Here is a 111,484-nt window from a genome sequence, read left to right as displayed (position 1 = left end):
AGGAGGGCGGTAAGCCCGGACATAGGCCAGGCGGACTCGAATGCGCTCGCGCCGAGAAAGACGGTCCGGTAGTCGGAAAGATGCGGAGTTTCGGAAACCAGTGCCGACTTCCCGACCCCATGGACACCGATCACGGCAAGGGCGGCATCCTTCGGCCCTCTAATCACGGAGAGGAGCCTGTCCAACTCCCTCTTTCGTCCTGCCAATGACATGGGGTCCCCAATTCTCGAAGAAGGAGACCTGCATTCTTTCGATTTTTAGTAGTAATAAATCCCTAAGCGTCGCCTCGTGGTTAAGCTAATAACCACGGGAGCGGCAGGCCGTCGGCTTATCGCCTTCGGCGCGGTACCCAGCCGTAAATGAGAATATAGCCGTGAATCCGGAGCCAGCGCCATACAAAGTTCTTCTGGATTTCATCAAGATCGCCCCTTCTTTTCATCAAGACGGGCGCCATGCTCCCTAGCTACCTAATGGACTGCGGCGCTACCCTCCCCTACCTAACGGCCACCGCCGCGCAGCTACCCCCATACTTACGTACTCCAATGGGCTTCCGTCCATAAAAGCGAGTACTCACTACTCGTGATGCCTGCTCAGGGGCGGCGTATGCTCACCAGACGGCCACAAGCCATGGCTGCGTTGCCGGCAGCAGTGACCAAACTGGGAGCACGCACTCCCTTGCCGGCCCACACGGCCCGGTCCGGAAACGACGTGTCTTAAGGGGTAAGTGAATTGTCGATATTTCCCGGGCTTCCGGATTCGGTTGCACACCCTAATCGGTTCGCCAAGTTTATACCCGATTCCGGTGCCCAGTTCGAACTAAATATCAATCCTGTTTTGATGTCCGTTTTTCGGACCTTGGAAGATACCGGACAGTCCTGGACTCTATTGCGGGGTGAGGACGATCTTATGCACCCCGCCGGTGATGTTGACTTGCTGGTTTCCCGAAAGTTACTGCCCCGTTTGGACCGCGTCCTTGAGGCTGCAGGATTCCGCCGGGTAATGGCACAAGGACACGGAAGCCACCATTTCTATTTTTGCTATCTTCCAAATGAGGATTCCTGGATAAAACTGGACATTGTTTCGGACATTGCTTTCGGAAAGTTCCAGGAGCTGCGGACGGGCCTTGCCGCCGACTGTCTGCGGCGCCGGGTCGCCCATGGACCACTCTGGCTTCCGGAACTCCGGGACAAGGCATGGCTTCAGATCCTGCACTTGGTGCTGGACAAGGGACACATTGCACCCGAGAGAGTACCGGTTGCCCTTGGGGCCACTGCCGTGGCTTCGGCTTCTGACCCAGTGGCTGATTTCCTTGACCGCAAATTCGGAAAGGGGAAAGCCCAGGACCTCCTGGATTTACTGGGTTCCGGCAATTTTCAGGATGTCCCCGCCGCCGCGGCGTCTCTGTCAGGAAACTGGACGCGAAACACATCCGCGCCCAAGATGATTTCGGTAACCCACAGAGTGCTTCGACGCGTGGGACCGTATCTCAAGGGCAGGGGACCTGTGATCGGAGTGCTCGCGCCGGATGGAGCGGGCAAAACCACTCTGCTCGTCGAATTGCAGTCGCACTCTCCACTGCCCTCGACTTATGTCTATATGGGCCTTTGGTCGGGCAGCCGGCACGATCCCTGGGTCCGTCGGGTTCCAGGCGCTGTGGTTGCCAGGAAGGTATTCCGCATACTTCGCGGTAGCCTCACCGCAAGGTACGTCTCGTTCCGCGGCCGGCTGGTGCTCATGGACAGGCTCGCTGAAGACACCTTATTGGCCAGTCCCGAAACTAAAAGCCGCCTTGGTGCGCTGACCGATGCACTTGCCCTGCGCCTTCAACCGACACCCGATCTTGTGCTGGTCCTCGACGCGCCCGGTGAGCTGATGTTCAAACGAAAGGGAGAACACAGTCCCCAGATATTGGAGGAGTGGAGGGCGGCCTACCTGGAGCTGGCTGGGAACCTTCCAACGGCCCGCATTGTTGATGCCAGCCGATCAGCCTCCGAGGTGAGGAAAGAGGCATCAAGCCTTATGTGGCGCACGTTGGTGGGGGAGGAGGCCGCGGACCCTGCTGAGCCGGCGCGGCTGCCACTGCACTTGTGGACCTTGCTCGATTGGCGGTTCCTGCTTCCGGTCGCACAGTGCGGAAGGGTGGGCTACGGGGGCCACATTGGTCCGGACACCGCCGCATCCCTGAGCCTGTTGGATCCGGGTGCCACCCGGATTGCCATGGATGGAAGTACTGGAGCAGTTGAATTCGACCTTGTCTTGCTCTCGCAGCCAGACCTCCTGCTGTTTGAAAAGGGTATCCGGTCCCTTAGCGCCGACGGCTGGATCTGTCTGCAGGTAAAACGGAAATTCACCCCGGGTCGAGGCCCGCATACCCTCGGCGGCTGGAAACGTGCCCTGGAACGGGCAGGCTTCGACGAGGTGGAAATCCATTGGCTCGTCCCGACGCTCGAACATCCGGAGCGTCTTGTACCCACTGCCTCTGAAACCGCCGTCAGGAATACCATCGCCCACTACTCAAGTGCACGCTTTGGGAAGGCCAAGGCACCTGTCGCGAGGCTGGCCCTAAGGCTGGGCCTGTTCAACATTGCCGCGCCCGCAGGCATAGTGATCGGCCGACGGGTGGAAGAAGCCGGCCACCAGGAGTCAGCGTGAAATACATTGATCAGATCCTCCGCGACCACTACCGCGAACTCTCACTTGGATCCTTTGGTCTTCGTGGCGGGTGGACCTCCCTGCTGCTTACACCGCAGTTCGTCACGTCCCGCCACGTAGTGGCACTGATCTTCGCCAAGGGCGCGCGGGACCCCAGCCTGGTGGTGAAGATTCCCCGCCAGCCGGGGGACAACGCCAGCGTGTGCAAGGAAGCAGACGTTTTGCTCCAACTCAGGGCGCTGGGGGTGGAGTCCGGACAGGGGGCACCGGAGGTCGTTGGCGTCCTTGATGTCGACGGACAAACAGTGCTTATCGAGACGGCTGTGACGGGCGCCTTGTTGGAGCCCCACATCGTCGCGGAAGACTTTGGCCGTGCGCTTCAAGCGGGCGAGGACTTCGTGGCTGCCCTGCCCTGCACCAAACAGGTCGCGGAAAACCCGGACTGGTACGAAAGGACGGTCCGCTCTCCTTTGGACGATCTCGCTTCGCTGGTTCCTGGCGATAATGAAGTCCTCGAGCTCATAGACCGCACCCATGAAGTGCTCGTGCCACTGCGGGAGGAAAAGCTTCCGGCCGTTGTTGAACACGGTGACCTTAGCTACCAGAACCTTTTCCTGCAGCAGGATGGACGGTTGCAGGTGGTCGACTGGGAGCGTTCGCGGCTTGACGGACTGCCCGCGCACGACTTGGTTTTCTACCTTCAATACCTTGGTCAATCCCAGGAAAATGCGCTGTCATCCCGCCAGCTTCAGCTCCGTGCCTTCGACAACGCCTTCAGTGCGGGCGGCTGGGCAGGCGCTTCGGTGACGCAGCACCTCAGGCGGCGGGGCGTTAACCCGGACCTGCTCCCATATGTGGTCATCGCAACCTGGGCGAGGTCCACCGCAACCATGGCCTACCGGCTGGCGGACCAGGGATCCGTTTCCGGGGAGGCAGGGCGTCTTCGGTCGGCCGTCACCTATGACCGAGATTTTTGGCTATGGCGCCACTCGGTCACCGACTGGGCCGACCAGGCTCTGTAGGCAGTCACGGGAAGGTTCCTTACATGACTAATGATGGTGGTGGACTGGCCCGGGTCGGTTTCAGGGGAGCAATCTGGCAAGGTATCGCACTCGTGTCAGGCAAGGGCATCGTGCTCCTCACGACAATCGTGCTTGCGCGTCTCCTGTCGCCGGAACAATACGGGCTCGTGGCTGCAGCCCTTGTCCTCATGGCTTACATGGAAACTGTCGCGGATGCCGGAGTGGCACAAGCCCTGGTGTATCTGCCTGCTTCTGCAGTAACTGCGCGCTCGGCGCTCCTGGTCTCGGTGGTGCTTGGTGCCGTGCTCGCCGTCTTGGCCATACTGGCGGCGCCTTGGATCGGAGAACTGTTCCAGTTGCCCGAGGTTGCACCTTTGGTCAGGGTGCTCGCTATTTCACTGCTGGCCACAGCCCTCGGGGCGGTCCCCGAGGCGCTTTTGAGGCGGGACCTGGAGTTCAAGAAGCTGGCAGTCGCACCGGTCCTCCGCGCATTCACCACCGGAACGGTTAGCCTCATTCTTGCCTTCGCCGGGTATGGAGCATTCTCCCTCGCTGCAGGAACAGCCTCAGGATCAGTTGCGTATGCGATTGCCTGTTGGTTCCTTGTTCGCCACTCCGCTCCCTGGCAAATCTGGCGGGTGGCCGGGGATGCGATCCGGGCAACAATCAAGTTCGGACTTCCCGTGGCCGGCAGTAACTTGCTCGCGAGGCTCATCTTCGACGTGGACTATCTGATCATTGCGGCCGTGCTCGGGGCCCAGGCCCTGGGCTTCTACACGCTGGCATTCCGGCTTCCCGAGGCGCTCATCATCAATGTGTTCTTCGTACTTTCCACCGTCCTGTTTCCCTTGTACACCCAGGTTCAAGACCAGCCCGGGCGCTTGCGGGATGGCTATCTTAGAGGCGTCCGGATACAGGCCCTCTATGGCATGACAGCCGGTGTGGGGCTGGCCGTGCTGGCGCCCGTGGTCGTACCGTTGGTTTTCGGACCCAAGTGGATCGATTCCGTTATCCCACTTGTATTCCTCTCGCTGTATGCCGCGGCGCGCTCGCTTGGAGCGGGAGCAAACGACGTATACAAGGCAATCGGCCGGCCCGGAATTTCGATCGCTTTTTCCAGCGTTCGATTGGCGGTGCTGGTGCCCGTCCTGCTGTTCGCCGCCCAGTGGGGGATTATCGGAGTAGCGCTGGCCCAAATGGCGGCAGCTGTCTTTTTCGCGTTCGGCATGCAGGCCGTGGCAGCCAGAGTGCTGGGCGTAGCGCCGAAAGCCCTGCTGCAAGCGGTCTTCCCTGCGCTGGCATGCAGCGTGATCGTGGCAATTACCGGGCTCGGCATCTTCCTCCTTCCCTACCTCGGCGGATTGCCCACCGCCGTACTGGTGGTGGCAGCCGCGATTGGCGCGGTGTACGCCACCCTGAGGTTTTGTTTTACCGCACTGCATGACGAGCTTCTGGTCCTCCTCCGCAGGAAGAGGCCTCAACCTGCATGACCCAGGACTAAAGGCAACGGAACCTTCAAAGCGATCCAACCTGAAGCATGGAGTGACATGAGCAATTCAAAAGAAGCGGCCACGAGTGATCCTAAATTGATTCCCGCCTCCCTGATACTTGTAGCGCCGCGCGTGAATTCGGGAGGAGTCGGAGACTACGCACAAGAGCTCATTGCTGCGGCAATTCCTTCCTTCTGCTGCTTCCGTGAGATCAGGACCGGCGGGCCCGGAGATGCGGGAATCCTCGACCTGGTGCGTTACCGGGCTCAATTGGCAGAGGTCATCGACAAAGCGGCATCGGACGGACCAGTTGTTGTCCATTTCGAATTATCCGCAGCATCGCTGGCGCCCTTCTGGCTGTTGGCAGGTTGTCCCCGGCACGTGGTCATTACAGCCACGGTTCACGACCCGCCATGGGCGGTTTGGTGGCCCTTCCGGTTCAAGTCCGTGGCGGCGAGGAAGTGGCTCCACCACGGCATCCACCTTCCGCTTCGGCCGGTAAGTAAGCAGTTTGAGCGCTTAGCTTTGAGAGGGACTGCTTTGTTCGCGCTTACCGACGTCGGGGCACGGGCTTTGCGGGAGGCTTTCCCTGCCTGCACGGCAGTGGCGGCGCGGCACTTCATACCCTCCAGGGCCGCCCTTAAACCAGCTTTTGACCGGCCACTGGCCGTAGGACTGTATGGCCATGCCGCCAAAGGCAAGGGTTTCGAGCGGCTCGTGGAATTGCGTGCGGCGCTTCCGCCCGAGGTTGATGTGATCGTGGCGGGGCGTGGAACGGAAAAGCTTCCGCACGTCCCTGGAGTAACCATTCTTGGCGCCGTTGAGGGCGCTGAGGAAGACGCCTTCTTCGAGTCCGTGAGGGCGATCCTTTTGCCGTACGACAAAACAAGTCGGTTCTACGGAAAAATGCTGCCGGCGTCCGGCGTGGTTTCGCGTGCTTTCGCCTATGGCACGCCTGTGCTCGGCTTCGACTCCGGAACCCTCGGTGAAGCGTCGAAAGTGGGCGGACTTATTGCAGTCCCGAATTCCGTGCAGGCGCTGGCCGATGCGGCTTCCATGGTCATCACGGACCAGGCGGAACTTGAACGACTTGAAAGCGAGATTGGAGAACTGCAAAAGGAGCATTCTGTCCGGCAGGCAGTCCTTCCTTTTGTCTCGTTTTGGCGCGATGCCGTGGATGCACTGCCGCCCGGGCGTGAGCCCTTGCCGTGAGCTGAGCATCTGTGGAACCGCTGTCAGCCCTTGTTCCGGCTGCGGTTATCCACATACTCCCGCCAGGAACCTAGGGGCCCGGCGGCACCCGGAATAACGTGGAAAACAAACACGAAGCAACGTGCATAAGCAGCGGAGAGGATCTGCGCGTGGAGTCCCTATATCTTGGATTTGGCAGTGCCGCAGTCATACTTTCCGTGGTGGCAGTCCTAACGCATCCGGACCGCCGCTCTGCACTTTCGTTTCTGCTGGGAGTATCCGCCGGGCTGGTCGGCGTGCAGGTTTTCCGCATCCACATCTTCACGATCCTTGCGGTAATTTGGCTATGCCTGCCGGGAGGTGCCGTCAACAGGAGCTCTGCAAAGTTCCTGGCACCGCTTGGCTTTGCCGCCGCGTTGTTTGCCTCCACTGCGCTCCTCGGAGATCTGGTGAACAGCCCAACCCTGGCACTGCAACTGCTTGGACTCGTTGGCTCAGCCGCAATCGTGGTGCTGAGGGCCAGCCGGGAAGATGCGAAGGCCATGCTGTGGGGCTTGCTTGTCATTTCCACTATTGGCAGTGCAGTGGGTCTGTTGCAGGTCTTCAAGCTCGTGCCGAGCGACCTGTGGCATTTGCAGATCAGTGCCATTGGCCGTCCTACAGGCATTTATCCCGAACCCGACTGGCTGGGCATGTACGCCGGCGTCGGGGTCATTCTCAGTTGGCGGTTGGCCCTGCCGAGGGTGGCGAAGGTGGTTTTCAGCCTGACAAACTTCATGGTTCTTGTGTTGGCAATGGCCCGGGCGTCATGGGTCGCCCTGGTGGGGACGCTGCTCCTGGTCGCGTGTGCCGCGGTGATCTACCGGGGCACACATGCAGTCGGCCCGAGGCTCAAAGGGCCTCGAAAAGGCCGCTTGGCGGCCATTGCTGCCGCCGTTCTGGCATCGGCAGTTGCCCTGACCGCGGTCCCGCAACTCCAGGAGGACCTGGTACGGCGGATCTCGACAATGATAGGCACCGTCCAGGAAGATGACATCTCGGGCCAGGCCCGGATCAGGCAAAACGACTCGTTGATGGCTCTGGCGGACACGGTGCCGGTGTACGGGCACGGCATCAGCGCAGCCGGCAGGGTAGGCGCCTGGGGACAATTCGAGGCCGTGGGCGAGGCACAGAACAACGTCGCCAGTAACTGGATTTTGGGCATGTGGGTTGACGGCGCATGGTTCGCTGTCCCGCTGATCGCCTTCCTGATCACACTGGCGTTGGTAAGGATCCGGACGATTCCGGGGCAACTGCTGACTTTCTGCCTGATCAGCAGTCTTTTCTCGAACGCGGTCTTCTTCCCGATAACCTGGATCCTGGTCGCTCTGGCAATCACTGCGGGCCAGCGCCGGCACAGCACACCCGTCACTGAACAGGAAACTGCGGGCGCCCCGGCAGGGGCGGTGCCGGGACCCTACCCACCCCGCGCAGCTGTGGCCCAGCCTTAGAAAAGGCCACCCCAGTCCGGTAAGGACTCCCAGTACTGCTGGCGACGTGGGCGTGATGGCAGGAGCCGGTGATGGTTTCGCTGGGGGTGCCGCGGCGAAGGCCAGGCAAACTGGTAAAGCTGCATGCAGGCTCTTGGAACCGTGAAGGTTCGGGCCAGCCGGAGAATGACTGTTCGAGGCGATCGCAAATGCGAGCCCTCTTCCTCCCCTTCAGTAAAGGCCTGAACGGTTTGCTCAGCGCCCCCGGGTCCGAGCTCCAATCAGCCCAGTCCCTCGGCCCAGGGCAGGCTCCGCGGGGCTGTGCTATGCGTCCGACGGGCACCTCCGGACGTTGTCGCTGCCGCCTAAACCCCACTCAAACATAGGCCGCCCCAGCATTGCTGCTGGTCGGGCTCCCTTCCAACCATGGAAATGCTCCCCGAAAGTCAACACTGATTCCTCAGTCCGGCCTTCGGGGAGCAAGTCCATGCGTCCCCGGTCTTATCGCTCTGGCAAGATCCAATTTCGGTACAGGGCAGCCCAGTCTCTGGAGGCATCCGCATGGAAGAGCTTGCCTGCGAGTGCTGCTTCAGTCCTGCCCTGGCCCACGGCATGTTCGATCGCACCGATCCAGCCAGCGATTGATGTATCCCGCTGTTCGCCTGATTCCGTCACCAGCAGCCTGGACTGCGGTCCATAGAGTCCCCGGAGGCTGGTGCCAGCACGTCCAACGATAGGAACGGCCTGTTCCAGCGCACGGATAGCGATGCCGCTCTGATAGAAGCGCTTGTAAGGGATGATAATTGCGTCACTGCTGGCAATCAGCTCATCAAGCTCGCCTTCACTAACAAAGCGCGCGTCCACAGTCCAGCCGTTGACGGCGGGCCAACCACGGCCAACTATTTCAAGGTTGTACTTTGGCGTGAGCCTGGTGGCCAATTCCTCAAGCAGGGCCACGTCCCTGTCGGGCTTGTACTGCCCAAGTACGCGGACAGTTGGCCTTCCGGTGCCACCGGTACGCCCTTGTACCGCATCACCCACTGGAAGCATGGGATGCGGCAACAGGATCATCCCGGGGGCCAGGCCCAGGTCGCCCATGGCCTCCGCCGCCTCCTGGCTGTGCACAAGGGCTCCCGGCCGCTTCTTCAGCTGCCCCACAAGTCGGGCAACCAGGGGACTGCTGCCAACAGACCGGACCAGCGGGCGCGGATCGTGGTAGACGATGATCCCGGAGTTGCCGCAGGTGATTTTGACAGTAAGGAAGTCCAGGAAACCGAGTACAGGCCATGTTAGAAGAACGCGGGTCGGTACAGGGCTTCGGCGTGCCAGGCGACCCGCCGAACGGAGGGCCCCCGAATAGGCAATAAGCCAACGAAGCCGCCCCTTTCCGGATTGCGACGGTTCCGGGACGGAAATCAGCTCTGTCTCCGCCCCGGCGTCCTGCAGATGGCCGCACAGGGCTGAGGTGTAATGTTCCAGCGCAACGCCAAGCGGGTTGACGACGACGATTCGCGCAGTGCCGTTAGCGAAGGGTAGCCCGGAGATTGCCGGCGCTGTCGACGTCATTGCTTTGCTCCCCCTGCCTTTCCGCCGTTTTCTCTGCACCCATGGCCGCTTGCATGGCGCGTTCGTAGCGCTGGCACACGTCGGTCCAGTCGTACTGGGCAGCTGCCCGTTCCCTGTTGGCCTCCCTGGCCTTCGCCCGCTCGTCGTCATCCTTCAGCATGCGTTCTACCGCCCGCTTGATGGCCAGTGGTTCCGGAGGCACCAGATACTCGTCCGACCCCAGGACTTCCGCGTTATAGGGGGTGTTGCGGGCGACAACGGGTGCCCCGCATGCCATCGCTTGAACGAGGGCAGGATTTGTTCCGCCGACACTGTGGCCGTGGAAGTAAGCGCCGGCATGCTCCCACAGGGAAAGGAGTTTTTTGTCGTCGCTGAGGTGGCCGAGCCAGTCGACATTTGGATGCTCACTCAAGCGGCGGGCAGCTTCGTCCAAGTCACCGCCGTATCCGGTGGATCCAACAATCACCACCTTGTGCTGCTCGGCAAGGAGCTCGGCCGCTTCGAAGAACTCAGATACGGTGTTTTCGGGAACGAACCGGGCGACCATGAGCACATATCCATCGTGCTCATATCCCGGGACCACATCGCTCCGGGCGGGGATTCGTCCGCCATAGGGGATGAAAACACTGTCGCGGCCGAACTCTTCCCTCCACCGGCGCTGGATTTCCAGCGAGTCACTCACAAGGATGGTGCCGTACCGGGCTGTCATCCGCGCCCCAAGCTTGAAGACGGATTTGGCAATCCGGTTCCACTTGGCACGTTCCCATTCAATGCCGTCAACGTTCACAACACTCGGTATTCCGCGAAGCCTAAGCAGGGGAAGGAAGAAACCATTCGCCACGTTCATCACCAGGGCAACCCGGGGCTTGTGCAGCAACGAATGGAGGACCGAGGACAACCCGAACGAAAGGGTGCTGAGTGATTTACTCTCAAGCCCCCACGTTCTCGTGGTCCGCACGCGTGGGTCGCGGGCCTCGTCGTCGTCCTTTGTTTGGCCTGCCCGGCAGTAGACGTTTACATCCCAGCCGCTTTCTGCGAGGAATGGCGCCAGGTGGCGGACGGCAGTCTCGAAACCGCCGTAATAACTCGGGTAGCCACGGGTCCCGATAACAACTACAGACTTGGACATTCGTTCTCCTCTGGGAGCGTGAAACCAGTACCCACAGATCCGCGGGCGGGTGACGGCAGGGCCATGAAGGTAAAGCGGAGAGCCAGCCGCCTAGGATGAGGGGACGCTTCTCCGTGCTTTCTCATTACCACCGGCCAAGGGAACAGCAGCGGGGCGCGGCGTTGTCCTGGTTTCATGCGCGTTGGACCGGTCACGGGGAATCGGAAGGCGTTCGGCCTCCGGTTCAGGCGTGTAGTACGTATACCCGTCAAACTCCTTGGCAGGCAGGCCGTTGATGAGCGTTCCCAGGACGCTTGCATTGACCTTCCGAAGGTTTCCGAGGGCCTTCCGCAACTGGTCGGTGGTTGTCCGGCCCGCCCTGACAACGACGATTGCTCCATGCGCGATGCGGCTCAGGAGTACGGCGTCCGTTACCGGGAGCAGCGGGGGAGCGTCGATGATGACAATTGCCCGTTCCGCCAAGGAATCAATGAGGTGCTTCATGGCGTGGGAGCTGAGCAGTTCGCTGGGGTTGGGTGGAATCCGGCCGGCCCCCAAAATCGACAGGTTTGGCAAGTCACCGCGCTGTTGAAGGACCTCATCGACTTCAGCTTTGCCAGTGAGGATGTCGGTGACACCTACGCCGGGAACCACGCCGAAAATCTTGGCGACGCTAGGGTGCCTCAAGTCTCCATCGACGACTACCACCTTTTCCCCAGCTGCCGCCATTGTCGCGGCCAAATTGGCAGCAACGGTGGATTTACCCTCACCACTGACGGAGCTTGATACGACGATAATTCGCGGCGGGTTATCAACGTCGAGGAAGGCCAGGTTGGTGCGCAGTTCACGGAGTGATTCAGCGAATGCGGGGCTATGACCGGCTCCACCCTGCTTTACTGTTGCTCCTACGGCACCGGTGTGATCTCCCTTCAGCTTGGCCTCCACGGGAAGGGCCGCGATCACGGGCAGGGACGAAAGGCGCTCGACGTCGTCGGCAGTACGCAGCCGGCGGTCAAGGTGATTCCGGAGGAGTGCGGAGGAATAAGCCAGGAGAAGACCTCCGGCGAGACCGAAGATGGTAGCCAACGCCAGCCCTGGAGAAGCAGGGGCGGTGGGGACAGTGGCTGCGTCGAGCGGAATCAGGGAGAGCCGCGGGATGGCGGGTGCAGCCGGCTGCCCGGAGGCAGCGGCGGCCTCCCTGTCACGGACCTGCTTGGCCAGTTCGGTGATCCACGCGTCCGCAACTTTTTGGGCTGTTGCCGGATCATCGGACTCGGCTTTGACATAGATTTCAGCCGACTCAAGCGGGACGGTGACCGTGACGTCCTTCAGCAGGTCATCGCTGGCCTGGGACAACCCCAAAGAGGCACGCACGTTGTCGGCCACCAAACGGGATTCTGCCAGCGACTTATAGTTCTTGGCCCTTGCCTTGGCCAACGTGTCACCCTGCAGCAGGGTGCTCACATTGTCGGTTCCCACTGCAAGTACCACCGCAGAAGCCTCCGCGGCGTAGACGCGCGGTTGGAGCGCACTCCACGCCATGACTGCAAGCGTGATGCCAAGGGTTACGGCTGTGATCGACTTCCAGTAAGTGCGGGCTACCCGTACGTAGTCCCTCAATCCCATTCCGGCAGCCTTTTCATCGCTGCCGCCAATCTCCTGATAACTCAAGACTTCGATCCCTTCTGTGGGTTGAAGCGCCGGATAGGCAGCTTCGGCAAAGGGGCCCGGGAAGTCCGGGTCTCTGCGTGTGACCACTTCTGCTGCCATGGATGCCCCTTTTCCGGCTGTTGCCTGTGTCGTTGCTTGACGAAATGGCGTGAAGCAACGCTATGGCGCCTGGGGCCGCCGTGGTCCTTGTGGCCAGGGCGGCTGCGGACACCCGGGGCCAGAAATGTGGATACTGCGGGTACCTGCGGGGTTGCCTGGAGCGCCAGGCAACCCTGAAGGTGCTGGTGGGGAGCTAGCTTGCCGGCTTCAGGGCAGCTTGCCAGGCCCCAGCGGCCTTACTGGCTGAGAACGTCCAGGTGCTGGTGCCGCTGGCTCCCGCAGATGGCTGGACCCTGTCGGCTTCCTCGGTAATCTGGCCGCCGGCCGCTTCCCAGCGTTCGGACCAGCCTGTGGGAGCCGTAATCGCCGGCGTGCCACTGTCGTATCCCGCTCCACCAATGAGCATGGCACCGCTGCTGGCAGTCGTAATGCTTGGGACCGTGATGCTGGTTCCGGACGATACCTGGGTTGCCGCGTTGGCATCCAGAGGAGTGGTGGTGTTAACTCCCCGGTAAGCGGTGATTCCCCCGCCCCACTTCACAGCCGGATTCGTGGTCCATGAGTATGAGGTACCGTCGGCAGTTCCCACGACGTGGTAGTAAGCGAACACTTCTGCACCCGACCAGACGCGCAGTCCATTCACAATGGGTGTCCACCCGGCGGGCACCGAGCTGATCGAAGGGTTCAGGTCTGCTGTAAAGGACGCCACCAGGACATCTCCCGCCGCTGCGCCGGACGGTTTGGGCAGCGTAACGGTGGCTGCCGTGCCGGAGTAGCTGCTTGCCGTACCCACCACTGTGATGCTCCCCGTCGGCGTTGGCGTCGGCGTGGGGGTCGGCGTAGGAGTTGGTGTAGGCGTTGGGCTGGGTGAAGGGGTTGTTCCCAGGGGCCGGTCCGAGTACCAGTACCGCTTTGTGGCGTTATTGCTGGCCATGACCACCACACCCGTAGTTGCGTTGACGCTTTGCTTGGTGGTGGTGACGTCATTCATGTTGGCAGAAGCGCCGTCCTGGATAACCGGGGTTCCCCGGCCGGTGCCAAAGACCGGGTTGTCCATGGAGGCGGTCTTTTCGTAGATACTTCCCGGAATGCCGGAGTAGGCACAGCCTGATACTGAGGTGGACGGGCCGGTGTAAAAGGCCCTGACCAGGTTGTTGGTGGTGTCCAGCAGGATCTGGGGGCGCGTGACGCAGTCGGCAATGGTGGCAATAGTGGACCGGGTGAAGGAACCCGTCCCGGGCCGGAATACCAGGAGCTGCAACTCCGGCAGTGTGGGGTCTGACGACGTGTCGTTCAAGCTCGTTTTTACGGCTGCATACACGCGTCCTGCTGAATCTGCCATGAGTGCTTTCAGGTTCAGGTGGTCATCCGCCTGGCCTTTGCCCTGGACAGCCGGCTGGAAGTTCCAGGAGGATGCAGCGGTGGTCGATGTCCCGTCCGTGCGGGTGGCCCAATAAACGGCATTCGAAAGGTGGTCACTCCACATCACGCCGATCTTGTTGCTCCCGAAAGCGACCACGGCCGAGATGTCATCCGGCGCGGGATTCGGATCGGCTACAGGAAGGACGAACGGCGTGCCCCAACTCGTTCCTCCTGGAGTGGACGAATTGACGTAGACGCTGCTTGTGTAGCCGCTCGTGGAGCTCCCGGAGACTTGGGTCCACGTAGCCCAGATGGCACCGGTGGTGTCTTTGTCGATTGTCATCGACTCACTGCTGTTGTTCGTGATGGTGGTGGGGAACCCGCTGTCGAGGGTGTATTTGCCGGCCGAGTAGCTGTACCTGTACAACTTGGCCGGCTGTCCGGATACGGAAGGTTGCGTGCTTGAGTCTCCTGACACCGTCACCACATGGGAAGCGATGTACAACTTGTTTCCGTCCCACAGCGTGTCCGCCAGCGTATTGCCGCGGCTATCGTTGAGGACGCCGGTGTCCACCCATGTTTTTGAGGTCCGGTCCAGCCGGAAGATATGCCACCCGCTACCTGTGGTCCACATGTCTGCCCACCAGGTACCGTCGTTCCACCACAGCTTGCTTTGCGGCTTGTCAGCGGTGGGAGGGTTGCTCACTCCTGAATAGCTGATGCTTTGGTAGCCATAATTCTCGGCGGCCCGGGCACTGTCGATTCCGGCGATAAGCGTTAATAACAGGGCGACTGCCAGGGCCAGGGAGGAAGCAACGGAGGCAGGCGTTTTAGCTCTGGACATCTTGGGGTTTTCCTTAGGCGCAGGTTCATGGACATTTCCCTTGGCACCCCAGCCGTGCCGGACATTCGCGGGCGAACGTCGAGATTAGGGACAACGTAGTCCGCGCCTTCCAGATGGGGCAATGGGGTCTTTGCCGGCCGCATTTGATAGGGAGATGCGGGGATTCAGCCACTCTTCGCGGAGCTCCAGCAAGACGGAAGTCCCGGCCTTCCTGCCTCCTGTTTTCCACATAGCCCGTCCGGCTGCTGCCGGGCTGCAGCAGCATCCGGCTAGCCTTGAGTCAAGCGCGAATCGCCTATCGGGTCCATATGCACTAAGATATTGAAGTCTGTGCTGCGTCCTGCCCCCGTTCCGGTGGCAAGGCATTGCACGGAATCGCAAATGAACCTCCTGTTACGGAAATGCCGTAACCGCTTAGCCCAAAGGAGGTGGGTTCACATATGCGTCCTTACGAATTGATGGTAATCATCGACCCCGAGGTCGAAGAGCGTACCGTTGAGCCGTCGCTTCAGAAGTTCCTGAACGTCATCACCAACGATGGTGGAACCATCGAAAAGGTTGACATCTGGGGCCGTCGTCGTCTGGCTTACGAGATCAAGAAGAAGTCCGAAGGTATCTACGCCGTGGTGAACTTCACCGCCAAGCCGGAGACCGCCAAGGAACTTGACCGCCAGCTGTCTCTTAACGAGACCATCATGCGCACCAAGATCACCCGCCCCGAAGAGCAGAAGGTTGTTGCTGAGTAATTCAGCCGGCTTCATTCTTCACCCCGCAGGAAACGCACTCTTCACCCAGGATCGAACAAGGAGGCAGTAGATGGCAGGCGAGACCACCATTACGGTCATCGGTAACCTCACCAATGACCCGGAATTGCGGTTCACACCGTCCGGTTCGGCAGTAGCGAACTTCACCATCGCTTCCACCCCCCGCACCTTTGATCGCCAGTCCAACGAGTGGAAGGACGGGGAGACCCTGTTCCTCCGCGCCGCTGTGTGGCGTGAAGCAGCCGAGAACGTTGCCGAGTCCCTGACAAAGGGAATGCGCGTCATCGTGACCGGCCGCCTGAAGAGCCGCTCCTACGAAACAAAAGAAGGCGAAAAGCGCACCGTTATCGAGCTTGAGGTCGATGAAATCGGCCCCAGCCTGCGCTACGCCAACGCCAAGGTCAACCGCACCCAGCGCTCCGGCGGACAGGGTGGCGGCGGCTTCGGCGGTGGCAACAGCGGCGGTGGCTTCGGCGGCGGCAACTCTGGTGGAAACCAGGGCGGCAACTCCGGCGGAGGCTGGGGCGGCGGCAACCAGCAGGCTGCGCAGGACGATCCCTGGGCCACGCCCGGTGTGTCCAACGCAGGCGGCTGGGGCAACGGCCCCGATTCCGAACCTCCCTTCTAAAACCCAAACAACGGCCCGGCGCCGGGACTGCCTGGGTGCACAACGCACCCAAAGCAGCTGCCGCCGTCGGACCACCACCATCCCGTGGATCAATATCCACGGGCTCCCTAGAATAGGAGCTCCACGATGGCTAAGGCTGAACTCCGTAAGCCCAAACCAAAGTCCAACCCCTTGAAGGCCGCTGACATCACTGTCATCGACTACAAGGACGTAGCATTGCTGCGCAAGTTCATCTCCGACCGCGGCAAGATCCGCGCCCGTCGCGTCACTGGCGTCACGGTGCAGGAACAGCGCAAGATCGCCCAGGCAATCAAGAACGCCCGCGAAGTTGCTCTGCTGCCTTACTCCGGCGCTGGCCGCGGCTAAGGAAGGGATTAACTAACATGGCAAAGCTCATTCTGACCCACGAAGTAACCGGTCTCGGTGCTGCTGGCGATGTTGTCGAGGTCAAGGACGGTTACGCACGTAACTACCTGCTGCCCCGCAACTTCGCCCTGACCTGGTCCAAGGGTGGCGAGAAGCAGGTTGAGTCCATCAAGGCTGCCCGCGCCGCCCGCGAGCACGCTTCCTTGGAAGATGCTCAGAAGCAGGCCGCTGCTCTGTCCGCCAAGCCGGTCAAGCTGGTCGTCAAGGCCGGCGAGTCCGGCCGCCTGTTTGGCACCGTCAAGCAGGGCGATGTCGCCGACGCTGTTGAGGCCGCTGGCCTTGGCAAGATCGACAAGCGCAAGGTTGAACTGCCCGCACACATCAAGTCGGTTGGTTCCTACCAGGCCAACGTCCGCCTCCACGCTGACGTTGCCGCTGTGATCGAACTCGACGTGGTGGCAGGAAAGTAATTTCCCACCCCACGTCAGGACCCCCGTCGCCGGATTCCGGCGGCGGGGGTCTTTCGCTTTGGCGGTGGTAGCCTGCTCCGGTGAACCCGACACCGCGCAGCCGTCCTTTCCACCAGGTAGATGTATTCGCCAGCCAGCCCTACCGCGGCAACCCGCTCGCCGTCGTCCTTGATGCCCAGGGCCTGGATGCCGCGGCCATGCAGCACTTCGCCAACTGGACCAACCTTTCGGAAACCACCTTCCTGCTGCCGCCCGAGGATCCCCGGGCTGATTACAAGGTCCGGATCTTCACGGGCTCTGAGGAGTTCCCGTTCGCGGGCCACCCCACGCTGGGCTCGGCCCATACCTGGCTGGAAGCCGGGGGCGTACCAAAGGCGGACGGCTACGTGGTGCAGGAGTGCGCTGCCGGGCTGGTCCGGGTAAGGCTCGACGGCGGGAGGCTGGCCTTCGCGGCACCACCCCTGACGCGCTTCGGCCCCGTGGAAGCGCCGGTCCGCCGGCAGTTGGCGGCAGCACTGCGATTGCGCGTGGATGATGTCCTCGACGCGGCCTGGCTGGTGAACGGTCCGGAATGGATCGGCGTCCTGCTGGGGTCGGCAGAACAGGTGCTGGCCCTGGAACCGGACCAAGCTGCCATGGGCGACCTCAAGGTTGGCGTAATCGGGCCCCACGCACCGGGCGCCGGTACCGACTTTGAGGTCCGCACGTTCCTGCCGGGTGACGCCATGGTGGAGGACCCGGTCACGGGCAGTTTCAATGCTGGAGCCGCTCAGTGGCTGATTGGAAGCGGGCGCGCGCCGGAGCAATACCTGGCTTCGCAGGGGACCGTCCTGGGCCGGGCGGGGCGGATCCATGTCGGCGCCGGGGACGGGGAGATCTGGGTGGGCGGCGATTCCACCACCTGCATCAAAGGGAGCGTTCTGCTCTAAGCCGGGGCTCCGGCCGGGTCTGGTTGCGTACTAAATGCCTTGATCCGGGCGCCCGATACTCCGGGAATACTTCCGTGCTGCCCGCAGTTCATTGGTATAGATGCAAACGCATGTAGAATCAGAATGAACGAGCACCAGGAGAACGCCATGGAAACCCGCCGCATCACCGTCCTTTCTGCCGGGCTCGGCGTACCCTCATCCAGCCGGCTGCTGGCAGACCAGCTCGCCGCAGCCGCCGAGCGGCAGCTAAAGGCAGGCGGCTATGACGTGGCAGTGGATGTTGTGGAACTCCGCGACCTGGCCGTGGACATCGCCAACAACTTCGTTACCGGTTACGCCGCACCACGCTTGGCGGAAGTTATTGCCGGAGTGGAGGCATCGGACGGAATCATCGCGGTCTCCCCGGTCTTCAGCGCCTCCTACAGCGGGCTTTTCAAGTCCTTCATCGATGTCCTGGACCCGAAGTCACTGGACGGCAAGGCAGTCCTGCTGGGCGCTACCGGCGGCACGGACCGGCACCAGATGGTGCTGGACTATGCCCTGAGGCCGCTCTTCAGCTACCTCCGCACGCGCATGGCTGCAACCGGCGTCTTTGCGGGGCCCCAGGACTGGGGAACCGCAGAAGAGGGTGGTGGATCACTCGCGGACCGCATCGAGCGCGCGGCGGGTGAGTTCACCCGGCTGCTTGAGGGGCCGCAGCCGGGCCGGAAGCCCGCTCCGCTGGAGTCCCTGCCGTTCGAGCAGCTGCTGGCGGGTATCGCAGGGCCCCGCTAGTCCTCCACCTGCTAGTCGTCCAGCAGCGCGATGAACTCCCGTGCCTGGGTGAGGGAGATGTCGGAGTGGCGGGTCAATGCGTTGGCCGCCGCCTCCGTGTCGCCGCTCCGGGCCAGGGTACGGATCCTGCCGTAGATCTCATCGTTGAGCATGTTGCTGCTCACCTCGCGCGTGACGTCGCCCTTGCTGGCGATGGCCCGGTAGCGGTAGGGGAACCGCTGCGGCTCGTCGTCGTCGTCCTCCTCCTGGACGGACTGTGGCGGCTCGTGGCGCCGATAAGGCTGGGGGTGGGCCGCCAGGGCGCCTACGGCGTCGCGTGAGGCCCTCAGCCCCTCTCCGGTGATCTCGTAATACAGTTTGATGGCGGCCATGGCCTGGCCCTGCGCGATCAATGCGTAAAGCCGCCGGTGTTCCTCTTCCGACAACCGGTCCGCCGCTGCCCTGGCCAGCTCCTGTGATGTGGCGGCAGGTTGCGCCGGTGTGGAAGGGTGTGCGGCCTTGCGCTTTCGGCCGGCGCGGTACGCCACCGTCACCCCCGCAACCACCGCGAGCAGGATAAGGACCGGGACCACAAGGGATTCCATTTTCACGAGCCGTTCTGTGTACTTCCTGGCCCTCGCCAGGTGCGGTTGCTTTGCTGGCCATCAGCCCAGCCATTGCCTGCTGCCGGGTGTGCGGCTGCATGTGCTGGCTACCAAGAATCTTAATCCAGATACTGGTTATCCACAGCAATATTCACCGGTGCGCATACAGTCCGGGGTCCTGCCCGTCAAACTCCCCAAGCGGAATATGAGCAAGCCCACGGCATTGTCCTGCCTGCCCGTGGAGCCACCCTCCTGCCCGCTCCCCGGCGCCGCGCCCCCACGGGGCCTGTGGATGAAATTCCCCGGAAGAAATATTTACTCCACATGCTATTGGATGCGTTTCCGCAGGTCAGAGCGGTGTGGGAGGATAAAAAACTTCTATATCCACAGGCTTCCCCACAGGCTGTGCACAAGCTATGCCGCTTACTGCACAGGTTATCCACAACCTTGCGGGCATGCTGGCTTTGCTGCCGGGACCCCGGCGGTTAGCGTAGCGGGGTACCTGTTCTTCGCGGCCGAAACAGGGCCTCTCCTGCTTCGGCGGGACCCAGTCGGCCGCTTCCCACGTGTAGCTGTGGAAAAGCTGTGGATACTGGGGATAACTCCAGGCGGGGGCTGTTGGGGAACGCTTGCGGCGCTCAATTGTCAGAGCCCGAGGGTAGAACTGGACACGTAGCGGGAGCCGGATTGCCGGAGGCCGCGAGCAGGACGGAACACCGGACGCACGCCCGGTACAAATGGAGGACGGCAGCTTTGTCAATCGCGCATCTGGACCCTGTCGAGGCAACCCGTGGATCGGACGCCAGCAGGAAGCCCCCGCAGGACATCGCTGCCGAACAGTCCGTACTGGGCGGCATGATGCTTTCCAAGGACGCGATCGCCGATGTTGTGGAGATCCTCCGCGGCCAGGACTTTTACCGGCCCGCCCATGAGACCATCTACGAAGCCATCATCGACCTGTACGGCCGCGGCGAACCCGCGGATGCTGTCACCGTCTCGGACGAGTTGACCAAGCGCGCTGAAATCAACAGGATCGGTGGCCCCGCCTACCTGCACGAGCTGATCCAGACCGTCCCCACTGCTGCCAATGCCGGCTACTATGCCGAGATCGTGGCCGAACGTGCGGTGCTCCGCCGGTTGGTGAACGCCGGCACCAAGATCGTGCAGTTGGGCTACGGTTCGGATGGCGAGGTAGAGGACCTGGTCAACCAGGCGCAGGCAGAGGTTTATGCCGTGGCCGAGCGCCGCACCGCAGAGGACTATGTGGTGCTGAAGGACGTCATGGAGTCCACGGTGGACGAAATCGAGGCCTCGGGCCACCGCGGTGAAGGGATGGTTGGCGTCCCCACCGGTTTCTACGAACTCGACGAACTGACCCATGGACTCCACCCGGGCCAGATGATCGTCATCGCTGCCCGCCCCGCCGTCGGTAAGTCGACCTTCGCCCTGGACTTCGCCCGTTCCGCAGCCATCAAGCACAACCTGGCCACTGTCATGTTCTCCCTGGAAATGGGCCGGAACGAGATCGCCATGCGCCTGCTGTCGGCCGAGGCCACCATCAGCCTCCAGGATCTCCGCAAGGGAACCATCAAGGACGAGCAGTGGTCCAAGATCGCTACCACCATGGGACGCATGAACGAGGCGCCGCTGTTCATTGACGACAGCCCCAACATGTCCCTGATGGAGATCCGCGCCAAGTGCCGCCGCCTTAAGCAGCAGCACGACCTCAAGCTCGTGGTCCTGGACTACCTCCAGCTCATGAGCTCGGGCAAGAAGGTGGAGTCCCGCCAGCAGGAAGTCTCGGAGTTCTCACGTGCACTGAAGCTTTTGGCCAAAGAACTCCAGGTCCCCGTGATCGCGCTGTCCCAGCTGAACCGTGGATCGGAACAGCGCCAGGACAAGCGGCCCATGGTCTCGGACCTCCGTGAGTCCGGCTCCATCGAGCAGGACGCCGACATGGTCATCCTGCTCCACCGCGAGGACGTCTACGACAAGGAGTCCCCACGCGCGGGCGAGGCCGACATCCTGGTGGCCAAGCACCGTAATGGTCCCACCAAGGACATCGTGGTGGCGTTCCAGGGCCATTACTCACGGTTCGCCAACATGGCCGGCGACGCCGGTGGCGGCGGTGGCTTCTAGGAGCCCTGCGCCAGCAGATGGTTGGGCAGCCGGTTCCCGGGCGCCGTACCCCGGATCTCCAGGAGTTCGCGGGCGTGGGCGTGGAGCCGTTTGTCTTCGTCGCTGACCGGCACCCAGGCGGGGACGGGCACTGACGTGCCTTCGTCGTCGCGCGCCACCATAACGGTGAGGCAGTAGGTGGTGAGGTTCAGCTCCCTGCCCTTGGGATCGCCGGAGCGGACGTGGACGGCGATGTGCATGCCCTTGGTCCCGGTGTACACCAGCCGGGCTTCCACCTCCACCACATGGCCGATGAGCAGCGGGCGGTAGAAGCGCACGCCCCCGGAGAACACCGCCACGGTGTCCCGGCCGCAGTAGCGTGAGGCACAGACGTAGGCGGCCTCGTCGATCCACTTCATGACGATGCCGCCGTGGACCTTGCCGCCCCAGTTCACGTCGGTGGGGGCCGCCATGAACCGCAGCGTCACCCGTTCGGCCGTGCCGGAGTCGGTATATTCCTGCCGTTTCATGGCTTCCACGATCTGCTCGCGGACCTTGATCCTGGCCAGCGCATGGTCGCGCTGCTCGATCTCCTCCGGAGTGACGGGCTCGAACTGCTGTACCGGAACGGGCTTGCCGTCCGCTCCCACGGCCACGAAGATCACCATGCACGTGCTGCGCATCGTGGCCGGACCGCCCTTCGGGTCGCCCGAGGAGACAACGGTACGGATGTGCATGGATGACCGCCCGGTGTAGACGATGGTGGCCTCCACCTCCACCATGTCCCCGCTGTTGACCGGATCGGCGAAGTGGATGTTGCCCACGTAGGCGGTCACGCAGTAGGACTTGGCCCATCCCACCGCTGCGGCATACGCCGCCTTGTCCACCCATTCAAGGACCGTGCCGGCATCCACCGATCCGCTATGGCCCACGTCGGTGGGGGCGGCGAGGAAGCGGAGGGTCACGGAGTTGGGGCGGCCGGTCTCAGTCATGGTGCGATCTTACTGACGGCCCCGGTTACCGGCCGGTTGGGACCGCAACAAACTGCCCCCCGCATTAACCACAGCGGCGGCTACGCACCTGAGTGCGCAGCCGCCGTCCGGCAGTGGTGCTTCCGTTCAGGCCGGACTAGGCCAGGGCCGCAAGTTTGGAGTTGCTGCGGGCGAACAGCGCGCGGTCTATGGAGAAGCGGCCGGCACCGGTGAGGGCCAGCGCGAACGATGCCGCGGCCAGGAGCAGGACAAGCTCATACCCTCCGTTTGCGGCAAAGATGCCTGCAGGGGCATGAACCAGGAAGAGGGCGCCGAGCATGTCCAGGACAAGGAGTGCGGCCACCACGCGGGTGAGGATGCCCAGGATCAAGGCAACCCCGCCGGCCAGTTCCAGGACGGCGATGGAGGGAGCCATGAGTTCTGCGGCGGGAACGCCCATTTTGGCGAAGGAAGCCTGGGTGCCGGCAATGGTCCATTCGTTGAACTTCTGCCATCCATGGGCTGCGAAGAGGAAGCCGAGGATCAGGCGGAGGGCGGTGAGGGCTGCGGTGGTCAATCGTGGCTGGGTCATGGCTCCACCCTTCCGGACAATTGGTTGAACTGTCAACTAAAAGTCGAGAGGTGTGGTGTTTCTCATGCCCGTCCGCGTCCTGTCGGTGCACCCGGTTAGGCTGGCACCGTGCCCCAAAAATCCGCCCCGGCAACCACGGCCGCCACCCGCGGCCCGGCCCGGGAGATACTCCGCCTCGCCGTCCCTGCCTTCGGGGCGCTGGTGGCCGAACCCCTCTTCCTGCTGGCGGACTCCGCCATCGTGGGGCATCTGGGTGTTGCCCAGCTGGCGGGGGTGGGGCTGGCATCGGCCGTGCTGCAGACCGCCGTCGGGCTCATGGTCTTCCTGGCGTACTCCACCACTCCGGCTGTTGCCCGCGCCATTGGTGACGGGCAGTTGGGCAAGGCCCTGGCGGCAGGGCGCGACGGCGTATGGCTGGCGTTGATCCTGGGCGTGCTCCTCGCCGTGGCCGGCTTTGCCGCCGCAGAGCCGCTGATTGACCTCCTGGGCGCCGAGGGCAGCGCCCGGACCTTCGCCGTCGACTACTTCCGTTGGTCCATGCCCGGGCTTGTGGCCATGCTGTTGATCTTCGCCGGCACCGGCGTGCTGCGCGGACTGCAGGACACCCGTACCCCGCTGGTGGTGGCCACCGCTGGATTTGGCGTCAACATCGTCCTGAACCTCTGGCTTGTCTACGGACTTGGCTTGTCCGTGGTGGGCTCCGCGGTGGGGACCAGCCTTGCCCAATGGGCCATGGCACTGGTCTACCTGGTGATGGTCCGCCGGAACGCGGTCCGGCACGGCGTAACGCTGCTGCCAAGCTGGCGGGGAATCCGCAGCATGACCCGGGTGGGGTCCTGGCTCATGCTGCGCACACTCAGCCTGCGCGCCGCGATCCTGGCCACCGTGCTGGTTGCCACCGCCCAAGGCGAGGTGAATCTCGCAGCCCACCAGCTGGCCATGACCATCTTTTCCTTCCTGGCGTTCGCGCTGGATGCCCTGGCCATCGCTGCCCAGGCGCTTATTGGAAAGGAGCTGGGCGCATCCAACGCGGCCAGGGCCCGGCTGCTGACCGGAACCATGATCCGCTGGGGCGCTGGCTTCGGCGTGGTAACCGGCCTGCTGCTGGCCGCGGCGGCACCATGGGCCGGGGCGCTGTTTACCCCTGACCACCAGGTGCAGCAGGTGCTTACCGTGGCACTGTGGGTCCTGGCCGCGGGGCAGCCCATCGCCGGTTACGTCTTTGTCCTGGATGGTGTGCTGATCGGTGCGGGGGACGCGCGCTACCTCGCCCTCGCGGGACTGGTAAACCTACTGGTCTACGTGCCTCTGCTGGCATGGGTTGCGCTGTCCGGCGCCCATGGTGCCTCCGGGCTCGGCTGGCTCTGGGTGGCCTTCGCGCTGGGGTACATGGCGGCGCGCGCAGTCACCCTGGGCCTGCGTTCGCGCTCCGACCGCTGGATGGTGCTCGGCTCCGCCTGAGGCGGTCCCGGTTAGACCTCCCAGCCGCCGCCACTAAACTGGACCGGTGACGCAACCATCCACCCCCGCGGGCGCTGCTCCCGGAACCGCCCCCCGTAACGACCTCTGGAAGCCGGTCCTGCTCCGTTCGGCTGCTGCGCTGGTGTTTGGCGCCGTGACGGTCTTCTGGACTTCTCCTTCCGTCGAGGTCATGGGCTGGGCCGGGGGGCTCTACCTCCTGGCCGCAGGGGTGGTATCCCTGCGGACCGTCCCCGCAGCGGGCTTCGCCCAGAACTCTGCCCCCGGCAAGCTGCTCTCCGCCGGCGGCGCAGTCCTGGCCGGGGCCGGCTTTGCCGTACTGCTCCTGCACAGCGACCTGTTGTTCGGCGTGGTCGCCGCCCTGGGGCTGGGCGTGGCCGGCATCCTCGAGCTCGCCTGCGGCCTGCAGCACAAGGGCCGCCACGTACTCGCAAGGGACTGGATTGCCTCGGGGGTCCTCAGCATCGGAACGGCGGTGCTGCTGCCGTTCTTCATCAACCTTGGCGCCCACGCGCTGCTGGGTGTAGCCGGTGGCGGAGCCATTATCTCCGGCGTCCTGTGGGTACTTTCCGGGCTGACCCTGCGGCACGATGCCCGCGCCGGGGCAGGAAAGCCGTAAACTAGGGGGAGCGCCTTCTACTTTCTGTAGAAAATGGGTGCGACACCGCAAACGTAAACCAGGCCGGCCGCGCGCCGCCTGCAGGGAGGAATCACTGTGGCTGACCAGCATCAAGGAAAACCGCGCAAGCTGCGGACCTCGGTGAAGGGTCCCCTGATGTTCTCCGCATTCTGGGCCGTCGTCGCCTTCGTTGCGGTGCTGATCTTCGCCTCCGGGGGGAGCGCACGCGCACCCCGCTTCGACCTCGCTTTCACCGCAGCCGGCATCGCCTTCATCGCCACCCTGGTGGTCGCCGCGATGCTGTCCATGAGCTACAAGGAGAACGCGGAACACCTGGGCAAGGGCTCGGGCGTGAACTTGAGCTCCGCGCCCAAAGCCCCCCACGGAGGCTCCAGCCACGGCTTTGGTGCTCCCGGCAGCCAGAACCCGCCGGTCCCCGGCGACGATACGGACGGCACGCCCCGCTAACCTGCCGCGGCCTGCCTGGCGCGGTAGGCGGCAACATGGGCCCGGTTGGCGCAGTTGCCCGTATCGCAGTACCGCTTGGACCGGTTGCGGCTCAGGTCCAGCACGCCGGCGTCGCAGTCCTCCGACTCGCAGATGCGCAGCCGGTCCATTTCCTTGCTGCGGATGACGTCAGCCAGGGCCATGGCTGCCTCAGTGCTCATCCGGTCCGCCAGCGGCGCCTCCGGTGCAGTGGCATGCAGGTGCCAGTCCCACCCGTCGTGCTTCATCAGCTGGGGCAGGGCATTCGCGTCACGCAGCAGCCGGTTGACCGTGGCCACGGCGGCGTCCTCATCCGCCGTCCATACGGCGGCCAGTTCGCGGCGCAGCTTCAGCACGCTCTGCAGTTCCGCGGCATCCCGGGTCCGGGCTCCGGAAAATCCTTCCGCGTCCAGGAAGCTGTCCAGGTCGGCAACGGAGGCCAGTCCTTCGCGGCCGTTTGCGGAGGTGTTGATGAGGTTCACCACCGTGCGCAGCGCCACCTCCGTGTCAGGGGCGAAAACCATGTTGACTCCTTACAGCGCCGAAGCGTAGTGTCATGAGCATTACCCCACTTTACTCCTGACAGGAGGCGACGTTGCCTGCCGCCAACAAGCACCACCCCACTTCGGAACTGCCCGCCACGCGGACCGGCTTCCTTGCGTCCGGGCTCGGCATCGCGTTGTTCTCCTCGGCCGTCTTCGGCCTGTCCGGATCATTGGCCAAGTCGCTGCTGGAGACCGGATGGTCCCCGGGCGCGGCCGTCACCGCCCGCCTCACAGGCGCTGCCCTGATCCTCGCCCTGCCCGCAGTGTCCGCATTGAGGGGCCGCTGGCACCAGTTGCTGGACAACTGGCTCACTATCGTGCTGTTCGGCCTCATCGGCGTGGCGGCCTGCCAGTTGTTCTACTTCAATGCAGTGGCACGCCTGTCCGTCGGAGTCGCGCTCCTGCTGGAGTATCTGGCCCCGGTCATCATCGTCCTTTGGCTCTGGGCCGCCAGCCGCCGTCGCCCACGGGTGTTGACCGCCGGCGGGACGCTGCTGTCGCTGGCCGGACTGGTGCTGGTCCTGGACCTCACCGGCGCCGTGAAGGTGGATCTGGTCGGCGTCCTCTGGGGCATGGCTGCCGCGGTTTGCCTGGCCATCTACTTCTTCATCACGGCCAAGGAAAACGACACCCTGCCGCCTATCGTGCTGGCTTCCGGCGGACTCATGGTGGGTGCTGCAGTCATGTGGCTTGCGGCCGCCACGGGACTGCTGCCGATGGCCTTCACCACCGCGGACACCAAACTGGGACCGTGGACCACGCCCTGGTGGGTGTCGCTTGCGGGGCTGGTGGTGCTGGCAACCGTGCTGGCCTACACCTCGGGCATCATGGCGGCAAGGGCGCTCGGCTCCAAGGTGGCATCCTTCGTGTCCCTCACCGAGGTCCTTTTTGCCGTGCTGTGGGCATGGCTGCTGCTCGGTGAACTTCCGGGCCCTGTCCAGCTCCTGGGCGGCGTCCTCATTGTCGGCGGCGTTATCCTGGTCAGGCTCGACGAGCTGCGCGCATCCGGGGCCGGCAACGGCAGGCTGCCGGCCTCACCGCTGGAACACGCGAACGACGTCGAACCAGTCCCTTAACCGCGCCCGCCGCCGTCGTACGCAGAAAAAGTGGTATGCCAACAAAAAGGGCAGGGACACCGCGTGGTGTCCCTGCCCCGCCAGTATGTGGCGGTAAGCCTAGTGAGAGGCCTGGCTCTGCTCTTCGGCGTTGCGCTTGGCCTGCGCGCCGGCTTCCTTCAGTGCCTCGGCAACCTTGGTGAGCATGGCGGTGTGCGTACCGGACCACTCGTTGCGGAACTTGGTGGCGTCCGGGCCTTCCCAGTTGGTGCTGCTCAGAACCTTGGTGAGAGTGGACTTCTGCGTCTCGATCTCGGACGCCCCTGCCTGAAGCTTGCTGCCGAGCTGGCGAAGCTGCTCAACGTCTGCACCCCAAATAGCCATCAGTTTCTCCTTGTTAGGTCGTGGATCCGAACCAGATCGGCATCCCCAGCGGCCCCCCGGCTCATCCGGAAGATCCATTGCCTAAAACCTATCCCGGCCCCCAAACAGTGTCGATGGGCAGCCCTGCCCATGCCGGGCTCCCCATGGACGCCGGGTGGAGACCATGAAAAAGGGGTCGATCCCAGGCGTTGGAAGAGCCTAGCATGGCGTTATGTGCCGGAATATCCGAACCCTCCACAACTTCGAGCCGCACGCCACGTCCGAGGAAGTGCACGCGGCGGCGCTGCAGTATGTCCGCAAGATCAGCGGGAGCACTAAGCCTTCCAAGGCCAACCAGGACGCCTTCGACGAGGCCGTGCACCAGATCGCGCACATCACGCAGCACCTGCTGGACTCCCTGGTGACGCAGGCGCCGCCCAAGGACCGGGAGGAAGAGACTGCCAAGGCCAAAGCCCGCGCCGCAGTACGGTACGGCGCGGCCTGACCCAGCCTCCGCTGCCTGCCGCTACTTGCCGAAGCTGCGCAGGCGCAGTGAGTTGGCCACCACCAGGACGGAACTGGCGGCCATCGCGGCGCCGGCGATCATCGGGTTGAGCAGCCCCAGTGCAGCCACCGGGATCCCCACCGCGTTGTAGAAGAACGCCCAGAAAAGGTTGGTCTTGATGGTGCCCAGGGTCTTCCGTGACAGTTCGATGGCTTGGGCCACCTGGTGGAGGTCATTGCCCATCACCGTCAGGTCCGCCGCTTCGATGGCCACGTCCGTTCCCGACCCCATGGCAATGCCCAGGTCGGCCTGCGCCAAGGCCGCGGCGTCGTTCACGCCATCGCCGGCCATGGCCACCGTGGCACCCCGGGACTGCAGCTGTTTCACCGCTTCCACTTTTCCTTCGGGCAGGACGCCGGCGTAGACATCGCCTGGCGCAATGCCGACGGCGGCAGCCACCCGGGCGGCGACCGCGGCGTTGTCCCCGGTCAGCAGGATGGGCCGCAGGCCCAGCGCCTTCAGCCGGGTGACGGCGGCGGGGGAGCCTACCTTGACGCTGTCCCGCAGGCTGATGATTCCGGCCGGCGTGCCGTCCACCGCCACGCAGATGGCCGTGGCACCCCCTTCTTCAGCGCCGGCCAGCTGGGCCCGCTGGCCTGCATCCAGGACAACACCACGCTGCTCCAGCCAGCCGCTGCGCCCGGCCATGACCTGCCTGCCTTCAACGGTTCCCGACACTCCGCCGCCCGGGGCGGAACTGAAGCCCTGCACCGGCGGCAAGGTGCCGGCGTCGTTCGCTGCAGGTGCGGAACGTGCTCCGGACGCTGCAGCCGCGATGGCGCGGGCCACGGGGTGCTCGGAGGCGGCCTCCACTGACCCGGCGAGTCGGAGGACGTCCTGATCCGTGAAGCCGGGGAACGCGGAGGTGGCGTCTACGGCCAGGATGCCGGTGGTCACTGTCCCTGTCTTGTCCAGCAGGATGGTGTCTACGGTGCGGGTGTCCTCCAGAACCTGCGGGCCCTTGATCAGGATGCCCAGCTGGGCACCCCGGCCGGTGCCCGTGAGCAGACCCACCGGGGTGGCCAGTCCCAGGGCGCACGGGCAGGCAATCACCATGACGGCGACGGCGGCGGTGAACGCCTGGCGCAGGTGCCCGCCGTCAGCGTCGGGGCCGGCCGCCAGGAGCCAGAGCACGAAGGTCAGGACGGCAATGCCAAGGACCACCGGCACGAAGACGGAGCTGATGCGGTCCGCGAGCCGCGCGATCGGGGCTTTACCGGTCTGGGCCTGCGACACGAGCCGGGCCATCTGGGCAAGGGTGGTCTCCGAGCCAACCCGGGTTGCCCGCACCAGCAGGCGGCCGGACGTGTTGATGGTGGCACCTGTGACGCGGCTGCCCGGGCCCACCTCGACCGGGACGGACTCGCCGGTCACCAGCGAAGCGTCGACGGCGGACGCACCGTCCACCACCACGCCGTCGGTGGCGATCTTCTCGCCCGGGCGGACCACCAGGACATCGCCCACCTGCAGCCGGTCCGCCGGGATCTTCTGTTCGCTGCCGTTGCGCAGGACAGTGGCATCCTTGGCGCCCAGGTTCAACAGGGCCTGCAGGGCATCGCCGGCCTTCTGCTTGGCGTTCGCCTCCAAGTACCGGCCCAAGAGCAGGAAGGTGGTGACTACCGATGCAACTTCGAAGTACAGGCCGCCGGGCATGCCCTCCATCCCGGGGTGCTCCGTCATTCGCGGGTCTGCCAGCAGCTGCCAGGCCGAGAAGAGGTAGGCCGCCGCCACCCCGAGCGACACCAGCGTGTCCATGGTGGAAGCAAAGTGCCGGGCATTGATGGCGGCCGCCCGGTGGAAGGGCCAGGCCGCCCACGTGACCACCGGCAGCGCCAGGACCGCGGCCACCCAGCCCCAGTTAGCGAACTGGAAGGCGGGGATCATGCTGATCATGAACACCGGGACGGTCAGGACAGCCGCCAGGATGAGGCGGGGCCGGAGCCGGGAAGCCGGGATCGCAGCGACCTGGTCCGCTGGTCCCGCCTCAGGAGCCACTGTGTGCTGCGGCCGAAGTGTGGCCTTGTAGCCTGCGGCGTTGACCGTATCCACCAGCTGTTCGTCGGTGATTCCCGCCGGGACCGTGACGTGGGCTGACTCCAGGGGCAGGTTGACCGTTGCTGCGACGCCCTCAAGCTTGCCGAGCTTCTTTTCCACGCGGTTGACGCAGGAAGCGCAGGTCATTCCCTGGATGTCCAGTTCGACGATCCGGGTTCCCGGCGGGTGCAGCAGTTCTTGGTGGCTCATATCAGCTTTCCGGTGTGGGAATGGTTCTTAGGCTTCGTTGGCGACCACCAGATAGCCGGCCTCGGCCACGGCTTCCCCGATGTCAGTGGGTGAGAGTTCCTTGTTTGCGCTGATGGTCACGGTGGAGATACCGCCGGCGTTCAAGTCGACCTTTACTTCTTCGACGCCTTCGATGGCTTCGAGTTCTTCGCTGACAGCCGATACGCAGTGCCCGCAGGTCATGCCGGAGACGCTGATGGTTGTGGTGGTGGGGGAGGTGGTGCTCATGGCTTGCTCCTTCTGTAGGTTCCGGCGGTGGCCGGGGGATTGTGGGATGGTGTCAGCGAAGCAGCCGGCCGATGGCGTCGGCGGCTTCCTTGACCTTGGCGTCGATGGCTTCAGCGCGGGCGTCCGGGTCCGGCTCGGAGGCTGCACCCACCACGCAGTGGCCGATGTGCTCTTCGACCAGACCAAGGCTTACTGCGTGCAGGGCCTTGGTGACGGCGGCAACCTGGGTGAGGATGTCGATGCAGTACTTGTCTTCATCCACCATTCGGGCAATGCCCCGGACCTGGCCCTCGATGCGCTTGAGGCGGCGGAGGTACGCGTCTTTGTTGCCCGTGTACCCGTGCTGCGGGGCAACATGCGCCTCTTCGGGAACCTGATCAACTGCCGCGGCGGCGACGGCTTCTTCGATAGCGTTCATGAGATCAACGTATACCCCCATAGGGTATAACCGCAAGTACCCCCAGGGGGTATCTCTCACCTCCTCGGCGCCTCCCCGGCGCCTACGGGGGGCTGCGGGCTGCGCTGCGGGGGCACAAAAAAGCTCCGGAGTGCGTTATTGGGGGATACGCACTCCGGAGCAGCTTTTGGGCAATTCCGGCTTCCACCGAGGTGGAGCGACCTTGCTTGAATCAGCTTACTGGCTGGTAGTGGCGCTGCGCCAGCATCCCGAATAACTACTTTCGCTTTACTTTAAGCTCCCCTGCATCGGCGCAGATTTCCGTGCCGATGAGCACCTAGGGACGGTCTTCGTGGGCCGGCTTCCGGTAGGGGACCACCAGCACCGGCCGGCTTTGGTGGTGGCTGAGCCACGCGCCGACGGACCCGTTGAGGGCCTCTGAGAGCCGGTGCGAAAATCCGCGTTCGGAGGTGCCCACGATGATGATGGGGGCGTCGAGTTCGGCTGCCACCTGGCCCAAGGCGCGGGCCGGATCCCCGGTGAGGGTGCGGAAGGACCAGTCCAGGGAGGCACCCTCTGATGCCAGTTTGTCCACGACGGCCTGGACATGTTCTTTCAGTTCTGTTGTCAGGGCCAGCATGTCGTCATTGGCGTGCGGGTCGCGCGAAAGCCGGTGTGCGGAGCGGGCAGGATCCCATTCCACCAGGTAGCTTGCTTCATCCACGTAGGCGCAGACCAAGGGTGTGCCCAGTCGGGCAGCCAGGGTCGCCGCGGTTTGCAGGACTTCCGGGTGCTGTTTGGGCATGATTCCCACCAGTAGCGGGGTGCCGTTGAAGTATTCCCCTGTCATGGGGCCCATTGTCCGTCCGGCGAAGGGGTGTGAACAGGTACGTTCGGCCCGGAAGGGCCTGGAGGTCGCGGAAACCTCCGGTGCCGGGCGCGGAGCGGCTAGGAAGCGGCAGGGTACGCCGTGACCACAACATTCTTGCCCCAAGGGTCCTCGGTGTAGCAGCTGATGAGGACCAGCCGGTTGGGCACCATGTCCCACACGGGGCTGTCCTTGAGGCCGGACTTCAGGTAAGTCTTGATGCTTTCCACCTGGTAGCTGATGGTCCCGGCTGTGGTTTCGACATCGAAGCGTTCCCCGACGGCTGCGGCTGAGCTGAGGTGGTTGAAGGGGGCGTCTGCGCCTTCCCAGCTGTGGCCGATCACGTAGGTGGTGTTGCTGGAACCACTGCCCGGGATGCCGAACGGCGTCAGCCAGTATCCGTCCTTGGTGGCGGGGGGTTCGATGGTCCGGCTGGACTGCGCTTCACCGTCCAGGTCCAGGGGGTGGACGGCTACGTCGAACTCTGCGGATGGATACCTGATGCGGAGGGGCTGGGCAGCTGCGGGAAGGACAGGTGCTGCCGCAACTTCCGTGGGCATCGTGCGGGCGGTCTGGGAGGCTGAGGCTGGATCCTGTGCGGCAATTGCAGCAGGAACGCCCGTCCCGGCGATGGGAGCCGGGCCACCCGGTGCCCCGCCACCAGCGATGACCACGGCAGCCGCAGGACCATTCCCAACGGACAGCGGCGGCGCCGGGTGGAAAAGCGGAGCACCAAGGGTGAATGACAGGAACGCGAGGATGCCGCAGAACAGGATGGCCAGGTCCCCACGGTTCGATGTTCCCCAGGCACGCTGCCAAGTGTGCCGCCTGGGCGCTGCGTGCCGGCTCCGGTCCTGTGGCATGGCACTCCTCGTTGGTTAGTGGCATTGGCTGGATTGGAAGGAAGGCGCCCTGCCGGGCACTGGCAGGACGCCTTCCTTGTCAGGGGGCCACGGGTTCGTGGCGGATTGCGGTTAGCCGGCGTTGTTCAGCGGACGCGACCGGCGGCGGGCTGCCACGGCTGCGCCTGCCGCAGCAAGTGCTCCCACCCCTGCCAGCCAGCCCTGGCCGCCGTCGGAAGCTCCCACTGCGGTCTGGGCGTTGTAGCCCTGGTTGGTTCCCACGCTGACTGGTGCGGGCGCGGCCTTAGGTGCTGCCTTCGCTGCCGCGGCAGCCTGCTTGGCAGGCGCGGGCTGTGCCGGGACCTGGGCCGCCACGACCGGCGACTTCACCTCAGGCGATTGCACCGCAGGGGTTTCCGCAGCGGGCTGTTCCACTGCGGGCGGGACGACGACAGCGGGTGGCTGCACCACAGGTTGGTCAACGGTGATCGGCACCTCGGTGGGCGGCGGCGTCACCGTGGGTTCCTCCGTGGGCGGCGGCGTCACGGTGGGCTCCTCCGTGGGCGGCGGCGTCACGGGAGTAACGACGACGACGGGCGGCTGCTCGGCAGGCGGCGTCACCACAGGAGCGGGCACCTCGCCGGGCGGCAGCGGCGCGCACTGGGCGGCGTAAAGTTCCTTTCCGGCGGCGGTCCAGTTCTTGCCCTCCGATTTCGACGTCGGCGGGATGATGTCCAGCGGATGCTGGTCGTGGCCGCCCAGCGCATTGATGCTGAACTCCAACGGCGCCCAGGTGCTGCCGTCGCTGTGGCAGACGATGACTTTGTCTCCGGCGGCCAAGGCAGGTGCTGTGAGGCTGATGAGGCCGAGCCCCACCACCCCCAGTGTGGCTAAGGTGCGTTTCATCTTTTTCCCCATCTGTTTGTGAAACGGACCATGGCGGGGACAGGCCAGCGGTTGCGCCGTATGCCCCAGCGGCACGGTCAGCTTGCTTTGAGATTTCAGGCTAGGGAGGCCGCAGGAGCCAGTCGCGAGTAGGGGGTACTCGTCTTTTCCGGCCCCTGGCAGGTCAAGTTACTTGCCGGTACCCAAAACGCTGCCACGTTCCACCTGCTTAAGTGCCGGCATCTTGTCGGTCCCTCTGGCCGTGCCTAACGTTTTAACTGTTAGGGAGGGGGAATCGTGGAAATCTTCATGTGGTGGCTGGACCTGGACCTCGCCAGCAAGGAGTGGCTGCGGCAAAACCTCCGTGCGGAGGAGCTGCCGCTTCCCGTGCTTCAGGGAATCGCCGAGGCGGGAGGTCCCCATCCGGGCAATCCAGCCGCCGTGCTGACCGCCGCCGACTGGGACTTCATCGAGACCCAGTCTGAGTTCGTGGACTGACCCCTCCCGCCCGGGAGGGGGAGGCGAGGGGCTGAAAACCGTTGCGCGCCAACCGATCCGGTGGTTGCATGGTCCGCATGGCAACGGCGGCAGAATCATTTGTCCTGGCAATCGGTACCAAAAAAGGGCTGTGGCTTGCCACCAGCCGGGACAGGCAGGAGTGGTCCCTCACAGGCCCGCATTTCCTGATGTCGGAGATTCCCAGCATCGGAATCGATACCAGGGAAGGCCGCACCCGGATTCTGGTCGGCGTCCGCAGCCCGCACTGGGGCCCCACGGTTGCCCACTCCGATGACCTCGGTACAACCTGGACCGAGCCGGAGCAGGGCGCCATCAAATTTCCCGAAGATACCGGCGCGGCGGTGGAGCGCGTATGGCAGATCTACCCGGACGCCGGGTCCCGGCCGGGAGTGGTCTGGGCGGGGGCCGAACCCATCTCCCTCTGGAAGTCCACGGACGGCGGGGAGCACTTCGAGTTGAACCGGGGCCTGTGGGACCACCCGCACCGCAGTGAATGGGGAGCCGGCTACGGCGGGGCGGCGGCGCATTCCATCGTGGTTGACTCCTCGGGTGAGACCGTCCATGTCGCCATGAGCACCGGCGGCGTCTACCGCTCGGACGACGGCGGAACCTCCTGGGAAGCGCGCAACAAGGGGATCTCGGCCTACTTCATGCCGGATCCCAATCCGGAGTTCGGCCAATGCGTGCACAAGATCGCCGCGGATGCCGCCGTCGAAGGCCGCCTCTACGCGCAGAACCACCACGGCGTCTACCGGACGGACGACAACGCGGACAGCTGGAACTCCATCGCCGGGGGACTGCCAGCAGACTTCGGCTTCGTCATGCTGACCCATCCCCGCCGCGATGGCACCGCCTGGGTGGTCCCGCTGAAGGCCGACGGCGAACGCATCCCTCCGGACGGCAGGCTCGCCGTCCACCGCACCGACGACGCCGGGAACACCTGGAAGCGCCTCAGCGCCGGCCTCCCGGAGCACGAATACAACAGCGTGCTCCGGGACGCGGCGTCGGTGGACGCCGCCGAACCAGCCGGGGTGTACTTCGGCACACGGGGCGGCACCGTCTACGCGAGCGCGGATGAAGGGGAGACGTTCAGGGAGGTGGCATCCCACCTGCCTGATGTCCTGTGCGTCCGGGCGGCAGTGGTGGCCGGTGCCTGAGATTGCGCTGCTGCTTCCCAGCGTCCTGCAGCCCTTGGCCGGCGGGCAGTCCGTGCTGGTTGCGCCCGCTGACGGGCCGGTGACGGTGGCAAGCCTGCTTGATGCGGTTGCCTCTGACTATGCCGTGCTGGGCCGGCGGCTGCGTGACGAGACGGGCGCACTGCGAAGGTTCGTGAACATATATGTCGACGGCGATGAGGTGCGGCGGCTGCAGGGCCTGGACACCGAGGTGCTGCCTGGCCAGGAAGTCCTGGTGATCCAGTCCGTCGCCGGCGGCTGAAGTACCACCCATACACGGGAAATTCGCGCTTCATCGGACGCAGCGAGTTCAAGCCAAAATCGTTGACAATTTCGTCCGCCATCCGTAGCGTCGGTTTCGTGCAGTACTGATCGGCTGCATCCATTCCTAGCGATGATGCGACAGGAAGGTACAGGGTGGCTGCGAGCCTGAGCCTCAAGGACGTCAACCTGCACTTCGGCGGGGTCAAAGTGCTGCAGGACGTCAGCTTCGACGTCGAGCCCGGCGTCATTTTAGGCCTGGTGGGCCCCAATGGTGCAGGCAAGACGTCCCTGTTCAACTGCATCAGCGGCCACTACAAGCCCAGCTCCGGGGCGATTTCCATCGGCGGGACAGAGGTCTCGGGCAGCACTCCATCCCGGCTGGCCCACCTGGGCCTGGCCCGCACCTTCCAGCATCCAGCCCTGCAGTTGAACGCAACAGTCCTGCAGAATGTGCTCCTTGGCGCCCACACCCGGCTGCCCGGCGGTCCCATATCCTGGGCGCTGCGGCTGCCGCGCACCGTCCAGGCGGAGCGGGCAGTCCGCACCGAAGCACTGGAACTCCTCAGTCGGGGAGGGCTCAGCTGGGCAGCAGAGCTGCCGGCCGATGAACTCTCGCACGGTCTGCACAAAGGCATCGAGCTGTGGCGGGCGCTTCTTTCACGGCCCGCGTTGCTCCTGCTCGACGAGCCTGCGGCCGGACTTTCCCACGGCGAAGTGGAACAGCTCATCGCGACGGTCAAGCGCCTCCGCTCGGAGCAGGACATCACCATCATCATCGTGGAGCACCACATGGGACTGATCTCCGCGCTCACCGACCAGGTTGTGGTGCTGGACCACGGACGCAAGCTGATGTCGGGCACCGCGGCCGAGGCGCAGTCCGATCCCCGCGTGGTCGAGGCCTACATCGGAAAGGACGCCGCGGATGACGCTGCTTGAGCTCAAGGACGTCACCGCGTCATACGGGCCTGTGCAGGTGCTGGACGGGGTCTCGCTGAGTGTTCCGGAAGGCGGGTCGGTGGGGATCCTGGGCGCAAACGGTGCCGGCAAGACCACAACCCTGCGGGCCATTAGCGGCACGGTCAGGACCGGCGGGAGCATCAGGTTCGACGGCCGTGACATCCGTGGCCTCCGGTCGGACCAGGTGGCGGCCCTGGGAATTGCCCACGTTCCGGAAGGCCGTGGCACCCTGGGGCAGCTGAGCGTCCGGGAAAACCTGTTGGTGGGCGCCTATCTCCGCAGGGACCGGAAGGCCATTGAAACGGACATTGAGTACTGCCTCGATCTGTTCCCGCAACTGCAGGACCGGGTGGGCTCCCGGGCTGCGGCACTGTCCGGCGGGGAGCAGCAGATGCTGGCCGTGGGCAGGGCCTTTATGGCCAAGCCCAAGCTGCTGCTGCTGGACGAGGCATCGCTGGGGCTTGCGCCCGGCACGGCCAAGACTGTGTACCAGGCCATCCGCCGGCTGCGGCTCGAATCCGGCATAGCCATGCTGGTGGTGGAGCAGAACGCGAACCTCGCGTTCTCACTCGTCGATACCGCCACCGTGTTGGAAACAGGCCGAAACGTGCTTACCGGCACATCGGCGCAGCTCAAGGGCATGGACGAGATCCGCCGCGCCTACCTGGGGGGTTGAACCGGCATGGAAACCTTTATCCAACTCGTGGTCGACGGCCTCGCCACCGGGTCCATCTACGCCGCCCTGGCCCTGGCGATCGTGCTGGTCAACCAGGCCACGGGCCTGATCAACTTCGCCCAGGGCGGCATGGCCGTGCTCTCCGCCTACATTGCCTACGTCTTCGTCCAACTCGGCCTGCCCATCATCGTCGCCATCCTCATCGCCGTGGTGCTTTCCTTCGTCTTCGGCGCGCTGGTGGAGCGTTTCCTGGTCCGGCGGTTTGAACGCGGCGACCCGGACACCGCGGTGGTGGTCACGATTGGACTGCTCACCCTCGTCACCGGCATCTCGGCGGTGCTGTGGGGCTACAACAATCTCGCGTTTCCGTCGCTCTTTCCCCTGACCAGCGTGGAGATCCTTGGGGCGGTGGTAAGCGTCAGGTCGCTTGCCACCGCGGTGACCATCGTGGTCATCATGGTGGTCCTGCAACTGCTCTTCCTCCGTACCAAGCTGGGACTGGCCCTCCGCGCCGTCGCCGACAACCCGTCGTCGGCCGCTTTCTCCGGGCTTCCCGTGGGCCGGCTGCTCATGGTGGGTTGGGGGCTCGCGGCCACCCTCGGAGCCATCGCCGGCGTCCTGGTGGCACCGCAGCTGACGCTGACCCCGGGCATGCTGGACACCGCCCTGGTCTATGCGCTCGCCGCCGTCATCCTGGGCGGCCTGAACAGCCCCATCGGCTGCGTGGTGGCGGCCTCCGCGATCGGTGTCCTGGAGAACCTGGTGGCCGTCTACGTTCCCCTGATTGGCCACGACCTCAAGATTGCGGTGCCTTTCGTGCTGATCTTTGTCATCCTCATCCTCCGCCCACAGGGCCTGTTTGGCAGGAAGGTCGTGGTGAGGGTCTGATGAGTACAGCTGCTGCCACCGTACGCCGCCGGCGGGTCCGGCTTGTCCTTGTTGCCGTTGTGGCGGTTCTGCTGGTCGCCGCGCCACTGATCCTGCCGGCGTTTGCAAACCAGACACTGGTCCGCATTGGGGTCTATGCGGTGGCGGTGCTGGGGCTGAACATCATCATGGGATACACGGGCCAGGTCAACCTTGGACAGATCTTCTTTGTGGGCCTGGGCGCCTACGTCACCGCGTACGGCGTCAACCATGGCTGGAACATCCTGCTGGTGTTCGTTGCAGCCTGTGCCATAGCCGGCGTGGTGGGGCTGCTGGTGGCGCTCGCTGCTGCGCGCCTTGGCGGCCTGGCCATTGCGATGGTCACCATCGCCCTGCCCATCGTCGGCGTCCCCCTGGCCAAACGGCTCGCCGAGTTCACGGGCGGCTCCCAGGGAGTCTCCGCGCGGTTCACTGATGCCCCCGACTGGTCGGGGCTGGCAAACGACCAATGGCAGTTCTACATTGTGCTGGTGGTGGTAGCCGGAGCATTCCTGCTGGCCCGGAGCCTGGTCCACGGCAAGTACGGGCGGGCCTTCGCGGCGGTCCGTGAAAATGAGGCTGTTGCCGCCTCGATGGGCATTTCGCCCTACCGAACCAAGGTCCTGGCCTTCACCATTGCGTCCGTATTCGGCGGTGCAAGTGGTTTCCTGTACCTCGCAGCGGTGCAGTACACGTCTCCGGAGACCCTGAGCTTCGGGCATACCATCAGCCTCCTGGCCGCCATGGTCATCGGTGGTGCGGGAAGCATTGCAGGTTCGCTTCTGGGCGGGGCCTACTACGTCTTCGTTCCGCAGTTGACCAACGCCATAGACCCCAACCTCACCACCGTCAGCCAGGGCGCGATCCTCCTCGCAGTGCTGTTCCTGTTGCCAGGGGGCCTGGTCAGCCTGCCCAGAGTGGTCCGCAGGCTCACCCGCCGTCCTCCCGCCCGGCGTTCCATATCCCGCCCTGCGGCGGAGACTTCCCAGCAGACCACTCCCGCACATCGTCCGGTACCGGATGCTGCGCCGGAGGAACGTGAACAAACAGAGAGGCAGGATGGACCATGAAGATGAGAAAGAAGCCGGGCGGAGTACTTGGCATTGTGGCCTTGACGGCCGCCGTCGCGCTCTCCCTGTCCGGTTGCAGGGGCGACAGCGGGGGCCAGGGCGGCGGCTCCGCGTCCTCTCCGGGGATCACTGACTCGGCGATCACGCTGGGGATCACCACCCCGCTCAGCGGCGCAATCGCCGGGCCGGGCAAGTGCACCGTCGCCGGGGTCTCGGCTTACTTCGGAGCGGTGAATGCCGCGGGCGGGGTGAAGTTCGGCGACGGCAAGACCCGGACCGTGAACATCAAGTCCTACGACGACGCCTACGATCCCCAAAAGTCCCTGGCCAACTTCCAGCAAATGGTCTCTGACAATGTGTTTGCTGCCACCGCCGGCCTGGGAACGCCCACCAACCGGGCGTTCCGTGACGCCGCCATCAGCCAGAAGGTCCCGCAAGTGCTGGTGATGACCGGCGACCCGCTGTTCAGCGACCGGAAACAGAGCCCCTGGCAATTGGGCTTCGTGCCCATCTACCAGAACGAGGGCGCGGCGTTCGGGAAGCTCCTGGCGAAGTCGGGTGCGCAGCACAAAGTTGCCATCCTGTCGCAGAACGATGACTACGGCAAGGGCTACGTCGCGGGCTTCAAGGACGCAATCAAGGGCGCGTCCAACATCTCCGTGGTGGGCGAGCAGACGTACGAGGCGACTGACACTTCGGTGGATGCGCAGCTCACCCAGCTCGCTTCCTCCGGGGCGGACGTCTTCTTCAACGCCATGTCCATCACGCCGCTCACCATCGCGGCCCTCCAGAAGGCGCAGCAGATCGGCTGGAAGCCCAGCTGGTTCCTGCCCTCCAACACCTCAAGCCCAACCGCCATCCTGGAACCCGGCGGCGGCTCCGCCTACCCTGGCATCTACTCCGTGTCATTTGCCAAGGCCCCGCAGAGTCCGGCATTCGCCAAGGACTCCGACGTCGTGAAATTCCTTGACGAACTGAAGAAGTACGGGAACTACCCGGACATGCCGGCGTTCCCGCACTGCATGTGGAGCTACATGGTGGGGGCCACCCTTGAGAAGGCGTTCCAGAACATGAAGGAGCCCACGCGGGACAGCTTCATGACGGCGCTGCGGGACATCAAGGACCTGAAGGCGCCGCTGATGCTCGAAGGGACGTCGGTGGACACCACAGTCGATGGCCAGCCGGCGGTGTCCTCCGTGGTGGTGCAGAAGTACAACGGCAAGGGGTATGCGACTGTTGAAAACGTTGGCTGACTAGGCCGGGGACGCGCTGGGCACCGGCGTGGCGCGTCCCGGGGATTCCAGGGTGTCGATGAGCTCGAGCCCCCGCCGCGCCCACGCTATCTCAGCGTGGGCTCGGTCCACCAGGCCTTCGTATGTGAACCGCTTGAAGGCGATGGTGCGTTCCCGGTCCGCGGGGTCAGTTACGGCCAGGCGGCGCACCAGCATCGGATTGTCCACCTGGGCGATGCGCTGGAGTTCACCCTCCCACTGGGCAAGCTCGGCCTCCCACTGTTCCTGATGCCGCCGAAAAAACGCGCGCGCCGTCTCCGGCGATGCCGCCTCAAGGTAGGCGGCACGCAGGTGCGCAGGGTCGCGGACCCGCGCGTATTCCAGCGGGGTCTGCATCCAATCCAGGAAGGCCTGGTTCCCGGCTGCCGTCACATGGTAAACCCGCCGGGTGGCGCGTTGGCCCCTGGGCTGCTCCTCACCTTCGATGAGGTGCTCTGCCTCCATCTTGCGCAGCTCAGGGTAGATCTGCGAGTCCGGGGCGTGCCAGACGTGCCCCACGGACATGGAGAACTGTTTCTGCAGCTCGTAACCTGACAGCGGGCCGACGCGCAGCAGGGCCAGCAGCGCGTACCGAAGGCTCATGCGGTACTCCTCCAAGGGCTCAAGGAAAGTGCGGGGGCGGCTGCGCCCCCGCACTTCAGGGTCCCCAGCCTAGGCCGACTGGTAGTTCGTCCGCCACCCGCCGTGGTAGGTGGCGCGTGCCACGGTGGAGTAGGGGACGGGGCTCACTACGGCGCGCACTTCAGTCTGCACATGGGGCTCGACGGCGGCCTTGGCGGTACCGCCGTTCGGCTCGCCCCAAACGACCTTCAGTTCCGTGCCTTCGGGAACGTTGGGATCGATGGTTGCCAGCGAGAGTGCGCGCCGTTCGTTTGCGCTGTAGCCGGTGAACATGGAGTACCCCACCACCGTTCCGTCGGCGTCCACCACTGAGTCATAGTTGGCTGAGCCGTAGTTGGCCAGGGGCAGGTCAAAGAACTTGTAGCTGGGCCCCTCCACGTTGAACAGCGACGCGAAGATGGAGGTGACATCTTCTGCGTCCCAGGCCAGGGTGACCTTCTTGCGCTGCATGGCCGGATCGATCCGTTCGAGTGCGTCACGGCCGATGAAGTCGTGATCGAATTTGACGAACGAGCCGTAGCCCAGCTCCCACGGAGTGAGGTAGTAGTCCTCGATGTTCCCGGACACGAACGAGCCCGCCAGGGTTCCGGTGGCTTCATATCCGTCCGCGGGCAGCCATTCGCGGTAGCCGCGCTCGGCTTCGCCGCTGTAGATGGCCGGCAGCGGCGACGGGATCCAGCCGGACTCCAGGGTATTGGACGGGTAGGCGCGGGAACCCACGGGCACCAGCCCGAACTCGGCACCTGCCTCTACGATTGCATCCCGGATGCGGTCGTGGTCCGCGTACGGGCCCCAGACCTCCAGGCCCGGAGCGCCGGCCATGCCGTGCCGCAGGGTGCGGACCGTGGTCCCGGCGATGGTCATGGTGGACATGTTGAAGAACTTGAGCTGCTCCAGTGCGCCCCCGTTGAGCTTTTCGATGACCTGCCAGGCATTGGGGCCCTGGATTTGGAACCGGTAGTACTGGCGGGTCACGGGATGCCCGTACGGCCGTGACGGGGACCGCCGGTCCACGGTGATGTCCAGGTCCCGGTAGCCGCCTGTCTCGCCGTGATAGAGCAGCCAGTTTGCTGCTGGTGAGCGGCCGACATACACGTACTCGTCCTCCGCCTCGTGGAACAGGATGCCATCACCGATGACGTGGCCGGACTCCGTGGTGGGCACATATTGCTTGGCCTTGTTCACGGGGAATACGGCGGTGGAATTGATGGCGGTGGCGGTGATCAGCTTGATGGCATCCGGGCCTTTCATGAACAGGTTGTCCATGTGGTGGGACTGGTCGTAGAGAACGGCAGTCTGCCGCCACGCGGTCTGCTCCTTGATCCAGTTCTGGAAATCGGCCGGGACCACAGGATAGATGTAGGAGCCGATCTGGGAGTTGCGGAGGAGGTCCACCGCCCCTTTGGACGCGTCCAGGACTTCCTGCAGATTTTTCGGTGCCACGATGAACCTCTTGTTCTGTTTGGATTGTTGGTGGGTATCAGAAGACGATGGTTTGGTTGCCGTGCCGGATGACGCGGTCCTCGGCATGCCACTGGACAGCGCGTGAGAGCACTGCCCGCTCTACGTAAGCTCCTCTGGCCTGAAGGTCCAGGGCCGAGTGTGCGTGCGTCACGCGGGCCACGTCCTGCTCGATGATGGGCCCCTCATCCAGGTCCTTGGTCACGTAGTGCGACGTGGCGCCGATCAGCTTCACCCCCCGCTCCTTGGCCTTGCGGTAGGGCGCTGCGCCCACGAATGCGGGCAGGAATGAGTGATGGATGTTGATCAGCGGAACGGCTGCCGCGTCCAGGAAATCGGGTGACAGGATCTGCATGTAGCGGGCCAGCACCACGAAGTCCACGTTGCCGTCCAGCAGCTGCAGGATCTGTGCCTCGGCCACCGACTTGTCCGGCCCTGCTGAAGGGACGTGGAAGAACGGGACGCCAAAGGAGCGCACGTCCTCCGCGGTATTCGTGTGGTTGGAGATCACCATGGGTATGGTCACGGGTAGTTCGCCCCTCCGGTGCCGCCAGAGCAGTTCCAGCAGGCAGTGGTCGGAGGTGGATACCAGTATGGCCATGCGCTTGGGTATGGAGCGGTCCGTCAGCGTCCAGGACAGGCCCAGCGGGGCGAGGGTCTTGGCTACGTCGGCCTCGATTTCGGGCAGCGCCGCCGTCAGGTCCGGACGGTTGAATACAACCCGCTGGAAAAAGTCACCGGACGAAGGATCGCTTGAGTACTGGTCCAAGGAGACGATGTTCCCCTTGTTCCGGGTCACCAGCGCGGCCACGGCAGCCACGATGCCCGGCCGGTCCGGCCCGTGGACAATCAGGCAGGACTGGTCCTTGCGGGACTCTGTGTGCAGGACCATTGATTGCCGTCCCTAGCGCTCTTCGGCCGTGAAGTGACGGGCCCAGTCCGCCGTCGCCAGCAGGCCCCCGAACGTATAGAAGTGCAGGCCAACCTGCGGGGGGAGGTGTTGGTCCTGCCCGGGTGCATGCTGGGCAAGCACGGCGGCCAGGTCGTTGACGAACCGGTCAGGTCCTGCGTCTCCCATCAGGTTGGTCAATGAGAAACCGTATTTCTTGACGATCATCGCGTTTGCTCCCACTCCGAACCGGCGGGCAAACCCGAGGAGACGCTTTACCCCTGCCGGTCCAGGCGTTCCGACCCGGATAGGTGCCTTGATGCCCCTGGCCCTGACCTCCTCGATCCAGCCGGCGACTGGGCCGGTGTCGAAGGCAAACTGCGTAATGATGAAGGCGCCGAGGTCCTGTGCGGCGAGGGCTGCGGTTTTGTCTTCCAGCGCCCGCCAAAGAGTGTCCTTGGGGATATCGGGGTGGCCTTCCGGGTAACCGCCAATTCCCACCTCCCGGACGCCGAACTGCGGCAAGAGCCCGGTGTTGATCAGCGCGAGTGAGTCCCCGTACGGGCCCTCGGGTTCTGCGGGGTCGCCGCCCACCACGAACACGTGCTCGGCGGCGCCCACCTCCTGGAGGCGCTGGAGGAACTTTTCAAGGTCGCCCCTTGATGCCAACCGGCGCGCTGAAATGTGCGGCACGGGGACGAACCCGAGGTCGCGGACAGCCTTGGCCGCTGCTACCCGCATCTCCAGGTCCTCGTTGCCAAGGAAGGTGACGTTGATACGGGTGCCCGGCGGAATCTTGTCCTTTGCCTCGATGAGGGCGGGAATGTCCTTGCCGGTCATTTCCACCGAGAAGTTCTTGATGAGTTCCAGTGATGCTGCGCGGTTGGGGGCGGGCATGATTCGGGTCGCCATCAGCTCATCCTTTCGGCGGGTGCAACGGTGCACCCGCCTCCGACATTACCTATGTCCATAGGTAATGTCGATAGTTATCTACCCAATTTTGACCCTCCTGCTGCCCGCCCGCTCCTAGCCTTCTGCTGCCTCCGGCTCCAGATGGGCGATGGCGCGGGTGTCCTGGAAGGCCCGGACCCCTTCGATGCCCTGTTCCCTGCCCATGCCGGACTGCTTCATTCCGCCAAAGGGCGCCCGCAGGTCCAGCCGCGTTGCACCGTGGTCGTTAACCCAGACGTAGCCGCAGACCAGGCGCCCGCCCACGCGGTCGGCCGCTGCCGGATCGGCGGTCCACACCGAGCCGCACAGTCCCGCCCAGGTCGCGTTCGCCGCCTGCACTGCCTCCTCCTCCGTATCGAACGGGATCAGGGGGATGACGGGTCCGAACTGTTCCTGGGTGACAACCCGCAGTGAGGGGTCCGGATCGATCACCAGCGCCGGACGCAGGAAGTTCCCGCCCCGCAATTCAGGGTCAGAGGGAAGGGTGCCGAACTCCCTGACGACGGCACCTGCTTCCTTGGCTTCCTCGATGAGCTCGGCCACGAATGCCTTCTGCACGGGGGAGTGCAGCGGACCCATGGTGGTCCCCTCGTCCAGCCCGTAGCCGATGACTGCTTTTTCAAGCCGCTGCGTGAGACCCGCCACCACCTCGTCCAGGCGCGAACGGTGGACGTAGATCCTCTTCGCGTTCATGCAGATCTGGCCAGTGGTATCGAAAATGGCGGCGTAAAGCCGGTCCAGGTGGGTGTCATCGAGGATCGCGTCCGCGAGGATGACGGCGGCGTCGTTTCCGCCAAGCTCCAGCGTCACCCGGGTGAGTGACTTCGCGGCCATTTCCATGATGCGCTTGCCGCCGCCCACACTTCCCGTGAAGCAGACCTTGGCGATGTCCGGGCTGGTGATGAGCGCGGCCATGTCTGCGTCCTTGCCGGTAACCACGTTGAGTACCCCGGGCGGCAGTTTTTCGGCAATCCGCTGGACCACGCGGGTGGTGGCCAGCGGGGCCGTGGGTGGCGGCTTCACGATGGCTGTGTTCCCGGCGAGCAGCGCGTGCGGCAGTGATGCCGCGAGGATGGCAATGGGCCAGTTGAACGGCACGATGACCGTCACCACGCCCAGCGGCTGGAACGTGACCGAGGTGGAGACGGGAATTCCTGGCGCGGGCGGCAGCACCTTGGCAGTGTCGACGTCGGGAGCCAGTTCCAGGGCGAGGTTCCACCTGATTTCGAACACCAGGGAGTCCACCCAGGCTTCCATTCGGATCTTGCCATTTTCCTGGGACAGGATGGCGGCATCCTCATCACGGAAGTCGGCAATGCCCTCCAATGCCTGCCGCATCTGGTCGGCGCGCTCCCGTGCGCTCAGGGCAGCCCACCCGGGGTAGGCGGCCTTTGCCGCAGCGATGGCGTCCTGGACGTCGGCCGGGCCCGCTGCCGCCGCGTGGCCCACGATGGTGCCGGGCTTGCCCGGATCGGCAATGTCCATGGTGGCCGCGGCCTGGCGTTCGGCGCCACCGATGTACAGCCCCGTGGTCACCGGGGCGGACGTGTCCACTGTGTTGGTCATGATGTTGCACCTCTCTGTGCGGTACTGCCGGGATCTTTTAATTTTGTCACTGGCGGATGTTTGGCGTTCCGTGCGTATGGAACGTCTCGATGGTCTTCATGCCCCAGGCCTGGCCCTTTTTGCGCTCCTCCTGGCTCCACTCCACTACCGGTGAGTCCGGGTCCAGCAGCAGGCGGGCCCCGGCGTTGGCCAGTTCGATGCGGTTGCCGCCGGGTTCCCAGACGTAGAGGAAGAATGTCTGGTTGATGGCGTGCTTGTGCGGCCCGGATTCGATGTGGATGCCGTTTTCAAGGAAGATGTCCGCGGCCTTCAAAATGTCCTCGCGGGTATCGGGGGCGAACGCCACATGGTGGAGCCTGTTGCCGTGTTTCAGCCAGTCGTCGGAGTACACGATGTCGTAGGACTTGTTGTTGAAGTGGAACCACCAGGCCGCGTAGCCCCCGTCGTCGAGCCGGATGCGCTCACTCTCCCGCCCGCACAGCGCATGGGCCACGAACTCCCCGTTGGCCACCACGTCCTTCGCGAGGAAATTGATGTGGTCCAGCCGCCGCGCGTTGACGCCCCTGCCGGGGAAAGCCGAGGCTTGGTTCTTCAGCGCGGGTTTGTCGTCCGTTGCCACATACCGTTCGGTTTCGTAGTAGACGCCCATAAGGTGCCCGTCCGGGTCACGGAAGGAGTACGTGGGCCCGGTCCCCACCTCGCCTTCCTCCCAGCCGATGCCCAGGCCGGTGGCTTCAATCGCGGCGACCCTGCGCTGCAGCGCCTCCTGGCTGGTGGTCCGGAAGCTGGTGCGGCCGACGCCGGCATCCTCCGTGGCGGTGAGCTTCAGGGTGTAGAGCTGGTATTCGTCCCACGTCCTCAGATAGGCGGACTTCCTGCCGTCGCTGCTGGTTTCCGCAACGACGCGCATGGCGAGCAGGTCCCGGAAGAACCAGAGGCTTTCATCGAAGGCGGGGGTCAGCAGTTCGACGTTCCCCAGATGGGCGACGTCGAACGAGGTATACCCGGTCATGGAGCTTCCTCTCTAAGGGGGTTGTTCCGGCGTTAGAGGCGGGGCGCGGGAAGATCTTGCGTGCCGTCCGAAGTGCCATGGAGTGGGTCACCATGGTGCCTTACGGCCCACGGTCAGTCCTTTCCGGCGGACATTGCCAGAGAATCACGCTCTGGAACTTTGGTCAAGACATCCCATACAATTTTGTTAGCAATCGCGCGCCAGCCCTTTCAGGGGTGCGTTTCGGCAGTGCCCACTGAACCGAAGGAGAAAGCCATGGCCCCGAAGTCCCTCCAGGAAGTGCTTGATGCAGCAGGCAACACCGTTGATCTCCTGCGCAATTCCCAGCTCGGTACCTATATCTATCCGGTAGTACCCGCAGAGTTCACCAACTGGCGCCGCGAGCAGCGTGCCTGGCGGGAGACGGCAGTCCTCTACGATCAGTCCCACCACATGGTCAACTTCTTCATGAACGGCCCCGACGCCCTGAAGCTTCTTTCTGACACTGGCATCAACAGCTTCGCCAATTTCCCGGTGAACACCGCCAAGCAGTTTGTACCGACGGCGTCCAACGGCGGTGTGATCGGTGACGGCATCCTGTTCCACCTGGCCGACCAGGAGTTCGTCTACGTGGGCCGGGCACCGGCGGCGAACTGGCTCCAGTTCCACGCCGAAACCGGCGGGTACCGCGTGGAATGCACCTACGATGACCGGTCGCCGTCGCGCCCCTACGGCCAGGCGGTAACCCGGAAGTACTTCCGCTTCCAGATCCAGGGTCCCAACGCCTGGCAGATCATCGAAAAGCTCAACGGCGGAACCCTTGAGCAAGTGAAGTTCTTCCACATGGGCCACTTGAACATCGCCGGGGAGCAGGTGCGCACCTTGCGCCATGGCATGGCCGGGGCCCCGGGGCTGGAAATCTGGGGACCCTACGAACAGCACGGCAAAATCCGGGATGCCGTACTCGAGGCGGGGGCTGAATTCGGAATCGAACCGTGCGGGTCCCGCGCCTACTCCTCGAACACGCTGGAATCGGGCTGGATCCCGTCGCCGCTGCCGGCGATCTACAGCAGTGACGCCGAACGGGCCTACCGTGAGTGGCTGCCGGCAACAAGCTACGAAGCGGTCAATGCGCTCGCCGGCTCGTTCGTCTCCAACGACATCGAAGACTATTACCTCACGCCCTGGGAGCTCGGCTACGGATCTTTCGTGAAATTCGACCACGACTTCATTGGCCGCGACGCCCTCCAGCAGATCGATCCAGCCAGGCAACGGAAAAAGGTGACCCTTGCCTGGAACGACGAGGACCTCGCCCGGATCTGGGCATCGTTCCTGGACCGTGACACCCCGGGCTACCAATTCTTCGACATCCCCAACGCCAACTATGGCTCGTCCAACTACGATTCCGTGGTGGACGCCGACGGTACGGGCGTGGGCCTCTCGCTCTTCACCGGGGTCACGGCCAACGAACGCCGCGGCCTTTCGCTGGCAACGGTTGATCCAAACGTAGAGCTGGGAACGGAAGTCAGGGTTATCTGGGGGGAGCCCGACGGCGGGTCCCGCAAGACAACGGTGGAGCCGCACGAACAGATCAGCGTCCGTGCCGTGGTCAGTGCCGCCCCTTATGCCGTCACTGCCAGGACCGAATACCACGGGGGCTGGCGAACCGCGGCCGCCGGTGCGCGGTAGCAGGAGGGGGACGGACGGTATCTGGATCGCCGTCCTGGGCCTCGGGGAAGCCGGAAGCATCTATGCGCAGGACCTTGCTGCCCGCGGGCTGAAGGTCACCGCGACAGACCCCGCCGTCGAGGCTGTCCCGCTGGGCGTCGTGCCCGCCGGCTCCATCAGCGAAGCGGTGGCCGGTGCAGGCCTGGTGCTCAGCCTGGTGGGAGGACGTGCTGCGGAACATGTCCTCCGGGAGGCGCTGCCCGCCATGGAACCGGGGGCTCTCTTCGCGGATCTGAACACCTCCGGACCGGACCAAAAGCGGCGGCTCGCTGAACAGGCAGCCCGCAGGAACGTCCTTTTCGCGGACGTGGCCGTTCTGGCGCCTGTACCCCGCAGCCGGATCGATTCGCCCCTGCTGATAAGCGGCACGGGGGCGGATGCCCTGGCATCCCTCTTCGGCGGTTGGGGCATCCCGGCCACCACCGCAGGAATTGAAGCGGGGGCGGCAGCGGGCCTCAAGCTGCTCCGCAGCGTGTTCATGAAAGGGCTGGCGGCGGTCATCCTGGAGTCGGTCACTGCCGCCGAAGCGGCAGGCGCGAAAGAATGGATGATCGGCCAGATCGCGGGAGAGCTGGGTCCCTCCGGCCCGGCGCTTGTGGCCCGGATGCTTGAAGGTACGGGCCTGCACGCTGTGCGACGGGAAGCGGAGATGTTGGATGCCCGGGCATTCCTCGAGTCGTTGGGAACCCCGCATCCGGTGACCGATGCCGCCATCGCGTGGCTGCAGTCTCTGGCGCATATGGACCAGGGGCGGGTTGCGGACAGTCCTTCCTGACTACGTCCGCCTCCCGCTGCCCGGAAGTCCTACGCCACCCGCCAGACGCTGCACTCGTCCGTATTGATCGCCTTGCGGAGGCCGGTGAGCCGGTCCAGGATCCAGACGACGCCGATGCCGGGGGCGGTTTCCTGGACGCTGCCGCGGCGGATCACAACGTCGTCGTAGGACGGCCCCACTGAGAGGCGGGCTTCAATTTCGTCACCGCGGTGGAGCTGGTCCAGGGCGCGGATTCTGGTTACATGCGGGGTCGCTTTCTTCAACATCGGGGCCTCCTGGCTGGAGCTGGTGCCGGCTCTTGCCTGCACTCACCAGTGTGGCCGCGCAATGTTGCGTACCGGTTTCCCCGCTGTTAGGGGCCGGTTAGTTCTTCACTCCGTCACTGTTTCAACTTCGAAGGCCGCCTCACGGTTGCGGTAGGCGGCAAGGAACGTGGAGATCCGGCGGACCGCTTCCTCGATCTCGCGCACCGAGGGAAGGATGACGAAGCGGAAGTGGTCCGGTGTGGGCCAATTGAAGGCCGAGCCGTGCGAGACCAGGATTTTCTGGTCCTTCAGAAGATCCAGGACAAACTGTTCGTCGCTGTCGATCGGGTAAAGCTCCGGGTCCAGGCGGGGGAACAGGTACATGGCGCCCGACGCCGGCACGCACGTTACGCCTGGAATGGCAGTGAGGAGCTTGTGGGCCAGGTCCCGCTGCTCGCGCAGGCGGCCGCCCGGCTGCACCAGGGCCTCGATGCTTTGGTATCCGCCCAGGCAGGTCTGGATGGCGTGCTGCGCCGGGACGTTTGCGCACAGCCGCAGCGAGGCCAGCAGTTCCAGGCCCTCGCGGTAGGCGGCGGTGGCGGCCAGGGGCCCGGTGATGGCCACCCATCCCGCCCGGTAGCCGGGCATCCGGTAAGCCTTGGACAGGCCGCTGAAGGTCAGGCAGCAGACGTCTTCGGCCACGGCGGCGGTGTGGATGTGCTTGGCGTCTTCGTAGAGCACCTTCTCGTAGATCTCGTCGGAGAACAGGACCAGGTTGTGCTTCCGCGCCAGGGCCGCGAACTGCTCCAGGATGTGCCGCGGATAGACGGCCCCGGTGGGGTTGTTCGGGTTGATGATGACGATGCCCTTGGTGCGGCTGGTGATTTTTGCTTCCACGTCCGCCATGTCCGGCCACCAGTTCTCCGCCTCGTCGCAGAGGTAGTGCACGGGCTTGCCGCCGGTAAGGGTCACGGCAGCGGTCCAGAGGGGGTAGTCCGGTGCGGGGACCAGGATCTGGTCGCCGTTTTCCATGAATGCCTGCAGGCACATGGAGATCAGTTCGCTGACGCCGTTGCCGATCACGATGTCCTCGACGCCGATATTCATCAGGCCGCGGGTCTGGTAGTACTGCGAGATGGCCGTCCGCGCGGTGAAGATGCCCTTTGAGTCGCTGTAGCCCTGGGCGCCGCGCAGGTGGTGGATCATGTCCACCACCACGGACTCGGGCGCTTCCAGTCCGAACGGCGCGGTGTCCCCGAGGTTCATCTTCAGGATCCGGTGCCCTTCAGCCTCCATGTTCTTGGCTGCCTGGAGGATGGGTCCCCGGAGTTCGTACCGGACGTTCTGGAGTTTGCTGGAGTGCTGCATGGCGTGCATGGTTGATTTTTTCACAAACCACGACGGCGGACGGCCGGTTACGGCGCCAGCCGGTCACCTTTGCGGTGCACACGGAACCAGCGGCGGCCGTAGCGCCCCAGCTCCACCGTGAAGCCGCCGTCGGGTGCCAACCCAACGCTGTCGCCGTCGAACAGGTCCAGCAGCATGGCGTCCCGGAAGCCCCGGGGACCGTCATCCGGCTCCAGTCTCCCGCTGACCTTCACGGAATCTTCGCCGAAGTTGTGCAGCAGTACCAGCGTCCCGCCCTCGGAACTGCAGGTGTGGGCGAAGACCGCGGGCTCACCCTGGTCGATGACCCCGAAGCTGCCCCAGCCCAGCTCGGCGGCCTCGCGGTACCGCGCGATCAAGGTGGCCATGAAATTAAACAGCGACTCCGGGTCCCGCTTGGCCGCGGCGGCGTTGACCCGGTCCGGACCGTACTCCCCGCGCACCAGGGGTGCCACCAGGTCCGCTGTTTTGGCGCTTGAGAAGCCGCCGTTCTTCTCGTTGTTCCACTGCATGGGGGTACGGACGGCAGCGCGGCCCTTCTGCCGGAGGTCTTCGCCCATGCCGAGCTCCTCGCCGTAGAACAGCACCGGGGTACCGGGCAGGGAGAACATCAGGGAGTACACCATCCGCAGGCGGTCCGGGTCCCCGCCGAGCATTGGCGGCAGCCTCCGCCGCAGTCCGCGCCCGTAGATCTGCATGTTCTTCTCCGGCCCGAAAGCTGCAAAGACCTCCTGGCGCTCGCCTTCACTGAGCTTGTCCAGCGTGAGTTCGTCGTGGTTCCGCACGAACATTGCCCACTGGTTGTCCGGGTTGATTTGCGGCCGGCCCTTCAGCGTTTCCGCCAGGGGACGTGCATCCTGCCGGGCCAGGGACAGGTAGAGGTGCTGCATGGACAGGAAATCGAACTGCATGTTCAGCTCGTTGCCTTCCATTCCGCCGAAGTACTCCAGCTGCTCCTTGTAGGACAGGTTCACCTCGCCCAGCAGCACCGCGCTGCCGTTGCGCCGGTTCAGGAAGCTGCGCAGTGCCCTGAGGTAGCCGTGCGGGTTGATCCTGGCTGCCTGGTCCTTGGGCTCGCCCCTGGTCTCCAGGAAGAACGGCACGGCGTCCAGCCGGAACCCGTCCAGTCCCAGTTCCAGCCACAGTCCCATGGCCTTGGCGATCTGGTCCCGGACCTGCGGATTGGTGACGTTCAGGTCCGGCTGGTACTTGGCGAACATGTGGAGGTACCACTCACCCGTGGCCTCATCCCGGGTCCACAGCGAGTTCTCCTCCCCTGGAAACACCACCTCGGCGGAGGTGTCAGGGGGTGTGTCCTTGCGCCAGACGTAGAAATCGCGGTACGGGCTGTCCGTGGATTTCCTGGCCTCCACGAACCACGGATGCTGGCTGGAGGTGTGGTTCACCACGAAGTCCGCGATCACCCGCATCCCCCGGTCCTTTGCGGCGCGGATGAATTCCACCAGGTCGCCCAGCGTGCCCAGCCGCGGGTCCACATTGAAGAAATCCGTCACGTCGTAGCCGTCGTCGCGGTCGGGGGACGGGTAGAACGGCATCAACCAAATGCAGGTCACGCCCAGGGCAGCCAGGTAGTCAACCCGCTGGGTGAGGCCGGCGAAGTCCCCGGTGCCGTCGCCGTCGTCGTCATGGAACGTCTCCACGTCCAGGCAGTAGATGACGGCGTTCTTCCACCAAAGGTCGGAGGTCTCGGCGATCCTCATGCGGAAGCGTCCGACGCCGGTTTGCCGGCTGCCGCGGCCAGTTGCGGTTCGGCGGGGGTGCCTGCGGGGGTGCGCACTTGGGGGAGCACCTCCGCGGCGAAGGCGTCGATGAAGGCTGCCTGCTCCTGCCCCACGAAGTGCAGGTACAGCTCGTCGAAGCCAAGGTCCGCGTACCCGGCCAGCCACTCCACGTGCTGCTGAAGATCCGCGGAGACATTGACGGCGCTGCGGACCTGATCTTCGGGCACATGCGCCCCCGCGGTGTCGAAGTGCCGGGCGGTGGGCAGGTCCCAGGGGATGGGCGGGGCGAAGGTGTTGGTCCGCCACTGGTCCAGGGCAATGGCCGCGGCTTCCTTGTCCGTGCCCGCCCACGACAGGTGGACCTGCAGTACCGCCTTTCCCTTGCCGCCGTTGTCCCGGTAGGCGGACAGCATGTCCCGGAGCTTTGGCGCCGGCTGGTTTATGGTGACCAGGCCGTCCGCCCAGGTGGCCGCGCGGTGTGCCGTTTCCACGCTGACGGCGGGTGCGATGAGCGGCGGCGGTGTGTCCGGAACGTCCCAGATCCGCGCCTGCTCCACCGTGACCAAGCCCCGGTGGGTCACCTCCTCGCCGCGGTGCAGGCGGCGGATTACGTCCACGCATTCCTCCAGCCGGCGCTGCCTGATGTCCTTGGCGGGCCACGCGTCCCCAGTGATGTGTTCGTTCATGTTCTCGCCACTGCCTGGGGCGAACCAGAACCTGCCGGGGAACATGCTGGCCAGCGTCGCCGTGGCATGGGCGGTGATGGCCGGGTGGTAACGCTGACCCGGCGCGGTCACCACCCCGAACCGCAGGCTGGTGGTGGCAAGCGCCGCGCCCAGCCAGGACCACGCGAAGCCGGCGTGCCCCTGCCGTTGGGACCATGGTTCGATATGGTCTGAACACATGGCCGCGTCGAAGCCTGCGCGCTCTGCGTGCTGGACGTCCTTGAGCAGCTGGCCGGGGCTGATCTGTTCGTGCGAAGCGTGGAAGCCGACGGTAACCATCGTTAACCTGTACCGCCCCGGAAGCGCCGTGTCGAGGGGCCGGCGGCACGGCGGTGGGCCATTCTGTGGACGCTTCTGGCGCAGCGCTCCTTATTCGATAAGTTTGGGACTTGTAGTACTGCCTTCCTGCGGTGGTGCATGGTGGAAGCGGAAGGAAGTACCCACGTGGGCGGTGTGCTCATCGGACTGGCGGTGATCGGCGTGGTCATCGCCGTCGGCTATATCGCCGCGCGCTGCGGGCTGGGGGATGAGCCCACCATTTCGGCGCTGACGCGGACCGCCTTCTTCATCACCAACCCGGTGCTCCTCTTCACGGTGGTACTGAAATCGGATTTGTCAGTGGTCTTTTCCGCCTACGTTCCGCTTGCCATCATCACTGCAGGGGTAACGGCACTGCTCTATGTCGCCGCCAGCCGCATCTGGTTCCGGAGGCCGGCGGCCGAAACAGCCCTTGGTGCCATGGCCGGGTCCTACGTCAACGCCAACAACATCGGCATCCCCATCACCCTCTACGCCCTGGGTGACGCCACCCCGGTCGCCCCGGTCCTGCTGGTCCAGCTGCTCCTGTTCGCCCCGCTGGTACTGACCCTGCTGGACCTTTCGGCGGCCGGCCGGTTCTCGCCCCGGCTGATGCTGACCCAGCCCTTCCGCAACCCCATGATCATCGCCTCGCTGCTGGGCGTGGTCCTGGCCGCATTCCATGTGCAGCTGCCGGAACCTGTGATGGCACCGCTGACCCTGCTGGGCGGCGCCGCCGTCCCTGTGGTGCTCCTGGCGTTCGGCATGTCGCTGCGCGGGACCAGGATGCTTCGGAGCGGCGGCCACACGGCCGAGATCCTCACTGCCACGGCACTCAAGTCCGCCGTGATGCCGGCGGTGGCGTTCGTCGTCGGACGCTTCCTGTTCAACCTGGACCACCGGATGCTCCTGGGCGTGGTGCTCATGGCGGCACTTCCCTCGGCCCAAAACGTCTTCCTGTTCGCCAGCAAGTACGGACGCGGGGTGGCTGTCGCCCGGGAAACCATCCTGCTTTCCACCGTGGCCGCAGCACCGATGCTGGTGCTGATCGTCTGGCTGCTGGCGGGCTGACGCCGGGCGCGCCGCCCTACCGCCAAGCGGGCCGGCCGGGCAAGAATGGGCACATGGAACTTCCCGTGATGCCGCCCGTCCCGCCCATGCTCGCCAAGGCCGTCAGCGGCATCGACGGCATTCCAGGCAGCGGGGACCTCAGCTATGAGCCCAAGTGGGACGGCTTCCGCTCCATCATCTTCCGCGATGGTGACGATCTTGAGATCGGCAGCCGCAACGAAAAACCCATGACCCGCTACTTCCCGGAACTCGTTGCCGCGCTCAAGGAGAACCTGCCGCCCCGGTGCGTGGTGGACGGCGAGATCATCCTGGTGGGGACTTCGGGCGACCGCCTTGATTTCGACGCCCTGCAGCAGCGGATCCATCCCGCCGCCAGCCGCGTGAAGCTGCTGGCACAGCAGACACCCGCCTCCTTCGTGGCCTTCGACCTCCTTGCCCTCGATGATGACGACTACACCGGCAGGCCCTTTTCCGAGCGGCGGGCGGCGCTGGAGAAAGCCCTCGCGGCCAGCAAGGCACCCGTCCACCTGACAGCGGCAACCACGGACAGGGACACGGCCGCGCAGTGGTTCGAGCAGTTCGAGGGGGCCGGGCTGGACGGCATCGTCGCCAAACGGCTGGACGGCAGGTATGAGCCGGACAAGCGGGTGATGTTCAAGGTCAAGCACGAGCGCACCGCTGACTGCGTGGTGGCTGGCTACCGGCTCCACAAGAGTGGCCCGAACGCCATCGGTTCCCTGCTGCTGGGCCTGTACAAGGACGACGGCGGCCTGGCCAGCGTGGGGGTGATCGGCGCCTTCCCCATGAAGAAGCGGCAGGAATTGTTCGAACAGCTCCAGCCGCTGGTCACCGACTTCGAGGGCCACCCGTGGGCGTGGGGCAAGCAGGAGGAGGGCGAGCGGACGCCGCGGAACGCCGAAGGCAGCAGGTGGAGCGCCGGGAAGGACCTCTCCTTCGTTCCGCTTCGGCCCGAACTGGTGGTGGAGGTCCGCTACGACCACATGGAGGGCGACCGTTTCCGCCACACGGCGCAGTTCAACCGCTGGCGGCCGGACCGGGACCCGGAATCCTGCACGTATGAGCAACTGGAGGAGCCGGTGAACTTTGACCTGGCCTCGGTGCTGGAGACCGGCCGGGGGTAGCGGCCCCCTGCCGGGCACCCGGCCGGGCTCCGTCGTCGTGCATTCCTGCCCGGTTACCGGTGTCCAGCCTGTTGCGGCGCAACGGAAAAGCCCGCCGCCCCTGGTTTTTCCAGGAGGCGGCGGGCTTTCTGCGTTAAGTAACCGGGCAGGAACGCGCGCGGGCGCCTACTTCAGGCCGAGCTGCTTGGTGGGTGTCCGGAAGGACTCCTTGGCGGTCAGCGCTGACACTGCGGCGATGGCGCAGATGATGGCCGTGAAGATGGTGATCTGCACCCAGCCGCCGGCCTTGATGCCGCCCATGGCAGCCACGATGGCCGGCGCGAACCCTGCCATCAGGAAGCCCAGCTGGGTGCCGATGGCCAGCCCGGAGAAGCGGACCTTGGTGCTGAACATCTCCGCGTAGAAGGACGGCCATACGGCGTTGGCGGCCGCGTAGCCACCGGAGAAGTAGCCGATGGCGGCCAGGAACATCAGCGGGACGCTGCCGGACTCCAGGCTGAGCAGGAACACGGGGGTCAGGAGCGCGCTGGCCACGGCGCCGTAGATGAAGACGGGCTTGCGGCCGATCTTGTCAGCGAGCATGCCGAAGAGCGGCTGGGTGCCCAGGGCCACGATGTTGGCGGCCACCACCAGCCACAGGGTGGTGGTCCCGTCAACGCCGGCCACGGTCTTGGCATAGCTGATGGCCAGGGTGCCGAACACGGTGGAGACGGCGGCGATGAAGGCGCAGCAGATCACGCGGAGGACGTCGCGCCAGTGGCCCTTGAGCAGGTCAGCGAACGGGAGCTTGGCGATCTGCGCGGTCTTCCGGGCCTCTTCGAAGGCGGGCGGCTCGTGGAGCGTGCGGCGGATGAGGAATGCCACCACAACCACCGCGGCGCTCAGCCAGAACGGGATGCGCCAGCCGATGCCGAATTTGATCTCATCCGGCAGGGCCAGGACGGGAATGAACACCAGGGCGGCGAGGATCTGGCCGCCCTGGTGTTCCCGTGAGCGTCCAGGAGGTGAAGAAGGAGCGGCGGTTGTCCGGGGCGTGCTCAAGGGTCATGGAGGAGGCGCCGGCCTGCTCACCGGCGGCAGAGAGGCCCTGGCACAGCCGGGCCAGCACCAGCAGGGCCGGAGCCCACCAGCCCACAGTCCGGAAGTCCGGGAGGCAGCCGATGACGAAGGTGGACGCACCCATGAGCACCAACGTGAACATCAGGACCTTCTGGCGGCCCACCCGGTCACCGAAGTGGCCCAGGATGATGGCGCCGACGGGGCGCGCCACGTAGGCGAAGCCGAAGGTGGCGAAGGACATGATGGCTGCGTTGGCATCGGCACTGGGGAAGAAGACCGTGGGGAAAATCAGCGCCGCGGCGGAGCCGAAGATAAAGAAGTCGTAGTACTCGACGGCGCTGCCGAGGAAGCTGGCGAGGGCGGCCTTCCTGGGCGTCCCGGCATGCGTGAGGGCACCCGCCTCTGCGGACGGAAGTGTCTTGCTCATGGTGTTCCTTTGGTGTGACGACATTGTCGCGGATGGATCTGGTGGTCGCAGCCGCCGCTGCCTTGGTGCGGGCGGGGCGCGATGCGGCTGGAGTCCGGAAAAGACCCGGCATAAATAGCCACATGGTGGGAGCTACTTGTGCGATACAGAAACTATGACTGTGAGGGCTGTCACCTGTCAAGAAAAATAATCACCATCTAGAAGCAGCTCTCACATTGTGGCAACATGGAGCCATGAGTGTGAACCAAACCACAGCGATCAACGACGACTCCGCTGTAGCCGCCCCTACTGCGGAACCTGTCAACGCCATGCCTCCGGAGGGAAGGGTTGCTGCCCGTCCCGCCGACCGCACAGACATGGTGGGCAAGGCCCTTGGCCTGCTCGTCCTGCTGGGCGAGGAACCGCGGGGCGCCACCGCCGCAGACATCTCCCGCCGGGCGGAACTTCCGTTCAGCACCACCTACCGCCTGCTCGGCTCCCTGACCCGCGACGGTTTCGTGGACTACGAGCCGGACGGCCGCCGCTACCACCTGGGCCTGCGGATCTTCCAGCTGGGGCAGCGGGTCTCCAACCACCACGGCTTTGCCGGCACTGCCATGCCGGTCCTCCGCCGGGTGACGGCCGAAACCGGCGAAGCGACCATCCTGAGTGTCCGCGACGGCCTGCATCACCTGACCGTGAGCAAGGTGGACGGCCCGCAGACTTTCCGGGTGACCAGCGACCCCGGCCACTTGGGCTCCCTGTCCGCCACCGCCGTCGGCAAAGCTCTTGTGGCGTTCGCCGAGGACGCCGAACGGGAAAAACTGCTGGACGAACTGCCGCTGGAAGCGCTCACCGGGAAGTCCATCACCGACCGCGACGCCTTCCGGGCGGAAATCGACAAGGTCCGCAGGCAGGGCTACGCCGTGATGGATGAGGAAAACGAGGCCGGCATGCGGGCCGTGGCTGTCCCGCTGCTCAACAGCCAGGGACATGCCTTTGCCTCCCTGGCCACCGCCGTGCCCGTCTTCCGACTGGGCCTGGATGAGCTGGTTGCCCATGTACCCCTGCTGCAGGAGGCGGCTGCGGAGCTCGCAGCACGGCTTCCGCAGCGCTAGCGGGCTGCTTCATTACGCCCTCTTGACCCGCCGATGTTCGTATCTAGAACAATGGTGCGATAAGTGAACATTTGGTGTACCGTAATCGCTATCACCCCGCAGCGCGGCCCAAGTTCCGCTGCTGCCCGGTGCCGTACCAAAGGAGCTGCACGCATGAGCAATCGAACTGAGTCCTACCTGGTGGGACTGGTTGGTGATGGTGTGATGCCATCGCTCACGCCGCCCATGCATGAACGGGAAGGTGATGTGCAGGGCCTGCGCTACCTCTACCGGCCCATTGACCTGCTTGAACTGGGGCTCACCGGGGAATCCGTGGGTGACATCCTGAACTGCGCCCGCACCCTGGGCTTCAACGGCCTGAACATCACCCACCCCTGCAAGCAGCTGGTCCTGCAGCACCTGGACGAGGTGAGCCCCGACGCCCGCCGCCTGGGCGCCGTCAACACCGTGGTGATCCGGGACGGCAGGTTCATCGGCCACAACACCGATTTCTCCGGTTTCGCCGCGGCGCTCGCCGCCGGACTTCCCGCCGCCAGCCTGGACCGTGTGGTGCAGCTTGGTGCCGGCGGCGCCGGATCGGCCGTGGCCTACGCCCTGCTAACCGCAGGCGTGCGGACGCTGGACCTGGTGGACATGGACCCCGCCCGGGCCGCCGCACGGGCTGCCGAGCTGCAGGCCTTTTTCCCGGACAGCACCGTCACGGCAGGCACGACGGCGGAGCTGCCGCAGCTCATGCCCCTGGCCGACGGTTTGGTGCACTGCACCCCGGTGGGCATGGCCGCCCACCCCGGCGTCCCGCTGGACCTGGACCTGCTGGAGCCCCGGCACTGGGTGGCGGACATCGTCTACCGCCCCATCGACACCGAACTGGTCCGCGGCGCCCGCGCCAAGGGCTGCGAGGTGCTGGACGGTGGCCGCATGGCGGTAGGCCAGGCCGCCGACGCCTTCCGGATCTTCACCGGGCTGGAGGCGGATCCGGACCGGATGCGCTCACACTTCCTGGAACTCGTGGCCGCCGAGGAGGTGGCCGCCTGATGCGCACCGGAATCGCCACCGTCTGCCTCTCCGGCACCCTGAAGGAAAAGATTAAGGCCTGCGCCATCGCCGGCTTCGACGGGATCGAGATCTTTGAACAGGACCTGGTCACGTCCCCGCTCAGCCCCGAGGACGTGCGGAAGATGGCGGCGGACCTGGGCCTTGGCCTGGACCTGTACCAGCCGTTCAGGGACTTCGACGGCGTCTCGCCGGACCTGCTCAAGGCCAACCTCCGGCGGGCCGAGGCCAAGTTCAAGCTCATGGCGCGCCTTGGCATGGACACGATCCTTGTCTGCTCCAACGTCGCCACCGCCACCATCGACGACGATGCCGTCCGCGCCGAACAGCTGGCGCAGCTTGCCAACCTCGCCGGGGACCACGGCGTCAAGGTGGCCTACGAGGCACTGGCCTGGGGTAAGTACGTCAACGACTACGAGCACGCCTACCGCCTGGTGGAGATGGTGGACCACCCCAACCTGGGCACCTGCCTGGACTCGTTCCACATCCTGAGCCGGGACTGGGAGACCTTCCACATCGAGGCCTTTGACCCGGAAAAGATCTTCTTTGTCCAGGTGGCGGATGCCCCCAAGCTCTCCATGGATGTCCTCTCCTGGAGCCGCCACTACCGCGTATTCCCCGGCGAGGGGCAGTTCGAGCTGGCCAAGTTCATGGGCCACGTGGTCCGGGCAGGCTACTCCGGTCCCGTCTCCCTCGAGGTCTTCAACGATGTCTTCCGCCAGTCCGACGTTGAGCGTACGGCCGTGGACGCCATGCGCTCGCTCATCTGGCTGGAGGAGCAGAGCGCCAAGTGGCTGGCCGGCACCCCAGCCGAAGGTGCGGCGGGGAACAGCGGCGTGGTCCGCCGTCGTTATCCCATGGAACTGGCCACGCTGCCCAAGGTGAACGAGCCCGCCGGCTTCAACTTTGCCGAGGTGAAGGCGGACGATACCGCGCAGCTGGAGAAGTTGCTGGGCCAGCTGGGTTTTGCGTTCGAGGGCCGGCACCGCACCAAGGACGTCCAGCTGTGGACCATGGGCCAGGCGCGGGTGATCATCAACGAGCAGGCCGCGCAGCACGCGGAACCGGCCATCGCCGCGCTGGGGTTCGACGTCGATTCCCCCGTGATTGCCTCCGCCCGGGCCCAGCAGCTCAAGGCGCCCGTGGTGGCCCGCAAGGTGCAGGCGGACGAGGAAGTGTTCCAGGGCATCTCCGCGCCGGACTCCACCGAGATCTTCCTCTGCCAGGGCAGCCCGGACGGCACGGCAGCGTGGACGCACGAGTTCGGGGAAGGGCTCGAGCACCCATCAGCCGGGTCCAGTGCCGTGATCGACCACGTCAACCTTGCCCAGCCCTGGCAGCACTTTGATGAGGCCGTCCTCTTCTACACCAGTGCCCTGGCCCTGGAGCCCCAGCCCTTCGCCGAGGTGCCCAGCCCCAACGGCCTGGTGCGCTCACAGGTGATGCAGACCTCCGACGGCGCGGTGCGGCTGGTGCTGAACCTGGCCCCCATCCAGCAGGCACGGAACGAGGCCCGCAAGACCTACCAGGAACACATCGCCTTCGCCGTGGACGACCTCGTGGCAACCGCCCGGGCTGCCCGCGACCGCGGCCTTGAATTCCTGCAGATCCCGGCCAACTACTACGAGGACCTGGACGCCCGGTTCGACCTCGATCCGGACTTCCTGGCCACCCTGCAGGAGCTCAACCTGCTGTTCGACCGGGACGCTGACGGAGAATTCCTGCACTTCTACACCGCCACGGTGGGCAGCGTGTTCTTCGAAATGGTGGAACGCCGCGGCAACTACGACGGCTACGGCGCCCCCAACGCGCCGGTGCGCCACGCGGTTCAGTACGACTCGCTGCACCGAAGCACGCCACACCGCACCACTTAGACCAGAGCAGGAAACGAACAAAACAGAAAGGAGCCAGCCGTGCCGGAAAACATCACCGAGGAGCTGGAGTCGGAGGAACTCGTGCCCCCGGCCGAACCCAAGGCCGCCCACCAGCTGGACAAGGCCATCGAATCGCAGGCAGACCTCAGTGCAGAGATCACCGCCATCGGCGAGGCCTACCAGCGGGCCCTCAAGGACGGCGCCCAGCAGGAAACGCAGCCGCGGCTGGACTACCCGCCCTACCGCAGCAGCATCCTGCGCCACCCCACCAAGAGCCTGCAGCATGCGGACCCGGAGACCATCGAGCTGTTCTCGCCGGCGTTCGGGCACCAGGACGTGCATGCGCTGGAGTCGGACCTGACCATCCAGCACAACGGCGAACCGCTGGGTGAGCGGATCATCGTGTCCGGCAAGGTCCTGGACGGCGACGGCCGCCCGGTGGCGGGCCAGCTCGTGGAGATCTGGCAGGCCAACTCCTCCGGCCGCTACATCCACAAGCGCGACCAGCACCCGGCCCCCATTGATCCCAACTTCACCGGCATCGGCCGCTGCATCACCGGCCCCGACGGTTCCTACCGGTTCATCACCATCAAGCCCGGTGCGTACCCGTGGAAGAACCACCTGAACGCATGGCGGCCGGCGCACATCCATTTCTCGTTGTTCGGCAGCGAGTTTACCCAGCGGATCATCACCCAGATGTACTTCCCGGGTGACCAGCTCTTCCCGCTGGACCCGATCTACCAGACCATCGTGGACCAGGACGCCCGCGACCGCCTGGTGGCCACCTACGACCACAGCCTCACCGAGCCGGAGTGGGCGCTGGGGTACAACTGGGACATTGTCCTGACCGGTCCCAAGCGGACCTGGACCGAGAATGAAGCATTCGGCACCGAAGGCGACGAGGAGTAGACATGAGCACCAAACTGGTACCCACCCCCGGCCAGACCGTGGGCCCGTTCTACGGCTACGCCCTCCCGTTCGAGAAGGATAACGAGTTGCTTCCTCCCGGGTTCCCGGGCTCCATCCGCCTGCAGGGTACGGTCTACGACGGCGCCGGCCACACCATCCCGGACGCCATCCTTGAGATCTGGCAGCCGGATGCCGACGGCAAAATCGTCCAGCGCACCGGCTCCCTGGTCCGCGACGGCTACACCTTCACCGGCTGGGGACGCGGCGCCGTGGGCAACTCCGGCGTGTTCACCTTCACCACCGTCAACCCCGGCCCCACCAAGCCGGGTGCAGCGCCCTTTATTTCCGTGGCGCTCTTTGCCCGTGGCCTCACCAACCGGCTGTTCACCCGCATCTACCTGCCGGAGGACACCGAGGCCCTGGCCAACGACCCCCTGCTGAGCTCCCTGGACCCGGAGCGCCGCAAGACGCTCATCGCCCGCCGGGACGCCGACGGGGGCCTCACCTGGGACATCCGTCTCCAAGGTGAGGACGAGACGGTCTTCCTGGACTTCCAGTGACCCACGCCGCCGCCTTGGGAGACTTGCGCGCCTTCGCGGAAGAGGCCGACGCCGGCCTGCTCAGTCCCGTCTCAGCCTCACCTTTGGTGGCGGCGCTGACGGGGGACCGGGCAGTGCTGGCGGCCATCCTCGCCGTCGAGTCCGGCTGGGCAGCCGTGCTGCAACGGGCCGGCCTGGCACCCGCCGGTTCGGCCGCCGTCGTCGCTTCCGCCGCAGAGGCGGGGCGCTACGACCTGGCCGGTATCGCGCTGCGCGCCCAGGGCGGCGGCAACCCGGTGATTCCCCTCCTGGCCGATCTCCGGAAAAACGTGGCGGCCCTGGACATCGCCGGCGTGGGAGCCGGAAAGGCCGTGCACACGTCCCTGACCAGCCAGGACGTGCTGGACACCGCACTCATGCTGCTGGCCCGCAACACCGTCCACGCCGTGCTGGCAGACATAAGGGGTACGACGACGGTGCTCGCCGCCCTGGCGGGGCAGCATGCGGACACCCTGTGCGTGGGCAGGAGCCTGACCCAGCATTCCCTTCCCTTCACCTTTGGGCTGCGGGCGGCGCAATGGTTCCAGGGCGTCGCCGCCGCGGGCCGCCAGCTGGAGGCACTGGAGTTCCCGGTCCAATTCGGCGGGGCTGCTGGAACGCTTGCTGCGGGCACCGTGCTGACGGAGGGCTCCTCCGCCACCCCGTTCAGCCTGGCCGACAGCCTGGCTGCCCAGCTGGGCCTGGCCCCGGCGGCCGCTCCCTGGCACACCAGCCGGCTGGCCATCACGTCCCTGGGCCATGCACTGGCTTCCGTGCTGGACGCCTTTGGCAAAATCGCCGCGGACGTACTGTTCCTCAGCCGGCCCGAGGTGGCAGAACTCGCCGAACCGCGCGCTGCCGGCCGCGGCGTCTCCTCCGCCATGCCCCAGAAACAGAACCCCGTGCTGTCCGTCCTGGTCCGCAGCGCCGCACTGCAGGCACCGCAGCTGGCAGCTCAGCTGCACGTGGCCGCCGCCAACTTCAACGATGAGCGCCCGGACGGAGCCTGGCACACGGAGTGGCCGGCTCTCCGGCAGCTGCTGGCCCTCGCCCTCGGGGCCGCTGGGCACCTCCGCGAACTCGCCGAGGGGCTGCGGGTGTTCCCGGACGCCATGCGCCGCAACCTTGACCTTGCCGGGCCGCTGCTGCTGGCCGAGGGCGTCAGCGCAGCGGTGGCACCGCTGCTCGAGGAGAAGGACGGCCGCAGCGGCAAGCAGCAACTTCAGGACGTGGTGGACCAGACGCTGCAGGCGCCCCCCACTGAGCAGGGGGCCGCGTACCGGAAGCTGCTCCGTGAAGCTGTCCCCGCCGCCGTCGTCACCGACGCACGGCTGGAGGAACTCCTGGATCCGGCCAGCTACCTGGGCCAGTCGGCGGAGATCGCGCGCCGCATCCTGGCCACCTTCCCCGACTTTGTTTCCCCCGACGCGAATGGAGCTTCCCGTGGCTAGACCGGCTTTGAAGGCAGCGCTGCTGTCCCCCCAGCGGCCCCTTGGCGACCACCCCCTGCTGGTGGCGGGCCCGTCCCTGGGCACGTCCACGATCCTGTGGAACAGGGTGGCGTCCCTGCTTGGCAACGACTACGACGTAGTGGCCTGGGACCTTCCGGGCCACGGCGTCTCGCCCGCCGCCACCGAAACCTTTGACGTCGCGGACCTTGCAGACGCCGTGGTGGATCTGGTCGACTCCATCGCTCCCGGTGAAAATTTCCATTACGCCGGCGTTTCCCTGGGCGGGGCCACCGGCCTGCAGTTGGGCATCAAGCACGGGGAGCGGCTCAGGAGCCTGTCCGTGCAAAACAGTGGTGCCAAGATCGGCACGCCGGAGGGCTGGCTGGAGCGCGCCGAAACGGTCCGCACCCAAGGCACGCCGGTGATGATCCAGGGCTCCGCGCAACGCTGGTTCGCGCCGGGCTTCATGGACCGCGAACCCGAGTTCAGCAGCCGGCTCCTGCACGCCCTGCGCGACGCCGACCGCTTCAGCTACGCCTTCTGCTGTGAAGCCCTGGCCGCCTTTGACGTCCGGAACGAGCTCGGCAGCATCACCGTTCCGACCCAGGTCATCGCCGGCGCGCTGGACGGCGTGGCCACGCCCGCCATGGCGGAGGAAGTGGCCTCGGGAATCACTGCCGGCGGCGGCACCGCCACCGCCGTGACAATCGAGGGCATCTCCCACCTGGCGCCCGCCGAGGCGCCCGCGCACGTGGCGGACCTCATGCGCAGCCTGATCAGCTGGGCCGAATCCCGGGCGGCAGCCAAGTGAGCGGCGCCGAACGCCCGGGCCTGGAGCGTCACGGCGTGGTCCAGCCGGGCGCCACCAGCCAGGAGATTTACGACGGCGGCATGGCAGTCCGGCGCGAAGTCCTGGGCGACGCGCACGTGGACCGGGCCAACGCCAACAAGGATGAGTTCACCGAGGACTTCCAGGACATGATCACCCGCATTGCCTGGGGTGGCATCTGGACCCGTCCGGGGCTCCCGCGCCAGATGCGCTCGGCCGTGACCATCACCGCCATGGTGGCGCACGGGCACTGGGAGGAACTGGCCATGCATATCCGCGCCGCCCTCCACAACGGCCTGAGCCGGGACGAGATCAAGGAAATCCTGCTCCAGACCGCCATCTACTGCGGCGTCCCCTCCGCCAATACTGCCTTCAAGACCGCCCAGCAGGTCTTTCGCGAGATCGACACCACGCATGAAGAACCTGCGGTCCCCGACACCAACCCCACCCCTCCCAACTAGCTCGCAGCAGTTGTCGTTTTGGGCCCCCAAAACGACAACAAGTGCCAGTCAGTTGGGCCCAGAGAACCAGAGGAATCATGAATCAGGCTTTTGTGTACGACGCCGTGCGCACCCCGTTTGGCAAGTTCGGCTCCGGCCTTGCCGCCGTGCGTCCGGATGACCTTGCCGCGCATGTGATCAGGGAGTCCGTGAGGCGGGCCCCTTCGCTTGATCCGGAGCGGATTGATGAGGTGGTGTTCGGCAACGCCAACGGCGCCGGTGAGGAGAACCGCAACGTGGCCCGGATGGGCACCCTGCTGGCCGGTCTTCCCGTGTCCATCCCCGGCACTACGGTCAACCGGCTGTGCGGCTCGTCGCTGGACGCGGCGATCATCGCCTCCCGCCAGATCAACGCCGGCGACGCCGACCTGATGCTGGTGGGCGGTGTGGAGTCGATGTCCCGTGCCCCATGGGTGCTGCCCAAGACCGAGAAGCCGTACCCGGCGGGGGACATGACGCTGGCCTCCACCACCCTGGGCTGGCGCCTGGTGAACAAGGCGATGCCCAAGGAGTGGACCATTTCCCTGGGCGAGGCCACCGAGCGGCTGCGTGAGAAGTACGGCGTGACCCGGCAGGCGCAGGACGAGTTCGCGGCCGATTCGCACAACCGTGCCGCTGCGGCCTGGGACGAGGGGTTCTACGACAACCTGGTGGCCCCGGTCCCGGGCACGGACCTGGTCCGTGATGAGGGCATCCGCCCCGGCTCCACTGCCGAGAAGCTGGCCGCGTTGAAGACGGTGTTCCGCAAGGAGCCCGAGGGCGCCGAGGTGGGCGGGACGGTCACCGCGGGTAACGCATCGCCGCTGTCCGACGGCGCCTCCGCGGCCTGGATCGGCAGTGAGGCTGCCGCTGGGCTGCTGGGGCTGGAGCCGCTGGCCCGGATCGCCGGACGCGGCGCACACGCCAACGATCCCCAGTACTTCGGCTACGCCCCGGTCGAGGCGGCGAACAAGGCCCTGGCTAAGGCGGGCATCGGCTGGGACCAGGTGGGCGCCGTCGAACTTAACGAAGCGTTCGCCGCGCAGTCGCTGGCCTGCATCAACGCCTGGGGCATCGACCCCGCCATCGTGAACCGGCACGGCGGCGCCATCGCCATGGGCCACCCGCTGGGCGCGTCCGGCACCCGCATCCTGGGCACGCTCGCCCGGTCGCTGCAGGCCTCCGGCGAACGTTGGGGCGTGGCCGCGATCTGCATCGGTGTGGGCCAGGGCCTGGCCGTGGTGCTTGAGAACGTGACTGCTTCCGGAAATACCGCTGGAAAGGACCAGTAATGCTGAACTTTGTCGACTCCGTCCAGGCCGCCGTGGCCGAAATCAAGGACGGATCAACCGTGATGATCGGCGGGTTCGGCAACGCCGGCCAGCCGTTCGAACTGATCGATGCGCTGCTCGAATGCGGTGCCACCGACCTGACCGTGGTGAACAACAACGCAGGCCAGGGCGACCAGGGCCTGGCCCTGCTGATCAAGGAGGGCCGGGTGAAGAAGATGATCTGCTCCTTCCCCCGGCAGTCCGATTCCTGGCACTTCGACACCAAGTACAAAGCCGGTGAGATTGAGCTCGAACTGGTGCCCCAGGGCAACCTGGCCGAACGGATCCGCGCCGCCGGAGCCGGGATCGGTGGCTTCTTCACCCCCACCGGCTACGGCACCATGCTCGCCGAGGGCAAGGAAACCCGCTTCCTGGACGGCAAGTGGCAGGTCTTCGAGACCCCCATCCACGCCGACGTCGCCCTCATCAAGGCGTTGAAGGCGGACGGCAAGGGCAACCTCGTCTACCGAAAGACGGCCCGGAACTTCGGTCCGATCATGGCCGCGGCCGCTAAGCACACCATCGCCCAGGTCTCGGAGATCGTCCCCACCGGCGGGCTGGACCCCGAGAACGTGGTGACTCCGGGAATCTACGTCGACACCATCGTCAAAGTTGCCGGCAGCGGCAACCCCGCTGCAAGCACAAACCCGAAGGTGGCCTGAGATGAGCCTGACCGAAACGTCCCTCCAGACCTCGGCGACGCCCCTGGGCCGGGATGACCTGGCCCGGCTCGTGGCCAGGGACATCGCGCCCGGGTCCTTTGTGAACCTCGGCATCGGGCAGCCCACGCTGGTGTCCAACTACCTCACCGAGGAACAGAACATCACCCTCCACACGGAGAACGGCATGCTCGGGATGGGTCCCGAAGCCCAGGGCGATGAGATCGACGAGGACCTCATCAACGCCGGAAAGATCCCCGTCACCGAACTCCCCGGCGCCTCGTACTTCCACCACGCCGACTCCTTCGCGATGATGCGCGGCGGGCACCTGGACATCTGCGTGCTCGGTGCGTTCCAGGTATCGGTCACTGGCGACCTCGCCAACTGGCACACCGGGGCACCGGGTGCCATTCCCGCCGTCGGTGGTGCCATGGACCTGGCCACCGGCGCCAAGGACGTCTTCGTCATGATGACCCTCCTGACCCGCGAAGGCGCCTCCAAGATCGTGGAGTCCTGCACCTACCCCGTCACCGGCGTGGGGTGCGTGACCCGCGTTTACACGGACAAGGCCGTGTTCCTGACCGGGCCCGAGGGCATTACCGTGCGGGAAACCTTCGGCTGCACCCTCGAAGAACTCCAGGAACTGGTGCCCGTCCCGCTCAAGGCCGCCGCCGTCGGAAGCGCCACCTAGGATTGGTAACCATGACCGACGCCGTCCGCACGGACACCCAGCCGCCGCAGGCCAGCGACCAGTATGTCCAGTCGCTGGCGCGGGGCCTGGCCGTGATCCGGGCCTTCGACGCCGACCGCCCCGTCATGACGCTCACGGAGGTGGCGTCCCGCACCGGGCTGACCCGCGCCACCGCCCGCCGGTTCCTGCATACCCTCGTGGAGCTCGGGTACGTGCGGACTGACGGCAAGACGTTCGCGCTGACGGCCAAGGTCCTGCAGTTGGGGTACGCGTACCTCTCCGGCCTGTCCCTGCCGCAGCTGGCCCAGCCGCATCTGGAGGAACTGTCCCTCAAGCTGGGCGAATCCACCTCCGCTGCGGTGCTGGACGGCACGGACATTGCGTACGTTGCCCGCGTGACCACCCGCCGGATCATGACCATCGGGATCACCGTGGGCACCCGCTTCCCCGCGTATGCCACCTCGATGGGCCGGGTGCTGCTCGCACACCTGCCCCCTGCGGAGCTCAAGGCTTACCTGGCGGCGGCCGAGGTGAAGCCGTTAACTCCCCGCGCCCTGGGAAGCGTCCCGGAGTTGCTGGGGGTGCTGGAAACCGTGCGGGCGCAGGGCTGGTGCCTGCTCAACCAGGAACTGGAACTGGGGCTGATGTCCGTTGCGGCGCCCGTGTACGACGGAACCAAGGTGGTGGCGGCCGTAAACGTCTCCCTGCAGGCCCAGTCCGTGGAGGCCAAGCCGGACCCGGACGCCTACCTGGCATCGGTCACGCGAGAGATCGTGGCCACCGCCAAGCTGATTTCCGCAGACCTCACCGCCCGGGGATAGATCGCCGCCAGCGGTATGTGACCTTGTCCCGCCGCCCTACCCGGGGGCAGACTCGGATGCATGGTCAGCGAGGACGAGGTCAGGCAGGCTGCCCTTGCCCTGCCGGGCGTGACGGAACGGTCCAGTTGGGGACAGCCGGCGTGGTTTGCCAGAACCCTGGTGGCCCGAATCTGGGAGCCCGGCGTCGTCACCGTCAAGACCGGGGAGCGCCACGCGCTGGCCGGGACCGAGCCGGAGACCTTCTTCTGGACTGCGCACCACGAACGCTCAGCCCTGCTGGTGCTGGTCCGCATGGAACGCATTGACGCGGCGCTTCTGGCGGAACTGCTCGAGGATTCCTACCGGCTGGCAGGAGGTACGCCGGCCCGCGGACAGCAGTCCCCTTAAGGCAGGAGGCCGACGGCGGGTGCTTCCCGCCGTCGGCCTCTTCCTGTTTGCTGCGTGGCTGGAAGGGCCCCTACCGCACGTGGTTGCCCAGCTCCCGGAGCGGGGTCTTGGCTGTCTCGCGGGCCCACCAGGCACCCGCCACGGCGAGGACCGAAGAACCTGCCACGATCCAGGCTGCCGGTCCCCAGTTGGCCTTGTCCGCTCCCACCAGGGCGGTGCCCAGCAGCGGGGTGAAACCGGCGCACAGGATTCCGATCTGGAGTCCGATCGCCATGCCCGAGTAGCGGACCTTCACGTTGAACAGCTCCGAGAACCAGGCCGGGTAGATGGCATTGGACATGGCGTAGGTTCCGGCCGTGATCAGCGTGCTGGTCAGGAAGATCATGGGGATGTTCCCGGTGGAGATCACCCAGAAGTAGACGAAGATCATGGCGCCGGAACCGAGCACGCCCCCGATGAAGATGGGACGCCGGCCAAGGCTGTCGGACCATCGTGCCATCAGGGGCTGGCTGCCGATCGCCAGGACGTTGCCGAGGATGCTCACCCAAAGCATGGTGGAGGCCGGGACGCCCACCGAAACCGCGTAGGCGAGGCCAAAGGACTGCATGAACGTGTTGGTGACGGTCTCGAAGGACATCAGCGCCACCTGGAAGAACTGGGCGGGGTGGGTCTGGAACATCTTGGCGAAGGGCAGCTTTACCAGTTCGCCGTGGTCATGCTTTTCCTCGAAAACCTCCGGCTCCTCCAGGGAGCGGCGCACCAGGTAGGCCACGATCAGGACTACGAGGGAGAGCCAGAAGGGGATCCGCCATCCCCAGGCAAGGCGGTCCGCCTCGCTCATGGCGGCAACAGGAAGGAAGGCCAGGGATGCCAGCACGATGCCGGCCGAGATGCCGCTCATGGCGAAGCTGGCGAAGAAACCGCGGCGGCCTTCAGGGGCTTCCTCGGTGGACAATGCCGAGGCGCCGGCCGTCTCGGCGCCGGCGGACAGGCCCTGCATCAGGCGAAGCACCACCAGCAGTGCCGGGGCCCAGTAGCCCGCCACGCTGAAGTCCGGCAGCGCGCCGATCAGGAACGTGGCGCTGCCCATCAGGACCAGGGTGAGAACGAGGGTGTTCTTGCGGCCGATCTTGTCACCCAGGTGGCCGAACACCACTGCGCCGAACGGCCTCGCGACGTAGGCGACACCGAACGTGGCGAAGGACGCGATAAGCGCCACGGTGGGGTCGCCCGCGGGGAAGAAGATCTTCGAGAAGACGAGGGAGGCGGCAGTGGCATAGATGAAGAAGTCGTAGTACTCCAGCGCGCCGCCGAGGAAGGCTGCCAACGCTGCCTTCTTTGCGCGCTTGAGACGGCGCTGCGCCTCGGGCGTCGCCTGGGCTCCTGTTGCGATGTTGGTCATTGTGGGGTTCCTTCCACGCTGAAGGTGGGAATCTTTTTCTAATTTGTACGCATAGCGAACAAGTGTGCGAAGTGCGCCTAAAAAGAGGATACTAGCCGGTGACGCCAATCACAACGCCAATCTCTGCGAAAGGTGGAGCCACGTATGGAACCGCGCGCTCACGCTTCCCGCCTGGTCCTGATCGGGTCAGCTGCTTCCCAGGCCATGTCCCCCGCGCTTTGGAATCCCGTCCTGGCCCGGCTGGGCAACGGCTGGAGGTATGAGGCATGGGATGTGCCACCGGATGGCGACCTGGCGCAGGTCCGCAGAGAGCTCTTGGACCCGGACCTGGTGGCGGCGAACGTGACCATGCCGCATAAGCACTGGGCGGCGGAAACCGCTGATGTTGCCGACGGGTCCGTGAGGCTGAGCGGTGCCTGCAACCTGCTGGTGCGGGCAGGCGAAAGGTTGGAGGCCCACAACACCGACATCACCGCTGCCCGCGAACTGCTGGGGACCGCCTACCAGCGCCACGCCCTCCTGCTCGGGGCCGGGGGAGCCGCCCGCGCAGCCCTCATTTCCATCCGGGAAAACGTGGGGACCGTGTCCATCACGGACCGCGATCCCCGCGCTTCCGCCGCACTGCTGGAACTTGCGTGCCAACTGGGCCTCGAGGCGCACGCCATCACATGGGAGCAAGCCCGCGATGCCGCCGCTGATGCCTCCCTGATCGTCAACGCCACGCCTATCGGAAAGAGCACCTCCGATCCGGCGGCCTGGGGTGGTGCTGCCCTGGCACCCGACGCTGTCCTGTACGACTTCGTATACGCCCGCCACACCACCGCCAGCGTGGCCTGCGCAGAGGCCATGGGCATTCGGTGCATCGATGGATGGGACCACCTTCGGGAACAGGCGGTGGCCATGGTGCCCCTCCTGGGACTGGACGGAGAAACAGGCGCGTTGTTGCAGGAAACCCTCGTCCGTCTTCGGGCTGCGCACTAGGGCGATGGCTCTTGGCCAGGCTTGCTCCCCGCCGGCGCCCGATATGATCGAACAGGTGTGAAAAGCCCGGCAATTCCGTGCCGTGCGCACGGTTTGGAAGGGAACAGGATAGTGGAGGAGCAGTCGGGCTACTTCGTTAAGTCGGTTGAGAAGGCTTTTGACGTCCTGCTTGCCTTTACCCCGGACCAGCCCCGGCTCACCGTCTCGCAGGTTGCAGCCCGGACGGACATGACCCGGGCTTCGGCCCGGCGCTTCCTGCTCACCCTCGCTGACCTTGGCTACCTCCGGGCTGTCGGGCCGGCCTTCGAGTTGACCGCGCGGTCCCTGGACGTGGGCAGGTCCTATCTTGCCGCGCTGACCTTGCCCAAGGTGGCCGAGCCGCACCTGAGGGACTTGGCGGCGGAGCTTAACGAGACAACGTCCCTGTGCATCCTCGACGGCGGCGACGTGGTCTACGTGGCCTGCGTTCCTTCTCCCCGCCTGCTGAGCGTTTCCATCACGGTGGGTACCCGCTTCCCGGCCTGGGCCACCTCCATGGGCCGCGTCCTCCTGGCCGGGCTGCCTGCGCCGCAGCTGGAGGAATACCTCCACTCGGTCCGGCTGCAACGCTTCACTGACCGCTCCATCGGCAGTGTGGAGGACCTGCGTGCCGAAGTGGAAGCGGCCAGGGCCAGGGGCTGGTGCATGGTTTCACAGGAGCTGGAGGAAGGCCTCCGGGGCGTGGCCGTCCCGGTCCGGCGCGGACATGAGGTTGTGGCCGCGGCCAACGTTTCGCTGCAAACGCACCGGGCCGCGGCGCAGGACATTGAAGCGGCCGTCCTGCCACAGCTGATGGAAGCCGCGCGCCGTATAGCGCTTGATTACGGCGGTCCCGCCGTTCGTGCCGTTCAATCCACGTAGCGCCTCAATCCACGTAGCGCAGTCCCGCGGCTTCGAGCGGCCCCCGCATGCTGTAAATGTCCAGTCCAAGTTCCCCGCTGGCAAAGCGCTCACGCTTGGCTTTTTCGTTGTCTTCCCGGGCCCGTGCTGCTGCCGCCACGTCGGCTGCCCTGGCGGCGGGCACCACCACCACCCCATCGACGTCGGCAATCACCACGTCGCCAGGCGTGACCAGGGCGTTGGCGCAGACTACCGGGACATTGACGGAGCCCAGGGTGGCCTTGACGGTGCCCCTGGAATTGATTGCGCGGCTGAAGACGGGAAAGTCCATGGCCTGGAGGGCGGCGACGTCCCGGCAGCCGCCGTCGATGACCAGCCCCGCTGCGCCCTGTGCCCGGAGTGATGTGGCCAGCAGTTCGCCGAAAAAGCCGTCTTCGCATTCCGTGGTGCAGCCGGCAACCACCACGTCTCCGGGCCGGACCTGCTCGGCGGCCACATGCAGCATCCAGTTGTCCCCGGGCTGCAGCAGGACGGTGATGGCAGTGCCGCACATTGCCGCGCCCGGGTACGCCGGCCGGATGTAGGGGCGCATCAGGCCCAGCCGGCCCATGGCCTCGTGGACGGTGCTGACGCCGAAGGCGGACAAGGCCTTGACGCTGTCTTCAGCCGCGCGGGTGATGTTGGTGTGGACAATACCGAGTTCCTGCATGGTGGTTCCCTTCCCAGGCGGGGTCAGCGTCCTTGAGTAGGGCGTCAAGGCCTGGATAGACGCTCCTGGCCGGGCCGGGGACGACGCCAAATTGACGAACAAACCGCACAAGCAAATTTTGTCAGCGATATAGCTAACAATCAACGGTGGGTATTTGGCACCTGCCCGCGGGAGCTGGAGTACGCTGAGTTCGGAAATTGTCAGCAAAATTGGCAACCGAAAGGGACAGGGAGAAGGTTGGCTGTGGACACCGTGAATAGAGCGGGCCGGACCCTTACCGCCGTTGAGCTTGCAGAGCTGCTGCGCACCGCTATTGTCAGCGGAGAGCTGGTGCCTAACCAGCGCCTCGTCGAAGGGGACCTGGCCGCCGAGTACGGGGCGAGCCGGGGAAACATCCGGGTTGCCCTCTCGGAGCTGAGCGTCGAAGGCCTCGTGGAGCGCGTCCAAAACCGGGGAGCGCGGGTGCGTGCGGTCTCGGTAGAGGAAGCGGTGGAGATCACCGAGGTGAGGGCCGCCCTGGAGGGCCTCTGTGCCCGTAAGGCTGCCGAACGGGCCACCGATGAGGACATCGCTGAGCTGCAGGACCTGGCCGCCCGTATGAAGGACGCCGTGGACCGGGGAGACCGTGAGTCCTACTCCGAAGGCAACCAGGCGATGCACGAAAAGATCATCGCCATGAGCGCGCAGCAGACGGCCGCAGCAACCATCCAGCGGCTCCGGGGACAGGCGGTCCGGTTCCAGTTCCGCCTTGCCCGCCAGCCTGGCCGCCCGGCCGTTTCCCTGCCGCAGCACCTGGCCATCATTGATGCCGTCTGTGCCCATGATCCGGACGCGGCGGCAGAAGCCATGCGGCTCCATCTCGAAAGCGTGGCGGACGCCATCCGCGCCAGCAACAAGTAAGGGCAGTCCTTCAGCCAGGCGACCGCCCGGGCATGGCGGTGGCGGGCTGACAGGCGAATTGTTACCACCTACCCTCCAGCCCCCACTCCCGCCGCAGCGCAGGGCGTTCTAGACTCATGCCAACTGCGTGCAGCAGAGCGGCTGCACTGCTCGTCAGTAAGAGGAGTCGGCGGGTGAGACTGGGGATTCCGCGGGAACGCCGGGAGGGCGAGCGGCGTGTGGCCGCCACCCCGGATACCGTCAGGCAACTGGCTGGGATGGGGCTTGAGGTCCTGGTTGAAGCGGGGGCCGGGGACGGTGCCGGGCACGCAGACCCCGCCTACCAAAACGCCGGGGCCGCCATCGTTCCGCAACTGGACTTGGCCGCCCTCGACATCCTGGCCCACGTCCGTCCCCTTGACGCGAACGCCGCTGCGCAGCTCAAAAGGGGAGCCGTCACGGTGGGGCTCGCCTCGCCGTCGTCCGAACTGCCGGCAGTGCAGGCGCTCGCGGACAGCGGCGTCACCTCCTTCGCCCTGGAACTGGTGCCGCGTATTTCCCGGGCCCAGTCCATGGACGCGCTCACCTCGCAGGCGCTGGTGGCCGGGTACCGCTGCGTCCTTGAGGCCGCCATCAGGCTGCCCCGGTTCTTCCCGCTGTACATGACCGCCGCCGGAACCATCCCGCCCGCCCGCGTCCTGGTGCTCGGCGCCGGCGTGGCCGGGCTGCAGGCCATCGGCACCGCCAAGCGCCTGGGCGCCCGCGTCTTCGCCAACGACATCCGCCCCGCCTCCGCCGACGAGGTAGCGTCCATGGGCGGCACCTTCATCCGTCTGGACCTGGAAACGGCCGAGGCGGCAGGCGGCTATGCCCGGCAGTTGAGCTCCGACGCCGGCACCCGGCAGCGGCAGCTGCTGGCGCCCCACGTGGCGCAATCGGACGTTCTGATCACGACGGCGGCAGTTCCCGGACGCCCCGCGCCCCTCTTGGTGACCCGCGAGATGGTGCAGGGCATGCGCCCGGGATCGGTCGTCGTCGACCTCGCCGCCGAGTCGGGCGGCAATGTGGAGGGCTCCGTACCTGGTCAGGAAATCCCCATTCCCACCGCCGACGGAACAGGACTCATCACCCTGGTGGGGCTGAAGGACGCCGCCTCCGCGATGGCCTCCGACGCCTCCCGCCTCTACGCCAAGAACGTAGCCAACCTGCTGGCGCTGCTGGTCCACGACGGCGCGCTGATGCTGGATTTCGACGACGAAGTGGTGGCAGGTGCCTGCCTCACCCACGCCGGGGAGGTGCGGCACCAACCCACTGCGGAGTTGCTGAAGGCACGTGCTTCAACAGCCGGCACCGCCGCAGCCCGGCAGGAAGGAGGGCTCTGATGGACGCGATTGCCCTGCTGACCATCACGGTGCTGGCGGTGTTCGTCGGCTTCGAAGTGGTGTCCAAGGTTTCCAGCACCCTGCACACGCCCCTGATGTCCGGCGCCAACGCCATCCACGGCATCATCCTGGTGGGTGCCATCATCGTGGCCGGCCAGGCAACCGACCCGTGGGTGCTCGCGGTGGCGCTGCTCGCCGTCGTCCTTGCCACTGCCAACCTGGTGGGCGGCTTCGTGGTGACGGACCGGATGCTGCACATGTTCCACGCCAAAAAGGACGCGGTGCAACCCAAGGCGGGCAGCAAATGAGCCTCCTCGATCCGGTCTGGACCTCCGTCCTTTACCTCATTGCGGCGGTCTGCTTCATCTTGGCGCTGCGGGGGCTGAGCTCACCGCGCACGGCCCGCCGTGGAAACCTGGTGGGCGCACTCGGGGCACTGATCGCCGTTGTCACCGTCTTCCTGTCCGCCCGGCTGGAGAACGTCCCCTGGATCCTGGCCGCCATCGCCGTTGGCTCCGCCGTGGCCGCACCGGTGGCCCGCCGCGTGAAGATGACTCAGATGCCGCAGCTCGTGGCGCTGTTCAATGGTGTGGGCGGCGGCGCCGCCGCCCTGGTGGCCCTCCTGGAACTGGCGCACGCGGAGGATCCGTGGGTGCGGGTGGCCATCGTGTTCACGCTCCTGGTGGGCGCGGTGTCCTTTGCCGGCTCGGGCGTCACGTTCGCCAAGCTGCAGGAACTCATGACCACCCGGCCGGTGGTGTTCCCGGGCCTGCCGGTGGTGATGGGCGTGGTCCTGCTCGCCGCGGTGGCCGCCGCGGTTGCCGTGGTCCTCACCGCGGCGCTGCCCCTTGCGGTCCTGCTGCTGGTCCTGGGCCTTGCCGCCGGTGTGCTGCTGGTGCTGCCGGTAGGCGGCGCCGACGTGCCCATTGTCATCTCGCTGCTGAACGCCTTCACCGGTCTGGCCGTCGCCGCCTCCGGCCTGGTGCTGGGCAACGTCCTGCTGGTGGTGGCCGGCACCCTGGTGGGCGCCTCGGGCACCATCCTCACCCGTGCCATGGCGGCGGCCATGGGCCGCAGCGTGGCAGGTATTCTGTTCGGCGCCTTCAGGGGAGGTTCGACGGCGGGATCCACCGCCGTGAGCGGGCGTCCGGTCCGCTCGTCCTCGCCGGAGGACGTGGCGGTTCTGTTGGGGTACGCCCAGCGGGTGATCATCGTCCCCGGCTACGGCCTGGCGGTGGCCCAGGGCCAGCACACGGCCGCCGAACTGGCCCAGGCCCTGGAAGCGCGGGGGATTGAAGTGGATTTCGCCATCCATCCGGTGGCCGGCCGCATGCCCGGGCACATGAACGTTCTTCTGGCCGAGGCCAACGTGCCGTACGAGTCGCTCAAGGAGATGGGCGACATCAACCCGGAGTTCAAGACCACGGACGTGGTATTGGTGGTGGGTGCCAACGATGTGGTGAACCCGGCCGCCAAGACCTCCTCAGGCTCACCGATCTACGGGATGCCCATCCTGGAAGTGGCGGAGGCGCGGCAGGTGGTGTTCCTGAAGAGGTCCATGCGTCCGGGTTTCGCCGGCATCGAAAACGATCTGCTGTATGAGCCGCAGACGTCGCTGCTGTTCGGGGACGCCAAGGACTCGCTGGCACAGGTGCTGGGCGCGGTTAAGGCCCTGTAGGCGCGGAACATGCCCCGCGCCGGGTTACCCTTCTTTGAGAAGCCTGCTTTACATTCCGCCATCTGAGGACGTCATGACTGAGACCAGCTCCACCCCTTCGCCCAAACGAGCCGCCGTCGTCATTAATCCGGCCAAGACGGTGGACATTGACGTGCGCGAGCTGATGGCCAAGCACTGCGAGGAGAACGGCTGGGGCGAAACCCTCTGGTTCGAGACAACGGAGGAGGACCCCGGCGTCGGTCAGGCGAAGGAAGCCCTGGCCCAGGGCGCGGACCTCATCATTGCGGCAGGCGGCGACGGAACAGTCCGCTGCGTGGCGGAGGTCCTTGCCGGCGGCGACGTCCCCATGGGCCTGCTGCCGCTGGGCACCGGGAACCTGCTGGCCCGCAACCTGGGCATCGACGTGACCGACTACGACGGCGCCCTGTCCGGGGCGCTGGTGGGCACCGAGCGGAAAATCGACGTGGTCCGCGCCCGCCGGAACGACCCCGACGAGGAGCAGCTGTTCCTGGTCATGGCCGGCCTGGGCTACGACGCCACCATCATGGCGGACACCAACCAGGAACTGAAGCACAAGGTGGGCTGGCTGGCCTACGTGGACGCCGGGATCCGCAACCTTCCCGGGAAACCGGTCAAGGCAACCGTTGCGATCGACGGCAAACGGGTTGTCCACCGCGGCGTGCGCAGCGTGATGGTGGGCAACTGCGGCAAGGTCCAGGGCGGGCTGGAGATCTTCCCCGACGCCAAGATCGACGACGGCCTGCTGGACATCGCCGTCCTGGCGCCGCACCACGGCAAGCTGGGCTGGCTCTCCGTGCTCGCCGGCATCATCGGCAAGGGCAAGAACAAGGACACCGCCGTGGAGTACTTCCAGGGCAAGAGCGTGGAGATCACGCTGGAGCACAAGGACGACTACCAGCTGGACGGCGACCACGAGGGCCAGGGCAAGCACGTGCTCATGACCATGGAGCCCGGTGCCCTGACCCTGCGGATGTAACCTTCCTGCCGATGTAGGGGCGGTCAGCCCAGCAGCCGCCCCCAGCGCCGCTCCAGCAGCGGTGCGCCGGCCAGTTTCAGGGCGTGCCACAGCGTGACCGCCACGGAGTCCAGCACCGGGACCCCGGTGGTTTCCTCGATCTCTGCAGTGATGTTGGCTCCGTAAAGGTTGGTGCACAGGTAGACCAGGGCATCCGGGGCCGCGGCGGCGAGTTCCCGGGAGCCGGGCCGCATCTCGTCGTCGGTCACCCGGGCAAAGGACTCGTTGTCGCTCAGGCCCAGCGCCCGGTGGTCCACGGTCTTGATGCCTTCACGCTCGTAGGATGCGATGACCTGGTGGTTCACGTCTTCCGTGTACGGCGTGAACAGGCCGATCCGTTCCGTCCCGAAGGCCCGGAACGCCTCGAGGTAAGCCAGCGTGGAGGTGGTCGCCGGGACCCCGGTGGCGGCGGTGATTTCACCGGCCAGCTCCTGGTCGTGGCCCGAACCGAGCCAGGAACCTGACGTGCCGTTCCAGGCAATCACGTCCACGTCCGCCGTCGCCAGCAGCTGCGACGCCTGGCGCATGACGGCGGGGTCGAACTGCCGGTCCGAGGAATCGTCCAGGGCGATGCGGGTCACCGGGATCCGGGTGAAGTGCACCGTGACGTCGGTGCGGCTGCCCAGGATGCGGTACGTCTGGGGTTCCAGGCAGGTGTTGGAGGACGGCACGATCATGCCGATCCTGTGCGGGCGGGTGGTTGCAGGCATGGTGGCTCCTAGAGCGCGGGGGCGGGAAGTTGGGCGGCGTCGGCGGCGGCTGACTGGTGCTGGCGGAAGCCGTTGCGGTGGATGAAGCGGCCTGCGGCGCCGGGATCGTGGAAGCCGTCCGCGTCCAGCACCACGCGTCCGTTGGAAACCACGACGGCGGGCCAGCCGGTCAGTGCCTTCCCGTCGAAGGGTGAGAAATCGGTGCCCATGTGCAGGGCTGCGCCGTCCACCGTGCGTTCCTCTGCGGGATCGAAGACCACCAGGTCGGCGTCGAACCCTTCGGCGATGCGGCCCTTGCCGGGAACGGCGTTGATCCGTGCAGGTTCGGCGGCGAAGGCGTTGACGAATTGTTCAACGGTGGCCCCCGCGGAGGTCATCGCGGTGAAGGTGACCGGCATCCGCGTCTCCACCCCGGGCAGTCCGTGCGGCATGGCGCGCACGTCATCGGTCCGCTCGCGCTTCTGGGACAGGTCGTAGCAGGAATGGTCCGAGGACATGGTGTGGATGGCACCGGACACCAGCCGCTCCTTGAGGGCAGCCACCGTTTCCGCGCTGCGCATGGGCGGGCAGCAGGCGAACCACTCCGGGAAGGTGGAGGCATAGACGGAGTCGTCCAGGGTGACGTAGTGCGGGCAGGTTTCGGAGTAGGCCTCAAGCCCGTGGTCCCGTGCCTGCGAGACCAGGTCCACCGCTCCGGGCGTGGACTGGTGCACGAAGTACACCGGCGCTCCCGTGTATTCGGCCATGGCCAGGGTCTCCTTCACGGAGATCTCCTCGGCCAGCTCGGGCCGGGTCCGGTGCAGGTGTTCGATGCCGATCCGGCCGTCCTGGGCGTGCTGTTCGGTGCAGTCGGCAATGATGGGGTCGTGTTCGGCGTGGATGTAGGCCAGGCCGTCCAGCCGCACCATTTCCCGCATGACCTTGACGATGGTGTCGCCGTCGGCCATGGTGGTGCCCCGGTTGGTGGTGTACATCTTCACTGAGCGGACGCCCTCGGCGGCCAGCTGCTCCAGCTGCCATGGCACCGTTTCGTCCCAGCTGATCACGGCGCCGTGCAGGGCCACGTCGCAGCGGGACTGGGTGGCGAGTTCCTTTTTGTGCAGGACGGCGGCCAGGGGGGTTTCCTGGGCGTCCCGCGGAATTCCGAAGTCGATGATGGTGGTGGTTCCGCCCCACAGGGCGGCTGTGGAGGTGGTGCGGTAGTCGTCCAGGGTGCGGAAGCGTCCGGTCACCTGGGCCACGTGGCAGTGTCCGTCCACGCCGCCGGGGATCACGAGTTTGCCCGTGGCGTCGACGGTGCGGTCCGCCGCGGGCACCGGCTGGGCGGCGTCGACGAGTTCGGCAATCTTTCCTTGGTGCACCACGATGTGGGCGTCCTGGCGGCCGTAGCTGTTCACCACGGTGGCGTTGGCAATGACGAGGTCTGGCTGGTGGGACATCGGTGTCCTCCTGGGTTGGTGAAGTCGGGGTTAGGCGGCGGGCTGCGGGGTGCCGGCGTGCTCTTGGCGGGCGGCGAGGGCCGCGTCCAGGTTGCCGGACAGGCCTTTGCGGTCCTTGGCCGGGGGTGGGGCGAAGGCGCCGGCGCGGTGGCTTCCGGACTGCAGGGCAGCCACGGCCTCCGCCATGCGGATGCCGGCGGAAATGCCGTCAACCACGGGCACGGGAATCTGTCCCTTGAGTTCGCGGGCCAGGCCTGCCAGCGGGGCGCCGGCAAGGATGACGACGTCGGCACCATCCTCCGCCACGGCCTGCCGGCTCAGTGCCAGCAGGGTTTCCCGGAAGTCCTGCTGGACGGAGGCGATGCTGGTCAGGGAGTCGTTGATGGAACGGATGGAGGCCAGCCGGCCGGCCAGGCCGAACTGCTCCACGCATTCCCGGTACCAGGGTTTGATCCGGTCCGAGATGGCGATGATGGAGAAGCGGTGGCCCTGCAGGGCTGCCGCGCACAGGGCGGCCTCGGTGATGCCGATGACGGGAACGTCAGCCAGTTCCTTGAGGGCCGGCATGCCGGGATCGCCGAACGCTGCGACCACCACGGCGTCCACCGGGTCTGCTCCGGGGCGGGTGTGTTCGGCGATGATTTCCGCCACGGCGCCGGCGGCGACGAGGGATTCGAAGCGGGTTTCGATGTACTCCACGCCGTGGCCGGCCGTCCGGACCAGCAGGTCGGTGCCGGGGGAGGCGGACCGCAGCGCTTCGGATTCGATCAGTGCGGTGACATCGGCACTGATGTTGGGGTTGATGACCAGGAGTTTCATTTTCTCTTCCGGTGGAATTCTGGTTCGGTTTTTTGGAAGTCCTCAGGGAACTGGTCCCGGTACTTGCCAATGTGGGAAGCGGACTGGGCGGCTGCCCTGTCCGGGTCGCCGCTGGCGATGGCGGCGTAGAGTTCGCGGTGTTCGCGGATGAGTTCGGGCAGGTCGCTGACGTGCCGGAACAGCCAGTGCATCCGCCCCTGGAGGGGTTCCAGGGCGGACTTGAGGAAGTTGTTGTCCGCGATGCGCGTGATGGCGTCGTGGAATTCGCTGTTGGAACGGTGTGCCTCCATCACCGACCCCTTGGCCAGGAAGGCCTCTGCGTTGTCCAGCAGGCCCTTGAGGTAGTCGAGGTGCTCCCTGGTGGCCCGCTTGGCGGCGAGCCGACAGGCCAGCACCTCCAGGGACTGGCGGACGTCGAAAAGGTCCTCGACGTCCTTGGGGCTGAGGCTGCTCACTTCGGCCCCGCGGGCCCCGCGGTCGCTGATCAGGCCTTCCTGGCGGAGCATGCGCAGGGCCTCGCGGACCGGCAGCCGGGATACGGAGAACTCGGCGGCCAGGTCGCGTTCCACCAGCCGCGTGCCGGGAGCGTAGTGTCCTTCGAAAATCCGGGTGCGGAGGGTGTCCCGGACGGTTTCGCGGAGGGGGCGGTCCTTGTCCTGGGTCTCTTCTGCGGTCAGCATGGTGCTCCATTTCGGATTCTCGTACGGCACTGCTCCCGGCTCGCGGGGGCGTCAATTGCAAGTTTCCCTGCGAGGGTCAGCTTAGACAGGAAGCCGCTTGTTGTAGTTCAGAGTGAGGACGGAGGCGCCCATGATCACCGCGGAACCCACAAAGTACAGCAGCGCCCAGGTGTAGGAGCCGGTGGCACCCACGATGAGGCCGACGACGATTGGGGTGACGAAGCCAGAGATGTTGCCACTGAGGTTCATCGCTCCGCCCAGGACGCCGGCGTTGGTGCGGCCGCCCAGGATGGAGGGGATGCTCCAAAACAGGCCCACCCAGCGCAGGAAGAACAGGACCACGGAGAGCAGGACCACGGCGGTGGTGGCGTCGGGGACCACGGTCACGCCCACCAGGCCCGCCACGACGATGGCGCTGGAGATGCCGAGGAGGGTCCGCATCACCAGGTTGGCGGAGGCGCCGGATGCGCGCCACTTGTCGGCGACGGTGCCGCCGATGATCTCGCCGACGAAGCCGGCACCGAAGATCACCAGCGTGGACCAGCCGATGGTCTTCAGGTCGAAGCCCTTGGCCTGGGCCAGGTACAGCGGGCCCCAGGTCAGCAAGCCGTAGAACACGCCGTTGAAGCCGAGCCAGCCCAGGCACATGGCCCAGAAGGAGCGGAATTTGAGGTAGGGAAGCAGGCCGCGCTTGCCCTTGCTGCCGTCCATGGCTGCTTCGGCGTCCTCGGCGGCGTGCGACGCTTCGATGTAGGAGGCCTCGGCCTCATTGACGCCGCGGTGCTGGCGGGGGTTGTCCCGGACGTACCACCAGACGGCCAGGCCCATGAGGACGGTGGCGGCGCCGGCGATGACGAAGGCCCAGCGCCAGCTGCCCGTGGAGGCGATGAGGCCGGCAATGATGATGCCGCCCAGGCCGGCTCCCAGGGGAGCGCCGGCGTCCAGGATGGTGGCGCCGCGGCCGCGTTCGGACTTGTGCATCCAGATGGCATTGAGCTTGCCGCCGGCGGGCATCACACCTGCCTCTGTTACGCCGATGCCGAGCCGGGCGATGAACATGCTGAGGAAGCCGCCCGCCATGCCGGAGGCCGCTGTGGCAGCACCCCAGCCGATGCAGGAAGCCGTCATAACCTTGCGGGGACCGAACTTGTCGATCAGCCAGCCCACCGGCACCTGCATGAGGGCGTAGGTCCAGAAGAAGGCGGAAAGGAGCAGGCCCACCAGTTCGGGAGGCAGGTTGAATTCCTTTTGGATGATGGGCAGGGCGACGGAGATGGAACCGCGGTCGATGTAATTGACGGAGACCAGGACCAGGAGCAGCAGGAAGAGCTTCCAGCGGACGGCAGTGCGTCGTTGCGTGCCGTCCTTTTCGGGTTTGTCGGCGGTGCCGGGAGCGGCCTCAAGGGATGTGGCCGTTGTTTCAGTGTTTGGGATGGACACAGCTTCTCCTTCACGGGGAAGTTTACGGATGGGGGATGCGAACGGTGCGGTACGTGCCCGTTGGGCCGTTGCCGGTGGAGAGGGTCCGCCGGACGATCCGGAGCGCCGAGCGGAAGCTTTTCATTTTTGGGATCCCAATTTGGGATCCCAAAAACAAAGGTAGGAGTGACACGCGCCACTGTCAAGGGTTTTGCGCGCGCATGCCGCGTGACCGCCTTCCCAACCGATTGTGACCGGCGGCGGGCGGGTAGGGGCAAGGAATGAACACACCCATGCTGGAACGGGCCAAGAAGAACTGGAACAAGCTGGGCGCCGGGCTGTACGCGGGTGTCCTGGGTATTGTCGTCCTCGCCGTCAGCGGCGCGGCGGGCCTCCTGTTCCATCTGCCCTGGCTGTTTCCCAGCCTCGGCCCCACGGTGATGCTGTTCTTCGAGTCTCCCGAACAGAAGGCTTCCAGGCCGGTCAACACCCTGGTGGGGCATGGGGTGGGGCTGTTGGCCGGGGCACTCTGCCTGTATGCCCTGGGCCTGCAGGACCAGCCGTCCGCTACGGTGGGCGGACTGACCCCGCTGCACGTCCTCAGTGGCGTGCTCTCGGTGGGGCTCACCACCCTGGTGCTGACCTGGCTGGGCCTGCCCCACCCGCCCGCCGGGGCAACCACCCTCATCGTCAGCCTCGGCATCCTGTCCGCTCCGGTCCAGCTGGCGTCCATGGCAGGGGCCATCATCCTGATCACGGTGGTGGGGTGGGGGCTCAACGTTCTGTTGGGGACGCGGCCGGCCGATAAGACGTAATCTCGGCCAGTTCGGCCAGCCGGTGGGCCCGAGCCGACTCCGCCGGCGTGAACGGTTCGCCTGGCCGGGAAAAGGTGACGGGCCCGTGCCATGCCGTGGGGATCTTAAGGTGCGTCCCGTCGTCGGGCCCTTTGCTGCCGGCGTCCGACGGTGGCAGGATCCTTGCGTGCAGCAGCTCGGCCACCGCCAGGGGCAGTTCGTCGGGGGCGGCAGCGATGCGCGCCGCGAGGCTTAACGCCTTGGTCTGTCCGTCCGCCATGGCCAGCGCGGTGGTGGGCCAGACGTGCGGACTGCCGCCGCCGCCGTCGTGCAGCGCATCCAAAAGCTCCCGTTCGCCCACGTGGCCCGGCACCGAGAGGACAAACTCGTCCAGGACGCCGCCCGGGACCGGGTGGACGTGGATGCTGAGGATATTGCTGTCCAGCCGTGCCAGCGCCCGCGTGATCCGCTGCAGTGCGCCGGGCCGGTCCCGCAGCAGCGTCCGCGCCCGCCAGAGCGACGGGGCCGCCACCAGTTGCCGGCGGTGCCGCAGGGCCGGCGCATGCAGCCAGCGGAGCAGGATCCTGGCAGCTGACGGCTCGGCCACCCAGATCACCAGGACCGTGGCAGTGAGGGCCAGCACCAGCACCTTGGCTACATAAGGTAGATGGGCTTCCACCACCAGGGCGTGGACCAGCAGCTCGATGGGCAGCATCACGGCCACGTTCGCCACGGTCAGCCTGGCTTTGGGCGGTTCCGGCATCTGGCCGCAGACCTCGCAGCGCAGTTCTTTGGTGGACGGGTGGGGCGGGGTGTGCTTCATGGCTCCAGCATTGCCTCGCGTTGTTTCCCCCGCATTGCCTTCCGATTCCATTCAGGGGAACGCAGCGGGCACCGGGAGGGGGCCGGGCCTTAGGATTTATGAGGAACGTCAGCGCGGCCGCCCGTCAGGATCCACCCCAAGGAAGGCGCTGCCCGTGAAGATGTTTGCCGAGATGTTCACCATCGGACCCGGCAACAAGGACCACCACCCGGCGCTGCGGTGTGCCGTGGGCGTCTTCGTTCCCCTCATCACGCTGGTGCTGCTGGGCCGGCTGGACCTGGCAATCTTCGCGTCCTTCGGCGCCTTCACCGGAATCTACGGCCGCGGCGAACCGCATGCCGTGCGCTTCGTGCTGCAGCTGCGTGCCGGGCTGCTGATGCTGCTGGTGATCTTCCTGGCGGCGCTCGCGGCCCGCATGGGTCCTGCCTGGGGCCTGGATGCCGCCACCCACACCTGGCTCCTGGTCCTGGCCACCACGCTGGTGGCAGGCGCCTGTTCCGTCGCCATCTCCTGGCTGCGGCTGCGCCCGGCGGGATCGCTCTTCCACATCTTCGCGTTCGCCGCCATTGCGTCCATTCCGAACCAGCCGCCCCTGTGGCAGGGCATGCTGGTTGCCGTCCTCACCACGCTGTTCGCCCTGCTTGTCGGCTTCTCGTCCCGGATCCTTCCCAGCCACCGCACCCCGTGGACCAGGCCTCCGCGGATCCGTCGCACGCCCGCGGAGAAGCGCGCGGCGTGGCTTGAAGGGTCCGGCTACCTGGTGGCCGCAGGCCTCGCCGGCACGCTGGCCACCTGGGCCGGGTCCCGCCTGGGATTCGGGCATAACTACTGGGCCATGGTGGCCGCCGTTGTCCCCCTGGTGGGCCACACCACCCAGCACCGCGTGCGCCGCGGCATCCAAAGGATCATCGGCACTGTCCTGGGCCTGCTGGTCCTGGCGGCGATCCTGCTGGTGGGCCTGCAGCCCTGGCAGACGGTGCTCGTCATGGCGCTGTGCCAGTTCGGCGCCGAGATGTTCATCCTCCGCCAGTACCTCCTGGCCCAGGTGTTCGTCACCCCCCTGGCGCTGATCTCCACGCTCCTGGTGGTTCCCGCCTCGCCTGCTTACCTCCTGCGCGACCGCATCGTCGAGACCGTCATTGGTGCCGCCGTCGGCATAGCGGTGGTGCTGGCACCTGCCGTATGGCGCCGTGTGCGGCGCAGGCAGGGACGGGTTGCGACGGCGGCCTGACCGCCTTTTCCGCCCGGCCCGCCCCCGAGCGGCACCTGGGGCGGGCCGGCCGGAGGCCGGTCATGGGCGTTCCGCGGCTGCTTCTTCCCGGACTGCCCGGATGGTGTGCGGCACTGCTATCAGCGCCAGCACGGCGATGGCGGCAGCGGCCGCAAAGACGTAAAAGCCCCAGGGGTAGGCAATGTTGGCAGCTACCAGCGTTCCGGTGACGGCGGGGCCCATGATGGCACCCAGCCGGCCCACGCCGGCGGCGAAACCCAGCGCGGTGGCTCGGAGGACTGCCGGGAACAGCTGGCTGACCCATGCATAAACCAGCACCTGCGCGCTGAACACGAACACGCCGGTGACAAAGACTGCCAGGTTGAGCAGCAGTTCACTTTGGATCTTGACGCTCAGGACCGCCAGGAAGAGCGCGGAGAGCCCGAACCACAGCAGCACCACCTTCTTGGTGCCGTGCTTGTCGGCCAGGATTCCCGCGATGACCAGGCCCACCACGGCGCCCACATTCAGGACCAGCAGGAGGACCAGGCCGGTGCTGACGGTGTACCCGGCGCCGGCCATCAGCTGCGGGAGCCAGGTGTTCAGGCCGTAGACCAGGAGCAGGCCCATGAAGGAAGCCGCCGCGATGGCCAGCGCCACCAGGGGGTAGGGCTTCCGGGCAAGGTCGCGGAAGCCTGTGCGGGCTGCGGCCGGTTCTTTTCCTTCCGCCCCTGAGGCAGCCGCTGAGGGAAGGGTCTCCGGGAGCTTGAACCACAGGAAGGGTGCCAGGGCAATGCCCGCCAGGCCGCCCACGATGAACATCATCCGCCAGTCCGGAATCAGCATCAGGGCAAGGAAGGCCGTGGCCACAGCGCCTACGTGGTAGCCGGTCATGGTCCGGGTGGTCGATTTTCCGGCGGTGCCTGCCGGAGCGTAGTCGTTCATGTAGGCCAGGGCGGCCGGAAGGCAGGCGCCCAGCCCCAGCCCGGCAAGGAGGCGGAAGGCGCAGAACACCGCAACGTTGGGCGCGAACACCACGGCGATGGTGAAGATCGAAAACCACAGGACGCAGGCCACCAGGAGGCGGCGCCGGCCAAAGCGGTCAGACAGCGGGGCAATGAACAGGGCACCGGCGCCAACGCCGACCAGCGAGATGGTGGCGGCCCACGTGGCGCCCACCGCATCGAAGCCAAGCTCATGGGTCTTGATCAGCGTGGGGATGACGGTACCCAAGACCACCAGGTCAAAGCCGTCAAGGACCATCGCCAGCCAGCAGAGCCAGACTGGCCACTTTGAACGGTGCTGAGTGGGCGCAAGTGACATAGAAATACCTCGGTGTATCTTCCAGGAGTTGAGCGGCAGGCTTCGCCGGGGAGGATCGGGCAGCATCGCCCACATCCCCAGTGAGGTTTGTATCACTAGGAGGTGTAATCTGGGACAACTTTTCCCATTGAACGGAAGAAGGTGCTTGCGCTGGCCAACTCGAAATCCGGCGACTCGGTAGTGGACCGGATCGTGCGGCTGATTTCCGCGTTCCCGCAGGACGTCAGTGCCCTGCAGCTGAGCGACCTCGCCCAGCGCGCCGGCCTGCCGCTCACCACCACGCACCGCCTGGTGGGCCAGCTTGCCGCCCACGGGCTGCTTGAGGCGGCGCCGGGCGGCATGGTCCGGCCCGGGGTCCGGTTGTGGGAGCTGGTGAACCGTACTTCCCCCACCCTCGCCCTGCGCCAGGCGGCCATGCCGTTCATGGAGGACATCCAGCAGGTCCTGCACCAAAATGTGAACCTGGCCGTGCTGGACGGCTGGGAGGCGCTGTTCGTGGAGCGGCTCTCCAGGCGGGGCTCGGTGGCCAACCGCGCCCAGGTGGCAGGAAGGATGCCGGTGCACATCTCGTCCGCGGGGCTGGCGCTGATGGCCCACCAGGACAAGATGGTGCAGGAGGAGTACCTCGGGCGCTTTACCGACCCGGAAGGAAAAGTCGCCGCGGATACCGTCCGGGCACTGTTGGCCGAAACTTCCCGCCAGGGCTTCGCCCAGCTCAAGGGCGTGGTGGATCCGGATACCTGGGGCATAGCCGTTCCGGTCCTGAACCGCAGGCAGCGTGCTGTGGCGTCGCTCGGCGTCGTGGTTCCCCTCCGTGAGATGCGCCTGCAGGCGCTGGTGCCCGCGCTGCAGACCGCCGCACGTGGCATCGCCCGGCAGATGGCAGACTCCTGATCCATTCAACGGAATAGGTGTAACGGGGCTCACCACCCGGCGCCCACACTGGTTGGCAGAAGAACCGACCCGGTGCCGCCCAGGCGGGGCCCGCAATGAAGCGAGGACAGAACATGGCACGAAAAATCATCACCACCCAGGTGGCCATCATGGGCGGCGGTCCCGCCGGACTCATGCTCTCCCACTTGCTGGCCAAGGCAGGCATCGACTCGACCGTGGTCGAGATCCGCAGCCACGAGCAAATCGCCCACACGGTCAGGGCCGGCATCCTGGAGCACGGCACCGTCAACCTGCTGGTGGACAGCGGTGTCTCGGACCGTGTGCTGCGCGACGGGGACCGGCACGACGGGATTGAGCTGCGCTTCAATGGCGAGAGCCACCGCATCGACTTCAAGGACCTGGTGGGGGAGTCCGTGTGGCTGTACCCGCAAACGGATGTGTTCCTGGACCTCGCCGCGCGCCGGAAGGACGACGGCGGCGACGTCCGCTACAGCGTCAGCGACACCTCGGTGCACGACCTCGAGGGCAAGCCGAAGGTCTGGTTCACCGACGCCGACGGGGTTGAGTACGAGATCCAGGCGGACTTCCTTGTAGGTGCGGACGGCTCCCGCAGCCACTGCCGCACCCAGATCCCGGAAGCCAAGCGCAAGCGGTACTTCCATGAATACCCCTTCGCCTGGTTTGGCATCCTGGCCGAGGCGCCGCGCAGCTCGGATGAACTGATCTACGCCAACTCGGCCAACGGCTTCGCGCTGATCAGCCAGCGCACCGAGACTGTGCAGCGGATGTACTTCCAGTGCGACCCCAAGGAAAACGTGGCCGACTGGGATGACGGCCGGATCTGGGCCGAGTTCCGCAGCCGGGTCAACGGCAACGGCTTCGAGCTCAAGGAAGGGCCCGTCCTGGAAAAGATGGTCCTGCCGTTCCGCAGCTTCGTTCAAACCCCCATGCGGCACGGCAACCTGTTCCTGGCCGGCGACGCCGCACACACCGTCCCGCCCACCGGTGCCAAGGGCCTCAACCTGGCCATCAACGACGTCAAGGTCCTCTTCGAAGGCCTCGACAGCCACTACAACTCCGGCTCTGATGCGCTCCTGGAGACCTACAGCGACCGCGCCCTGGACCGGGTGTGGAAGGCGCAGCAGTTCTCCTACTGGATGACCACCATGCTGCACACCCCCGCCGACGCCGACGACTTCTCCCGCGCCCGCCAGCTCGGGGAACTGAACTCCGTGGTCTCCTCCCGGCACGGCAGGGCCTACCTCGCCGAAGCCTATACAGGCTGGCCCACCGCCCCTTCCTAAGCCAGGGGAGAATTCCGACGGCGGGGCTGCCAGTTAGTCTTACGGCGCCAGCAGCCGCCGGACCGCCGAAGCGATCACTGCAGCGTCCGGAGCATCGTCCCGCCGGACGGTCAGCAGATGGAGCAGGACGCCGTCGCCGTAGTCGGCCACATCCCGGGCCCTGGCCCCCGCGTCCTGTACTCCCAGCGCGGCCAGGGCCTGCTCCAGCCCGCCCACCAGCCGGAAATGGCCGGCGGTCACCGATTCGGGCTTGTCCAGGGAGAGGGCCAGCCGGGCGCGGGTCAGCCCCGCATGCCGTCCGGCAAGTGCCAGGACCAGCGAGGCCAACTGGTTTGCCAGTTCCTCAACGCTGCGGGGCGGGCCGGCCGGCCCCTGCTCGGCCAGGAGCGCTGCGTCCAGTTCCAGCAGCCGCTCCAGCACTGCCGCAACCAGTGTGGCGCGGCTCCGGTAGTAGTTCGAGGTGGTTCCCTCGGCCACCCGGGCTGCGGCGTCAACTGCCCGGTGGGTGAGGCCCTTCATCCCCCTGTCCGCCACCACAGCCAGGGCGGCATCAAGCAGTTGGTTGCGGCGGTCCGGCATGCGTTCAGTGTAGTGGGACGCCCTTCCCATCCACTACAAAAGTAGTAAAATATGGTGCATGGAAACGATCACGATCGTTGGTGGCGGAATCGCCGGGCTCGCCCTCGCCGCGGCGTTGGATACCAGCCGTTTCCAGGTGACCGTCCATGAGAAACGCCCGGAACTGCCCACCGTGGGCAACGCGCTGGGCATGTGGCCACACGCCCAGCGGGCGCTGGCGCGGCTCGGAATCCTGGATGAGGCACGGGCGGTCAGCCCTGTGCTCGGCAGCGGCTCGGTCCGCAACGCCCAGGGGGAGCCGTGGGTGACCGTCGATGCGGGCGGGATGTTCGGCATTTCCCGGATTGACCTGATCCGGCTGCTGGATGAAGCCGTGCCCGCAACCGTCCGCAGGGTCACGGACACGGTGCAGGCAGTCCCCGCGGACGGCAGCCTGGTGGTAGGCGCCGACGGTGTCCACAGCATGGTCCGACGTGCGGCTTGGGGCGGGGCCACCCAAGCTCGCCTCACGCCGTACCTTGCCCTCCGCGGCACCCTTCCCACTCCAGTCGAACCGGATGAGGTAGGCGAATACTGGGGCCGCGGCGACCTGTTCGGGATGGCCGCCGCCCGGGGAGGCTCCTTTTGGTATGCGAGTTACCGGTCCGAACTCGGCCCCTACGGGATAGATCCCGCGTTAGTCCTCGAGCAGGCAAGGGCTCGCTTCACCAACCACGCCCCTGCCGTCCGGCGCACGCTTGCCGCAGCCACGCCGGAGGAATGCCTGGTCCAGCGCCTGTGGACGGTTCCGCGCCTTGGCTCCTACGTCAGCGGCAGGAGGGTGCTCATTGGAGACGCCGCGCACGCCATGATGCCCACGCTGGGCCGCGGGGCCTGCGAATCGCTGGTGGACGCGGTCACGCTTGCAGACCTCCTCAATACCCTGCCCGAGAACCAGGCGCTGCGGGCCTACAACCGGCAGCGGAGGCTGCGCACCCGTGCCGTGAGCGTGGCCTCGTCAGCGCTGGGACGGATTGCGCTCGCCGACCGTGCCCAGCCGCTGCGGGACCGGGTGCTCAACCTCGCCCGACGGCGGAACGCACGGGCCGCCGTCGGCAGCACCTCCGGCGGTTGATCAGCGGACGGCAGCGGCCGGACGCGTAGCGTCATCTTCACCCGGCGCTTGGGTGCCCGGGGCTCCCGGGCCGGGGGCTTGCGATGCGGAAGGCAGCGTTGGCAGGGGTTTCTTGGTCTTGCGCCGCCCGGTCCTGCCGTACACCAGGTACATGGTCACGCCCGTGATGACCATGAGGAGCACCGTGTAAACGAAGGTGTTGGCGATTCCCTCGGTGCCCTCGGCGCCGTCGGTATTGGCCTTGATGACCAGGCCCAATGGCTGCACCAGCGGGTGGGCCAGGAAGATGGCGGTGTCGTAGTCGTCGAGCAGGCTGTTGAAGTTCAAGGCTGTGATGGCTGCCGCTGCCGGGAGCACCAGCGGCAGGAGGATCCGCCTGAAAACGTACAGGGTCTTGGCGCCCATGATGGCTGCGGCCTCTTCCAGCGAGGAGTTCACGGAGGCAAAGGATGCCTTGAGCATCCGGAGGGTGAACGGGATCTTCACCGTGACGAAGGCGATGAGCAGAATCACCGTCGTTCCGGTCAGGACCGTACCTCCCACCAGCGGACTGGGATGGTCGTAACTGACAATCAGGCCCAGGGCCAGAAGGGCGGAGGGCAGGATCCACGGGATGTGCAGCAGATATTCGAAGGTTGAGGCCAGCCAGTTTTTGTATTTTTGCAGCAGCCGGGCCACGAAAAGGAGTCCACCGACGGCGATGACCGCTGCCAGGGCGCTGTACACCACGCTGACGATGAACGGACGGATGCCCGACTGCTGGGTAAGGACGCGGCCGTAGTTGTCCAGTGTCAGGTTGGCCAGCGAGAGTTGTCCCGTCTGGATGGCGGCGCCGTCGGCAAACGAGTACAGCACGATCAGCACGACCGGGAGAGTGTAGACGGCAAAGAGGAGGTAGGCCACGCCGTGCACGGCCAGGTTGGCTGTGCGATTGGTGATCTCCTGCTTCTGGAGCTCGGAAGACACCTTCGACACGGAAAAGTAGGTGCCGCCCTTTTCGAGGCGGGACATCACGGCGAGCATCAGCATGGTGGCCAGACCCAGGATCACGGCCAGCAGCGCCGCCAGGTCGCGCGAGGTGGGGCTGTTGGTGAATGTCAGGATCATCGGCGTGATGGTCTGGAAGTCACGGCCGCCCAGCACTTGTGGAGCGCTCAACGCGCCCAGGCCCGTGAGGAACGACAGGATGGTGACGGCGAACAGCGTAGGTTTGAGCATCGGCAGGACGATGCGCCGCAGGATGGTCCACGTCGAGGCGCCAAGATTCCGCGCCGCCTCGATGGTCTGGTAGTCGATGCCCTTGAGCGCGTTGGCCACGAATAGCATGTGGTTGGTGGTGGTTGCAAAGGTCATGACCACCAGGACGGCGAAGAACCCGGAGAACCAGTTCGGGTCCATCCCGGGGATCAGCCTGACCAGCAGCGAGGTGACGATGCCCTTGTCCCCGTAGATGAACTTGTAGCCCGCCGCCAGCACTATGCCGCCGTAGATGAAGGTGGAGGCATACCCCAGGAAGAGGATCCTGGAGCCGCGGATCCGGAAGTAGTGCGTGACCAGGACGATGAAGACCCCCACCGCGTTGACGGTGATGGACAGAGCTACGGCCAGGAGAAAGCTGTTGCCCAGTGCCTTCATTGCCCGCTGGGAGGAAAATAGCTTTTCCGCCGCGCGGCCCGAAAAACTGCCGTCAGGAAAGAACGTGGCCATCAGGATGTTGACGTTGGGCCATACCAGGAACGCGGCAATAAACCACGTGAGGACTACTCCAACCACCAGGACGAAGGGGGAACGAACCATGCCGCGGACTGTGGTGCTGCCGCTCATGGCAGGGCAACCGCCTGGTCCTGTTCCAGCGAAACACCAGTGTCTGGTTGGTACTGGAGGATGTGCTCCGGCCGGAGGTAAATGGTTGTACTGGTACCGGCGTCGGGGTGGGCGCCGCCGTCTTCCCGGACCAGGAGGCGTATGTCCGCGCCGTGGCTGCGGACCACATAGCGACTGTGCAGGCCGTGGTAGGTGCGTGAGACCACGGTGGCGGGAAGTCCGACGGCGCTCCCTCCGTCCCCAGGCCGGTCCAGTGAGGCTTTTTCCACGCGCAGGTACGACCTGGCGTCCGTGCTAAGGGCGGCTCCCGAGTGCCGGTTCACTTCTGCGACAAATTCCGGCGTCAGCGTGGAGCTGTCGCCGATGAAGTTGCAGACGAACTCGGTGGCGGCATGGTCGTAGATTTCCTGAGGGGTGCCGACCTGCTCCACGACGCCCTTATTGAACACGGCGACGCGGTCACTCATGGCCAGCGCCTCGTCCTGGTCATGAGTGACGTAGACAGTGGTGATTCCGAACTCGCTCTGCAGGTCCTTGAGCTGCTGGCGCAACTGGTGGCGGAGTTTGGCGTCCAGGTTGGACAGAGGCTCGTCCAGCAGCAGGATCTTTGGTCGCAGCACCAGGGCACGCGCAACGGCCACCCGCTGCTGCTGGCCTCCGGAAAGTTCGGATACATTTTTCGTGAGCTGCTCGTCGCTGAGCTCCACCCGCCGTGCAATATCCCGGACAAGGCGGTCACTGTCCGCCGATTTTTCCTTCCGCACCCGGAGCCCGAAGGCGATGTTCTCCCACACGCTCATGCTGGGGAACAGGGCATAGTTCTGGAACACCATGCCTACCTGCCGCTTGTCGCTTGGGAGGCGGGTCACGTCCTTCCCGTCCACCCGGACGGTACCCCTGGCCGGCTGGATGAAGCCGGCCAGGGTGCGCAGCGCCGTCGTCTTTCCGCAACCGGAGGGCCCCAGGAGGGTGAAGAACTCGCCGGGGCGGACATGCAGGTCCAGGTGCGGAATGGCGGTGAAATCGCCAAAGGTAACTTCGATGTTTTCCAAGCGGATCATGGCAAACCTGTCTGATGGAACGCGGGGACGGCGGCTGGTAGATCGTGTTACGTCATGTACTCAAGTTCGATCTTCTCCACCCAGGCGCCCATGTTTTTCTGGACGAAGCCCCAGTCGATGTCCTGCTGTTTGAGGCCTGCAAAGAAGTTCACAACATCAGGGTTGGCCTTTGCCTGGGCGCCCTTATTGACCGGCATGGCGTTGAACTTCTGCGCGAACTCGCCCTGGACCTCAGCGCTCCCGAACCAGTCAATGAATTTCTGCGCCTGTTCCTTTTTCTTGGTCCCCTTCACCAGAGCTATCTGCTCCACGGCAAGCGGAACACCCACGGAAGGGATGACCGTGTCCACGTTCACTTTGAAGGACTTTTCACGGTCGGCGATGATCGAGGACGGCATCTGGCCCATGTCCACCTCGCCCGAAGCGATGCGGGCAAAGAGGTCGGTCTTGGCGACGGCGGGGCTGCCGTTCTTGAAGTACTGCTCAACCTGCTTCCACCCGTCGTCGGAAATCCCCAGATCGCCGGAGTCGTCCCGGTACCGGGAGAGAATGCCGGCGAAGACCAGCTGCGCGGTGGCAGTGCCCATGCCGGTGACCCGTTCATAGCGGCTCTTGAATTCGTCCTTGGTCCAGAGGTCCGTCCAGTCCTTTGGTGCGGCGTCCTTGGCGATCTTGTCCGAGTTGTAGCCAAGGAGGATGGCCTGCTTCACCAGGGGCCAGTACGTCTCACCGTCACCCAGGCCCTTGTCCACGTCACCGGCCCATGTGGGCTGGTAGCTCTCCAGCGCGCCTTCGTTCTTGATCTGCGAGAAGTACATGTTGTTTAGGCCGAAGGCGACGTCCGCGATGGGATTGTTCTTTTCGGCAATGAGCTTGTTGGTGGCATCGGCGCCCCCGGCCCCCACGATCTCGATCTTGAACCCGGCCTCGGCAGCCTTGGCGGCCAGCCAGTCCCCCCGGCCTTCGCCGTTGGAGTTGGTGTAGATGACCAGGGTGTCACCGGACGCACCTGCCTGCGTTCCGGAAGCTTCACCGGTTGATGCCGGCTGGGTGGAAGCACCACCGCATCCGGCGAGAAGGGTGGCGGCGACGGCGGCGGCAACCAAAGTCTGCATTTTACGCACGATCAGGACTCATTTCTGGACTGGAATCGGAGCATGTCCGCACAGCCTATAGCCGGGCATGACGAAAACCGGGCTGTTATAGCTATCGATTCGATAAACAGCCCGGCTGCTCACTTTGAACCAGTCAGGGAAACAGTGGGGTCCGTGAGGGTGAACTGAGGGCGAACTTAGTCCTGTGACGGAGCCGCGCGGTACACCGGCAGTTAGGCCATGGCGGTCTGGGCGGCGCTGTGGGCGTTAATGGTTTTGGCGTAGCAGGAAGAGTGTTCCACCCCGACGTAGGGTCCGAAGTTCGGGATCGCCTCGAAGCCGGAGTTCCGGTAGAAGTTGCGGCCGTCCGGCTGGGCGGAGCCAGCCTCCGCCTTGATCCGCGTGATGCCTTGCCTGTAAGCCTCCGCCTCAAGTGCGGCCAGGATTGAGCTGGCAACCCCGGAACCGCGGGTGTACGGCAGTACATAAAGGCGCTTGATTTCGGCCGTAGATGCATCCAGGAGCCGCAAACCGCCGCAGCCGACGGGTTGACCTGAACCTTTGTCATACGCCACGAGGAACACTGCGCAGTCGGCGCCCGACGGCGGCAGGCCGGGTTCGTGGTCAGGGCGGCCAAAGCGGGCGTCCAGTTCGGCCTGCTGGGCGCGGCGCAGGTCCGCACCTACGGGGTTGGACCAGGGGACCTGACGGATGTTCAGCCGGGGGTTGGTCTGCATAACTGCCTCGATTCGCCGGAGGGGTATGCCTGATAAGGCTAGGCGGGCGCGGTTACGCGGGTGTTTCCTGCCGGTTAGGGCCTGGATAACGGGTGTGGGAGGCGGCACTGCACTTTACTTGGCAGGCTAGTTATCAGCTGGTCTAGAATGATGGCATGGTTTCTACGGGCAACGAAGGATCCGGCTACTGGTATGGGCCCGACGGCCAGCTGGACTACAGTGCAGCGGTGTTGACGTCACTCCGGGACTACCGGGCGGCCGAAACGGAAATCCGCCGCAGCACCAGGGACTCCATGGGCATGGGGGAAACGGACATCCTTGCCCTGCGGTACCTGCTGAGGGTCCAGGCGTCGGGCAAGCAGGTTGTCCCGAAGGATCTCAGCCAGTTCCTCAATATTACTAGCGCCTCCACCACCTCGCTCATCGACAGGCTGGTGGCCAGTGGGCATGTCCGCCGCGAGCCGCATCCCTCCGACCGCCGCTCGGTGGTGGTCGTGCCGACGGTCGAGTCCGACAAAGAGGTGCGCGAAACCCTCGGCGCCATGCATCAGCGGATGATGTCCGTGGCGGAGAGCCTCACTGCGGACGAAGCGCGTGTTGTCGTGGATTTCCTCCAGCGCATGACCGAGTCCCTTCAGGTGCATGAAAACGAGGAATTAAAAGTTCACTAGGCTGACTAGCTAGTTCAGCTAGTGATATGTATGCTTACGAATGTTCCTGAAGTTGCTTCCAACGGAGTCGTGAGTGTCTTGGTTACCTACACCGAAGTTTCACCGCCTGAGCCTCGCCTGGGCCCTCTAATCCCTGACAACCACGCCGGCCTCCCGGACAGCCACACGGACCTGACCCGATCTACCCTGGACGGCACCACTGCGCCGCAGGGCGGACGCGTGGTCCACTGCGGCACTCCCATGCAGCTCGTGACGCCGGCAGTTGGCTTGGAAGCAGCGAGCTATACCTTCGCACCCGCCGACGCCGTCGGTACTGAGCTTCCGCCCGTTTGGCGCTGCGGCTGTGGGTTTCAGCTCGATGCCTGGTCCGCCGGTCCCCGCCGGGGACACGCGTCAGTGGTTTCCCCCGTATGAGGCTCCTGGACACAGAACTTGCTGCGCCGCTCCCTGTTCGTGCCGAGGGTGTCGTTGCCGGGCGCTGGCAGCTTCGGGAACGCCTGGGCCGCGGGTCCGCTGCCGAAGTTTTCCGGGCCGTAGACCCGGAAGGCGGTCCCGATGTTGCAGTCAAGATCGCCGCTGCCAACGGCCGGAAGCAGCACCAGCGCATCCAGAACGAAGCCACCGTCCTGGCTGGGCTCAACCACCCGTCCATTGTGCGGCTTCTTGCCCAGGGTGTTATGTCCCAGGGTGGTACCTACGCCGGGCGTCCCTTCCTGGTGGAGGAGCTGGCTCTGGGAACAAACATGGCCGAAACCATACGGCTGCAGAGCCCGCAATCAGGTGACGTAGCACGTTGGGCGCGCGGCCTTTTCGAAGCGCTCGCCCACCTTCACACCAGCGGCCTTGTGCACCGTGACATCAAACCGGCAAACCTGATGCTGAGCGGCCTGCGGAGAAGTCCCGTCCGGATCGTTGACTTTGGGATCGCAGCGGCGGCCGGGGCGGCTCCCGAGCCCGGGATTTCCTCCGGAACCGTGCATTACATGAGCCCGGAGCAAGCAGCCGGCGGGGCAGCGGAGCCGTCCTGGGACGTGTATGCCATGGGGCTGGTCCTGCTGGAACTGCTCACCGGCACCAAGGCGTTTCCCGGTACCGCCATCGAATCCCTCGTGGCCCGCACCTTGCGCTCGCCCGAGATCCCGGATTCCTTGGGTGACTGGGCTGTCCTGCTGCGTTCCCTGACGGCGATGGATCCCAGGGAACGCCCGACGGCGGCAGTCGCCGCGGCGATGGCGTCCCGGTTGATTCCGTCGGCATCGCCTTCCAGCCAAGGTTTCCAGCGCACGCTGCACAGCCCAAAGAGTCAGTGGGGCCGGCGCGGCGAGGCAGTTGCGGGGACGGGCCCGGCGACGCGCCCGTTCCCTCTCCGGCGCGACCGGCAGCAGGCCTAGGGAGCCGCTACGTCCCGGCCGGTGGGATCCCCGGCCGTTGGGTCTGCCAAGGCAAGACCGCCCACCGGACTTCCGTCCCAATGGATCAGGGTCCAGCCGGCAGCCAAGTCACCCTCCAGGGCAACGATCCCGGTGTTGGCCAGGACATGCCGTGCTGCGAACTCGTGGTCTGCGCCCTCGGCCCGACGTCCTGCCCAGGTGCGGATGGCAGCTCCGTGGCTGACCACGGCGACCGTGCCGTGCTGCTGCCGCTCCGCCCGTTCCACCACCTGCGCGATGGCAGCGTCGAACCGTTCGAAGAAGGCGTGGCCGTCCGGGCCTGCAGGCATGCGGCGGTCCAGGTCACCGGCGGCCCAGGAGATCACCGTCCCCATATAGCGTTTGTGGGCTTCGTGGTCGGTCAGCTTCTCCAGTGAGCCGGCCTCAATTTCGTGCAGCCCGTCCAGGACCTCCACATCGAGGGTGTGCAGCCGGGCCAGCGGGGCGGCGGTGATCTGCGTCCTGACCAGGGTGGAGGCGTAGAGTGCCCCGATGCGTTCGTTGGCCAGGGCCCGCGCCATGGCTTCCGCCTGGCGTTCGCCCAGTTCGGTCAGACCGGGCCCGGGGTGGTCGGTATCCAGTTGGCCCAGCACATTGCCGGGGGTTTCGCCATGGCGGATCAGGAGCAACTTCATGTTTCCCAGTTTCCCACCTGAACCCTTCCGGACGTGCGGCGGCAGCGGTGTTGCCCTGCCGGGTGCAAGGAAGAAGGCGCCGGGCCTCGTCGAAGCCCGGCGCCGCCGTCGTACGTTCCTGCCCTGCGTGCGGGCTTATTTCAGGTGGTCCACCAGCTGGTCCGCGATGCCGGTGTACTTGCCGGGAGTGAGGGCCAGGAGGCGTGCCTCAGCCTCGGGGGAGAGGCCCAGGCCCTGCACAAACTCCTGCATGCGGGCGGCATCCACGCGGTGGCCGCGGGTCAGGTCCTTGAGGCGCTCGTACGGGTTCTCCATGCCTTCGACGCCGGCAATCGCCTCGGCGCGCATGACCATCTGGATTGCCTCGCCCAGGACCTCCCAGTTCGTGTCGAGGTCCGCGGCGAGGACATCCCCGGCCACGTCCAGCCGGTCAAGGCCCTTGGCGACGTTGGAGATAGCCAGCAGGGAGTGGCCGAAGGCCACGCCGATGTTGCGCTGGCTGGAGGAGTCGGTGAGGTCGCGCTGCCAGCGGGAGGTCACCAGGGTGGAGCCCAGGACATCCAGCAGGCCGGAGGAGATCTCCAGGTTGGCCTCGGCGTTTTCGAAGCGGATGGGGTTGACCTTGTGCGGCATGGTGGACGAACCCGTTGCGCCGGCCACCGGGATCTGCGCGAAGTAACCAATGGAGATGTAGCTCCAGATGTCCGTGCAGACGTTGTGCAGGATGCGGTTGAAGCGCGCAACGTCGGCGTACAGCTCTGCCTGCCAGTCGTGGCTCTCGATCTGCGTGGTCAGCGGGTTCCAGGTGAGGCCAAGTCCCTCGACGAACGACTTGGAGACCTGCTGCCAGTCGGCGCCGGGAACCGAGGCCACATGGGCTGCATAGGTGCCGGTGGCGCCGTTGATCTTGCCCAGGTATTCGGTCTTGGCGATCCGGTCCAGCTGCCGGGTCAGGCGGTGTGCGATGACGGCCAGTTCCTTGCCCAAGGTGGTGGGCGTGGCGGGCTGGCCGTGCGTGCGGGACAGCATGGGCACGGCACGGTTGTCTTCGGCCATCTTGCTGATCTGGCCCACCAGGGCGCGTGCGGCCGGCAGCCACACGTCCTCCACAGCACCCTTGACTCCCAGGGCGTAGGAGAGGTTGTTGATGTCCTCGGACGTGCAGCCGAAGTGGACCATGGCGGTCAGGTTTTCGATGCCGATCGCGGGGAGGCGGCGTCCGATGTAGTACTCCACGGCCTTCACATCGTGGACGGTGACGGCCTCGATCTCGGCCAGCTCTGCCACGGACGCGGCATCAAATTCGGTGACGATGGCACGGAGCTGCTGTTGCTGTTCCGCGCTCAGGGGTCCCGCGCCGGGAAGCACATTGTTGCTGGTCAGGTGGATGAGCCATTCCACTTCGACGGCCACGCGGTCGCGGTTCAGCGCGGCCTCGGACAGGTAGTCAACGAGGGGTGCGACGGCGGACTGGTAGCGGCCGTCCAGGGGACCGAGCGCGATTTTTTCCGGTGACGCGGCGAGGGCCAGGCGTCCTGAGGGCGTGCGGGTATCAGCTGTGGCGGCAGTTTCAGGCATGTGCTGATTCTTTCACGAAGTCCGGCGCCGCCTTAAGCGCGTTCCTCACGTTACTTGTCCACATAGCCGACGGCGGCGCTTACCCGGGCAGGCAAGCGTCCCTAGCGTTGGAAGCGGCAAGGTTGGGGCGGGATCATCTGGCCAGGGAGACCGGGACGGGAAGCAGCATGGGGAACGAACTGATGGACGGGATCTGGGGCAGCGGGCTGGGTGTCAGCCTGGAAGTCCAAGAGGTGGGCAGGAGGGTGGCGCAGTGCTCGGAAAGTGCTGAAGGGGTGCTCTCGGGATTCCAGGACATCCAGCTGTTGGACTGGCAGTCGCCAGCGGGACAGGCCTACCGGGATTCTGTCGCCTTGCAGGCGGTGGCGGTGCGAAGGGCGCTGGACCGGGTCCGGGAGGCTTCTGCCGCGGTGGCAGCACATGCCCGCGCTGCACTGACCTCAGAATGTTCGCCTGACGGCCGGTTCTGATGGCTGACGCAACGCCATCCGGAACGGGAGGACCTATCCGGGTTTTGCCGCCACTTCCGGACGGCAACCTTACAGTCTCCGGCGGGGTGGGCGGCATTACGGTCCAGCTGGAGGAGTTGGAGGTGGGAGCCCGAAAGCTCGATCGGCTCGCCGAGCGTCTTGCCGCCATCGAATCCGGGCTTTTCACCGCATGGCAGGAACTCGGTGCGCACCAGAACCGCCCGCGCACTACGGGAACTGCCGCCCTCATTGCCGTGTGGGAAGCGAAGGATGCCGTCCAGGAAGTCTGCCTGGAACTGCAGCGGATCAGCGGCCAAGTGCGCAGCTGCAGGCGGGAGTATGAGATTGCCGAATCTGCTGCCCACCTGAAGTGGAGGCTGGGTCTGTCGGATCCCGACGTGGAGCTCCAGAAGCACGTGGACTTCTGGCGGACGGGATTCCTGAACGGGGATGCCACGGAAATGCTCGTGGCAGACGCCGTCATCCTCCTCCCCGCGATCAAGCCCGCGGTTGAAGAAAATATCCCCTCACTGCGCACAGGCCCGGTAACGGCCACACAGGAAGAAAGTCTGCCCATCGATTTCGACGCCAGCCCGGGCGGGCTGCTTGAACGGGTACGGCTGATTGAGGCACGCGGCAGCGGCTACATCGAGGTTATCGAGGTGGACGCCGGAGGCAGGAAGGCCTACGTTGTGGTGGTTCCCGGAACCCAGGTCAACGAATCCGATGGCGGCACCAATACCTTCGATCTGGGGGGCATCGCCGATGGCATGGGCGGCCGGTCCGAACGCGTGAATGCCGCCGTGATCCAGTCGCTGCGGGCGGCGGGCGCGGAACCGGGAGCGGATGTTGTTGCCGTTGGGTACAGCCAAGGCGGCATTCATGCCATGAACCTGGCGGCAGACGAGGCCTTCTTGAAGGAGTACCGGCTCAAATACGTCCTGACCGCCGGGTCGCCCGTTTCACGCATCATGCCTTCCCCCGATGTCAGCACCATGCACCTGGAGCACCGAACAGACTGGGTGCCCGGCAGCGACGGCTTGCCGAACCGCGACGCCAGGAACCAGGTCACGGTAACCATGACCAATGACCTTTACGTGCGGGGCGGAGAAGATGCCGGGCTGGGTCCCGGACACAGCCTCACGGGCTATCAGGAGGCGGCCCGGCAGGTGGGCGCCAGCAAAGACCCCTCACTGGTCCAGTCCACGGCGGTGCTTGGCAGTGTCCTCGGCGCCGGAGGTGCTGCGACTGCCACCCGCTTTGTGTTGTCCAAGACTCCGCCGCCCCCTGTTCCCAAGGACCGCAGGGACCCCTTTTCCGGGCGGCCGCAACCGGGTGCCCGGTAGGGCGCCGCCTGGTCCCGGAGGTGGAGTCAGTAGAAGCGGGGCCAGTCAAGAGATCTGCGCGGCATGCAGCTCAGCGGACAGGTTTGGCCGTGTCTTCTCCGGCTTGGGGGCAGGCTCCGGAGCGGGTGGTGGCGCGGGCTGCGGAGCTGGCTGTGAAACCGGGGGCGGAACTGCGCCAGGGCACCGGTAGTTGTAGTCGAGGTCGTTCTCCGTGAACTGGGTCGTGGTTACAGTCCCGCCGGGCGTCAACGGGGCGGCCTCGCAGTATTCCTCTGCCGACTCAGCGGAGTAGGCGCCCGCCAGCCAGTTCTGAAGTTTGTAGAGGTTGCTGTCGGGACTGACATCGCCCACGATCTCGCCGAACTGGTACCCCGTGGAGTAAATCCCGACTTCTGCCCCGGCACCCTGCAGGAAAGCCGTCATGCCTTCCAGCTCGGCCGCATTGACCGCCTTGTCCCATAGCCAGCTGTTCCCGAATTCGACATCGAGCCACCACATCCGGTGGGGCACGTTGTGCCCGGCATGCTGCAGGATGTCGGCCGCGTTGGCGGCCATGGCGTAGCCGTGGACGTAGGCGCAGGCCGGCGAGCCGGTGCCGTCACATGTCCCGTAGGGGTTGCCGACAACAGCGTCGCGATAGGTGTTGCCTGCGGGCCACCACAGAGTGTCCACAGGACCGGTTGCGGCGGTGTTCACATACACGGCCGCCGGTGTCCCTCCTGCCGAGGCCGCGCTTTGGTCCGCCCAGGCCAGCTGGTCCGACAGGCACGGGTTGGCCGTATCCGGCCGGCCACCGTTCACGCCGACGATCGCAAACGCAGGGGGTGAAGGAAGATCTGTGCCGCATTGGGGCCAGGAGATGTCGTTGCCCAGCCCTGCGGGACTGGGTACAGGCCCCGATTCGGCGTCCGCGTAAGCGGGACCGGCCTGCCAGGCGAAAAGCAGGCACGCAGCGAGCAGGATTCTTATGGGCTTCATCTTTGGCCCCCATGTTCCGGAACTGACACCAACGGGCCTTCTTGCGGCCCGGTTCGCAGCCTAAAAGGCCGGCGCCACGGGGGTCATGGGTGGCTGGTACTGGTCTTTTGGGAACCGGCACGGGGGAAGGCACTGTTAGGTACCTGGTTCCGCGGGCACTCCTACTTGGGTGGATGAATCCCGGCCGGTCCGCGGGCGCCGCCAGGGCGGCAGGTCACCCTGCAGGACGTCAGCGCCGTCCGCCGGGCAGCAGCCCTGCCACCAGCGAGACCAGGGAGATGATGATCACGGCGAACACCGCGGTCCAGAAGAAGGAATCGATGGTGAGTTGCACGGACGTATAGCTGCTGATCCATGCCGTCAGGTAGAGCATGGCGGCATTGATGACGATGGCGAACAGGCCAAGCGTCAGGATGGTGATGGGCAGTGCAAGAAGGCTGACCAGCGGCCGGACAAAAGCGTTCACCAGGCCGAAGATGAGGCCGATGAAGAGGTAGGCGAGGACAATCCCGATGATTCCGGGGTCCTGGGAGATGCCGGTTCTGGCCACCGCAGCGGACGCCCCGGTGCTGGTGATGTCCATGCCCGGCAGGATCCAGTTGGCGATCCAGAGGCCGGCAGCATTAACCACGATCCGAAGGATGAAGGAACCCATGGCACCATGCTTCCATACCGTCCCTCCGGGCGACTGGCGGCGGCCTGAATTTCTGCCGTTCGTTCCCCGGAACCCTTGAGGGCCTCGAAGTAGGCTAGGGGCCATGACTTCATCTGAGACCAGGGCGGGCGGAATCACGCCGCGCCCGGTGCTGGACCGGCTGCCCCGCTACGCCGCCGGAAAGCCGCCGGCCGCGGTCAACGGACTGGCCAGCTACAAGCTGTCCTCCAACGAAAACCCGCTCCCGCCGATTCCGGCCGTGCTGGACGCCATCGCCAACCAGAAGGACGTCAACCGCTACCCGGATCCCCTGAGCAGCAAGCTCCGTGCCGCGCTCGAAGAGTTCCTTGATGTGCCTGCCGAGGACATCGTGACCGGAGCTGGAAGCCTGGGCGCGTTGAACCAGATCCTGGCCGCCTTTGCCGGCCAGAACGATGACGGCAAGGCTGACGAAGTCATTTACGCGTGGCGCTCCTTTGAGGCGTACCCCATCAGCGTGGGCCTGGCAGGCGCCGAGAGCGTAAGGATCCCCGTGACAGCCGACGGACGGCACGACCTCGCAGCCATGGCGGCCGCCGTGAGTGCCCGCACCAAGGTGATCCTGCTCTGCACGCCCAACAACCCCACCGGCCCCGCCCTTACCGCGGCTGAAACGGAGGCCTTCATCCGGTCCGTCCCGGCCGACGTCGTGGTGGTTATCGATGAGGCCTACCAGGAGTTCGTCCGGGCGGAGGATGCAGTGGACGGGATCGCGCTTTACCGCAAATACCCCAACGTTGTGGTGCTCCGGACGTTCTCCAAGGCACATGGCCTGGCCGGACTTCGCGTTGGCTACAGCGTCTCCCATCCGGAACTGACCCAGTACCTTCGGGTCGCCGCCACACCCTTTGCCGTGTCCCAAATTGCCGAAAAAGCGGCAATTGTTTCCCTGGAGAATTACTCCCAGGTTGTGGAAAGGGTACAAAAGCTCGTGGCCGAGCGGACACGGGTCCTGGCCGGCCTCCGGGAGCTGGGATGGGCGGTTCCCGATGCCCAGGGCAACTTTGTGTGGCTTGCCCTTGGCGCTGAAAGCACAGCCTTTGCGGAGTTCGCGGGCACCCGGGCCCTGTCCGTGCGGGCATTCGCCGGGGAAGGCGTCAGGGTCAGCATCGGGGAACCCGAGGCAAACTCCCGGTTCCTCCAATTGTGTGCCGACTATACAAAGGCGCCAGCAAGTTCCTAGCGCTTAACAAGTAGCCCTCCAGCTACTTACCGCAGATAAAGTTAGGATCAGTAAGCCAATGTATATGCCGTAAGAGGAATGTATTCCTTGTAAGGCATATATCCTCACGACATCGCATTGCATCCGGATGCGGCAGGCAAGGAGACGGTATGGGCACTCATCTGCCTTCCACCGAGTTCGACGGAACAGCTGTAGACGACCAGCGCGAGGCCGATGCTGAGGCCGTCATGGGAGAGCCCCCTGCCCAGATGGTGCAGTTGCTGGGCCCCGACGGAAAGCTGGGCGCCGATCCGGTCTTCAGTGAGTACGCGGACAAACTCACCCCGGAGGACCTCCGCGGCCTCTACGCCGACATGGCCGCCATCCGCAGGTTCGACGTCGAAGCCACCGCCCTCCAGCGCCAAGGGCAGCTGGCATTGTGGGTCCCGCTTACCGGCCAGGAGGCAGCACAGATCGGCTCGGGCAGGGCCAGCCAGCCGCAGGACTACATCTTTCCCACCTACCGGGAACACGGCGTAGCGCTCACCCGCAACGTGGACCTGGCAGAACTCCTGCGCCAGTTCCGCGGGGTTTCCAACGGTGGCTGGAATCCCAAGGACACCAACTTCCACCTGTACACCCTGGTCCTGGCCGCGCAGACCCTGCATGCCGTCGGCTACGCCATGGGAATCCAGCGGGACCAGAAGCTCGCGGCGTCAGACCGTGCAGGAAGGCAGCCGGATGCGGCCGTCATCGCTTACTTCGGCGACGGTGCCAGCTCCGAGGGCGATGTCCACGAATCGATGGTGTTCGCCTCCTCCTACAAGGCTCCCGTGGTGTTCTTCTGCCAGAACAACCACTGGGCCATCTCCGTGCCCACCAACGTCCAGACCCGCGTGCCGCTCTCCAACCGTGCCAAGGGCTACGGTTTTCCCGGCATCCGGGTGGACGGCAATGACGTGGTCGCTGTACACGCGGTCACCGAGTGGGCGCTTGAGCACGCACGCCAGGGCAAGGGCCCGGTCCTGATCGAGGCCTTCACCTACCGGGTGGGTGCGCACACCACCGCGGACGATCCCACCAAGTACCGGCACTCCGACGAAGAGGACGCCTGGCGCGCCAAGGACCCGCTGGCCCGGCTCGAAAAGTACCTGCGCGCCGAAGGCCTGGCCGACGACGCCTACTTCGCAAAGGTGAAGTCCGACGGCGACGAGCTGGCTGCGTATGTCCGACGCACCGCCCATGATCTTGAAAACCCGGACATCCGGACGGCCTTCGCCAACGTCTACGCCGAAGCACACCCGCTGGTGGCGGAGGAACTGGCGTGGTTCGAGGAATACAGCGCAGGATTTGCCGGCGAGGAAGAATCCGCCGGGCAGGCAGCAAAGGCAGGCCACTGATGACCACCATGACCATCGCGAAGGCCATCAACGAGGGCCTTCGCGCCACCCTCGCCGCCAACCCCAAATCGCTGCTCATGGGCGAGGACATCGGCCCCCTGGGCGGCGTCTACCGGGTCACCGACGGGCTGATCGGCGAGTTCGGCCCGGACCGCGTGGTGGACACCCCGCTGGCGGAGTCCGGCATCATCGGCACCGCCATCGGCCTGGCCCTGCGCGGCTACAGCCCCGTCTGCGAAATCCAGTTCGACGGCTTCGTATTCCCCGGCTTCAACCAGATCACCACGCAGCTGGCCAAGATGCACGCCCGCAGCAACGGCAGCCTCACCGTTCCGGTGGTCATCCGCATTCCCTACGGCGGTGGCATCGGCTCGGTGGAGCACCACTCGGAGTCCCCCGAGGCCCTGTTCGCCCACACGGCGGGACTGCGGATCATCACCCCCTCCAACCCGCATGACGCCTACTGGATGGTCCAGCAGGCCGTGCAGTGCCAGGACCCGGTGATCATCTTCGAACCCAAGCGCCGCTACTGGCTCAAGGGGGACGTGGATGTCCAGGCGCCGGGCCCCGCCGAAGACCCGTTCAAGGCACATGTGCTCCGTGAAGGGACCGACGCCACCGTCGTGGCCTACGGCCCCCTGGTTCCCGTGGCCCTGGCCGCCGCCAACGCAGCAGAAGAGGACGGACGCAGCGTTGAGGTCATTGACCTGCGCTCCATTTCGCCGATCGACTTCGACACCGTCACCGCGTCCGTGAAAAAGACCGGCCGGCTGATCGTGGCGCACGAGGCACCCACGTTCGGCGGAATCGGCGGCGAAATCGCCGCCCGCATCAGCGAACGGGCCTTCCACTCGCTCGAATCCCCGGTGATCCGTGTGGGCGGATTCCACATGCCGTACCCCGTTGCCAAGGTGGAGGAAGACTACCTTCCGGACATCGACCGCATCCTGGAGGCGCTGGACCGCGCCCTCTCCTACTGAGGACACCATGACCCTGAACAAGTTCAACCTGCCCGACGTCGGCGAGGGCCTCACCGAAGCGGAAATCGTCTCCTGGAAGGTCAAGCCCGGCGACGCCGTGGCCATCAATGACGTCCTGTGCGAGATCGAGACCGCCAAGTCCATCGTGGAACTGCCGTCCCCGTTTGCCGGGACCGTCACCGAACTGCTGGTGCAGGAAGGGGTGACCGTCGACGTCGGGACTGCCATCATCAGCGTCAGCGACGAGGTTGCCGGCGACCCCACCCCCGCGGACGTGCGCGCACCCGAAGCACCCGCACAGCCGCAACAAACGGCGCAGCCGCTCTACGGCAAGCTCCCCCAGGATGAGGCGCCGGAGGGGACGGACGACGGCGGCACTGGCGCCGGTGCCCCGGCCGGCGGTCCGCTGGTAGGTTCCGGCCCGAAGGCTGACGCCGTCAAACGGCGCCCGCGCAAGACCTCACCAGCCGCTGCCGTGACGGTCAACGCACCCGAGGTTGAGCCTGTGCAGCCGCGCACCCCCGCTGAGGTGTCCGCCGGCGCACCCGCCGTCGTCGACAACCGCCCAACCCTGGGCGGCACCATCACCGGCCTGGTCAACCGGGTCCTGGCCAAGCCCCCGGTCCGCAAGATCGCCCGTGACCTGGGCATCGACCTGGCGGACGTCGTGGCCACCGGCTCCCGGGGCGAGGTGACGCGGGAGGACCTGGTGAGCTACCAGGCCCAGCGCGACGCCGAACTGGACAAGGCGGACGGCTTCTGGGGCAAGGCAGGAAAGCCGCAGGACCAGCGGGTGGAGCGGATCCAGGTCAAGGGCGTCCGCAAGGCCACGGCGAAGGCGATGGTGGAATCGGCCTTCGCGGCGCCACACGTCAGCATCTTCGTGGACGTTGACGCCAGCCGCACCATGGAGTTCGTCAAGCGGCTCAAGGCCTCCCGGGACTTCGAGGGCGTCAAGGTGTCGCCGCTGCTCATCCTGGCCAAGGCCGTCATCTGGGCAGCAGCCCGCAACCCCAGCGTGAACGCGTCCTGGGTGGACAACCAGGACGGGTCCGCCGAGATCCAGGTCAAGCACTTTATGAACCTGGGCATCGCCGCAGCAACGCCCCGCGGCCTCATGGTGCCCAACATCAAGAACGCCCAGGACCTGTCGCTCAAGGAACTCGCCCTGGCCCTGAACAGCTTGGCCACCACCGCAAGGGCCGGGAAGACGCAGCCAGCTGAAATGCAGGGCGGCACGCTCACCATCACCAACATCGGCGCCCTGGGCATCGATACGGGTACGCCCATCATCAACCCGGGCGAGGTGGCCATCGTGGCCTTCGGGACCATCAAGCAGAAGCCCTGGGTCCTGGACGGAGAGGTGATTCCCCGCTGGATCACCACGCTTGGAGGGTCCTTCGACCATCGCGTGGTGGATGGTGATCTGTCCGCCCGCTTCATGGCCGACGTCGCGGCCATCCTGGAAGAGCCCGCGCTCCTCCTGGACTAGCAGGTGACGGTAAGTGGCGGGTCAATCCGGGTCAAGAACCGGACCGCCAGATGGCTGACTGAGGTTTTCCAGCCACCGGTGGTGGTTTCCCTCCAGCTGCTGATCAGCCCGCTGGCGGAGGCTGGGTTTCCCGGGTCCATCGGGTACGGCGCACTGGCGGCGCTCTTTGTGTGCGTGCTTCCGCTGGTGGTGCTGCTTGTCCTGGTCCGAATGGGGAAGGTGACGGACCACCACGTCAGCGACCGGAAGCAGCGTGCGCCCGTGCTCCTGATGGCACTGGCCTGCATCGCTGTCGGCTTGCTGGTGCTCAACGCCGTGGACGCGCCGCCGAGTGTGGTGGCCATGGTCCTTGCGGTGGTGGGCGGAGTCGCCGTCCTGGCAGCGGTCAGCCCGTTTTGGAAAATGAGCGGCCACGCCGCGGCGATGTCCTGTGCCGCCGTCGTATCCGTGCTGATGCTGGGCCCGGCGTGGGCGCCGCTGCTGCTCCTGGTCCCGGCGGTCAGCTGGTCAAGGGTGGTCCTAAGGGCGCACACGCCGGCGCAGGTGGTGGCCGGTTCGCTCTTCGGCGGCGTGGTGATGGCCGGAATCTGGTGGCTGTTGCGGGGCTGGCTGGTGGGATGAAGCCCCGGGGAGCACGCGCAGCGCCGGGGCTTTAGTACGCGTTGTAGGCAGTCAGGGCGTCAATGACCGCCGGATCGGCAGTGGCTCCCAGGGCGACCGCAGCGCCGGTCATGAGGACGCCCATCAGGGCGGCCATGCCGGCCCAGGCGCTTAGCAGCTTCCAGTCCTCGCGCAGGACACTGCGGACGGTCTGCGGAAGCTGAAGCCCGGGAGCGATGAGGTTGGGCGCGCTGTCCAGGCTGCCGTCGTCCAGCAGCGCAACTACCCTGTCGTTGCCGCGGTCCACCCGCATGGAGCTGATGTGGTTGCCGTGGCGGGCCAGGAGGATGTCGTGGCCAACGAGCTGGCGGCGCTGCAGAGTAATCAAGGAGGAGCCCTTCGCTGGGGGTGGAATCGTCAGTGTCCACGCCTTTGGGGGCCCTACAATTTTATCGTTGCGCCACCAGCTGAAACGGTGATGTGGCGGTGAGAACGGACACCCCCCGCAGCGATGTCCGCCACCACGGGGAGTGTCCGGGGTTACTCCCGGGGGCTGGAGGGCCTAGTCGGCGTCGTAGGTGTTGGCGATGTAGACGTCGCACGGTGCGTTGTGGGCCACGCTGTTGGCCACGCTGCCAAGTACCCGGCCGATGCCGTGCATGCGCCGGTTTCCCACCACGATGATCTGTGCGTCCATTCGGACCGCTTCCTTGATCAAGGCGTCGGCGGGCCGTCCGCGTGCTGCCGAGTACGTCACGGTGATGTCGCGGCCCAGCGATTCCGCCACAGTGCGCGCCACCTGCTCTGCAGCGTCCGCATCGGAGACGATCCACCGGTCGCTGCCGCTGCCGAAAACCTCGGTCCGGTCGCTGTCGAAGGCGGATACGACGTGCAGCGAAGCGCCCATGGCTGCTGCCAGGCCCTTGGCCGACTCGGCCGCCTTCTTTGCGGTCTCACTGCCGTCAACCCCTACAACGATGATTCCACCCATATGCATGCTCCTTTGCTCGGTTTACGGCTTTCGTGTGGCTTACGCTACAGCGCGGCGATGGCTTCCTGCAGCACCGGCGCCAGGCGGCGCACTCCTTCGGCGATCGCGTCGGGAGGCACGGCGCTGAAGGCGAGCCTCAGTTTGTTGGACGGCTCGTCCGACGGCGTGAAGGCGGCTCCCGGGATAAACACCACCCCGGCGTCGATCGCCTTGTGCAACAGAGGGTAGGTATCGACGCCTTCGGGCAAAGTCACCCAGACGAAGAAGCCGCCCTGCGGACTGGTCCAGGATGTTCCGGCCGGCATGAATTCCTTGAGGGCGGCCAGCATGGCCCGGCACCTTTCGGCGTAAAGCCCCCGGTAGGTCTCGATCTGCCCCTTCCAGTCGTACCCGCGCAGATAGGCCGAGACCAGCATCTGGTTCAGGGCAGGCGGGCAGAGCGTCACGGACTCCGCGGCAAGGTAATAGCGGCGCTGCAGGTGCTCCGGTACCAGGGCCCAGCCGATGCGGAGGCCGGGAGCGAAGATCTTGGAAAAGGAGCCCAGGTAGATCACGTCGTCCGGGTTGGCGGCCCGGAGGGGAGCCAGGGATTCCCCCTCGAAACGGAGCAGGCCATAGGGGTTGTCCTCCAGCACCAGGATATTGGCACGGCGACATATATCCACCACCTGCTGCCGGCGTTCCTTGGCCAGGGTGATGCCGGAGGGGTTGTTGAAGTTGGGGATGGTGTACAGGAACTTGATGCTCCTCCCGGCCAGCTGCAGGGCTGCGATGCGGGCCTCCAGCAGTTCCGGAACCAGGCCGTACTGGTCCATTTCCACTGTCTCCACCTGGACCTGGTACGCCTCAAAAGTGTTCAACGCGCCCACGTAGGTGGGGTCCTCCACCAGCACCACGTCGCCGGGATT

110 protein-coding genes and 1 pseudogene (2 of these 111 only partly in view) are annotated in these 111,484 nt (G+C 65.6%); 63 read left to right on the top strand and 48 right to left on the bottom strand.

Annotated features, from left to right (window positions below):
- Positions 1-212 carry the start of a LuxR family transcriptional regulator gene (locus LFT49_RS20980; protein ID WP_237429308.1) on the bottom strand. It extends 2,482 nt beyond the left edge of the window, so only the first 212 of its 2,694 coding nucleotides appear in the window; it begins with the start codon at positions 210-212; its stop codon lies beyond the left edge, outside the window.
- Between the two features lie 625 nt (positions 213-837).
- Here LFT49_RS20980 and LFT49_RS20975 point away from each other — a divergent pair.
- From LFT49_RS20975 to LFT49_RS20955, 5 genes are all read left to right on the top strand, one after another.
- A complete protein-coding gene (locus LFT49_RS20975; RefSeq protein WP_237429307.1) occupies positions 838-2,652 on the top strand; it encodes a hypothetical protein in 1,815 nt (604 codons plus the stop codon).
- A complete protein-coding gene (locus LFT49_RS20970) occupies positions 2,649-3,674 on the top strand; it encodes an aminoglycoside phosphotransferase family protein (protein WP_237429306.1) in 1,026 nt (341 codons plus the stop codon). Before LFT49_RS20975 ends, LFT49_RS20970 begins: the two co-directional genes overlap by 4 nt.
- Positions 3,675-3,697: 23 nt before the next feature.
- The gene (locus LFT49_RS20965) at positions 3,698-5,164 is read left to right on the top strand and encodes a lipopolysaccharide biosynthesis protein (RefSeq protein WP_237429305.1); all 1,467 of its coding nucleotides are present in this window, start codon (positions 3,698-3,700) and stop codon (positions 5,162-5,164) included.
- A 57-nt stretch (positions 5,165-5,221) separates the two neighbouring features.
- On the top strand, positions 5,222-6,376 hold the full coding sequence (locus LFT49_RS20960; RefSeq protein ID WP_237429304.1) for a glycosyltransferase family 4 protein: 1,155 nt from the start codon (positions 5,222-5,224) through the stop codon (positions 6,374-6,376).
- Between the two features lie 149 nt (positions 6,377-6,525).
- On the top strand, positions 6,526-7,845 hold the full coding sequence (locus tag LFT49_RS20955) for an O-antigen ligase family protein (RefSeq protein ID WP_237429303.1): 1,320 nt from the start codon (positions 6,526-6,528) through the stop codon (positions 7,843-7,845).
- Between the two features lie 480 nt (positions 7,846-8,325).
- Here the strand turns inward: LFT49_RS20955 and LFT49_RS20950 are convergent, their stop codons facing one another.
- The 4 genes from LFT49_RS20950 to LFT49_RS20935 all read right to left on the bottom strand — a co-directional run bounded on the left by LFT49_RS20950 (position 8,326) and on the right by LFT49_RS20935 (position 14,474).
- Positions 8,326-8,949: a hypothetical protein gene (locus LFT49_RS20950; RefSeq protein WP_237429302.1), complete on the bottom strand. Its 624-nt coding sequence runs from the start codon at positions 8,947-8,949 to the stop codon at positions 8,326-8,328.
- Positions 8,950-9,346: 397 nt separating this feature from the next.
- The gene (locus LFT49_RS20945; protein ID WP_237429301.1) at positions 9,347-10,519 is read right to left on the bottom strand and encodes a glycosyltransferase; all 1,173 of its coding nucleotides are present in this window, start codon (positions 10,517-10,519) and stop codon (positions 9,347-9,349) included.
- Positions 10,520-10,609: 90 nt separating this feature from the next.
- Positions 10,610-12,268, bottom strand: coding sequence for a polysaccharide biosynthesis tyrosine autokinase (locus LFT49_RS20940; RefSeq protein WP_237429300.1), 1,659 nt, complete (start codon positions 12,266-12,268; stop codon positions 10,610-10,612).
- A 193-nt stretch (positions 12,269-12,461) separates the two neighbouring features.
- Positions 12,462-14,474, bottom strand: coding sequence for a hypothetical protein (locus LFT49_RS20935; protein WP_237429299.1), 2,013 nt, complete (start codon positions 14,472-14,474; stop codon positions 12,462-12,464).
- A gap of 440 nt (positions 14,475-14,914) precedes the next feature.
- On the opposite strand from LFT49_RS20935, the gene rpsF reads away from it, so the two are divergent.
- From rpsF to LFT49_RS20905, 6 genes are all read left to right on the top strand, one after another.
- Positions 14,915-15,220: a 30S ribosomal protein S6 gene (gene rpsF / locus LFT49_RS20930; RefSeq protein WP_013602900.1), complete on the top strand. Its 306-nt coding sequence runs from the start codon at positions 14,915-14,917 to the stop codon at positions 15,218-15,220.
- A gap of 70 nt (positions 15,221-15,290) precedes the next feature.
- A complete protein-coding gene (locus LFT49_RS20925; RefSeq protein WP_141158852.1) occupies positions 15,291-15,866 on the top strand; it encodes a single-stranded DNA-binding protein in 576 nt (191 codons plus the stop codon).
- A 126-nt stretch (positions 15,867-15,992) separates the two neighbouring features.
- Entirely contained in the window at positions 15,993-16,232 is a 240-nt protein-coding gene (gene rpsR / locus LFT49_RS20920; protein ID WP_003800144.1) for a 30S ribosomal protein S18, read from the top strand.
- Between the two features lie 17 nt (positions 16,233-16,249).
- Positions 16,250-16,702 (top strand): 50S ribosomal protein L9, encoded by a 453-nt coding sequence (gene rplI / locus LFT49_RS20915; protein ID WP_018769834.1) that lies wholly within the window; start codon positions 16,250-16,252, stop codon positions 16,700-16,702.
- An 80-nt stretch (positions 16,703-16,782) separates the two neighbouring features.
- Positions 16,783-17,631, top strand: coding sequence for a PhzF family phenazine biosynthesis protein (locus tag LFT49_RS20910; protein WP_236800348.1), 849 nt, complete (start codon positions 16,783-16,785; stop codon positions 17,629-17,631).
- Between the two features lie 147 nt (positions 17,632-17,778).
- Entirely contained in the window at positions 17,779-18,405 is a 627-nt protein-coding gene (locus LFT49_RS20905) for an FMN reductase (protein WP_237430569.1), read from the top strand.
- Positions 18,406-18,416: 11 nt separating this feature from the next.
- On the opposite strand, the gene LFT49_RS20900 is transcribed toward LFT49_RS20905, so the two are convergent.
- Positions 18,417-18,989 carry a hypothetical protein gene (locus tag LFT49_RS20900; RefSeq protein ID WP_237429298.1) on the bottom strand — a complete coding sequence of 191 codons (573 nt, stop codon included), beginning with the start codon at positions 18,987-18,989 and terminating at the stop codon, positions 18,417-18,419.
- A 753-nt stretch (positions 18,990-19,742) separates the two neighbouring features.
- Here LFT49_RS20900 and dnaB point away from each other — a divergent pair.
- Entirely contained in the window at positions 19,743-21,128 is a 1,386-nt protein-coding gene (gene dnaB / locus LFT49_RS20895; RefSeq protein ID WP_236800347.1) for a replicative DNA helicase, read from the top strand.
- Here dnaB and LFT49_RS20890 read toward each other — a convergent pair.
- Together LFT49_RS20890 and LFT49_RS20885 are read right to left on the bottom strand one after the other, a co-directional pair.
- Positions 21,125-22,099 carry an acyl-CoA thioesterase gene (locus LFT49_RS20890; protein WP_237429297.1) on the bottom strand — a complete coding sequence of 325 codons (975 nt, stop codon included), beginning with the start codon at positions 22,097-22,099 and terminating at the stop codon, positions 21,125-21,127. The two genes, dnaB and LFT49_RS20890, sit on opposite strands and share 4 nt — an antisense overlap.
- Positions 22,100-22,235: 136 nt before the next feature.
- Complete coding sequence (locus tag LFT49_RS20885) at positions 22,236-22,670, bottom strand: DoxX family protein (RefSeq protein ID WP_236800345.1); 435 nt, start codon at positions 22,668-22,670, stop codon at positions 22,236-22,238.
- Positions 22,671-22,778: 108 nt separating this feature from the next.
- Here LFT49_RS20885 and LFT49_RS20880 point away from each other — a divergent pair, with 108 nt between their 5' ends.
- The 3 genes from LFT49_RS20880 (at position 22,779) to LFT49_RS20870 (ending at position 25,236) form a co-directional block, all read left to right on the top strand.
- The gene (locus tag LFT49_RS20880; RefSeq protein ID WP_237429296.1) at positions 22,779-24,131 is read left to right on the top strand and encodes an MATE family efflux transporter; all 1,353 of its coding nucleotides are present in this window, start codon (positions 22,779-22,781) and stop codon (positions 24,129-24,131) included.
- 46 nt (positions 24,132-24,177) lie between these two features.
- Positions 24,178-24,768 (top strand): hypothetical protein, encoded by a 591-nt coding sequence (locus tag LFT49_RS20875; RefSeq protein WP_237429295.1) that lies wholly within the window; start codon positions 24,178-24,180, stop codon positions 24,766-24,768.
- Positions 24,769-24,864: 96 nt separating this feature from the next.
- Positions 24,865-25,236, top strand: coding sequence for a hypothetical protein (locus tag LFT49_RS20870; RefSeq protein WP_237429294.1), 372 nt, complete (start codon positions 24,865-24,867; stop codon positions 25,234-25,236).
- Here the strand turns inward: LFT49_RS20870 and LFT49_RS20865 are convergent.
- Positions 25,233-25,778 carry a CGNR zinc finger domain-containing protein gene (locus tag LFT49_RS20865; protein WP_236800341.1) on the bottom strand — a complete coding sequence of 182 codons (546 nt, stop codon included), beginning with the start codon at positions 25,776-25,778 and terminating at the stop codon, positions 25,233-25,235. The genes LFT49_RS20870 and LFT49_RS20865 overlap by 4 nt on opposite strands.
- A gap of 71 nt (positions 25,779-25,849) precedes the next feature.
- On the opposite strand from LFT49_RS20865, the gene LFT49_RS20860 reads away from it, so the two are divergent.
- Complete coding sequence (locus tag LFT49_RS20860; protein WP_237429293.1) at positions 25,850-26,875, top strand: EamA family transporter; 1,026 nt, start codon at positions 25,850-25,852, stop codon at positions 26,873-26,875.
- A gap of 99 nt (positions 26,876-26,974) precedes the next feature.
- Here the strand turns inward: LFT49_RS20860 and LFT49_RS20855 are convergent, their stop codons facing one another.
- Positions 26,975-27,238, bottom strand: coding sequence for a WXG100 family type VII secretion target (locus tag LFT49_RS20855; protein ID WP_043448478.1), 264 nt, complete (start codon positions 27,236-27,238; stop codon positions 26,975-26,977).
- Positions 27,239-27,449: 211 nt separating this feature from the next.
- Here LFT49_RS20855 and LFT49_RS20850 point away from each other — a divergent pair, with 211 nt between their 5' ends.
- A complete protein-coding gene (locus tag LFT49_RS20850; protein WP_237429292.1) occupies positions 27,450-27,722 on the top strand; it encodes a DUF2277 domain-containing protein in 273 nt (90 codons plus the stop codon).
- A gap of 21 nt (positions 27,723-27,743) precedes the next feature.
- Here LFT49_RS20850 and LFT49_RS20845 read toward each other — a convergent pair whose 3' ends face one another.
- The 6 genes from LFT49_RS20845 to LFT49_RS20820 form a co-directional block, all read right to left on the bottom strand.
- Entirely contained in the window at positions 27,744-30,026 is a 2,283-nt protein-coding gene (locus tag LFT49_RS20845) for a heavy metal translocating P-type ATPase (protein ID WP_237429291.1), read from the bottom strand.
- A gap of 27 nt (positions 30,027-30,053) precedes the next feature.
- Positions 30,054-30,293: a heavy-metal-associated domain-containing protein gene (locus LFT49_RS20840; RefSeq protein ID WP_236800337.1), complete on the bottom strand. Its 240-nt coding sequence runs from the start codon at positions 30,291-30,293 to the stop codon at positions 30,054-30,056.
- A gap of 52 nt (positions 30,294-30,345) precedes the next feature.
- The gene (locus LFT49_RS20835) at positions 30,346-30,711 is read right to left on the bottom strand and encodes a metal-sensitive transcriptional regulator (protein ID WP_237429290.1); all 366 of its coding nucleotides are present in this window, start codon (positions 30,709-30,711) and stop codon (positions 30,346-30,348) included.
- Between the two features lie 316 nt (positions 30,712-31,027).
- Complete coding sequence (locus tag LFT49_RS20830) at positions 31,028-31,540, bottom strand: universal stress protein (RefSeq protein WP_237429289.1); 513 nt, start codon at positions 31,538-31,540, stop codon at positions 31,028-31,030.
- A gap of 98 nt (positions 31,541-31,638) precedes the next feature.
- Positions 31,639-32,421 carry a class F sortase gene (locus LFT49_RS20825; protein ID WP_237429288.1) on the bottom strand — a complete coding sequence of 261 codons (783 nt, stop codon included), beginning with the start codon at positions 32,419-32,421 and terminating at the stop codon, positions 31,639-31,641.
- A gap of 111 nt (positions 32,422-32,532) precedes the next feature.
- Positions 32,533-33,306: a hypothetical protein gene (locus LFT49_RS20820; protein ID WP_237429287.1), complete on the bottom strand. Its 774-nt coding sequence runs from the start codon at positions 33,304-33,306 to the stop codon at positions 32,533-32,535.
- Positions 33,307-33,582: 276 nt separating this feature from the next.
- Here LFT49_RS20820 and LFT49_RS20815 point away from each other — a divergent pair, with 276 nt between their 5' ends.
- From LFT49_RS20815 to LFT49_RS20780, 8 genes are all read left to right on the top strand, one after another.
- The gene (locus LFT49_RS20815) at positions 33,583-33,783 is read left to right on the top strand and encodes a hypothetical protein (protein ID WP_236800332.1); all 201 of its coding nucleotides are present in this window, start codon (positions 33,583-33,585) and stop codon (positions 33,781-33,783) included.
- A gap of 68 nt (positions 33,784-33,851) precedes the next feature.
- Positions 33,852-34,961, top strand: coding sequence for a WD40/YVTN/BNR-like repeat-containing protein (locus LFT49_RS20810; RefSeq protein ID WP_236820867.1), 1,110 nt, complete (start codon positions 33,852-33,854; stop codon positions 34,959-34,961).
- Entirely contained in the window at positions 34,921-35,241 is a 321-nt protein-coding gene (locus LFT49_RS20805) for a MoaD/ThiS family protein (RefSeq protein WP_373462134.1), read from the top strand. The genes LFT49_RS20810 and LFT49_RS20805 overlap by 41 nt, the downstream gene beginning before the upstream one ends.
- 155 nt (positions 35,242-35,396) lie before the next feature.
- On the top strand, positions 35,397-36,179 hold the full coding sequence (locus LFT49_RS20800; RefSeq protein WP_237429286.1) for an ABC transporter ATP-binding protein: 783 nt from the start codon (positions 35,397-35,399) through the stop codon (positions 36,177-36,179).
- Positions 36,166-36,876, top strand: coding sequence for an ABC transporter ATP-binding protein (locus LFT49_RS20795; RefSeq protein WP_237429285.1), 711 nt, complete (start codon positions 36,166-36,168; stop codon positions 36,874-36,876). Before LFT49_RS20800 ends, LFT49_RS20795 begins: the two co-directional genes overlap by 14 nt.
- Before the next feature lie 6 nt (positions 36,877-36,882).
- Positions 36,883-37,764, top strand: coding sequence for a branched-chain amino acid ABC transporter permease (locus LFT49_RS20790; RefSeq protein ID WP_236820865.1), 882 nt, complete (start codon positions 36,883-36,885; stop codon positions 37,762-37,764).
- Complete coding sequence (locus LFT49_RS20785) at positions 37,764-38,852, top strand: branched-chain amino acid ABC transporter permease (RefSeq protein WP_237429284.1); 1,089 nt, start codon at positions 37,764-37,766, stop codon at positions 38,850-38,852. The genes LFT49_RS20790 and LFT49_RS20785 overlap by 1 nt, the downstream gene beginning before the upstream one ends.
- Positions 38,849-40,105, top strand: a complete 1,257-nt coding sequence (locus LFT49_RS20780) for an ABC transporter substrate-binding protein (RefSeq protein WP_237429283.1) — start codon at positions 38,849-38,851, stop codon at positions 40,103-40,105. Before LFT49_RS20785 ends, LFT49_RS20780 begins: the two co-directional genes overlap by 4 nt.
- Here LFT49_RS20780 and LFT49_RS20775 read toward each other — a convergent pair whose 3' ends face one another.
- From LFT49_RS20775 to LFT49_RS20750, 6 genes are all read right to left on the bottom strand, one after another.
- The gene (locus LFT49_RS20775; RefSeq protein ID WP_237429282.1) at positions 40,106-40,726 is read right to left on the bottom strand and encodes a helix-turn-helix transcriptional regulator; all 621 of its coding nucleotides are present in this window, start codon (positions 40,724-40,726) and stop codon (positions 40,106-40,108) included.
- Between the two features lie 69 nt (positions 40,727-40,795).
- On the bottom strand, positions 40,796-42,208 hold the full coding sequence (ligM, locus tag LFT49_RS20770) for a vanillate/3-O-methylgallate O-demethylase (RefSeq protein WP_237429281.1): 1,413 nt from the start codon (positions 42,206-42,208) through the stop codon (positions 40,796-40,798).
- 37 nt (positions 42,209-42,245) lie between these two features.
- Complete coding sequence (gene purU, locus LFT49_RS20765; RefSeq protein ID WP_236800322.1) at positions 42,246-43,118, bottom strand: formyltetrahydrofolate deformylase; 873 nt, start codon at positions 43,116-43,118, stop codon at positions 42,246-42,248.
- 12 nt (positions 43,119-43,130) lie between these two features.
- Positions 43,131-44,027, bottom strand: coding sequence for a methylenetetrahydrofolate reductase (locus LFT49_RS20760; protein WP_237429280.1), 897 nt, complete (start codon positions 44,025-44,027; stop codon positions 43,131-43,133).
- 114 nt (positions 44,028-44,141) lie between these two features.
- Positions 44,142-45,632 carry an aldehyde dehydrogenase family protein gene (locus LFT49_RS20755; RefSeq protein ID WP_237429279.1) on the bottom strand — a complete coding sequence of 497 codons (1,491 nt, stop codon included), beginning with the start codon at positions 45,630-45,632 and terminating at the stop codon, positions 44,142-44,144.
- A 46-nt stretch (positions 45,633-45,678) separates the two neighbouring features.
- Positions 45,679-46,644, bottom strand: coding sequence for a VOC family protein (locus tag LFT49_RS20750; protein WP_237429278.1), 966 nt, complete (start codon positions 46,642-46,644; stop codon positions 45,679-45,681).
- A 255-nt stretch (positions 46,645-46,899) separates the two neighbouring features.
- Here LFT49_RS20750 and ligM (LFT49_RS20745) point away from each other — a divergent pair, with 255 nt between their 5' ends.
- The gene (ligM, locus tag LFT49_RS20745; protein WP_237429277.1) at positions 46,900-48,312 is read left to right on the top strand and encodes a vanillate/3-O-methylgallate O-demethylase; all 1,413 of its coding nucleotides are present in this window, start codon (positions 46,900-46,902) and stop codon (positions 48,310-48,312) included.
- Entirely contained in the window at positions 48,302-49,126 is an 825-nt protein-coding gene (locus tag LFT49_RS20740; protein WP_237429276.1) for an NAD(P)-binding domain-containing protein, read from the top strand. Before ligM (LFT49_RS20745) ends, LFT49_RS20740 begins: the two co-directional genes overlap by 11 nt.
- A gap of 29 nt (positions 49,127-49,155) precedes the next feature.
- Here LFT49_RS20740 and LFT49_RS20735 read toward each other — a convergent pair whose 3' ends face one another.
- From LFT49_RS20735 to LFT49_RS20720, 4 genes are all read right to left on the bottom strand, one after another.
- The gene (locus LFT49_RS20735) at positions 49,156-49,392 is read right to left on the bottom strand and encodes a hypothetical protein (protein WP_236800316.1); all 237 of its coding nucleotides are present in this window, start codon (positions 49,390-49,392) and stop codon (positions 49,156-49,158) included.
- Between the two features lie 105 nt (positions 49,393-49,497).
- The gene (locus LFT49_RS20730; protein ID WP_236800315.1) at positions 49,498-50,748 is read right to left on the bottom strand and encodes a pyridoxal phosphate-dependent aminotransferase; all 1,251 of its coding nucleotides are present in this window, start codon (positions 50,746-50,748) and stop codon (positions 49,498-49,500) included.
- Between the two features lie 38 nt (positions 50,749-50,786).
- Positions 50,787-52,478 carry an alpha-amylase family protein gene (locus LFT49_RS20725; RefSeq protein WP_237429275.1) on the bottom strand — a complete coding sequence of 564 codons (1,692 nt, stop codon included), beginning with the start codon at positions 52,476-52,478 and terminating at the stop codon, positions 50,787-50,789.
- On the bottom strand, positions 52,475-53,503 hold the full coding sequence (locus LFT49_RS20720) for a TIGR03885 family FMN-dependent LLM class oxidoreductase (protein ID WP_237429274.1): 1,029 nt from the start codon (positions 53,501-53,503) through the stop codon (positions 52,475-52,477). Before LFT49_RS20720 ends, LFT49_RS20725 begins: the two co-directional genes overlap by 4 nt.
- Before the next feature lie 165 nt (positions 53,504-53,668).
- Between LFT49_RS20720 and LFT49_RS20715 the strand changes: the two genes are divergently transcribed.
- Both LFT49_RS20715 and LFT49_RS20710 read left to right on the top strand, forming a co-directional pair.
- Positions 53,669-54,592, top strand: coding sequence for an AEC family transporter (locus tag LFT49_RS20715; RefSeq protein WP_237429273.1), 924 nt, complete (start codon positions 53,669-53,671; stop codon positions 54,590-54,592).
- A 53-nt stretch (positions 54,593-54,645) separates the two neighbouring features.
- Positions 54,646-55,734 (top strand): ATP-dependent DNA ligase, encoded by a 1,089-nt coding sequence (locus LFT49_RS20710; protein ID WP_236800311.1) that lies wholly within the window; start codon positions 54,646-54,648, stop codon positions 55,732-55,734.
- A 165-nt stretch (positions 55,735-55,899) separates the two neighbouring features.
- Here the strand turns inward: LFT49_RS20710 and LFT49_RS20705 are convergent.
- Positions 55,900-57,220, bottom strand: a pseudogene (locus LFT49_RS20705) (MFS transporter).
- A 233-nt stretch (positions 57,221-57,453) separates the two neighbouring features.
- On the opposite strand from LFT49_RS20705, the gene LFT49_RS20700 reads away from it, so the two are divergent.
- The 13 genes from LFT49_RS20700 (at position 57,454) to LFT49_RS20640 (ending at position 69,379) form a co-directional block, all read left to right on the top strand.
- Positions 57,454-58,317: an IclR family transcriptional regulator gene (locus tag LFT49_RS20700; RefSeq protein WP_236820855.1), complete on the top strand. Its 864-nt coding sequence runs from the start codon at positions 57,454-57,456 to the stop codon at positions 58,315-58,317.
- A gap of 153 nt (positions 58,318-58,470) precedes the next feature.
- Positions 58,471-59,352 carry a shikimate dehydrogenase gene (locus LFT49_RS20695; protein WP_237429272.1) on the top strand — a complete coding sequence of 294 codons (882 nt, stop codon included), beginning with the start codon at positions 58,471-58,473 and terminating at the stop codon, positions 59,350-59,352.
- Positions 59,352-61,244, top strand: coding sequence for a bifunctional sugar phosphate isomerase/epimerase/4-hydroxyphenylpyruvate dioxygenase family protein (locus LFT49_RS20690; protein WP_237429271.1), 1,893 nt, complete (start codon positions 59,352-59,354; stop codon positions 61,242-61,244). The genes LFT49_RS20695 and LFT49_RS20690 overlap by 1 nt, the downstream gene beginning before the upstream one ends.
- A gap of 39 nt (positions 61,245-61,283) precedes the next feature.
- Positions 61,284-62,153 (top strand): protocatechuate 3,4-dioxygenase subunit beta, encoded by an 870-nt coding sequence (pcaH, locus tag LFT49_RS20685; RefSeq protein ID WP_236800306.1) that lies wholly within the window; start codon positions 61,284-61,286, stop codon positions 62,151-62,153.
- Between the two features lie 2 nt (positions 62,154-62,155).
- Positions 62,156-62,713, top strand: a complete 558-nt coding sequence (gene pcaG, locus LFT49_RS20680) for a protocatechuate 3,4-dioxygenase subunit alpha (protein ID WP_237429270.1) — start codon at positions 62,156-62,158, stop codon at positions 62,711-62,713.
- On the top strand, positions 62,710-64,182 hold the full coding sequence (locus tag LFT49_RS20675) for a lyase family protein (RefSeq protein ID WP_237429269.1): 1,473 nt from the start codon (positions 62,710-62,712) through the stop codon (positions 64,180-64,182). The genes pcaG and LFT49_RS20675 overlap by 4 nt, the downstream gene beginning before the upstream one ends.
- Entirely contained in the window at positions 64,175-64,993 is an 819-nt protein-coding gene (locus tag LFT49_RS20670; protein WP_237429268.1) for an alpha/beta fold hydrolase, read from the top strand. Before LFT49_RS20675 ends, LFT49_RS20670 begins: the two co-directional genes overlap by 8 nt.
- Positions 64,990-65,472, top strand: a complete 483-nt coding sequence (pcaC, locus tag LFT49_RS20665; protein ID WP_236800302.1) for a 4-carboxymuconolactone decarboxylase — start codon at positions 64,990-64,992, stop codon at positions 65,470-65,472. Before LFT49_RS20670 ends, pcaC begins: the two co-directional genes overlap by 4 nt.
- 77 nt (positions 65,473-65,549) lie before the next feature.
- A complete protein-coding gene (locus LFT49_RS20660) occupies positions 65,550-66,782 on the top strand; it encodes a thiolase family protein (protein WP_237429267.1) in 1,233 nt (410 codons plus the stop codon).
- The gene (locus tag LFT49_RS20655) at positions 66,782-67,483 is read left to right on the top strand and encodes a 3-oxoacid CoA-transferase subunit A (protein ID WP_237429266.1); all 702 of its coding nucleotides are present in this window, start codon (positions 66,782-66,784) and stop codon (positions 67,481-67,483) included. Before LFT49_RS20660 ends, LFT49_RS20655 begins: the two co-directional genes overlap by 1 nt.
- Before the next feature lies 1 nt (position 67,484).
- On the top strand, positions 67,485-68,171 hold the full coding sequence (locus tag LFT49_RS20650) for a 3-oxoacid CoA-transferase subunit B (protein ID WP_237429265.1): 687 nt from the start codon (positions 67,485-67,487) through the stop codon (positions 68,169-68,171).
- Between the two features lie 11 nt (positions 68,172-68,182).
- The gene (locus LFT49_RS20645; protein WP_237429264.1) at positions 68,183-68,992 is read left to right on the top strand and encodes an IclR family transcriptional regulator domain-containing protein; all 810 of its coding nucleotides are present in this window, start codon (positions 68,183-68,185) and stop codon (positions 68,990-68,992) included.
- A gap of 60 nt (positions 68,993-69,052) precedes the next feature.
- A complete protein-coding gene (locus LFT49_RS20640; RefSeq protein WP_237429263.1) occupies positions 69,053-69,379 on the top strand; it encodes an MmcQ/YjbR family DNA-binding protein in 327 nt (108 codons plus the stop codon).
- A gap of 70 nt (positions 69,380-69,449) precedes the next feature.
- Here the strand turns inward: LFT49_RS20640 and LFT49_RS20635 are convergent, their stop codons facing one another.
- Positions 69,450-70,781: an MFS transporter gene (locus LFT49_RS20635; RefSeq protein ID WP_236800296.1), complete on the bottom strand. Its 1,332-nt coding sequence runs from the start codon at positions 70,779-70,781 to the stop codon at positions 69,450-69,452.
- A gap of 144 nt (positions 70,782-70,925) precedes the next feature.
- Between LFT49_RS20635 and LFT49_RS20630 the strand changes: the two genes are divergently transcribed.
- Together LFT49_RS20630 and LFT49_RS20625 are read left to right on the top strand one after the other, a co-directional pair.
- Positions 70,926-71,762 (top strand): shikimate dehydrogenase family protein, encoded by an 837-nt coding sequence (locus LFT49_RS20630; RefSeq protein ID WP_237429262.1) that lies wholly within the window; start codon positions 70,926-70,928, stop codon positions 71,760-71,762.
- Between the two features lie 111 nt (positions 71,763-71,873).
- Positions 71,874-72,662 carry an IclR family transcriptional regulator domain-containing protein gene (locus tag LFT49_RS20625; protein ID WP_237429261.1) on the top strand — a complete coding sequence of 263 codons (789 nt, stop codon included), beginning with the start codon at positions 71,874-71,876 and terminating at the stop codon, positions 72,660-72,662.
- A 4-nt stretch (positions 72,663-72,666) separates the two neighbouring features.
- Here the strand turns inward: LFT49_RS20625 and ligK are convergent, their stop codons facing one another.
- The gene (ligK, locus tag LFT49_RS20620; protein ID WP_236820841.1) at positions 72,667-73,350 is read right to left on the bottom strand and encodes a 4-carboxy-4-hydroxy-2-oxoadipate aldolase/oxaloacetate decarboxylase; all 684 of its coding nucleotides are present in this window, start codon (positions 73,348-73,350) and stop codon (positions 72,667-72,669) included.
- A gap of 243 nt (positions 73,351-73,593) precedes the next feature.
- Here ligK and LFT49_RS20615 point away from each other — a divergent pair, with 243 nt between their 5' ends.
- The 5 genes from LFT49_RS20615 (at position 73,594) to LFT49_RS20595 (ending at position 78,286) form a co-directional block, all read left to right on the top strand.
- Positions 73,594-74,250 (top strand): GntR family transcriptional regulator, encoded by a 657-nt coding sequence (locus LFT49_RS20615; RefSeq protein WP_237429260.1) that lies wholly within the window; start codon positions 73,594-73,596, stop codon positions 74,248-74,250.
- A gap of 173 nt (positions 74,251-74,423) precedes the next feature.
- Positions 74,424-75,611 (top strand): Re/Si-specific NAD(P)(+) transhydrogenase subunit alpha, encoded by a 1,188-nt coding sequence (locus tag LFT49_RS20610; RefSeq protein WP_237429259.1) that lies wholly within the window; start codon positions 74,424-74,426, stop codon positions 75,609-75,611.
- Positions 75,611-75,919 carry an NAD(P) transhydrogenase subunit alpha gene (locus tag LFT49_RS20605; RefSeq protein WP_237429258.1) on the top strand — a complete coding sequence of 103 codons (309 nt, stop codon included), beginning with the start codon at positions 75,611-75,613 and terminating at the stop codon, positions 75,917-75,919. Before LFT49_RS20610 ends, LFT49_RS20605 begins: the two co-directional genes overlap by 1 nt.
- The gene (locus LFT49_RS20600) at positions 75,916-77,289 is read left to right on the top strand and encodes an NAD(P)(+) transhydrogenase (Re/Si-specific) subunit beta (RefSeq protein WP_237429257.1); all 1,374 of its coding nucleotides are present in this window, start codon (positions 75,916-75,918) and stop codon (positions 77,287-77,289) included. The genes LFT49_RS20605 and LFT49_RS20600 overlap by 4 nt, the downstream gene beginning before the upstream one ends.
- Before the next feature lie 73 nt (positions 77,290-77,362).
- Positions 77,363-78,286, top strand: a complete 924-nt coding sequence (locus tag LFT49_RS20595; protein ID WP_236800288.1) for a diacylglycerol/lipid kinase family protein — start codon at positions 77,363-77,365, stop codon at positions 78,284-78,286.
- A gap of 23 nt (positions 78,287-78,309) precedes the next feature.
- Here LFT49_RS20595 and LFT49_RS20590 read toward each other — a convergent pair whose 3' ends face one another.
- The 5 genes from LFT49_RS20590 to LFT49_RS20570 all read right to left on the bottom strand — a co-directional run bounded on the left by LFT49_RS20590 (position 78,310) and on the right by LFT49_RS20570 (position 83,413).
- On the bottom strand, positions 78,310-79,035 hold the full coding sequence (locus LFT49_RS20590) for a maleate cis-trans isomerase family protein (RefSeq protein WP_236800287.1): 726 nt from the start codon (positions 79,033-79,035) through the stop codon (positions 78,310-78,312).
- 8 nt (positions 79,036-79,043) lie between these two features.
- Positions 79,044-80,474, bottom strand: a complete 1,431-nt coding sequence (locus LFT49_RS20585; protein ID WP_237429256.1) for an amidohydrolase family protein — start codon at positions 80,472-80,474, stop codon at positions 79,044-79,046.
- A gap of 30 nt (positions 80,475-80,504) precedes the next feature.
- Complete coding sequence (locus LFT49_RS20580; protein WP_236800285.1) at positions 80,505-81,293, bottom strand: aspartate/glutamate racemase family protein; 789 nt, start codon at positions 81,291-81,293, stop codon at positions 80,505-80,507.
- A complete protein-coding gene (locus tag LFT49_RS20575) occupies positions 81,290-81,973 on the bottom strand; it encodes a GntR family transcriptional regulator (RefSeq protein ID WP_236800284.1) in 684 nt (227 codons plus the stop codon). Before LFT49_RS20575 ends, LFT49_RS20580 begins: the two co-directional genes overlap by 4 nt.
- An 81-nt stretch (positions 81,974-82,054) precedes the next feature.
- A complete protein-coding gene (locus tag LFT49_RS20570) occupies positions 82,055-83,413 on the bottom strand; it encodes an MFS transporter (protein WP_236820834.1) in 1,359 nt (452 codons plus the stop codon).
- 260 nt (positions 83,414-83,673) lie between these two features.
- Between LFT49_RS20570 and LFT49_RS20565 the strand changes: the two genes are divergently transcribed.
- Positions 83,674-84,207 carry an HPP family protein gene (locus LFT49_RS20565; protein WP_236800282.1) on the top strand — a complete coding sequence of 178 codons (534 nt, stop codon included), beginning with the start codon at positions 83,674-83,676 and terminating at the stop codon, positions 84,205-84,207.
- Here LFT49_RS20565 and LFT49_RS20560 read toward each other — a convergent pair.
- Complete coding sequence (locus LFT49_RS20560) at positions 84,167-85,009, bottom strand: ACT domain-containing protein (protein ID WP_237429255.1); 843 nt, start codon at positions 85,007-85,009, stop codon at positions 84,167-84,169. The two genes, LFT49_RS20565 and LFT49_RS20560, sit on opposite strands and share 41 nt — an antisense overlap.
- A gap of 154 nt (positions 85,010-85,163) precedes the next feature.
- Here LFT49_RS20560 and LFT49_RS20555 point away from each other — a divergent pair, with 154 nt between their 5' ends.
- Positions 85,164-86,240 carry an FUSC family protein gene (locus tag LFT49_RS20555; RefSeq protein ID WP_237429254.1) on the top strand — a complete coding sequence of 359 codons (1,077 nt, stop codon included), beginning with the start codon at positions 85,164-85,166 and terminating at the stop codon, positions 86,238-86,240.
- 60 nt (positions 86,241-86,300) lie between these two features.
- Here the strand turns inward: LFT49_RS20555 and LFT49_RS20550 are convergent, their stop codons facing one another.
- A complete protein-coding gene (locus LFT49_RS20550) occupies positions 86,301-87,542 on the bottom strand; it encodes an MFS transporter (protein ID WP_236820830.1) in 1,242 nt (413 codons plus the stop codon).
- A gap of 150 nt (positions 87,543-87,692) precedes the next feature.
- Here LFT49_RS20550 and LFT49_RS20545 point away from each other — a divergent pair, with 150 nt between their 5' ends.
- Together LFT49_RS20545 and LFT49_RS20540 are read left to right on the top strand one after the other, a co-directional pair.
- Positions 87,693-88,436, top strand: coding sequence for an IclR family transcriptional regulator (locus tag LFT49_RS20545; RefSeq protein ID WP_237430568.1), 744 nt, complete (start codon positions 87,693-87,695; stop codon positions 88,434-88,436).
- A gap of 113 nt (positions 88,437-88,549) precedes the next feature.
- Positions 88,550-89,740: a 4-hydroxybenzoate 3-monooxygenase gene (locus tag LFT49_RS20540; RefSeq protein WP_237429253.1), complete on the top strand. Its 1,191-nt coding sequence runs from the start codon at positions 88,550-88,552 to the stop codon at positions 89,738-89,740.
- A 39-nt stretch (positions 89,741-89,779) separates the two neighbouring features.
- Here the strand turns inward: LFT49_RS20540 and LFT49_RS20535 are convergent, their stop codons facing one another.
- A complete protein-coding gene (locus LFT49_RS20535; protein ID WP_236820828.1) occupies positions 89,780-90,319 on the bottom strand; it encodes a TetR/AcrR family transcriptional regulator in 540 nt (179 codons plus the stop codon).
- A gap of 58 nt (positions 90,320-90,377) precedes the next feature.
- Here LFT49_RS20535 and LFT49_RS20530 point away from each other — a divergent pair, with 58 nt between their 5' ends.
- Positions 90,378-91,433 (top strand): FAD-dependent monooxygenase, encoded by a 1,056-nt coding sequence (locus LFT49_RS20530; RefSeq protein ID WP_237429252.1) that lies wholly within the window; start codon positions 90,378-90,380, stop codon positions 91,431-91,433.
- Here the strand turns inward: LFT49_RS20530 and LFT49_RS20525 are convergent, their stop codons facing one another.
- The 4 genes from LFT49_RS20525 to LFT49_RS20510 form a co-directional block, all read right to left on the bottom strand.
- Positions 91,434-93,257, bottom strand: coding sequence for an ABC transporter permease (locus tag LFT49_RS20525; RefSeq protein WP_237429251.1), 1,824 nt, complete (start codon positions 93,255-93,257; stop codon positions 91,434-91,436). It abuts the gene before it with no gap.
- Positions 93,254-94,318: an ABC transporter ATP-binding protein gene (locus tag LFT49_RS20520; RefSeq protein ID WP_236800275.1), complete on the bottom strand. Its 1,065-nt coding sequence runs from the start codon at positions 94,316-94,318 to the stop codon at positions 93,254-93,256. The genes LFT49_RS20525 and LFT49_RS20520 overlap by 4 nt, the downstream gene beginning before the upstream one ends.
- Before the next feature lie 47 nt (positions 94,319-94,365).
- Entirely contained in the window at positions 94,366-95,442 is a 1,077-nt protein-coding gene (locus LFT49_RS20515; protein ID WP_236800274.1) for an extracellular solute-binding protein, read from the bottom strand.
- 203 nt (positions 95,443-95,645) lie between these two features.
- Complete coding sequence (locus LFT49_RS20510) at positions 95,646-96,149, bottom strand: GNAT family N-acetyltransferase (RefSeq protein ID WP_236800273.1); 504 nt, start codon at positions 96,147-96,149, stop codon at positions 95,646-95,648.
- A 155-nt stretch (positions 96,150-96,304) separates the two neighbouring features.
- Between LFT49_RS20510 and LFT49_RS20505 the strand changes: the two genes are divergently transcribed.
- Together LFT49_RS20505 and LFT49_RS20500 are read left to right on the top strand one after the other, a co-directional pair.
- Positions 96,305-96,820 carry a MarR family winged helix-turn-helix transcriptional regulator gene (locus LFT49_RS20505; protein ID WP_237429250.1) on the top strand — a complete coding sequence of 172 codons (516 nt, stop codon included), beginning with the start codon at positions 96,305-96,307 and terminating at the stop codon, positions 96,818-96,820.
- 410 nt (positions 96,821-97,230) lie between these two features.
- Positions 97,231-98,211, top strand: coding sequence for a serine/threonine-protein kinase (locus LFT49_RS20500; RefSeq protein WP_237429249.1), 981 nt, complete (start codon positions 97,231-97,233; stop codon positions 98,209-98,211).
- Here the strand turns inward: LFT49_RS20500 and LFT49_RS20495 are convergent.
- The gene (locus tag LFT49_RS20495; protein WP_236820821.1) at positions 98,208-98,885 is read right to left on the bottom strand and encodes a histidine phosphatase family protein; all 678 of its coding nucleotides are present in this window, start codon (positions 98,883-98,885) and stop codon (positions 98,208-98,210) included. The two genes, LFT49_RS20500 and LFT49_RS20495, sit on opposite strands and share 4 nt — an antisense overlap.
- A gap of 135 nt (positions 98,886-99,020) precedes the next feature.
- Positions 99,021-100,463: an adenylosuccinate lyase gene (purB, locus tag LFT49_RS20490; RefSeq protein WP_236800269.1), complete on the bottom strand. Its 1,443-nt coding sequence runs from the start codon at positions 100,461-100,463 to the stop codon at positions 99,021-99,023.
- Positions 100,464-100,630: 167 nt separating this feature from the next.
- Here purB and LFT49_RS20485 point away from each other — a divergent pair, with 167 nt between their 5' ends.
- Together LFT49_RS20485 and LFT49_RS20480 are read left to right on the top strand one after the other, a co-directional pair.
- Positions 100,631-100,933 (top strand): hypothetical protein, encoded by a 303-nt coding sequence (locus LFT49_RS20485; RefSeq protein WP_237429248.1) that lies wholly within the window; start codon positions 100,631-100,633, stop codon positions 100,931-100,933.
- A gap of 44 nt (positions 100,934-100,977) precedes the next feature.
- Positions 100,978-102,279 (top strand): hypothetical protein, encoded by a 1,302-nt coding sequence (locus LFT49_RS20480; RefSeq protein WP_237429247.1) that lies wholly within the window; start codon positions 100,978-100,980, stop codon positions 102,277-102,279.
- Between the two features lie 45 nt (positions 102,280-102,324).
- Here the strand turns inward: LFT49_RS20480 and LFT49_RS20475 are convergent, their stop codons facing one another.
- Both LFT49_RS20475 and LFT49_RS20470 read right to left on the bottom strand, forming a co-directional pair.
- Positions 102,325-103,257, bottom strand: coding sequence for a hypothetical protein (locus LFT49_RS20475; protein WP_237429246.1), 933 nt, complete (start codon positions 103,255-103,257; stop codon positions 102,325-102,327).
- 229 nt (positions 103,258-103,486) lie between these two features.
- A complete protein-coding gene (locus LFT49_RS20470; RefSeq protein WP_236800265.1) occupies positions 103,487-103,912 on the bottom strand; it encodes a phage holin family protein in 426 nt (141 codons plus the stop codon).
- A gap of 103 nt (positions 103,913-104,015) precedes the next feature.
- On the opposite strand from LFT49_RS20470, the gene LFT49_RS20465 reads away from it, so the two are divergent.
- The 5 genes from LFT49_RS20465 (at position 104,016) to LFT49_RS20445 (ending at position 109,606) form a co-directional block, all read left to right on the top strand.
- On the top strand, positions 104,016-105,134 hold the full coding sequence (locus tag LFT49_RS20465; protein WP_237429245.1) for a histidinol-phosphate transaminase: 1,119 nt from the start codon (positions 104,016-104,018) through the stop codon (positions 105,132-105,134).
- Positions 105,135-105,283: 149 nt separating this feature from the next.
- Positions 105,284-106,513 carry a pyruvate dehydrogenase (acetyl-transferring) E1 component subunit alpha gene (gene pdhA / locus LFT49_RS20460; protein ID WP_236800263.1) on the top strand — a complete coding sequence of 410 codons (1,230 nt, stop codon included), beginning with the start codon at positions 105,284-105,286 and terminating at the stop codon, positions 106,511-106,513.
- The gene (locus tag LFT49_RS20455) at positions 106,513-107,493 is read left to right on the top strand and encodes an alpha-ketoacid dehydrogenase subunit beta (protein WP_236800262.1); all 981 of its coding nucleotides are present in this window, start codon (positions 106,513-106,515) and stop codon (positions 107,491-107,493) included. The genes pdhA and LFT49_RS20455 overlap by 1 nt, the downstream gene beginning before the upstream one ends.
- 7 nt (positions 107,494-107,500) lie before the next feature.
- Entirely contained in the window at positions 107,501-108,985 is a 1,485-nt protein-coding gene (locus tag LFT49_RS20450; protein WP_236800261.1) for a dihydrolipoamide acetyltransferase family protein, read from the top strand.
- Between the two features lie 3 nt (positions 108,986-108,988).
- Positions 108,989-109,606, top strand: coding sequence for a phosphatase PAP2 family protein (locus LFT49_RS20445; protein ID WP_237429244.1), 618 nt, complete (start codon positions 108,989-108,991; stop codon positions 109,604-109,606).
- A 31-nt stretch (positions 109,607-109,637) separates the two neighbouring features.
- On the opposite strand, the gene LFT49_RS20440 is transcribed toward LFT49_RS20445, so the two are convergent.
- From LFT49_RS20440 to LFT49_RS20430, 3 genes are all read right to left on the bottom strand, one after another.
- On the bottom strand, positions 109,638-109,973 hold the full coding sequence (locus tag LFT49_RS20440) for a hypothetical protein (RefSeq protein WP_237429243.1): 336 nt from the start codon (positions 109,971-109,973) through the stop codon (positions 109,638-109,640).
- Positions 109,974-110,147: 174 nt separating this feature from the next.
- Positions 110,148-110,576 carry a universal stress protein gene (locus LFT49_RS20435; protein WP_236800258.1) on the bottom strand — a complete coding sequence of 143 codons (429 nt, stop codon included), beginning with the start codon at positions 110,574-110,576 and terminating at the stop codon, positions 110,148-110,150.
- Between the two features lie 44 nt (positions 110,577-110,620).
- On the bottom strand, positions 110,621-111,484 hold the 3' portion of the coding sequence (locus tag LFT49_RS20430; protein WP_237429242.1) for an aminotransferase-like domain-containing protein. 429 nt of this gene lie beyond the right edge of the window; the window shows 864 of its 1,293 coding nt (coding positions 430-1,293); the start codon falls outside the window, past its right edge; it ends in the stop codon at positions 110,621-110,623.

This window comes from Arthrobacter sp. FW306-06-A, from assembly GCF_021870055.1.
In the GTDB taxonomy this organism is placed as follows: Bacteria; Actinomycetota; Actinomycetes; order Actinomycetales; family Micrococcaceae; genus Arthrobacter.
The sequence above is the reverse complement of the archived record's forward strand: the minus strand, read 5'-3'. Positions and strand labels throughout refer to the sequence as shown.

Excerpts from the sequence above, each read along its gene's own strand:
- LFT49_RS20975 (WP_237429307.1), top strand. The coding sequence starts at position 838 with ATGTCCGTTTTTCGGACCTTGGAAGATACCGGACAGTCCTGGACTCTA.
- LFT49_RS20965 (WP_237429305.1), top strand. The coding sequence starts at position 3,698 with ATGACTAATGATGGTGGTGGACTGGCCCGGGTCGGTTTCAGGGGAGCA.
- LFT49_RS20960 (WP_237429304.1), top strand. The coding sequence starts at position 5,222 with ATGAGCAATTCAAAAGAAGCGGCCACGAGTGATCCTAAATTGATTCCC.
- LFT49_RS20945 (WP_237429301.1), bottom strand. The coding sequence starts at position 10,519 with ATGTCCAAGTCTGTAGTTGTTATCGGGACCCGTGGCTACCCGAGTTAT.
- LFT49_RS20940 (WP_237429300.1), bottom strand. The coding sequence starts at position 12,268 with ATGGCAGCAGAAGTGGTCACACGCAGAGACCCGGACTTCCCGGGCCCC.
- LFT49_RS20935 (WP_237429299.1), bottom strand. The coding sequence starts at position 14,474 with ATGTCCAGAGCTAAAACGCCTGCCTCCGTTGCTTCCTCCCTGGCCCTG.
- rpsF (WP_013602900.1), top strand. The coding sequence starts at position 14,915 with ATGCGTCCTTACGAATTGATGGTAATCATCGACCCCGAGGTCGAAGAG.
- LFT49_RS20925 (WP_141158852.1), top strand. The coding sequence starts at position 15,291 with ATGGCAGGCGAGACCACCATTACGGTCATCGGTAACCTCACCAATGAC.
- rpsR (WP_003800144.1), top strand. The coding sequence starts at position 15,993 with ATGGCTAAGGCTGAACTCCGTAAGCCCAAACCAAAGTCCAACCCCTTG.
- rplI (WP_018769834.1), top strand. The coding sequence starts at position 16,250 with ATGGCAAAGCTCATTCTGACCCACGAAGTAACCGGTCTCGGTGCTGCT.
- LFT49_RS20905 (WP_237430569.1), top strand. The coding sequence starts at position 17,779 with ATGGAAACCCGCCGCATCACCGTCCTTTCTGCCGGGCTCGGCGTACCC.
- LFT49_RS20900 (WP_237429298.1), bottom strand. The coding sequence starts at position 18,989 with ATGGAATCCCTTGTGGTCCCGGTCCTTATCCTGCTCGCGGTGGTTGCG.
- LFT49_RS20890 (WP_237429297.1), bottom strand. The coding sequence starts at position 22,099 with ATGACTGAGACCGGCCGCCCCAACTCCGTGACCCTCCGCTTCCTCGCC.
- LFT49_RS20885 (WP_236800345.1), bottom strand. The coding sequence starts at position 22,670 with ATGACCCAGCCACGATTGACCACCGCAGCCCTCACCGCCCTCCGCCTG.
- LFT49_RS20865 (WP_236800341.1), bottom strand. The coding sequence starts at position 25,778 with ATGGTTTTCGCCCCTGACACGGAGGTGGCGCTGCGCACGGTGGTGAAC.
- LFT49_RS20855 (WP_043448478.1), bottom strand. The coding sequence starts at position 27,238 with ATGGCTATTTGGGGTGCAGACGTTGAGCAGCTTCGCCAGCTCGGCAGC.
- LFT49_RS20850 (WP_237429292.1), top strand. The coding sequence starts at position 27,450 with ATGTGCCGGAATATCCGAACCCTCCACAACTTCGAGCCGCACGCCACG.
- LFT49_RS20845 (WP_237429291.1), bottom strand. The coding sequence starts at position 30,026 with ATGAGCCACCAAGAACTGCTGCACCCGCCGGGAACCCGGATCGTCGAA.
- LFT49_RS20840 (WP_236800337.1), bottom strand. The coding sequence starts at position 30,293 with ATGAGCACCACCTCCCCCACCACCACAACCATCAGCGTCTCCGGCATG.
- LFT49_RS20835 (WP_237429290.1), bottom strand. The coding sequence starts at position 30,711 with ATGAACGCTATCGAAGAAGCCGTCGCCGCCGCGGCAGTTGATCAGGTT.
- LFT49_RS20830 (WP_237429289.1), bottom strand. The coding sequence starts at position 31,540 with ATGACAGGGGAATACTTCAACGGCACCCCGCTACTGGTGGGAATCATG.
- LFT49_RS20825 (WP_237429288.1), bottom strand. The coding sequence starts at position 32,421 with ATGCCACAGGACCGGAGCCGGCACGCAGCGCCCAGGCGGCACACTTGG.
- LFT49_RS20820 (WP_237429287.1), bottom strand. The coding sequence starts at position 33,306 with ATGAAACGCACCTTAGCCACACTGGGGGTGGTGGGGCTCGGCCTCATC.
- LFT49_RS20810 (WP_236820867.1), top strand. The coding sequence starts at position 33,852 with ATGGTCCGCATGGCAACGGCGGCAGAATCATTTGTCCTGGCAATCGGT.
- LFT49_RS20805 (WP_373462134.1), top strand. The coding sequence starts at position 34,921 with ATGTCCTGTGCGTCCGGGCGGCAGTGGTGGCCGGTGCCTGAGATTGCG.
- LFT49_RS20795 (WP_237429285.1), top strand. The coding sequence starts at position 36,166 with ATGACGCTGCTTGAGCTCAAGGACGTCACCGCGTCATACGGGCCTGTG.
- LFT49_RS20790 (WP_236820865.1), top strand. The coding sequence starts at position 36,883 with ATGGAAACCTTTATCCAACTCGTGGTCGACGGCCTCGCCACCGGGTCC.
- LFT49_RS20785 (WP_237429284.1), top strand. The coding sequence starts at position 37,764 with ATGAGTACAGCTGCTGCCACCGTACGCCGCCGGCGGGTCCGGCTTGTC.
- LFT49_RS20780 (WP_237429283.1), top strand. The coding sequence starts at position 38,849 with ATGAAGATGAGAAAGAAGCCGGGCGGAGTACTTGGCATTGTGGCCTTG.
- LFT49_RS20775 (WP_237429282.1), bottom strand. The coding sequence starts at position 40,726 with ATGAGCCTTCGGTACGCGCTGCTGGCCCTGCTGCGCGTCGGCCCGCTG.
- purU (WP_236800322.1), bottom strand. The coding sequence starts at position 43,118 with ATGGTCCTGCACACAGAGTCCCGCAAGGACCAGTCCTGCCTGATTGTC.
- LFT49_RS20760 (WP_237429280.1), bottom strand. The coding sequence starts at position 44,027 with ATGGCGACCCGAATCATGCCCGCCCCCAACCGCGCAGCATCACTGGAA.
- LFT49_RS20755 (WP_237429279.1), bottom strand. The coding sequence starts at position 45,632 with ATGACCAACACAGTGGACACGTCCGCCCCGGTGACCACGGGGCTGTAC.
- LFT49_RS20750 (WP_237429278.1), bottom strand. The coding sequence starts at position 46,644 with ATGACCGGGTATACCTCGTTCGACGTCGCCCATCTGGGGAACGTCGAA.
- ligM (WP_237429277.1), top strand. The coding sequence starts at position 46,900 with ATGGCCCCGAAGTCCCTCCAGGAAGTGCTTGATGCAGCAGGCAACACC.
- LFT49_RS20735 (WP_236800316.1), bottom strand. The coding sequence starts at position 49,392 with ATGTTGAAGAAAGCGACCCCGCATGTAACCAGAATCCGCGCCCTGGAC.
- LFT49_RS20730 (WP_236800315.1), bottom strand. The coding sequence starts at position 50,748 with ATGCACGCCATGCAGCACTCCAGCAAACTCCAGAACGTCCGGTACGAA.
- LFT49_RS20725 (WP_237429275.1), bottom strand. The coding sequence starts at position 52,478 with ATGAGGATCGCCGAGACCTCCGACCTTTGGTGGAAGAACGCCGTCATC.
- LFT49_RS20720 (WP_237429274.1), bottom strand. The coding sequence starts at position 53,503 with ATGGTTACCGTCGGCTTCCACGCTTCGCACGAACAGATCAGCCCCGGC.
- LFT49_RS20710 (WP_236800311.1), top strand. The coding sequence starts at position 54,646 with ATGGAACTTCCCGTGATGCCGCCCGTCCCGCCCATGCTCGCCAAGGCC.
- LFT49_RS20700 (WP_236820855.1), top strand. The coding sequence starts at position 57,454 with ATGAGTGTGAACCAAACCACAGCGATCAACGACGACTCCGCTGTAGCC.
- LFT49_RS20695 (WP_237429272.1), top strand. The coding sequence starts at position 58,471 with ATGAGCAATCGAACTGAGTCCTACCTGGTGGGACTGGTTGGTGATGGT.
- LFT49_RS20690 (WP_237429271.1), top strand. The coding sequence starts at position 59,352 with ATGCGCACCGGAATCGCCACCGTCTGCCTCTCCGGCACCCTGAAGGAA.
- pcaG (WP_237429270.1), top strand. The coding sequence starts at position 62,156 with ATGAGCACCAAACTGGTACCCACCCCCGGCCAGACCGTGGGCCCGTTC.
- LFT49_RS20660 (WP_237429267.1), top strand. The coding sequence starts at position 65,550 with ATGAATCAGGCTTTTGTGTACGACGCCGTGCGCACCCCGTTTGGCAAG.
- LFT49_RS20655 (WP_237429266.1), top strand. The coding sequence starts at position 66,782 with ATGCTGAACTTTGTCGACTCCGTCCAGGCCGCCGTGGCCGAAATCAAG.
- LFT49_RS20650 (WP_237429265.1), top strand. The coding sequence starts at position 67,485 with ATGAGCCTGACCGAAACGTCCCTCCAGACCTCGGCGACGCCCCTGGGC.
- LFT49_RS20645 (WP_237429264.1), top strand. The coding sequence starts at position 68,183 with ATGACCGACGCCGTCCGCACGGACACCCAGCCGCCGCAGGCCAGCGAC.
- LFT49_RS20640 (WP_237429263.1), top strand. The coding sequence starts at position 69,053 with ATGGTCAGCGAGGACGAGGTCAGGCAGGCTGCCCTTGCCCTGCCGGGC.
- LFT49_RS20635 (WP_236800296.1), bottom strand. The coding sequence starts at position 70,781 with ATGACCAACATCGCAACAGGAGCCCAGGCGACGCCCGAGGCGCAGCGC.
- LFT49_RS20630 (WP_237429262.1), top strand. The coding sequence starts at position 70,926 with ATGGAACCGCGCGCTCACGCTTCCCGCCTGGTCCTGATCGGGTCAGCT.
- ligK (WP_236820841.1), bottom strand. The coding sequence starts at position 73,350 with ATGCAGGAACTCGGTATTGTCCACACCAACATCACCCGCGCGGCTGAA.
- LFT49_RS20605 (WP_237429258.1), top strand. The coding sequence starts at position 75,611 with ATGGACGCGATTGCCCTGCTGACCATCACGGTGCTGGCGGTGTTCGTC.
- LFT49_RS20600 (WP_237429257.1), top strand. The coding sequence starts at position 75,916 with ATGAGCCTCCTCGATCCGGTCTGGACCTCCGTCCTTTACCTCATTGCG.
- LFT49_RS20595 (WP_236800288.1), top strand. The coding sequence starts at position 77,363 with ATGACTGAGACCAGCTCCACCCCTTCGCCCAAACGAGCCGCCGTCGTC.
- LFT49_RS20590 (WP_236800287.1), bottom strand. The coding sequence starts at position 79,035 with ATGCCTGCAACCACCCGCCCGCACAGGATCGGCATGATCGTGCCGTCC.
- LFT49_RS20585 (WP_237429256.1), bottom strand. The coding sequence starts at position 80,474 with ATGTCCCACCAGCCAGACCTCGTCATTGCCAACGCCACCGTGGTGAAC.
- LFT49_RS20580 (WP_236800285.1), bottom strand. The coding sequence starts at position 81,293 with ATGAAACTCCTGGTCATCAACCCCAACATCAGTGCCGATGTCACCGCA.
- LFT49_RS20575 (WP_236800284.1), bottom strand. The coding sequence starts at position 81,973 with ATGCTGACCGCAGAAGAGACCCAGGACAAGGACCGCCCCCTCCGCGAA.
- LFT49_RS20565 (WP_236800282.1), top strand. The coding sequence starts at position 83,674 with ATGAACACACCCATGCTGGAACGGGCCAAGAAGAACTGGAACAAGCTG.
- LFT49_RS20560 (WP_237429255.1), bottom strand. The coding sequence starts at position 85,009 with ATGAAGCACACCCCGCCCCACCCGTCCACCAAAGAACTGCGCTGCGAG.
- LFT49_RS20550 (WP_236820830.1), bottom strand. The coding sequence starts at position 87,542 with ATGTCACTTGCGCCCACTCAGCACCGTTCAAAGTGGCCAGTCTGGCTC.
- LFT49_RS20540 (WP_237429253.1), top strand. The coding sequence starts at position 88,550 with ATGGCACGAAAAATCATCACCACCCAGGTGGCCATCATGGGCGGCGGT.
- LFT49_RS20535 (WP_236820828.1), bottom strand. The coding sequence starts at position 90,319 with ATGCCGGACCGCCGCAACCAACTGCTTGATGCCGCCCTGGCTGTGGTG.
- LFT49_RS20530 (WP_237429252.1), top strand. The coding sequence starts at position 90,378 with ATGGAAACGATCACGATCGTTGGTGGCGGAATCGCCGGGCTCGCCCTC.
- LFT49_RS20525 (WP_237429251.1), bottom strand. The coding sequence starts at position 93,257 with ATGAGCGGCAGCACCACAGTCCGCGGCATGGTTCGTTCCCCCTTCGTC.
- LFT49_RS20520 (WP_236800275.1), bottom strand. The coding sequence starts at position 94,318 with ATGATCCGCTTGGAAAACATCGAAGTTACCTTTGGCGATTTCACCGCC.
- LFT49_RS20510 (WP_236800273.1), bottom strand. The coding sequence starts at position 96,149 with ATGCAGACCAACCCCCGGCTGAACATCCGTCAGGTCCCCTGGTCCAAC.
- LFT49_RS20505 (WP_237429250.1), top strand. The coding sequence starts at position 96,305 with ATGGTTTCTACGGGCAACGAAGGATCCGGCTACTGGTATGGGCCCGAC.
- LFT49_RS20500 (WP_237429249.1), top strand. The coding sequence starts at position 97,231 with ATGAGGCTCCTGGACACAGAACTTGCTGCGCCGCTCCCTGTTCGTGCC.
- LFT49_RS20495 (WP_236820821.1), bottom strand. The coding sequence starts at position 98,885 with ATGAAGTTGCTCCTGATCCGCCATGGCGAAACCCCCGGCAATGTGCTG.
- purB (WP_236800269.1), bottom strand. The coding sequence starts at position 100,463 with ATGCCTGAAACTGCCGCCACAGCTGATACCCGCACGCCCTCAGGACGC.
- LFT49_RS20485 (WP_237429248.1), top strand. The coding sequence starts at position 100,631 with ATGGGGAACGAACTGATGGACGGGATCTGGGGCAGCGGGCTGGGTGTC.
- LFT49_RS20475 (WP_237429246.1), bottom strand. The coding sequence starts at position 103,257 with ATGAAGCCCATAAGAATCCTGCTCGCTGCGTGCCTGCTTTTCGCCTGG.
- LFT49_RS20470 (WP_236800265.1), bottom strand. The coding sequence starts at position 103,912 with ATGGGTTCCTTCATCCTTCGGATCGTGGTTAATGCTGCCGGCCTCTGG.
- LFT49_RS20465 (WP_237429245.1), top strand. The coding sequence starts at position 104,016 with ATGACTTCATCTGAGACCAGGGCGGGCGGAATCACGCCGCGCCCGGTG.
- pdhA (WP_236800263.1), top strand. The coding sequence starts at position 105,284 with ATGGGCACTCATCTGCCTTCCACCGAGTTCGACGGAACAGCTGTAGAC.
- LFT49_RS20455 (WP_236800262.1), top strand. The coding sequence starts at position 106,513 with ATGACCACCATGACCATCGCGAAGGCCATCAACGAGGGCCTTCGCGCC.
- LFT49_RS20450 (WP_236800261.1), top strand. The coding sequence starts at position 107,501 with ATGACCCTGAACAAGTTCAACCTGCCCGACGTCGGCGAGGGCCTCACC.
- LFT49_RS20435 (WP_236800258.1), bottom strand. The coding sequence starts at position 110,576 with ATGGGTGGAATCATCGTTGTAGGGGTTGACGGCAGTGAGACCGCAAAG.